87 protein-coding genes and 7 pseudogenes (2 of these 94 only partly in view) are annotated in these 115,343 nt (G+C 64.6%); 48 read left to right on the top strand and 46 right to left on the bottom strand.

What is annotated here, in order from left to right:
• The 7 genes from M1B34_RS13850 to M1B34_RS13820 all read right to left on the bottom strand — a co-directional run.
• On the bottom strand, positions 1 to 813 hold the 5' portion of the coding sequence (locus M1B34_RS13850) for an AMP-binding protein (RefSeq protein ID WP_268265424.1). It extends 279 nt beyond the left edge of the window; the window shows 813 of its 1,092 coding nt (coding positions 1-813); its start codon is at positions 811 to 813; its stop codon lies off the left edge, out of view.
• 397 nt (positions 814 to 1,210) lie between these two features.
• Positions 1,211 to 2,185: an ABC transporter permease gene (locus tag M1B34_RS13845; RefSeq protein ID WP_123332727.1), complete on the bottom strand. Its 975-nt coding sequence runs from the start codon at positions 2,183 to 2,185 to the stop codon at positions 1,211 to 1,213.
• Entirely contained in the window at positions 2,182 to 3,186 is a 1,005-nt protein-coding gene (locus tag M1B34_RS13840) for an ABC transporter permease (RefSeq protein ID WP_268262007.1), read from the bottom strand. Before M1B34_RS13840 ends, M1B34_RS13845 begins: the two co-directional genes overlap by 4 nt.
• Complete coding sequence (locus M1B34_RS13835) at positions 3,173 to 4,759, bottom strand: sugar ABC transporter ATP-binding protein (RefSeq protein WP_425273514.1); 1,587 nt, start codon at positions 4,757 to 4,759, stop codon at positions 3,173 to 3,175. Before M1B34_RS13835 ends, M1B34_RS13840 begins: the two co-directional genes overlap by 14 nt.
• Before the next feature lie 169 nt (positions 4,760 to 4,928).
• Positions 4,929 to 6,269, bottom strand: a complete 1,341-nt coding sequence (locus tag M1B34_RS13830; protein ID WP_123332721.1) for an OprD family porin — start codon at positions 6,267 to 6,269, stop codon at positions 4,929 to 4,931.
• Positions 6,270 to 6,613: 344 nt separating this feature from the next.
• A complete protein-coding gene (locus M1B34_RS13825; protein ID WP_268265423.1) occupies positions 6,614 to 7,639 on the bottom strand; it encodes a sugar ABC transporter substrate-binding protein in 1,026 nt (341 codons plus the stop codon).
• Positions 7,640 to 7,882: 243 nt separating this feature from the next.
• Positions 7,883 to 8,830 (bottom strand): ABC transporter substrate-binding protein, encoded by a 948-nt coding sequence (locus M1B34_RS13820; protein ID WP_268265422.1) that lies wholly within the window; start codon positions 8,828 to 8,830, stop codon positions 7,883 to 7,885.
• A 358-nt stretch (positions 8,831 to 9,188) separates the two neighbouring features.
• Here M1B34_RS13820 and M1B34_RS13815 point away from each other — a divergent pair, with 358 nt between their 5' ends.
• The 5 genes from M1B34_RS13815 to M1B34_RS13795 all read left to right on the top strand — a co-directional run bounded on the left by M1B34_RS13815 (position 9,189) and on the right by M1B34_RS13795 (position 12,755).
• Positions 9,189 to 10,181, top strand: coding sequence for an aliphatic sulfonate ABC transporter substrate-binding protein (locus M1B34_RS13815; RefSeq protein WP_123332714.1), 993 nt, complete (start codon positions 9,189 to 9,191; stop codon positions 10,179 to 10,181).
• 82 nt (positions 10,182 to 10,263) lie between these two features.
• The gene (locus tag M1B34_RS13810; protein ID WP_123332712.1) at positions 10,264 to 11,112 is read left to right on the top strand and encodes an ABC transporter permease; all 849 of its coding nucleotides are present in this window, start codon (positions 10,264 to 10,266) and stop codon (positions 11,110 to 11,112) included.
• 3 nt (positions 11,113 to 11,115) lie between these two features.
• Positions 11,116 to 11,829, top strand: coding sequence for an ABC transporter ATP-binding protein (locus M1B34_RS13805; protein WP_268265421.1), 714 nt, complete (start codon positions 11,116 to 11,118; stop codon positions 11,827 to 11,829).
• A gap of 120 nt (positions 11,830 to 11,949) precedes the next feature.
• On the top strand, positions 11,950 to 12,111 hold the full coding sequence (locus M1B34_RS13800; protein WP_185039232.1) for a hypothetical protein: 162 nt from the start codon (positions 11,950 to 11,952) through the stop codon (positions 12,109 to 12,111).
• A gap of 53 nt (positions 12,112 to 12,164) precedes the next feature.
• On the top strand, positions 12,165 to 12,755 hold the full coding sequence (locus M1B34_RS13795; protein ID WP_259740418.1) for a helix-turn-helix domain-containing protein: 591 nt from the start codon (positions 12,165 to 12,167) through the stop codon (positions 12,753 to 12,755).
• An 83-nt stretch (positions 12,756 to 12,838) separates the two neighbouring features.
• Here the strand turns inward: M1B34_RS13795 and M1B34_RS13790 are convergent, their stop codons facing one another.
• The 6 genes from M1B34_RS13790 to M1B34_RS13765 form a co-directional block, all read right to left on the bottom strand.
• Entirely contained in the window at positions 12,839 to 13,348 is a 510-nt protein-coding gene (locus tag M1B34_RS13790; protein ID WP_268265420.1) for a hypothetical protein, read from the bottom strand.
• A 336-nt stretch (positions 13,349 to 13,684) separates the two neighbouring features.
• Positions 13,685 to 14,356: a methionine ABC transporter permease gene (locus M1B34_RS13785; RefSeq protein WP_279653299.1), complete on the bottom strand. Its 672-nt coding sequence runs from the start codon at positions 14,354 to 14,356 to the stop codon at positions 13,685 to 13,687.
• Positions 14,353 to 15,330, bottom strand: coding sequence for a methionine ABC transporter ATP-binding protein (locus M1B34_RS13780; protein ID WP_123332703.1), 978 nt, complete (start codon positions 15,328 to 15,330; stop codon positions 14,353 to 14,355). Before M1B34_RS13780 ends, M1B34_RS13785 begins: the two co-directional genes overlap by 4 nt.
• Positions 15,327 to 16,136 (bottom strand): MetQ/NlpA family ABC transporter substrate-binding protein, encoded by an 810-nt coding sequence (locus M1B34_RS13775; RefSeq protein WP_123332701.1) that lies wholly within the window; start codon positions 16,134 to 16,136, stop codon positions 15,327 to 15,329. The genes M1B34_RS13780 and M1B34_RS13775 overlap by 4 nt, the downstream gene beginning before the upstream one ends.
• A gap of 27 nt (positions 16,137 to 16,163) precedes the next feature.
• Entirely contained in the window at positions 16,164 to 17,201 is a 1,038-nt protein-coding gene (locus tag M1B34_RS13770) for an isopenicillin N synthase family dioxygenase (protein WP_123332700.1), read from the bottom strand.
• 46 nt (positions 17,202 to 17,247) lie between these two features.
• Positions 17,248 to 17,463, bottom strand: coding sequence for a TOBE domain-containing protein (locus M1B34_RS13765; RefSeq protein ID WP_123332697.1), 216 nt, complete (start codon positions 17,461 to 17,463; stop codon positions 17,248 to 17,250).
• Between the two features lie 304 nt (positions 17,464 to 17,767).
• On the opposite strand from M1B34_RS13765, the gene M1B34_RS13760 reads away from it, so the two are divergent.
• The 6 genes and pseudogenes from M1B34_RS13760 (at position 17,768) to M1B34_RS13735 (ending at position 26,449) form a co-directional block, all read left to right on the top strand.
• Positions 17,768 to 18,589: an aldo/keto reductase gene (locus tag M1B34_RS13760; protein ID WP_268262012.1), complete on the top strand. Its 822-nt coding sequence runs from the start codon at positions 17,768 to 17,770 to the stop codon at positions 18,587 to 18,589.
• Positions 18,590 to 18,795: 206 nt separating this feature from the next.
• Positions 18,796 to 21,627, top strand: coding sequence for an ATP-binding protein (locus M1B34_RS13755; RefSeq protein WP_268265419.1), 2,832 nt, complete (start codon positions 18,796 to 18,798; stop codon positions 21,625 to 21,627).
• On the top strand, positions 21,614 to 22,804 hold the full coding sequence (gene pvrR / locus M1B34_RS13750; RefSeq protein WP_268265418.1) for a response regulator cyclic di-GMP phosphodiesterase PvrR: 1,191 nt from the start codon (positions 21,614 to 21,616) through the stop codon (positions 22,802 to 22,804). The genes M1B34_RS13755 and pvrR overlap by 14 nt, the downstream gene beginning before the upstream one ends.
• Positions 22,779 to 25,016, top strand: a pseudogene (locus M1B34_RS33860) (sensor histidine kinase); the annotation flags it as partial. The gene pvrR and the pseudogene M1B34_RS33860, both read left to right, overlap by 26 nt.
• 449 nt (positions 25,017 to 25,465) lie before the next feature.
• Positions 25,466 to 25,726: an Hpt domain-containing protein gene (locus M1B34_RS13740; protein WP_341870549.1), complete on the top strand. Its 261-nt coding sequence runs from the start codon at positions 25,466 to 25,468 to the stop codon at positions 25,724 to 25,726.
• A 75-nt stretch (positions 25,727 to 25,801) separates the two neighbouring features.
• Positions 25,802 to 26,449 (top strand): response regulator, encoded by a 648-nt coding sequence (locus M1B34_RS13735; protein WP_268265416.1) that lies wholly within the window; start codon positions 25,802 to 25,804, stop codon positions 26,447 to 26,449.
• A 48-nt stretch (positions 26,450 to 26,497) separates the two neighbouring features.
• Here M1B34_RS13735 and M1B34_RS13730 read toward each other — a convergent pair whose 3' ends face one another.
• From M1B34_RS13730 to M1B34_RS13715, 4 genes are all read right to left on the bottom strand, one after another.
• Positions 26,498 to 28,768 carry an ATP-dependent DNA helicase gene (locus tag M1B34_RS13730; protein ID WP_268265415.1) on the bottom strand — a complete coding sequence of 757 codons (2,271 nt, stop codon included), beginning with the start codon at positions 28,766 to 28,768 and terminating at the stop codon, positions 26,498 to 26,500.
• A complete protein-coding gene (locus M1B34_RS13725; protein ID WP_268265414.1) occupies positions 28,765 to 30,420 on the bottom strand; it encodes a VRR-NUC domain-containing protein in 1,656 nt (551 codons plus the stop codon). Before M1B34_RS13725 ends, M1B34_RS13730 begins: the two co-directional genes overlap by 4 nt.
• 183 nt (positions 30,421 to 30,603) lie before the next feature.
• Positions 30,604 to 31,707 carry a DmpA family aminopeptidase gene (locus M1B34_RS13720; RefSeq protein WP_268265413.1) on the bottom strand — a complete coding sequence of 368 codons (1,104 nt, stop codon included), beginning with the start codon at positions 31,705 to 31,707 and terminating at the stop codon, positions 30,604 to 30,606.
• Between the two features lie 9 nt (positions 31,708 to 31,716).
• Positions 31,717 to 33,081: an APC family permease gene (locus M1B34_RS13715; protein ID WP_268265412.1), complete on the bottom strand. Its 1,365-nt coding sequence runs from the start codon at positions 33,079 to 33,081 to the stop codon at positions 31,717 to 31,719.
• A 211-nt stretch (positions 33,082 to 33,292) separates the two neighbouring features.
• Here M1B34_RS13715 and M1B34_RS13710 point away from each other — a divergent pair.
• Positions 33,293 to 34,128 (top strand): annotated as a pseudogene (locus tag M1B34_RS13710) (response regulator transcription factor).
• A gap of 18 nt (positions 34,129 to 34,146) precedes the next feature.
• Here M1B34_RS13710 and feaR read toward each other — a convergent pair.
• Complete coding sequence (gene feaR / locus M1B34_RS13705; protein ID WP_123332675.1) at positions 34,147 to 35,085, bottom strand: transcriptional regulator FeaR; 939 nt, start codon at positions 35,083 to 35,085, stop codon at positions 34,147 to 34,149.
• Positions 35,086 to 35,416: 331 nt separating this feature from the next.
• Here feaR and M1B34_RS13700 point away from each other — a divergent pair, with 331 nt between their 5' ends.
• Both M1B34_RS13700 and M1B34_RS13695 read left to right on the top strand, forming a co-directional pair.
• Positions 35,417 to 36,856 (top strand): nucleobase:cation symporter-2 family protein, encoded by a 1,440-nt coding sequence (locus M1B34_RS13700; protein WP_268265411.1) that lies wholly within the window; start codon positions 35,417 to 35,419, stop codon positions 36,854 to 36,856.
• Positions 36,857 to 36,925: 69 nt separating this feature from the next.
• Positions 36,926 to 37,399 (top strand): LEA/WHy family protein, encoded by a 474-nt coding sequence (locus tag M1B34_RS13695; RefSeq protein WP_268265410.1) that lies wholly within the window; start codon positions 36,926 to 36,928, stop codon positions 37,397 to 37,399.
• 27 nt (positions 37,400 to 37,426) lie between these two features.
• Here M1B34_RS13695 and M1B34_RS13690 read toward each other — a convergent pair whose 3' ends face one another.
• The 4 genes from M1B34_RS13690 to M1B34_RS13675 all read right to left on the bottom strand — a co-directional run bounded on the left by M1B34_RS13690 (position 37,427) and on the right by M1B34_RS13675 (position 42,735).
• Positions 37,427 to 38,161 carry a GntR family transcriptional regulator gene (locus tag M1B34_RS13690; RefSeq protein WP_268265409.1) on the bottom strand — a complete coding sequence of 245 codons (735 nt, stop codon included), beginning with the start codon at positions 38,159 to 38,161 and terminating at the stop codon, positions 37,427 to 37,429.
• A complete protein-coding gene (gene atzF / locus M1B34_RS13685; protein ID WP_268265408.1) occupies positions 38,158 to 39,975 on the bottom strand; it encodes an allophanate hydrolase in 1,818 nt (605 codons plus the stop codon). The genes M1B34_RS13690 and atzF overlap by 4 nt, the downstream gene beginning before the upstream one ends.
• A gap of 181 nt (positions 39,976 to 40,156) precedes the next feature.
• A complete protein-coding gene (gene glsB / locus M1B34_RS13680) occupies positions 40,157 to 41,065 on the bottom strand; it encodes a glutaminase B (RefSeq protein WP_123332665.1) in 909 nt (302 codons plus the stop codon).
• A 152-nt stretch (positions 41,066 to 41,217) separates the two neighbouring features.
• Positions 41,218 to 42,735, bottom strand: a complete 1,518-nt coding sequence (locus M1B34_RS13675; RefSeq protein WP_268265407.1) for an MFS transporter — start codon at positions 42,733 to 42,735, stop codon at positions 41,218 to 41,220.
• 128 nt (positions 42,736 to 42,863) lie between these two features.
• On the opposite strand from M1B34_RS13675, the pseudogene M1B34_RS13670 reads away from it, so the two are divergent.
• The 4 genes and pseudogenes from M1B34_RS13670 (at position 42,864) to M1B34_RS13655 (ending at position 48,257) form a co-directional block, all read left to right on the top strand.
• Positions 42,864 to 43,771: pseudogene (locus M1B34_RS13670) on the top strand (LysR family transcriptional regulator).
• A gap of 286 nt (positions 43,772 to 44,057) precedes the next feature.
• Complete coding sequence (locus M1B34_RS13665) at positions 44,058 to 45,527, top strand: APC family permease (protein ID WP_268265406.1); 1,470 nt, start codon at positions 44,058 to 44,060, stop codon at positions 45,525 to 45,527.
• 104 nt (positions 45,528 to 45,631) lie between these two features.
• A pseudogene (locus tag M1B34_RS13660) lies at positions 45,632 to 46,827 on the top strand (iron-containing alcohol dehydrogenase).
• On the top strand, positions 46,824 to 48,257 hold the full coding sequence (locus M1B34_RS13655) for an aldehyde dehydrogenase family protein (RefSeq protein ID WP_268265405.1): 1,434 nt from the start codon (positions 46,824 to 46,826) through the stop codon (positions 48,255 to 48,257). Before M1B34_RS13660 ends, M1B34_RS13655 begins: the two are co-directional and overlap by 4 nt.
• Positions 48,258 to 48,280: 23 nt before the next feature.
• On the opposite strand, the gene M1B34_RS13650 is transcribed toward M1B34_RS13655, so the two are convergent.
• Positions 48,281 to 49,177, bottom strand: a complete 897-nt coding sequence (locus M1B34_RS13650; protein WP_123332653.1) for a LysR family transcriptional regulator — start codon at positions 49,175 to 49,177, stop codon at positions 48,281 to 48,283.
• 147 nt (positions 49,178 to 49,324) lie between these two features.
• Between M1B34_RS13650 and M1B34_RS13645 the strand changes: the two genes are divergently transcribed.
• Positions 49,325 to 49,873 (top strand): GNAT family N-acetyltransferase, encoded by a 549-nt coding sequence (locus M1B34_RS13645; protein ID WP_268265404.1) that lies wholly within the window; start codon positions 49,325 to 49,327, stop codon positions 49,871 to 49,873.
• Here the strand turns inward: M1B34_RS13645 and M1B34_RS13640 are convergent.
• Complete coding sequence (locus M1B34_RS13640; protein WP_268262027.1) at positions 49,866 to 50,786, bottom strand: carbon-nitrogen hydrolase family protein; 921 nt, start codon at positions 50,784 to 50,786, stop codon at positions 49,866 to 49,868. The two genes, M1B34_RS13645 and M1B34_RS13640, sit on opposite strands and share 8 nt — an antisense overlap.
• A gap of 84 nt (positions 50,787 to 50,870) precedes the next feature.
• On the opposite strand from M1B34_RS13640, the gene M1B34_RS13635 reads away from it, so the two are divergent.
• The gene (locus tag M1B34_RS13635; RefSeq protein WP_268265403.1) at positions 50,871 to 51,806 is read left to right on the top strand and encodes a LysR family transcriptional regulator; all 936 of its coding nucleotides are present in this window, start codon (positions 50,871 to 50,873) and stop codon (positions 51,804 to 51,806) included.
• On the opposite strand, the gene M1B34_RS13630 is transcribed toward M1B34_RS13635, so the two are convergent.
• Complete coding sequence (locus tag M1B34_RS13630; protein ID WP_123332645.1) at positions 51,778 to 52,032, bottom strand: hypothetical protein; 255 nt, start codon at positions 52,030 to 52,032, stop codon at positions 51,778 to 51,780. The genes M1B34_RS13635 and M1B34_RS13630 overlap by 29 nt on opposite strands.
• A 155-nt stretch (positions 52,033 to 52,187) precedes the next feature.
• Between M1B34_RS13630 and M1B34_RS13625 the strand changes: the two genes are divergently transcribed.
• A complete protein-coding gene (locus M1B34_RS13625; RefSeq protein ID WP_123332643.1) occupies positions 52,188 to 52,508 on the top strand; it encodes an ElaB/YgaM/YqjD family protein in 321 nt (106 codons plus the stop codon).
• Between the two features lie 97 nt (positions 52,509 to 52,605).
• Here M1B34_RS13625 and M1B34_RS13620 read toward each other — a convergent pair whose 3' ends face one another.
• Complete coding sequence (locus tag M1B34_RS13620) at positions 52,606 to 53,640, bottom strand: Ldh family oxidoreductase (RefSeq protein WP_268265402.1); 1,035 nt, start codon at positions 53,638 to 53,640, stop codon at positions 52,606 to 52,608.
• Between the two features lie 208 nt (positions 53,641 to 53,848).
• Entirely contained in the window at positions 53,849 to 54,118 is a 270-nt protein-coding gene (locus tag M1B34_RS13615; RefSeq protein ID WP_268265401.1) for a PepSY domain-containing protein, read from the bottom strand.
• A 152-nt stretch (positions 54,119 to 54,270) separates the two neighbouring features.
• Here M1B34_RS13615 and M1B34_RS13610 point away from each other — a divergent pair, with 152 nt between their 5' ends.
• Entirely contained in the window at positions 54,271 to 55,272 is a 1,002-nt protein-coding gene (locus M1B34_RS13610) for a FecR family protein (RefSeq protein ID WP_268265400.1), read from the top strand.
• 111 nt (positions 55,273 to 55,383) lie between these two features.
• Here the strand turns inward: M1B34_RS13610 and pvdQ are convergent, their stop codons facing one another.
• Positions 55,384 to 57,717: a bifunctional acylase PvdQ gene (gene pvdQ, locus M1B34_RS13605; RefSeq protein ID WP_268265399.1), complete on the bottom strand. Its 2,334-nt coding sequence runs from the start codon at positions 57,715 to 57,717 to the stop codon at positions 55,384 to 55,386.
• A gap of 297 nt (positions 57,718 to 58,014) precedes the next feature.
• On the opposite strand from pvdQ, the gene M1B34_RS13600 reads away from it, so the two are divergent.
• The gene (locus M1B34_RS13600; RefSeq protein WP_123332633.1) at positions 58,015 to 58,395 is read left to right on the top strand and encodes a fe2+ zn2+ uptake regulation protein; all 381 of its coding nucleotides are present in this window, start codon (positions 58,015 to 58,017) and stop codon (positions 58,393 to 58,395) included.
• Positions 58,396 to 58,412: 17 nt separating this feature from the next.
• Here M1B34_RS13600 and M1B34_RS13595 read toward each other — a convergent pair whose 3' ends face one another.
• Positions 58,413 to 58,601 carry a hypothetical protein gene (locus tag M1B34_RS13595; RefSeq protein ID WP_268265398.1) on the bottom strand — a complete coding sequence of 63 codons (189 nt, stop codon included), beginning with the start codon at positions 58,599 to 58,601 and terminating at the stop codon, positions 58,413 to 58,415.
• 170 nt (positions 58,602 to 58,771) lie between these two features.
• Between M1B34_RS13595 and M1B34_RS13590 the strand changes: the two genes are divergently transcribed.
• The gene (locus M1B34_RS13590) at positions 58,772 to 58,957 is read left to right on the top strand and encodes a hypothetical protein (protein ID WP_123332629.1); all 186 of its coding nucleotides are present in this window, start codon (positions 58,772 to 58,774) and stop codon (positions 58,955 to 58,957) included.
• Between the two features lie 116 nt (positions 58,958 to 59,073).
• Here M1B34_RS13590 and M1B34_RS13585 read toward each other — a convergent pair whose 3' ends face one another.
• Positions 59,074 to 59,994, bottom strand: coding sequence for a LysR family transcriptional regulator (locus M1B34_RS13585; RefSeq protein WP_268265397.1), 921 nt, complete (start codon positions 59,992 to 59,994; stop codon positions 59,074 to 59,076).
• A 118-nt stretch (positions 59,995 to 60,112) separates the two neighbouring features.
• Here M1B34_RS13585 and M1B34_RS13580 point away from each other — a divergent pair, with 118 nt between their 5' ends.
• From M1B34_RS13580 to M1B34_RS13510, 16 genes and pseudogenes are all read left to right on the top strand, one after another.
• Positions 60,113 to 61,108, top strand: coding sequence for an aldo/keto reductase (locus tag M1B34_RS13580; protein WP_268265396.1), 996 nt, complete (start codon positions 60,113 to 60,115; stop codon positions 61,106 to 61,108).
• 166 nt (positions 61,109 to 61,274) lie between these two features.
• Positions 61,275 to 62,408: pseudogene (locus M1B34_RS34080) on the top strand (cache domain-containing protein); the annotation flags it as partial.
• A gap of 15 nt (positions 62,409 to 62,423) precedes the next feature.
• Positions 62,424 to 63,269 carry a methyl-accepting chemotaxis protein gene (locus tag M1B34_RS34075; protein ID WP_425273515.1) on the top strand — a complete coding sequence of 282 codons (846 nt, stop codon included), beginning with the start codon at positions 62,424 to 62,426 and terminating at the stop codon, positions 63,267 to 63,269.
• Positions 63,270 to 63,342: 73 nt separating this feature from the next.
• Positions 63,343 to 63,798, top strand: a complete 456-nt coding sequence (locus M1B34_RS13570; protein WP_268265394.1) for an SRPBCC family protein — start codon at positions 63,343 to 63,345, stop codon at positions 63,796 to 63,798.
• 206 nt (positions 63,799 to 64,004) lie between these two features.
• Positions 64,005 to 64,454, top strand: a complete 450-nt coding sequence (locus tag M1B34_RS13565; protein ID WP_123332618.1) for a DUF411 domain-containing protein — start codon at positions 64,005 to 64,007, stop codon at positions 64,452 to 64,454.
• Positions 64,451 to 64,888 (top strand): YqaA family protein, encoded by a 438-nt coding sequence (locus M1B34_RS13560; protein ID WP_123332617.1) that lies wholly within the window; start codon positions 64,451 to 64,453, stop codon positions 64,886 to 64,888. Before M1B34_RS13565 ends, M1B34_RS13560 begins: the two co-directional genes overlap by 4 nt.
• Before the next feature lie 117 nt (positions 64,889 to 65,005).
• Positions 65,006 to 65,959, top strand: coding sequence for a D-2-hydroxyacid dehydrogenase family protein (locus M1B34_RS13555; RefSeq protein WP_268265393.1), 954 nt, complete (start codon positions 65,006 to 65,008; stop codon positions 65,957 to 65,959).
• A 513-nt stretch (positions 65,960 to 66,472) separates the two neighbouring features.
• Positions 66,473 to 68,041: a glycogen synthase GlgA gene (gene glgA, locus M1B34_RS13550; protein ID WP_123332613.1), complete on the top strand. Its 1,569-nt coding sequence runs from the start codon at positions 66,473 to 66,475 to the stop codon at positions 68,039 to 68,041.
• Between the two features lie 22 nt (positions 68,042 to 68,063).
• Complete coding sequence (treZ, locus tag M1B34_RS13545) at positions 68,064 to 69,854, top strand: malto-oligosyltrehalose trehalohydrolase (RefSeq protein WP_268265392.1); 1,791 nt, start codon at positions 68,064 to 68,066, stop codon at positions 69,852 to 69,854.
• Complete coding sequence (gene malQ, locus M1B34_RS13540) at positions 69,851 to 71,932, top strand: 4-alpha-glucanotransferase (RefSeq protein ID WP_268265391.1); 2,082 nt, start codon at positions 69,851 to 69,853, stop codon at positions 71,930 to 71,932. The genes treZ and malQ overlap by 4 nt, the downstream gene beginning before the upstream one ends.
• Positions 71,929 to 74,715: a malto-oligosyltrehalose synthase gene (locus tag M1B34_RS13535; RefSeq protein WP_268265390.1), complete on the top strand. Its 2,787-nt coding sequence runs from the start codon at positions 71,929 to 71,931 to the stop codon at positions 74,713 to 74,715. Before malQ ends, M1B34_RS13535 begins: the two co-directional genes overlap by 4 nt.
• 21 nt (positions 74,716 to 74,736) lie before the next feature.
• On the top strand, positions 74,737 to 75,015 hold the full coding sequence (locus M1B34_RS13530) for a DUF2934 domain-containing protein (protein WP_123332605.1): 279 nt from the start codon (positions 74,737 to 74,739) through the stop codon (positions 75,013 to 75,015).
• Between the two features lie 111 nt (positions 75,016 to 75,126).
• A complete protein-coding gene (gene glgX / locus M1B34_RS13525; RefSeq protein WP_123332603.1) occupies positions 75,127 to 77,280 on the top strand; it encodes a glycogen debranching protein GlgX in 2,154 nt (717 codons plus the stop codon).
• Between the two features lie 330 nt (positions 77,281 to 77,610).
• Entirely contained in the window at positions 77,611 to 78,369 is a 759-nt protein-coding gene (locus tag M1B34_RS13520; RefSeq protein ID WP_123332601.1) for a PIG-L deacetylase family protein, read from the top strand.
• 90 nt (positions 78,370 to 78,459) lie between these two features.
• Positions 78,460 to 79,244 (top strand): annotated as a pseudogene (locus tag M1B34_RS13515) (endonuclease/exonuclease/phosphatase family protein).
• A 350-nt stretch (positions 79,245 to 79,594) separates the two neighbouring features.
• Positions 79,595 to 80,623: an autotransporter domain-containing protein gene (locus M1B34_RS13510; RefSeq protein WP_268262038.1), complete on the top strand. Its 1,029-nt coding sequence runs from the start codon at positions 79,595 to 79,597 to the stop codon at positions 80,621 to 80,623.
• A 98-nt stretch (positions 80,624 to 80,721) separates the two neighbouring features.
• Here the strand turns inward: M1B34_RS13510 and glgB are convergent, their stop codons facing one another.
• From glgB to M1B34_RS13495, 3 genes are all read right to left on the bottom strand, one after another.
• Complete coding sequence (glgB, locus tag M1B34_RS13505; protein WP_268265389.1) at positions 80,722 to 82,953, bottom strand: 1,4-alpha-glucan branching protein GlgB; 2,232 nt, start codon at positions 82,951 to 82,953, stop codon at positions 80,722 to 80,724.
• The gene (treS, locus tag M1B34_RS13500; RefSeq protein WP_268265388.1) at positions 82,950 to 86,297 is read right to left on the bottom strand and encodes a maltose alpha-D-glucosyltransferase; all 3,348 of its coding nucleotides are present in this window, start codon (positions 86,295 to 86,297) and stop codon (positions 82,950 to 82,952) included. Before treS ends, glgB begins: the two co-directional genes overlap by 4 nt.
• Positions 86,298 to 86,366: 69 nt before the next feature.
• Positions 86,367 to 88,361, bottom strand: coding sequence for an alpha-1,4-glucan--maltose-1-phosphate maltosyltransferase (locus M1B34_RS13495; RefSeq protein ID WP_268262040.1), 1,995 nt, complete (start codon positions 88,359 to 88,361; stop codon positions 86,367 to 86,369).
• A gap of 183 nt (positions 88,362 to 88,544) precedes the next feature.
• On the opposite strand from M1B34_RS13495, the gene M1B34_RS13490 reads away from it, so the two are divergent.
• Positions 88,545 to 88,715 (top strand): hypothetical protein, encoded by a 171-nt coding sequence (locus M1B34_RS13490; protein ID WP_185039229.1) that lies wholly within the window; start codon positions 88,545 to 88,547, stop codon positions 88,713 to 88,715.
• A gap of 89 nt (positions 88,716 to 88,804) precedes the next feature.
• Here M1B34_RS13490 and M1B34_RS13485 read toward each other — a convergent pair whose 3' ends face one another.
• Positions 88,805 to 89,299 carry an MgtC/SapB family protein gene (locus M1B34_RS13485; RefSeq protein ID WP_123332589.1) on the bottom strand — a complete coding sequence of 165 codons (495 nt, stop codon included), beginning with the start codon at positions 89,297 to 89,299 and terminating at the stop codon, positions 88,805 to 88,807.
• Positions 89,300 to 89,494: 195 nt separating this feature from the next.
• Between M1B34_RS13485 and M1B34_RS13480 the strand changes: the two genes are divergently transcribed.
• The 6 genes from M1B34_RS13480 to M1B34_RS13455 all read left to right on the top strand — a co-directional run bounded on the left by M1B34_RS13480 (position 89,495) and on the right by M1B34_RS13455 (position 95,583).
• Complete coding sequence (locus M1B34_RS13480) at positions 89,495 to 89,728, top strand: DUF3203 family protein (RefSeq protein ID WP_123332587.1); 234 nt, start codon at positions 89,495 to 89,497, stop codon at positions 89,726 to 89,728.
• Positions 89,729 to 89,935: 207 nt separating this feature from the next.
• Positions 89,936 to 91,348 (top strand): cytochrome c oxidase accessory protein CcoG, encoded by a 1,413-nt coding sequence (gene ccoG / locus M1B34_RS13475; RefSeq protein WP_268265387.1) that lies wholly within the window; start codon positions 89,936 to 89,938, stop codon positions 91,346 to 91,348.
• An 84-nt stretch (positions 91,349 to 91,432) separates the two neighbouring features.
• On the top strand, positions 91,433 to 92,842 hold the full coding sequence (mapR, locus tag M1B34_RS13470; RefSeq protein WP_268265386.1) for a GntR family transcriptional regulator MpaR: 1,410 nt from the start codon (positions 91,433 to 91,435) through the stop codon (positions 92,840 to 92,842).
• Positions 92,843 to 92,982: 140 nt separating this feature from the next.
• Positions 92,983 to 94,170 carry a hypothetical protein gene (locus M1B34_RS13465; protein ID WP_268265385.1) on the top strand — a complete coding sequence of 396 codons (1,188 nt, stop codon included), beginning with the start codon at positions 92,983 to 92,985 and terminating at the stop codon, positions 94,168 to 94,170.
• A gap of 14 nt (positions 94,171 to 94,184) precedes the next feature.
• Positions 94,185 to 94,982: a PoNe immunity protein domain-containing protein gene (locus tag M1B34_RS13460; RefSeq protein ID WP_268265384.1), complete on the top strand. Its 798-nt coding sequence runs from the start codon at positions 94,185 to 94,187 to the stop codon at positions 94,980 to 94,982.
• A 40-nt stretch (positions 94,983 to 95,022) separates the two neighbouring features.
• Positions 95,023 to 95,583 carry a hypothetical protein gene (locus M1B34_RS13455; protein WP_185039227.1) on the top strand — a complete coding sequence of 187 codons (561 nt, stop codon included), beginning with the start codon at positions 95,023 to 95,025 and terminating at the stop codon, positions 95,581 to 95,583.
• 528 nt (positions 95,584 to 96,111) lie between these two features.
• On the opposite strand, the pseudogene M1B34_RS13450 reads toward M1B34_RS13455, so the two are convergent.
• The 12 genes and pseudogenes from M1B34_RS13450 to M1B34_RS13395 form a co-directional block, all read right to left on the bottom strand.
• A pseudogene (locus M1B34_RS13450) lies at positions 96,112 to 96,857 on the bottom strand (SDR family oxidoreductase).
• A 79-nt stretch (positions 96,858 to 96,936) separates the two neighbouring features.
• Entirely contained in the window at positions 96,937 to 99,012 is a 2,076-nt protein-coding gene (locus M1B34_RS13445; protein WP_268265383.1) for a putative bifunctional diguanylate cyclase/phosphodiesterase, read from the bottom strand.
• A 188-nt stretch (positions 99,013 to 99,200) separates the two neighbouring features.
• Complete coding sequence (locus tag M1B34_RS13440) at positions 99,201 to 100,694, bottom strand: efflux transporter outer membrane subunit (RefSeq protein ID WP_279653295.1); 1,494 nt, start codon at positions 100,692 to 100,694, stop codon at positions 99,201 to 99,203.
• Positions 100,691 to 103,798: an efflux RND transporter permease subunit gene (locus M1B34_RS13435; RefSeq protein WP_268264011.1), complete on the bottom strand. Its 3,108-nt coding sequence runs from the start codon at positions 103,796 to 103,798 to the stop codon at positions 100,691 to 100,693. Before M1B34_RS13435 ends, M1B34_RS13440 begins: the two co-directional genes overlap by 4 nt.
• 148 nt (positions 103,799 to 103,946) lie before the next feature.
• Positions 103,947 to 107,045, bottom strand: a complete 3,099-nt coding sequence (locus M1B34_RS13430) for an MdtB/MuxB family multidrug efflux RND transporter permease subunit (RefSeq protein WP_123332569.1) — start codon at positions 107,043 to 107,045, stop codon at positions 103,947 to 103,949.
• Positions 107,042 to 108,358, bottom strand: a complete 1,317-nt coding sequence (locus M1B34_RS13425) for an MdtA/MuxA family multidrug efflux RND transporter periplasmic adaptor subunit (protein ID WP_268265382.1) — start codon at positions 108,356 to 108,358, stop codon at positions 107,042 to 107,044. The genes M1B34_RS13430 and M1B34_RS13425 overlap by 4 nt, the downstream gene beginning before the upstream one ends.
• 175 nt (positions 108,359 to 108,533) lie before the next feature.
• Positions 108,534 to 109,034: a thiol peroxidase gene (gene tpx, locus M1B34_RS13420; protein ID WP_123332566.1), complete on the bottom strand. Its 501-nt coding sequence runs from the start codon at positions 109,032 to 109,034 to the stop codon at positions 108,534 to 108,536.
• 199 nt (positions 109,035 to 109,233) lie between these two features.
• Complete coding sequence (locus M1B34_RS13415) at positions 109,234 to 109,677, bottom strand: SRPBCC family protein (RefSeq protein WP_268265381.1); 444 nt, start codon at positions 109,675 to 109,677, stop codon at positions 109,234 to 109,236.
• 304 nt (positions 109,678 to 109,981) lie between these two features.
• Positions 109,982 to 110,653 carry a DUF3313 domain-containing protein gene (locus tag M1B34_RS13410; protein ID WP_268265380.1) on the bottom strand — a complete coding sequence of 224 codons (672 nt, stop codon included), beginning with the start codon at positions 110,651 to 110,653 and terminating at the stop codon, positions 109,982 to 109,984.
• A 142-nt stretch (positions 110,654 to 110,795) separates the two neighbouring features.
• Complete coding sequence (locus M1B34_RS13405; RefSeq protein WP_268265432.1) at positions 110,796 to 111,764, bottom strand: hypothetical protein; 969 nt, start codon at positions 111,762 to 111,764, stop codon at positions 110,796 to 110,798.
• A 103-nt stretch (positions 111,765 to 111,867) separates the two neighbouring features.
• Positions 111,868 to 112,386, bottom strand: coding sequence for a DUF934 domain-containing protein (locus tag M1B34_RS13400; protein ID WP_123332524.1), 519 nt, complete (start codon positions 112,384 to 112,386; stop codon positions 111,868 to 111,870).
• A complete protein-coding gene (locus tag M1B34_RS13395) occupies positions 112,383 to 114,056 on the bottom strand; it encodes a nitrite/sulfite reductase (RefSeq protein WP_268265379.1) in 1,674 nt (557 codons plus the stop codon). Before M1B34_RS13395 ends, M1B34_RS13400 begins: the two co-directional genes overlap by 4 nt.
• A 265-nt stretch (positions 114,057 to 114,321) precedes the next feature.
• Between M1B34_RS13395 and ccoN the strand changes: the two genes are divergently transcribed.
• Positions 114,322 to 115,343: the 5' portion of a cytochrome-c oxidase, cbb3-type subunit I gene (gene ccoN / locus M1B34_RS13390; RefSeq protein WP_268265378.1), read on the top strand. Its footprint extends 406 nt past the window's final position; the window shows 1,022 of its 1,428 coding nt (coding positions 1-1,022); it begins with the start codon at positions 114,322 to 114,324; the stop codon falls past the right edge of the window.

The raw sequence follows: 115,343 nt of genomic DNA, 5'->3' as shown, positions 1-115,343 counted from the left end.
CGGCAGCCGCTCCTCGGCCCACTGCGCCAGGCGCCCATAGGATTCGCGGGTGCCCAGCACCAGGCTCGGGCCCAGTTCACGGCGGTCGGTGTCGCGGGTTTCCAGGGCTTCGGGGAAATTCAGGCAAAAACCGGCCACCAGCCAGGGCGCCAGCAGGTAACGGGCCTGGCCGCTGGCGGCGAACACCCGGGCGGCCAGGGCCTCTTCGTCGGCGCTCAAGGCCTCGCGCGCCACCAACTGCCGGGCGCCTTCAAGCAATTGCCCGTGGCTCAGGCGCAAGGCGGTCTGATCGGTGTCGGGGTAAAACACAAAGGCGGTGTTGTGGGGCTCGGCCTGGGGTGGTGCCGGCTCCAGGGAGGCCTCGCTCAGCAGATCGTCGTAGCGCCGCAGGTTGCCCGGCTGCGGCGGGTTGAGGCCACGCCCATCCAGATAGAGCAACGCCCGGGGCGGCTGGGGCGACGCGTTTAACTGGGCCACCGCCGCCTGGTCTTCGGCCAGGGCAAAGCGCGGCTGCAACAGCGCCAGGCGCGGACGATGGTCCAGGCGCGGGTCCAGCAAGCCGACCCGTCCCCCCAGCCATTGGGCCGCCAGGGCCAGGAGCAACGCCTCGACCCGGGCCTGGCTGATGATCAGCAACTCGTCGTGGGCCTCAAACCCCGACTGCTGCAGGGCCCCGGCGAGGCGCCGCACGTCCTCCAGCACCTGCGCCCAACGGCGGGTCTGCCAGATGCCCAACTGTTTGTAGCGCAGGGCCAGGGCCGGGCCGCGTTCGGCGGCCTGCTGTTGCAAGGCCTGGGGCAATGTTCGGGTCATGGGGCTGTCCTTGGAGATTCGCTCTGAAACCCCTATTGCAGCCTCCATGCCAAACAACTAACCCTTATATTTCAATTACTTGAAACACACTCTTAATTTGATCTGGTGTATCGCCGACGCACAGCCTGCTTAACCTCTGTTGCCCCACCAACACTTGGCCCCCGGAACCCGGGGGCTTGGCCCCTGAAAGCCGGGAATAGCTGCGCCGCCGAGGTTGGCTTGCCAATCCACGTAAAAAATAAATAAATCATTAATATTCATAGATTTATAAAACGATTCAAACAAATAGGATTAGAAGCAAAATAAGCCCCCAAGCCCTGCAGGTTAGAGACATATAGCCGGGTGCCCCTGCCAGGGCTGGCAGGGGCATTGACCAGGGCCAGAGGCACCCTTCGACTCAGCCCTGGGCCAGGCGCCGAGTGGCAAAACTGGCGGCCAGCACCAGCAGGATCAGCGCGCCGGTGGCGACTTGCTGCCAATAGAAATTCCAGCCGATCAGCAGCAGGCCATTGGCGATCACGTTGATAAACAGCACCCCCAGCAAAGTCCCGGGCACATTGGCGCGCCCAGTACGGCTCAGGGTGGTGCCCATGAACACCGCGCCGATGGCGTTGATCAGGTAGGCATTGCCGGACATCGGCACATAGGCATTGACCGTGGAGCTGAGCAGCACCCCGGCCACTGCACAGGCCAAGGCGCTGCCGAGGAACACCCGCCAGGCAATCCCGCGCACTGACAACCCGGAGTAACGGGCCAACTGTGGCTGGGTGCCGAGGGCGAGGATTTCCCGGCCCAGGCGCCCGCGCGCGAGGATCAGGCCGTACACCAGCGCCACCAGCAGCACCAGCCACAAAGGCAGCGGCACCCCGAGCAGGGTCTGGCTGCCCAGGCCCGGCAACACGCCCTGCTGGATGTAGATCGGTTGGCCGCCGTCGGACAGCAGTTGCTGCACGCTGGTGCCGATAAACAGCGTGCCCAGGGTGGCCAGGAATGGGGTAATGCGCAGCCCGGCAATCAGCACGCCGTTGAACAGCCCCGCTGCCGCCCCGGCCAGCAAGGCGCCGGCAATCGCCAGGGGCACGCCGTAGCCGCCATTGAGCAGGACCACAAAGGCCAGGCTGGCAAAGTCCACCGAGGTGCCCACCGACAGGTCGATGCCGCCCGCCGCCACCGCCCAGGTCATGGCCACGGCGATGATCGCCAGCAGCACGAAATTGTTCAGCACCAGGCTCGACAGGTTGCCGAGGGTGAGAAACCCCGGCGCCGTGAGGGCGAAGAACACCAGGATCAGGCCGATCAGCAACGGCAGGATGCCGCGTAGCAGGCGCAGACCCAGGGCATTGCCCGAAGTCACGACGATTGACGTGCTCATACGGCGCCCTCCTGTTTGCCCAGGGCGCTGGACAGCGCCACCACCAGCAAGATCAACACACCTTGCACGCCATTGACCCAGAAGCTGGAGATGTTCAGCAGTTGGAAGCCATTGATCAGAAAGCCCAGCAACAGCGTCGCCAGCAGGGTCCCGGGGATATTCGCCACCAGGCGCCGGGAAAACACCACGCCAAGAAAGGCAATGGCCACCACCGACAGCAGCATGTCCCCGGAGCCGGTGGTGCTGCCGCTGAAGAACGCCGCCGAGCAAAAGGCCGCCAGCGCCGCGCACAGGCCCGCCAGCAGATAGCTGGAAAAGCCGTAGCGCCCCAGGCCCAGGCCCGCTGCACGCGCCGCTTCCGGGTATTCACCCACGGCGTACAGGCGCAGGCCGTAGGGGCTGTGCTGAATCAGCAAGGTCAGCAGCCCGGCCACCGCCAACAGCACCCAGGCCAGAGCCGGCACTTGCAGCCAAACGCCGCTGGCCAGGGTGTCGAGCAGGGACGAATCGGTGGGCAGCACGCTGTTCTGGGTCAGCACCAGTTCCAGCCCGGCGATCAGGTTCATGCTGGCCAGGGTCGCCAACAGCGGCGGCAGGCGCAGCAGCACCACGCTGATGCCGTTCAGCGCGCCCACGGTCAGACCGCACAGCAAGGTCAGGCCGACCGCAGGCACTGGGCCGAATTCAGCATTGTTGAGGCTGCTGTAGACCGCCGCGCACAAGCCCAGGTTGGCCGCCAGGGACAGGTCGAGGCCACCGGACAGCACGTTGGAGCCACCGCCAATCACCACGCAGGTCAGGCCGAAGGCCAGGATGCCGAGGATGGCCGACTGGGCAAAGACGTTGGCGATGTTGCCGTAGCTGAGGAAGTTCGGCGCACTCAGGGAAAAGCCCACGAGAATCGCCAGGAACGCCAGCAGCGAACCTCGGCGCACCAGCAGTAGGCCAAGGCGCCGGGACAGGTCGGCGCGGGGTGGAAACAGGGTTTCAGATAAGGGCATGTTCAGGCTTCCGAAGCACGGGCACAGGGCTGGGGAGGGTTTCGCTGGCGCCGGTGGCACAGGCCAGCAAGCGGTCGCTGTCGACCTGGCGGGCATCGAACTCGCCGGCGATGGCGCCACGGTGCATGACCAGGATGCGGTCGGTGATGCCGATCAGCTCGGGCAGGTCCGAGGACAGCACCAGCACCGCCGCGCCCTCCTCGGCCAGGCGCCCGATCAGCCGGTAGATTTCCACCTTGGCGCCGATGTCGATGCCGACGCTGGGCTCATCCAGCAGGTACAGGGCCGAGTCCCGGCTGAGCCACTTGCCCAGGGCCACCTTCTGCTGGTTGCCGCCACTGAGGTGCTGCAGGGCCGCGTCAGGGCCCGGAGTCTTGACGGCCAGTTCGTCGATCAGCCGTTGGCTCTCTCGGCGCTCGGCCGGGGCCTTGAGCCAGCCCCAGCGGCTGAAGCGCTCCAGGCTGGCCAGGGTCAGGTTTTCCAGCACCGAAAGCACCGGGGCGATGCCGTGGCTGCGGCGCTCTTCCGGCACCAGGGCAATGCCTTGGCGCACCGCGTCGCGAGGGGACTTGAGGCGGATCAGGCGACCCTGCCAATGCACCTCACCCTGGTCGGGCTGCACCAGGCCGAACAGGCTTTTGAGCAACTCCTTGGCCCCCGAGCCCACCAGCCCGGTGAGGCCGAGGACTTCGCCACGGCGAAGCCTCAGGTCAATGCCCTGGTACGCCGGTGCCGCGCCGGAGCCGGTCAGGCCCAGGCCCTTCAACTCCAGCAGCACCGGCCCCGGCACCCGCTGCCTGCGCGGGTACATCTCGCCCACATCGCGGTTGACCATGAGCCGGGCGATCTGCGCCGTCGAGGTGCTGCGCGGGTCGACCCGGGCCACGTCGCGGCCGTTACGCAGCACCGTGACCTCGTCGCACAGGCTTTCGATTTCCTGCAGGTAGTGGGAGATGTAGAGGATCGACAAACCGTCGTCCCGCAGGCGCCGGATGATCGCCAGCAACTGGTCCACCTCACGCTTGACCAGTGACACGCTGGGTTCGTCGAACACCAGAATCTTCGGCTTGGCCAGCAAGGCCCGGGTGATCTGTAAAATCTGCCGCTGGGCGCTGTCCAGCTCGCTGACCAGGGCGCCGGCGGGGAACGTCAGGTTGAAATACTCCTGCAGCAGGCGCGCCGCCTCACGCTCCTGGGCACGGCGGTCGAGCCAGGGGCCACGGCGCAGTTCGCGGCCGAAAAACAGCGCTTCGCCCACGGTGAAACTGGCGGGCAGCAGCCGTTCCTGATGAATGAACTGCAAGCCCAGGCCTTCCAGCTGGCCAGGCTTGAGGGCGGCAAAATCCTGGCCGTCGATGCTCAGGCTGCCGCTGTCGGCCCGATGGATCCCGGCCAGGACCTTGATCAGGGTCGACTTGCCGGCGCCGTTCTCCCCCACCAGCCCGTGGATCGAGCCTCGCGCCAGGCGCAGGTTGACCCCGGCCAGGGCTTGGGTGGCGCCGAAGCGTTTATGGATGTCGCGCATTTCCAGGGCCGCGGGCGGCGCCTGGGCGGCGGTGTGAATCGGGTCCATGGCTATGTCCTTGTTGGCAATCACCTTGTCTCAGCACGCTTCGTGCCGGGACGCACCGCCCGCGCAGCCAGGCGCCACGCGGCGCATCGGTCAAGGGCTGGGCGGGCGACGGCTGTCAGCGGGCAGGCAAAGTGTTGGGGCACTGTTGACTGGGCAACAGCCGGCAGGCTCAGAGCATGCGCAGGTCCAGGGGGTATTCGAGGATCACCCGCAACTCATCGACATTCGACTCGTAGTTGCCGAAGTCGCCGCCGACCCGGTGGGTGGCCTGTAACACATTGACCTTGAAGTCCTTGGCCGGCCCGCTCTGCACCACGTAGGTGGCCCACAGGTTGCGCTCCCAGTGCTTGCCGTCGCTGACGCTGTTGAAGTAGCTGTAGCCGCCCTGGGCCTTGGTGCCGTCGATGTTGTCGCCGCGCAGGTAGCGCCCGGTGATGCTCAAGCCGGGGATGCCGAGGCCGGCGAAGTTGTAGGTGTAGCTGGCCTGCCACGAACGTTCGTTGGGGTTGTTGAAGTCCGACCACTGGGAGGCGTTGTCCAGCTCCAGGTCGTAGGTGTTCCACACGTAGTCGAAGGGTGAGTCGCCGCGCACCTGTTCATAGGCCACCAGGAAACGGTGGAAGCCCACGTCCAGGCCCAGGTGAGTGCTCCAGGCATCGTTGTCGATGGCCCCCAGCAAGGCGCTGCCGCTGTCCCGGGTGCGGTAGTAGTTCAGGCCGGTGTCCCAGGCCAGGGTGTCGCTGAGTTTCTGGCGGAAGTCGACCCGGGCGAAGGACTGGTCCCAGACGTTGTCCAGGCGGCTGGTGTGCAACTTGAAGCTCCAGTTGTCGTTCAAGCGGTAGTCGGCGCCCAGGTACTGCACGTCGTCCGCCCCCTTCAGGCGCCCACCGTACACGGTGCCCAGGTCGCCGCTGTGGTTGACCCCGGTGCGGTCGCTGGAGGCCGTGAGCTTGCCGCCTTCGACCTTGAGGCCGTCGATCGAGGTGTTGTCGAACATCAGCCCACGCAGGGTTTGCGGCAGCAGACGGATATCACTGGCGTGCACCACCGGGCTGGTGGGCGAAACGTCGCCGTACTTGACCACGGTGTCGAAGGCCCGCAGCTTGACCGCGCCACCGGCCTTGCCCCACTGGTCCTTGGGCTCGCCATTGTTGTCGCCTTCACGGGGGATCAGCCCCGGGCCACCGACACCGTTGCCCACCACGCCATCGCCGCCGTCGAGCTTGATCCCGACCTGGCCATAGGCGTCGACCCCAAAGCCCACCGTGCCCTGGGTAAAGCCGGACTCGAAGCGCCCGATGATGGCGTGGGCCCACTCCGCACGACGACTCTGGCGCTCGCCGGTATGAGGATTGGTGGCACTGCTTCCGTTGCGGAAGTCCTGGCTGAAGTAGAAATCCCGGTTGAGGATATTCAAATGACTGTCTTCGATAAAACCCTGTTCATCGGCAGCCCAGACAGTAACCGGGGTGGCCGCGACCAATACAGACAAGGCAGCAACTTTACGCATGGCAGACTCTTTAGTTATAGAAAGTAGGGAGTGGTTGTGTGTGCAACCTGCTCTATCCGAAATTCATGCCATGTCTTTAAATCTATATTTTTCAAATATTTATGAAACTAATTACTCTTTATAAAAGCCGCGATAACACAACAAACTGTCAGCACAGTGTTGTCCGGCAAACACTAGAAAGTTGGCACTCAAGTTCCAGTCAACGATTTTTTTGCAAAAAAAAGGAACACCGAAGTGTTCCGTTAGTTAGCCAGTTCTTTTGGAGTTAACCCTCAAGACCGTGGCGTGATGCGATGGCCGTTCAGGCATCGGCCTGTGGCTTGAGCGCTTGATAAAACCCGCGTTTATTGGTCGCCACGCAGTTGCTGGACCTCGGGCAGATTGGCCGCCGTGGTCAGCAAGGTCGGCACTTGGGTTTCCTTCGGCAGGTCATGCTGCCCGGCCAGGTAGCGGGCCACATTCTGCACCGCGGTCTTGCCGATCAGCGCCGGCTGCTGGGCCACCACCGCGCCGATGGGCGAGTTGTCGTGCTTGAGCAGCTCCAGGACTTCCGGGGTGCCGTCCACGCCGTAGGTCTTGATTTCGGTACGGCCGGCGTCCACCAGGGCCTTGCTGGCGCCCAGTTGGGGAATGTCCCAGGCCGACCAGATCGCTGCGACGCTGCCCTTGGGGTACTTGTTGAGCAGGGCGGACACCTGGGAATAGGCGTCCTGCACGGTGTTGGGGATCACGTCCCGTAGCTCGGGCTCGATGATCTGCAACTGCGGGTGATCCTTGAGGGCCAGCTTCAACTGGTCATAACGGATGGCGCACACCGGCACCCCGTAAAAACCGTTGAACACCAGGATCTGCCCCTTGCCGCCGCTGTCCTTGATCAACTGATCGGCCAGGGCCTTGCCGGTGGCGACGTTGTCGGACGTGGTGTTGTTAATGCTGTATTGGGACGGTACATCGATGGTGAACAAGGGAATCCCGGCCTTGTTGATGCGCTTGAGCCAGGGGTCGATCACGCTGAGGGTGCCCAGGGTCTGGATCACCGCGTCGGGTTTCTGGGTGACCACGGTCTGCAGTTGAGTCACCAGGTTTTTGTCATTGCGCCCCGCGTCCAGGGTAATGGGCGTGCCACCGAGGCGCTTGACCTCATCGACCTGGGCCTGGAACGCCTTGATATCGAAGTAGTGACTGGTACCGGTCATGCTGATGGCAATGCGTTTGCCGGCCAGGGACGGCACGTCGGCGTCATCGGCCTGGGCCGTCACCCCAAAGGTGGCGGCCAGGATGGCCAACGCCAGGGCCTGCCAGCCTTTGCGGGGGAAGAGACGACGGGGAGCGCGGTGATTGAGGTTCGGCGATAGAGCGACTGCGGGCATTGGGCCTACTCCGTGAGGCTGATTCAAAGGTGCTGCATCGGTCATTGCACAGGCCAGGCCAACCCCGCTCGAACCCCGTTTTACTGGGGCTGCACCGCGCGGCGCCGGCGTAAACGCTGTATCCCCCACGGCAATCTGTTCCGCCACTGTTGCCGGAGCAACACCACCACCGGGATGCAACAAAACCCGTAGGAGCCCGGCTTGCCGGCGATGGCGGTTTCGAGGCGGGCGGATTGTTGGGGGTTATTGCGCCAGGGCCTGGGCGAACGAAGGGTCGATGATCGGGGCGGTGGCCAGGGGTGCGGGCAAGGCTTTGACCTTGAACAGGAAATCCGCCGTGCTCTGCAGGTCGCTGGCCGCCTGCGCGTCCACCGGGCCGATGCTCAGGTGGGCCTGGCGCAACCAATGGCGCGAGACATTCTGATCAAGGTTGGCTTTTTTCGCCCACAGGTCAGCGTATTCATCGGTGTGGTTGTCGACCCAGGCCCGGGCCTTTTTCAGGCGCTGCAGAAAGTCGGCGATGGCTTCATGCTTACTCTCAATGGCCGGGGTCGAGGCGGCAATGGCGCTCAGCCCGGGCATCAGGTCCTTGGCGGTGAAGATCGGCCGCGCTCCGGAAAACACGATCTGCTGGGAGATGTAGGGTTCCCAGACCGGAAACGCGTCGATGCTGCCTTGAGGCAAGGCGGCGGCCGCATCGATCGGCATCAGCTTGACGAACTCGACGTAGTCCTCCGGCAAGCCGGCTTTCTCCAGAGCACGCAAGGTCAGTTGCTGGCTCCAGGCACCCGGCCAGTAGGCGACTTTCTTGCCCTTGAGGTCGGCGATGGTTTTCACCGGGGAGTCCTTGGGCACCAGCAAGGCGATGGTGTCGGGGTTTTGCCGCGAGACGCCGATCAGCTTGACCGGCGCCTGTTTGGCCGCCAGGAACAGGAAGCCCGAATCACCGAGGAAGCCAACGTCCAGGGCACCGGTGTTCAGGGCTTCGGCCAGGGGTGCAGCGGCCTGGAAGTGCTTCCATTCGACGCGATAAGGCGCGCCCTCCAGCACCCCGGAGGCCTCCACCGAGGCGCGAATGTTGTAGTAGTTCTGGTCGCCGATATTCAGCACCACCGGGGCCGCGGCCTGCGCCAGAGGCGCCGCAAGCAAGGCACTGGCAAGCAACCCGCGCAGGTGTCGAGAGAGGTTCATGGGGTGATTCCTTGAAAGGGAGGGACGATTTGCATAGACCATAACGCTCTTAGAATCAGATTCTGAAATACGTTTTATGCATAAGCACATAGCCGGTTTTATCGGGGTTCAGTGGGCGCTCAGTTGGGTGGCGATGAGGGTCAAGGCGGAGATGTTGATGGAGCAACAGTGGGTCAACAGACTGTTTGGCGAGCAACAGTTGCCTGGGTTTTGGAGGCTTGCGCGGGGCCCGTGGGCGGCGCTTTGGGGTAAATGGCACAGAGCCTGCAATATTCCTTTTAAGCAGGATTAACTCCTTCTATCCGACTTTTCGGAAATAAGAATATCGCCCTATCGTTGCCTTGCCTGGAGCCGCCCCATGAAAACCACATTTCGCTTTTCCCTCGCCAGCGCCAAGTACCTGATCAGCGCCTGTGCCCTGGCCCTCAGCCTGCAACCCCTGGCCCAGGCGGCGGAAACCGCGCCGGCCGAGGTGCACCTGGACTACGCCTACTATTCGCCGGTCAGCCTGGTGCTCAAGCATTTCGGCTACCTGGAAAAGGCCCTGCCCCAGACCAAGGTCAGTTGGGTACTGAGCCAGGGCAGTAACCGCTCCCTGGAGTACCTCAACAGCGGCGGTGTGGATTTCGCCTCCTCGGCCAGCCTGGCGGCGGTGTTGAGCCGGGCCAATGGCAGCCCGATCAAGTCGGTGTACGTCTACAGCCGCGCCGAATGGACCGCCCTGGTGGTGCGCAAGGACTCGCCGTACCAGAGCATCGCCGACCTCAAGGGCAAGAAGATCGCCGCCACCAAAGGCACCGATCCTTACCTGTTTACCTTGCGCAGCCTGCAACAAGCCGGCCTGAGCAAGGACGACGTGGAGCTGGTGCACCTGCAGCACCCGGATGGCCGCACCGCCCTGGAGAAAGGCGACGTAGACGCCTGGGCCGGCCTCGACCCGCACATGGCCGCCAGCCAGGTACAGGCCGGTTCGCGCCTGCTCTACCGCAACAGCCACTTCAATAGCTACGGCGTGGTCAGCGTCACCGAAAAATACGCCAAGGAGCACCCACAGACCATCCAGACCGTGATCGGCGCTTATGAACAAGCCCGGGAATGGGCACTGAAAAACCCGGCCGAGCTGGCGCAACTGCTGGCCAGTGAATCCGGCCTGCCCCTGGACGTGGCCAAGCTGCAACTGTCGCGCACTGACCTTAATAGTCCGCAATTGAGCGCCCAGGACGTGATTGCCTCCAAGGCCGCCGCGCCGATCCTGGTCTCTGAAGAGCTGGTGCGCCGTGGGGTGAATGTCGATCAGGTGATCGACCAGTTGCTCGACACCGGCGCCAAGGACAGCGTCGCCCGCCAATAACCCTCGCCGTCTGCAGCCGCCGAATCCGCGCTCGTCGCGGATTCGCCGTGGTCGCCACCGCCCGCCGTCATCGGAGAACCCCATGACCAGCAAAAGCAACGACCCGCCCGCACGCCTGGCCCTGCCCGCAACCCGCGCCCTGCCCTCGTCCCTGAGCCCGGCCTGGCGCTTGCGCCTAAAGGGCCTGGCCCTGCCCGTGCTGATTATCCTGGTGCTGGAAATCATCGTGCGCATCGGCTGGCTGCCCGCCTACCAGATGCCCGCCCCCAGCGAGATTGCCGTCACCCTCGGCGACCTGGCCCAGGGCGCCTTGTGGAAACACATCAGCGCCAGCCTGTTGCGGGTGCTGCTGGGCTTTGCCATCGGTGCCAGCCTGGCCCTGGTGTTCGCCGCCTGGGTCGGCCTGAGCCGGGAAGCCGAAGCCTGGCTGGAACCGACCTTCGCCGGCCTGCGCTCGATCCCGAGCCTGGCCTGGGTCCCGCTGTTGCTGCTCTGGCTGGGGATCGACGAAACCTCGAAGATCGTGCTGATTGCCATCGGCGCGTTTTTCCCGGTGTACCTCAATGGCGTGGCGGCGATCCGCAACATCGACCGCAAGCTGGTGGAGGTCGGGCAAATGTACGGCTTCAGTCGCCTGCGGCTGGTGCGCCGGATTCTCCTGCCGGCGGCCCTGCCCGGCCTGTTCACTGGCTTGCGCGCCGGCATGAGCCTGGCCTGGATGTTCCTGGTGGCGGCGGAACTGATTGCCGCCACCAAGGGCCTGGGCTACCTGCTCAGCGACGGTCGCGAAACGTCGCGCCCGGACATAGTGCTGGCCGCGATCATCGTCCTGGCGCTGCTGGGCAAAGTCAGCGACGGCCTGCTCGCCAGCCTGGAAAAACGCTGCCTGGCCTGGCGCGACACCTTCAACGGCCACAACGCCAAGGAATGAGCCATGAGTGAACACCTGCTGGACATCCGGGTCGAGCGCAAGACCTTCGCCACGACCACGGTGCTGAACAACATCCACCTGCAACTGCGCCCCCGAGAGGCCGTGAGCCTGCTGGGCCCCAGCGGTTGCGGCAAAAGCACCCTGCTGCGCATCGTCGCCGGCCTGGAGCAAGACTTTCAGGGCCAACTGCAGAGCCACGCCACGCAAGTGGCCTTCGTGTTCCAGGAGCCTCGGCTGATGCCCTGGCTGACGGTGGAACAGAACATCGGCTTCAGTGCCGATCGCGATTACGACCGCGCCTGGGTTGCGCAATTGATTGAAGAAGTCGGCCTCGGCGGTTTTGCCGGGGCCCTGCCCAAGGCGCTCTCGGGGGGCATGGCGCAGCGTGTGGCGATTGCCCGCGGCCTGTATTCACGGCCCCAGGTGTTGCTGCTGGACGAGCCCTTCAGCGCCGTGGATGCCTTTACCCGGATGAAACTCCAGGACCTGCTGCTGCAATTGGCCGACCACCACGCTATCGCCCTGCTGCTGGTGACCCATGACGTCGACGAGGCGCTGTACCTGAGCGACCGGGTGCTGGTGATGGACAATCGTCCCAGCACCATTCGCCGCGACCTGGCGGTGGACCTGGCTCACCCCCGGGATCGGCGCGACCCGTTGCTGGCCAATCTCAAGGCCCTGGCGCTGACCGAATTGCACCGCGCCCAAGTGATTTGAGGCGCGGCCGCACTAAGACCCAAAAGGAATTAATAAATAAAAAATCAGTATTTATCGTTATAAAAATATCCACGTACTCTCAGTTCATCCCGTCCATTGGTCACCACAGTGAAGTGCCTTATGAAATCGACTGACAAGGTTATCGACCTCGCCCAATTCCGCAAACGCAAGCAGGCGCAGCAACAGGCACGGGCCATGTGGGAAATGTATGCACGCAACGCCGGTTTCCAGGTCATGCAGTGGGTCCAGGCCAGCCGCACCATCGAGACCCGTCTCGGGTGAACGCCCAAGACCCGTCGCGCTTTCTGGCCAGCGTCGATGAGCCCGCCCTGGAGTTGAAGGCCTTGGAAGCCCAGGAAGAAGACCCGATCAGCGCCCGGGTTGCGCAGAACCTGCAGCGCCTGCGGGGCAAGCGCCAGTTGTCCCTGGACGCCCTGGCCCGCCAGTCCGGGGTCAGCCGGGCGATGCTGGCGCAGATCGAATCCGGCCGCAGCGTGCCGTCGATCAAAGTGCTGTGCAAGATTGCCAAGGCCCTCAAGGTGTCCGTGGCAGCCTTTCTTGAACAGCGTTCGTTCGATGGTGTGGCCCTGCTCTCGGCGAGCCAGAGCAAGCGTCTGGTGAGTGCCAACGGCGCCTTTGTCAGCCGCGCCCTGTTCCCGTTCGATACCGCACGGCAATCGGAATTCTACGAATTGCGCCTCAGCCCCCTGGGCGAGGAGTTCTCCGAAGGCCACGGCCCCGGGGTCCAGGAGAACCTGGTGGTGTCCCAGGGGGTGCTGGAGATCAGCGTCAACGACGAACGCTACCTGCTGTCCACCGGCGACTCGATCCTGTTCTACGCCGACCAGCCCCACCGCTACCGCAACCCGGCCGACAGCGAAGCCGTGGCCTACCTGGTGGTGACCCACCCGGAACGCCTGGACTGAGCCCGCCGCCGTAAATCACAGACACGAAAAAGCCCGGCGGGATAACCCCAGCCGGGCTTTGTGCTTTCAGCCGCTGCGATGTATCAGCAGGTGCAGCACATCATCGGCATGCCGTTGCAGCTCATCATCATCGGCATGCTGCAGTCGTTCATCATTTTCATCATCAGGGTGCAGCAGTTCTTCATCATGTCCATGTTCATGCCGGCCATCGGCATGATTTTGCACATCATGCCGTCGGCCATCATGGTGCATTCCATCACGCACTTCATCGACGGCATGGGCATGCCCATCATCGGCATTGGCATCATCATGTTCATCATCGGCATGCTCATGGCCGACTGGGACATGCACATCATGCTCATGTTGCCGCAGTGCATCATCATCGGCATGCCGCAGTTCATCATCATCTGCATCATTTCAGCGCTGTTCTTGAACATCGCCATGTCCATGCCAGCGGCCGGCATCATCTTGCACTGCATGCCGTCGTCCATCATTTCGCAGGTCATGGTCGCCATCATCACCGGCATGCCCATCATCGGCATCATCGGCATGGTGTTGTTCATCGGCATTGGCATTTGCATGGCGTTCATCATGGTGTGGCTCCCTGAAGCTTGGATAGTCGGATCAAGCGAATGGAGCCGATTCTAGGGACTGGCCCGAGAGCAGCAAGATGGCGGTCCAGCGACGTCGATGGATGTTGCGGCGGGGGTAATCGGTGTGGCGGTGGCGAGAATATCCGCTATAACGCGCAATTCTCCTTCATGACGGAGAAGGCGGTGTTTGTGACCGATATTCCGGCGCTATAGATATGCCTTTGCACGCTATGCACATAACCTAAAGAAATAATCGATCTAACCCGGCCGACGTTTTTCCTCGATCTCGCCGGGCAGCGCTACGAAAAGACCAGAAACGCCTCTAGGCCGACCCTTTCAGCGGCGATGAGCCAGGGAACGCACCAGGCGGTCCCCCAGGCTTTGCACGCCCTGGACCAGCAACACCAGGACCACCACCGTGGCCACCATCACTTCATTGTTGAAGCGCTGATAGCCGTAGCGGATCGCCAGGTCGCCGAGGCCGCCGCCACCGATAACCCCGGCCATGGAGGAAAAGCCGATCAGCATCACCAGGGTCAGGGTCAACCCCGCCAACAGCGCCGGCAAGGCTTCGGGCAGCAGTACCTTGAGGATCACGTGGCGAATGTCGCCGCCCATGGCGAGGATTGCTTCGATGCGGCCCTTGTCCACTTCGTCCAGGGCGTTTTCGACGATCCGGGCAAAAAACGGAAAGGCTCCGATGGTGATCGGCACCACCGCCGCCGTGCTGCCCAGGGTGGTGCCCACCACCAGCCGAGTCAGGGGAATCAGGGCAATCAACAGCACCACAAAAGGCAGGGAGCGGCCCAGGTTGACCAGGCTGCCGAGGCTTGCGTTGAGCCGGGGCAGCGGATACAAGCCGCCGCGCCGGCTGATAAACAGCAACACCCCCAGGGGCAGGCCGATCAGCAAGGTAAAGAGCCCGGCCAGCAACACCATGTACAGGGTTTCGCCGGTGGCATTGAGTACCAGTTGAAGAATTTCATTCCAGTCGATGGTGCGATTCATAGACGCTCCGCGCGCACGCCGCGCTGCTTGAGAAAGGCCACCACCTGGGCCAGCTTGCGCCCGTCACCCGGCTCGCGCAGGGCCACGCGCAGGCGCCCGACCTGGCGCCCGCCGATGACCTCGACGCCGCTGCCGAGCAAGTCCAGCTCCAGGCCCTGGCTGGCCAGCTCCTGGAACACCGGTGCCGCCCGTTGCTGGTCGAAAAAGGTCAGCTCCGCCACCGCCTGCTCGCCCCCCAGGGGCCGGGTGTAGCCCGGCAACAAGGAACGACCGAGGCTGGAGTCGGGGTCGGCCAGCAGTTCGCCGATGGGCCCGGCCTCGAGCAAACGGCCATTGGCCAGGGCGGCCACGTGGTCACAGATCGACTTGACCACGTCCAGTTCGTGGGTGATCAGCACGATGGTCAGGCCGAGCTGGCGGTTGATGTCGCGCAGCAGTTGAAGAATCGATGCCGTGGTTTCCGGGTCCAGGGCGCTGGTGGCCTCGTCCGACAATAGATAGGCCGGACGCGCCGCCAGGGCCCGGGCAATGCCGACCCGTTGCTTCTGGCCCCCGGACAGCTGGGAAGGAAAGGCCTCGGCCTTGTCGGCCAGGCCCACCAGGTCCAGCAATTCCAGAACCCGCGCCCGCCGCTGGGGCTTGCCGAGGCCGGCGATTTCCAGGGGCACGGCGATGTTATCGAACACGTTGCGCGAGTGCAGCAGGTTGAAGCCCTGGAAAATCATGCCGATGCGCTGGCGCTGCAAGCGCAGGGCCGAGTCGGACAGGGCCGTGAGGTCCTGCCCATCGAGCAGGATGCGCCCGCTGTCGGGGCGCTCGAGCAAGTTGAGGCAACGCAGCAAGGTCGACTTGCCGGCGCCGCTGCGCCCGAGAATGCCGTACACGGCGCCGTCGGGGATGCTCAGGGACACCTGGTCCAGGGCAGCGGGCTGCCCCGGGCCATAGCGTTTGCTCAACTGCTCGATCTGGATCATGGCTGGCTGCTCACCACCGGGATCACCGAACCTGAGTAGTGCTCGGTGATGAACTGGGCGACCTGGGGCGAATTGAGGTCCTTGGCCAACTGTTTGATGCGCGGATCGTCCTGCAGCTTGGGCGTGGTCACCAGGATATTGGCGTACGGGTTGTTCTTCGCCTTCTCCAGGCCCAAGGCGTCCTTGGCCGGCACCAGCCCGGCTTCCAGGGCGTAGTTGCCGTTAATGACCGCCAGGTCCACGTCATCCAGGGCCCGAGGAATCTGCGGCGACTCGATTTCGAGGATCTTCAGTTGCTTGGGGTTCTCGGCAATGTCCTTGGGGGTGGCCTGGTCGGTAGAGGGATCGTTGAAACCGGCCTTGAGCTTGATCAGGCCATTGTCCTGCAGCAGGTACAGGGCGCGGCTGAGGTTGGTGACGTTGTTGGGCACCGCCACCGTGCCTTTTTGCGGCACCTGGTCGAAGCTTTTATGGCGATGGGAATAAATGCCCAGGGGCTCGATGTGCACGGTCGCCGCGACGGCCAGTTTCTGACCCAGGGCCTGCTCCTGGGACTTGAGGTACGGCAGGTGCTGGAAGTAGTTGGCGTCCACGTCGCCATGGACCAACAGCTCGTTGGAGTTCACGCCGTTGGGAATCTCGATGACCTTGAGGTTGAGCTGCGGGTCGAGCTTCTGCACGTAAGCCAGGATCTGCGCGTGGGGCACCGGGTCGGCGGCCACACGCAGCGGTTCACTGGCGCTGGCGGCAAACGAAGTCAACAGCCCGGCCACCACCGCCAGGGTCAATGCGGTTTTTTTCAGCATGAGAATAGTCCTTGATCAAATGAGGGGTCAGGCGGTCTGGGCGTTGGGCACCAGGGCATCGGCATAAAAACGTTGGGCCACATCGGGGTGGGAACGCAGGCGGCCTTTGAGGTAGTTCCAGCCCACGTCGCGAAACAACGGGTTGTCAGGGTCGCTGGCCGGGCCCCGGGCTTCGCGCAGCAAGGCGGTGGGCAGCGGGTACAGCGGCACCACGGCATCCAGTTGGGCACCCAGGAAAAACGCAATCGACAAACGCTCCTGGCCCAGGGCCGGCGACAGCACCCGGTGCACCGTGGCCCGCAGGTAGCCGTTGGTGGCCAGTTCCAGCAGTTCGCCGATGTTCACCACCAGGGCGTTGTCCCGGGGCAGCGCGTCGATCCAGCGGCCCTCCTCGATCTCGACCTGCAGCCCGGCCTGCCGGTCTTGCAGGAGGAAACTCAGGAACCCTGAATCCTTGTGGGCGCCGACGCCCTGGTGACTGGCGTCGTCGGCCTGCCCCGGGTAGCGCATCAGCTTGATGTGTTCGTTGGGACGCTCGCCGTATAGCGGGTCGAAAGCGTCGGCGGGCAGTGCCAGGGCCTCGGCGAACGCCCGCAGCAGGCGCAGCGACATGGCGGTCATTGCCTGTTGCCAGGCCAGCAGCAGCGGCTTGAGTTGAGGCAGCGCCTCGGGCCATTGATTGGGGCCCTGCAAGCGAGCCCAATGGGGGCTTTCAGGGGTCAGTTCGAGGGCCGGGCGTTCGGCGCCAAGGTCGAACTGTTCACGTAAATCCGGGCGACCGCGGGTGATCTCCGAGGCAGGGCGGTTGTAGCCGCGAAAGTGCGCCGAGTTGACCATGGCCACGGCGTTTTTCTCGCTGTCCGGCAGGGCGAAGAATTGCCGGGCCTGGTCCTGCACCTGGCTCAGCAGGCCCGCGTCGATACCGTGGCCGGTGAGGTAAAAGAAGCCGACATCCCGCGCCGCATGGCGCAGCTCGTCGAGGAACGCCTGGCGCTGCGTCGCCGTGCCATCGAGCAAGGCGAGGTCCAGTACAGGCAAGGCGGTGATGTCCAGTGACTGCGGCATGTTTCACTCCACTGTGAGTTGCAGGCGTCCTTGAGAGCAGCCGCCGTCAGAGTTTGGCGATGGACACTTCGGTGGATTTGACGAAGGCGATGACTTCGCTGCCGATCTTCAGCTCCAGGTCGCGCACCGAGCGGGTGGTGATCACCGAGGTGACGATGCCGGAAGCGGTCTGCACGTCGATTTCGGACACCACTTCGCCCTGGTGGATTTCCTTGATCACGCCTTTGAACTGGTTGCGTACGTTGATGGCTTTGATGGTCATGTCGGGCATTCCTGTGTGGAGTTGAGTACCGGTGGGCTAGAAGCCTCTGGTGCTAAAGGTGCACCCTTGCCGCTCGATTTTAAAGGAATAAATAATTAGTATTTTATTCCATAAAAGAATAACAAGAACCAAGATTTTGCCCGTCGGATCAGCCTCGGCCTGCCCTGCCTGCCGCCGGCCAGGGGGTATTCAAGGTGCTGTCCAAGGCCCTTGACGCCTCGGTCGGGCATCGCTCAGCAACGCTTGACCGGATGCCGGGCCTTTGTTTCCCTGAGGGCCTTGAAGCGTAGATGGGAGAACGGTGATGCGAACGCTGCAATTGGCCGGGGCCCAAGTCCCCGTGCTGGGCCAGGGCACCTGGCGCATGGGCGAGGACCGCCGGCAACGCCCCCGGGAAGTCGCAGCCTTGCGCAACGGCATCGACCTGGGCATGACCTTGATCGACAGCGCCGAAATGTATGGCGAAGGCGGCGCTGAACAGGTGGTGGGCGAAGCCATCGCCGGCCTGCGTGAGCGGGTGTTCCTGGTGAGCAAGGTGTACCCGCACAACGCCAGTCGCGGGGGCATTCCCAAAGCGTGCGAAGGCAGCCTGCGCCGTCTCGGCACCGACTACATCGACCTCTACCTGCTGCACTGGCGCGGGCAGTACCCGCTGGCTGAAACCGTCGAGGCCTTCGAGCGCCTGCGCGAACAAGGCAAGATCGGCCGTTGGGGCGTGTCCAACTTCGACGTCGCCGACCTGGAGGAACTCGACGCCCCCGCCTGCGCGACCAATCAGGTGCTGTACAACCTGGAAGCGCGCGGGATCGAGTTCGACCTGCTGCCCTGGTGCCAGCAACAAGCAATGCCGTTGATGGCCTACTGTCCGATCGGCCAGGGCGGTGCGCTGCTGGCCGAGCCACTGATGCAGCAGATCGCCACGCGCCATGGCGCCACCCCGGCCCAGGTCGCCCTGGCCTGGCTGCTGCGCCAGGACGGTGTGATCGCCATTCCCAAGGCCACCCAACCGGCCCACGTTGCCCTGAATGCCGCAGCCGCCGACCTGCAACTGGCCCCCGAGGATTGCCTGGCCCTGGATCAGGTGTTCAAGGCCCCACAACGCAAGCAACGCCTGGAAATGGTCTAGGCCGCTCAGAACTTGCCGATTGGCCCGCTGGACCGATCACCGATAAAACCGGGCCAAGGCCTTGGGGCGGCGGTGAAACTTCAAAGCGGGTCAGCGAAGATTCGCTGACACCCATTCACAAAAAAGTTCATCAACCCCCTGAGAATACTGAAGTTTTAAGAATTGTCTGATCCCGTGTTGGGCATGCTCGCCAGTAAAGTTGGCGCATGAGATTAAAAAGCTACCTACCTCAGATCAATCCTCTCTTTTCCAGTCCCGAAGCAGCCCGCAGGCTGCTTCGGCTCGTTGCGTTGATTTTTCTGATGGGCATCCTCGGCGCGGTCTACAACTTTCTGCGCTCGACCATCAACACCGACCTGTCCCAGCGCCGTAGCTACATGAGCAGCGCGATTGCCGAAGCCCAGGCTTTTTTCACCAGCCGCGAAGCCCTGTTGGAAAGCCTGAGCCTGTCGGCCGTCCACCAATCCGCCAAGGACAGCAGCACCGGCTACACCGGCTCCAGCGAGGAAATCCACCTGCGACTGGGGGATGCACGCGGCAAGCAATGGGGCCTGTGGCTGACCCAGCGCATGCGCGACTACCTGAAAGACCAACAACTCAACCTGCTCTATGTGCGCCCGGGCGAAACCCCGTCGGTGCAGTACCTGTTCAGTGCCACACCGGGGCCCAAGGCCTTGTCCCCGGTGTTGCTGAACAGCCTGGGCGCCCTGACACCCGGGGCCCCGCCCAGCAGCGATGAACGCTGGCTGATGGATCCGTCTGTGCCCTCCTCCCCGCTGTACATCTTCACCCCCCTCGACGAGCGCTTTCCGGACTCTGGCTGGCTCGGCCTGGAGATGGACAGCCACAACGTCTCCAGCGCCCTGAGCGATCAAAGCGCCGGGGATTTCATGATGTTCAACGCCCAGGGCGCGCTGATTTTCACCAGCACCCCGGGCGACGCCCTGAGCCAGGCGGTGCAACAGATCGAAGGCGGCAGCTTTTTCGGTTTCGTCGGCGACCACGGCTGGCCCGATCACCTGGTGATTCGCAAGCAGCTCGGCACCTCGGACTGGCAACTGGTCTATGCCTTTGACCTGAGCCACCTGCTCCAGGCCCTGTGGCCGAAGTGCCTGGGCGCGCTGCTGTTCAGCCTGCTGAGCATCAGCCTGATCGTGCTGCTGACCCGCCGGGTCGAGCAACGCCTGATTGCCCCCGCCATGCACCGCCTGCAGGCGCTGATCGAAAGCGAAGCCTTCAGCCGTGACGTGATCCAGATCGCCCCGGTGGCCCTGTGTGTGCTGCGTCGCAGCGATGGCCGTGTGGTGCTGGAGAACACTCTTTCGCAACAGTGGCTGGGCAGCGGTGCGGAACGTGACCCGCTCTGCGCCGCCTGGATCGAGCAAGCCTTCGACCCCGGCCGTCCCAACCGTTCGGATTACTTTGAAACCGCCGCCGGGCGCCACCTCTACCTGAGTTCCGCGCCCACCCGCTACAAAGGCGAGGACGTGCTGTTCTGTGCCTTCAGCGACATCAGCACGCGCAAGGAAATCGAGGCGGCCCTGGAAGAGGCCAAGCGCCTGGCCGACACCGCCAACGAAGCCAAGACCCTGTTCCTGGCCACCATGAGCCATGAAATCCGCACGCCGCTGTATGGCGTGCTGGGCACCCTGGAGCTGCTCTCGCGCACCGAACTGGACAATCAGCAGCGGGACTACTTGCGGGCCATCGAGGGTTCGTCGGCGACCTTGCTGCAGTTGATCTGCGACGTGCTGGACGTCTCCAAGATCGAGGCCGGACAACTGGCTCTGGAACTCAGCGAATTCTCATCCCTGGACCTGGTCCACGAGATCATCCAAGGCTACGCCGCGGCGGCCCAGGCCAAGGGCCTGCAGTTCTATGCCTGCATCGAACCACAACTGCCCGAGACCCTGATCGGCGACCTGACACGCATCCGGCAGATCCTCAGCAACCTGCTGAACAACGCGGTGAAGTTCACCGACTCAGGGCGCATCGTCTTGCGGGTTCGGGTCGAGGATCGCGACGGCGAACGCTTGAGCATCCTCTGGCAGGTGTCCGACACCGGTCGCGGCATCAACCAGGATGACCAGGCGCTGATTTTCCAACCCTTCTACCAGACCGAGGGCAATACCAACGTGATCGCCGGCACCGGCCTGGGCCTGCCGATCTGCCAGCGCCTGACCCAATTGATGAATGGCGATATCCGCATGGTCAGCGAGCTCGGCCTGGGCAGCAGTTTCACCCTGACCCTGCCCCTCGAAGCCTCGCCGCCAAAACCCCAGCCCCACGGCCTGGGCCGCTTGCAGCCGGAGATGATCTACGTGGTCTCAGCGGTGCGCGAGCTGGCCGAGTCGGTGGCCGGCTGGCTGCGGCGCTGGGGGGCCCGGGCCCAGCTCAGCCTGCCAAGCCCGACCGATCGCAGCCAGGGCAACGTGCTGATCGAGCTGCACCCGGGCATGCTGGAGCATCCCTTGCAGCCTGGCTGGAGCGGACCGCGGATCCTCGCCAGCGGCGATGGCCACAACGAACCCCAGGTTCAGGACAACTGCTGGCAGGTCAACACCAATAACCTGCGGGCCATCCACCAGGCCGTCAGCCAGGCCCAGGGTGTGTGGGTGGCCAAGAGCGAGGAACACAGCGACGCTCGCGAGCTGAGGAAACTCAACCTGCATGTGCTGGTGGCCGAAGACAACGTCATCAACCAGCTGATTCTCAAGGACCAGTTGGAAGAACTGGGCTGCTCGGTAGAACTGGCGTCCAACGGTGCAGAGGCCTTGTCCATCTGGCAAACCGGCCAGTTCGACGTGATTTTGACCGACGTCAACATGCCCCGGCTCAACGGCTACGAACTGACCGTCGAACTGCGCCGCCAAGGCTGCACGACCCCGATCATCGGCGCCACGGCCAATGCCATGCGCGGAGAGGAAGAGCTGTGCCTGGCCGCCGGAATGGACCACTGCCTGGTCAAACCTTTTGCCTTGCGCGCGCTGTTCAATTACCTGGCGCCCTATGAACGAGCCTCCCATGAAACCCTCTAGCATTTTGATTGTTGAAGACCAGCCATTCCAATTCATGTACCTGCAGCACCTGTTCAATGAACTGGGGAGCTATCAGCTGGAGGTCGCCCACAACGGTGAAGAGGCGCTCAAATGCATCAAGCGGCGGCACTTCGACCTGGTGCTCACCGACCTGCTGATGCCGGGCATGGACGGCGTGCAATTTATCCAGGGCCTGGCCACCCAGCATTCAAAGCCGGCCCTGGCGATCATGAGCGCGTCCTCGCGGCGCATGCTGATGGGCGCCAGCCTGGTGGCGCGCAACCTCGGGGTCACGGTGATCGGGCTGATTTCCAAGCCGGTGAACCTGGCGGCCCTGAGCAACCTGATCGCCCAGTTGAAGCGCCTGGAACCCGACGACAGCGCGGCGCCGATCCGCCTGGAGATCAGCCGCGAAAAACTGCTCGGGGCCCTGCACAGCCAGCAGCTGCAAGCCTGGTTCCAGCCGAAGAAAGCCTTGGCCAACGGGCGTATCGTCGCCGCCGAAGCGCTGGTGCGCTGGGTCCATCCGCAACACGGCCCGCTGCTGCCACAACACTTTCTGCCGGCGTTGATCGAGCACGACCTGGAAGAGCAACTGCTGTGGCTGATGCTCGAGCACGCCCTCCAGGCACAGCAAGCCTGGCGCCTGGAAGGCTACGAGGTGCCGGTGTCGATCAATCTGCCCACCCATTTGCTCAGCAGCCACGACCTGGCCGATCGCCTGTACGACTTCGTCATTGAGCGGCGCGGGGTGCCCGGCAAGCTGTGCTTCGAACTGATGGAGTGTTCGATTCCCGATGACATCAGCCACTTCTACGCCGGCGCCTGCCGCCTGCGGATCAAGGGCTTTGGCTTGTCCCAGGACGACTTCGGCAAGGGCTACAGCTCCTACCTGAACCTGGTGTCGGCGCCCTTCACCGAACTGAAGATCGACCGCTGCCTGGTCCAGGGCTGCGACCACAACGAAGAACTGGCCCAGGCCTTGACCAGCATCATCACCCTCGGGCGCCAACTGGGCCTGACCGTGGTCGCCGAAGGTGTGGAGACCGCTGAGGAACTGGCCCTGCTGCGCAAGATCGAGTGCACCCAGGTCCAGGGTTTTCTGATTTCCCAAGCGGTGTCGGCACAACAGTTTCAGCAACTGCTGAACCATGACGGGCCCGCCACGCTGTATTAGCCCACCCCCCGATCCCCAACCACTCCCCGCTGCAAACCTCGGCTTCCGTCAGGTTCTGCAGGTCGCGCCCCTTCATGTGTTTTGGAACCCCGTCATGTCAGACAGCAACACCCTCCTGGAGCACCTGACTCGCCGTTCAATGCACCTGAACAGGGGCTTGCTGGCCGTGCTGGGGCTGGCCCTGTCACTCTTCGCCGTCCTCTACGGGAGCACCCAGCGTCTGCTCGACGAACAACACAGCCGCGCCCGGCTGCACTTCACCCACCTGATGGAAAACATCCATGAACAGGAGCGTTTCCTCCGGCACGCCGCAGCGCAGCAGGCCGCCCACACCACAGGCGGGAACGGCGAGCGGGCTCTTAACCCGCAAGGCCCGGCCCCCCGACAAGGGCCGAGCACAGGGCAATACTCGCCACCGCCCTACGCCAGCCCCTTCAGCCTGCACGTCAACCCGCAGCAGCCAACGGCCAGCGAGCTGCCCAAGGTCTTCGCCACCGGCCTGCACTTGTCGAACCTGTACCGGGCCTTCTGGTCGGCTTCCCCGTACCCGGCGCCACGCAGTGTGTTGTTCAACAGCTACGGCCGCTTCGACTTCAGCGTGCCGGTGGCCGGCCCACCACAGGGCCATCCTGGCCCGGCAGGCGAACCCGATCCCGAAGTGCTGGAGCGGCGGCTGCGCCATCGGTTGGTGACGGGCAATGGCGCCGCGGGCAACCCGGTGCAGTGGGAAACCTACGCACCAGCGGCAGGCGAACACACCGGGTTCAACGTGCTGGCGTACGTCCAACTGCACCTGAAGGACGAGCACCCGCACACCCTGGGCGGCACCCGGCGGATGGTGCTGGCGTCGCTGTTGAACCTGGATCACGCCAATCACATCGAGGGGTTGATGGCCCGTTCGATGTACAACCACTTCACCCTGATCGCCCCCTCCGGCAAGGTCCTGGTGGGCCCTGGCCCGGCCGCCGAGGGCCTGCACGAAGGCCTGAACCTGGGGCTGCACGGCCTGACCTACCAAATCTCCAGCGACACCGCCAACCCTTGGGTCGCGCTGTACAGCCTCAGCCACGGCAACGACCTCGGTTATGCACGGTGGGCCTGCGTAGGCCTGGGGGGTTTGGGGTTGATCGCCTTGATCGGCGGTTGGCGGGCCAGCCGCTGGTACCGCAAGCGGATCCTCGTCCCGACGCGACAGGCCCAGCAATGCATCGCCGACAGCGAGGCCTTCAGCCAGGTGCTGATCGACACCGCGCCCACCGGCCTGTGCGTGGTGCGCCGACGCGACCGCAAGGTGCTGCTGGAAAATCGCCAGGCCCAAGCGTGGCAAAGCACGGCAAAACTGGTGGCGTTGCTCGACCGCGATCCGCAACGGGCCGACGCCGGCGAAACCCAGGTTGAAATCGACGGCCGCCCGCTGCAGGTGGGCTTTGTGACCAGTCGCTACCAGGGCCAGGAGGTGCTGCTGTGCGCCTTCAACGACATGACCCCGCGCCTCGAAGACGCGGCCCTACTGGCACAGGCCCAGCGTTCGGCAGGCGCGGCCAGCGAGGCCAAGGCCCTGTTCCTGAACACCATGAGCCATGAAATACGCATCCCGCTGCACAGCGTTCTGAACACCCTCGAGTTGATCGGCCTGACGCCCCTGGACCGTCGCCAGCAGGATTACCTGCACACCATTCAGCGCTCCTCCAGCACCCTGTTCCAGTTGATCAGCGACGTGCTGGATGTGGCGAAGATCGACGCTGGGCAGATGGCCCTCGAGCCGGCGCCGTTCTGCCCCCTGGACCTGATCGAAGACTGCCTGCACCGCTACGCCGCCTGCGCCGAGCGCAAAGGCCTGCGGCTGTATGCCTGCCTCGACCCGCGCCTGCCCAACCTGTTGCACGGCGACGCCACTCGGCTGCGGCAGATCCTCGATCATCTGCTGAGCAATGCCATCAAGTTCACCGACACCGGGCGGGTGGTGCTCCGGGCCAGGGTGCTGGGACACCAGGACACGCAGGTGCGCCTCGAATGGCAGGTCACCGACACCGGCATCGGTATTGCCGGCAGCGAGCAGCCGAAAGTCTTCGATCCGTTTTACCAAGTGCGCGAGCCCAGCCGCGAGGCCGGTGCCGGGCTCGGCCTGGCCATCGGCCGCAGCCTGAGCACGATGATGGGCGGGACCATGAGCCTGACCAGCGACCCCGGCCTGGGCAGCAGTTTTTCCCTGCGCCTGAGCCTGAGCGCCCTGCCCGGCCCGTTGCCCGACGCCCAGGTGCCGCCTGCCAGCCAGGGGGTCTACGTTCGCGCCCCGGTGCCGGAGCTGATGCAAAGCACCTGCGACTGGCTCGAGCGGCTGGGCGTCACCGCCCACCCGCTCCCGCCCACCTGGGACCCGCCGGCCCAGCGCACAGTGCTGGTGGACTTGCTGCCCGGCCCCAACCTGCGCCCCTGGCCGGGCCCCTGCATCCGAGCGCTAAGCCCGGGCCGTGCGCTCGGCGCCCCGATACGGGCCAAGACGTGGACGCCTACGACATACGCGCCATCGCCCGGGCGGTGTCCCTGGCCCAACGCGGCCAGCCCCTGGACACGCCCCTGCTGGAACACGCCACGGCGACTCCGCTGGCGCCCGTGCCGGAGCCGGAGCCGGAGCAAGACAGCCTGCAGGTCCCGCCGAGGATGCGCGGCCTGTTTGTGCGCACCATGCGCGAGGACATGCGCCAAGTCAGCGCCGCCCTCGACCAGGGCAACAGCCAGGTCGCCGCCGAGTGCTTGCACAGGATCGCCGGAGCCATGGGCGCAGTTCGGGCCACGGACATGGCGAGGATCGGTGCCGAGCTCGAATGCCGGTTACAGGAGACGCCGCTGAGCGCGGCCTTGAGCCTTGAAGTGCAGCATTTGCTGGGGCGGATCGACGAGCTGATGGTGGCGCTTGAATAATGAAACGCAGGGGTTAATGTACCGACAGTTTGCGTATTTTTTTACCAATCAACGTAATACACGGGTGTGTGTCTCATGAAAAAAATGAAAGTTGTCATCGCCGACGATCACCCCATTGTGCTGCTGGGGGTTCGGGAGTTGATGGAGCGCGACGATCGTTTTGAGATCGTGGGTGAGGCGGTCTGCTCCAAAGGCGTGATCGAACTGCTGGAAAGCCAGCCAGTGGACATCCTCATCACCGACTACAACATGCCCGGGGACTCGCCCTACGGCGATGGCCTGAAGCTGGTGGAGTACCTCAAGCGCAACTACCCGCGGCTGCACATCCTGATCCTGACCATGATTTCCAATCAATTGATCCTCACCCGCCTGCACGAACTGGGGGTGGCTGGGGTGATCCAGAAAAGCCAACTGCACGAGGAAATCCAGACCGCCCTCAAGACCATTGCCCAGAAAGGCACCTACCGCAGCCTGGAACCGGCAGCCAACTCGGTGATGGAGTCCAACATGGACATCGACGCCCGCTTCTCCACCCTGTCGCCCAAGGAGTTTGAAATACTCCGGCTGTTCGTCTCCGGCAAAAGCGTCAGCGACATTGCCCGCACCCAGCATCGCAGCGCAAAAACCATCAGCGCGCAAAAGATCTCGGCCATGCGCAAGCTGGAGGTGCAAAGCGACCAGGACCTGCTGGCCTACTGCATTGGCCGCAATATTTTCAACTGAACTTCGGTGCCCCGGCCTGGACGGAAAGAGAAACCCGTAGGCCACCCGCTACAACGCCGGCTCGCCCTCCAGCACCCACCAACGAGGCAACAACTGCTGGACCCGCGCTTCAGCAAAGCGATCGTCAATCAGCACCACCACCCCACGATCCTCCTGACTACGGATGACCCGCCCCGCTGCCTGCACCACTTTCTGCAAACCCGGGTAGAGGTAGGTGTAGTCGTACCCGGCGCCAAAGATCGCCGCCATGCGCTGCTTCAATTGCTCGTTCACCGGGTTCAACTGGGCCAGGCCCAGGGTGGCGACAAAGGCGCCGATCAGCTTCGACCCGGGCAGGTCGATGCCTTCGCCAAACGCCCCGCCCAGCACGGCAAAGCCTATGCCCTGGCCATCTGGGCGAAACTGCTGGAGAAATGCCTGGCGTTGCCCCTCGTCCATGCCCCGTGACTGCAACCACAGGGGGATCGCCGGGTAGCGCTGGGCCAACAGCTCAGCCACCTGCTGCAAGTAATCGAAGCTGCTGAAAAACGCCAGGTAATTGCCCGGGCGCTGCTGAAACTGGCGCGCCATCAACTCGACGATGGGCTCCAGGGAGGCCTGGCGCCGGGCGAAGCGCGTGGAGATCCGGCTGACTACTTGAACCTGCAACTGCTCAGCCTGGAACGGTGACTCCACGTCCATCCACACGCTGTTGTCCGGCAGGCCCAGCAGGTCGGCGTAGTAATGCCGCGGGCTCAAGGTCGCCGAAAACAGCACCGTGCTGCGTGCCGCGCTCAGCCGGGGGCGCAGCAACGGGGCAGGCACCACATTGCGCAGGCACAGCTGGGACTGGCTGCGGCGCCCGCCCAGCTCACGCTTGCTGATGTCGAAGAGGAAATGCCCGTCAAACAGCTCGGCGACCCGGGCGAACTGCAGCAGCTCGAAGTAAAACCCCTGCAACCCGGCGTCCAGGCCCTGGGGCGGATCGTTGAGGTAATCGCCAATGGCCGACACGCACAAGGCCAAGGCCTTGAGCAGCGCACTCGGTGGCTGGTCGTAGGCCTGATAGGCGGCGACTTGCTCCTTGTGCAGGGCGTTCCACTCACGGTTGAGCCGTTGCAGGGGCTTCTTCAACACCTCAGGGGCAGCCTGGCGCACGCTGCCCAACTGGTACTGGTCGAGGCTGGCGCTGTACATCGCCCGGCCTCGCTCTACCAGGTTGTGGGCTTCATCCACCAGCACTGCGACCTGCCACTGATTGGCCTGGGCCAGGCCGAACAGCAAGGCGCTGAAGTCGAAGTAGTAGTTGTAGTCGGCCACCACCAGATCGCTCCAGCGGGCCATTTCCTGGCTCAGGTAATAGGGGCACACCTGATGCTCCAGGGCGATGCGCCGCAGGCTCTGCTGGTCCAGCAGGGTTTGCTCGCTGGCGGCCTGGCGCGCGCCCGGCAGGCGGTCATAGAAGCCCCGGGCCAAAGGGCAGGACTCGCCATGGCAGGCTTTGTCCAGGTGCTCGCAGGCCTTGTCCCGGGCCACCAGTTCCAGCACCCGCAAAGGCAGCCCGGCGTGGCTGTCCTGCAGCACCCGGGCGGCATCCAGGGCCAACTGCCGGCCCGGGGTCTTGGCGGTGAGAAACAGCAACTTGTCCAGGGCCTGCCCGGCCATGGCCTTGAGCAACGGGAAAATCGTTCCCAAAGTCTTGCCGATGCCCGTAGGCGCCTGGGCCATCAGGCAGCGCCCGGTGCTGACCGCCTTGTACACCGCCTCGGCCAGGCTGCGCTGGCCGCTGCGAAACTGCGCATGGGGAAACACCAGGGCCTGGGTCGCCTGGTCCCGGGCCTGGCGGTGGGCCATTTCCTGTTCGGCCCACTCCAGGAAGCACATGCACTGCTGATTGAAGAAGGTTTCCAGTTGCGCCGCCGAGAACGTCTCCACCAGCGAGGTTTCTTCCTCGCTGACGATGTCGAAATACACCAGCGCCACCCGCAGGCTCGGCAGTTGCAGGCTCTGGCACATCAGCCAGCCATAGACTTTGGCCTGGGCCCAGTGCAGTTGACGGTGGTTGGCCGGCTGCCGGCTGAGGTCGCCGCGAAAGGTCTTCACCTCTTCCAGCAGTTGTTGCCGGGGGTCATAACCATCGGCCCGACCGCGCACCCGCAACGGCCCATACTGCCCTTCTAGCGCCACCTCCTGCTGGTAGTCGGGGTTGCGCCGAGCGGCCACGGTGCGATGCCCGGCCATGCCCTCCAGGGCCGTGGGCGACGGGGTGAAGCGCAGGTCCAAGTCACCGACCTTGGCGCTGAACTCGCACAAGGCGCGCACCGCAACGCTGTAGCTCAAGCCTCCAGCTCCTGCCATTGCACGTAGCACACGGCGATCGGCATGCGCTGCTCCTGGCAGAACTCCAGCCAGCGCAACTGGTTGTCCTGCAGGCGGTCCCCCGGGCCTTTGACTTCGATCATGCGGTAGGTCTTGTGCTCCGGCCAAAACTGGATCAGGTCCGGCATCCCGGCGCGGTTGGCCTTGATGTCCAGGAGCAACCGCTGGAACCAGTGCAGCAGGTGCTGGGCCGGCAAGCAGTCCAGGGCCTGTTCCAGCAGCGCCTCGTTCAGCGCCCCCCAGAACACGAACGGCGACTGCACCCCCCATTTGCTGGCGTAGCGCCGGGTGATGGTTTCGCGGTAGCGGCCATCCTCCAACTCCGCCAGGCAGGCCTGGAACAGGTCGGCCCGGCGCTCATGGAAGTCTTCATTGAACAGGTCCACCGGCCCGCGCTGGAACGGGTGGAAAAAGGCCCCGGGCAAAGGTGCGAAAATCGCCGGCCAGCACAACAGGCCGAACAGCGAATTGATCAGGCTGTTCTCCACGTAATGCACCGGCGCCTGCTCTTCGTGCAAATGAGCCTGCACCAGGAACTCCACCGACAGCCCGTCTTCGCCTCGGGGCAGCGCCAGGTCCAAGCGCTCGATCTGCCGCGAAGCGGCGCCACGGGGTGCGGGCGGGCCGCCGAGTTTGCGACGCAAGCGCGGCAACATGCGCAACAACTGCTGGGCCTCGGCCGCACTCTCCGGGGCCTCTTGCGCAGCACAGGCCAATTCCAGGGCCTGGGGGTAATCGGCGCTGCGCTCCAGCACGCGGATCAGGCGCATGCGCGCGCCCGGGTAAACGCAATCGCCATACACCTTGAGCGCCGCCGGCCAGTCGGCCAGACGCTCGCAGTGCTGGCCCAGCTGAAACAGCAACTTGGCGCGGCGCCGCTGCAACCAAGGGTTGGCACTGTGAAACTGGCGAATCCGGGTCAGCACCGTGTCCAGATCGGCCCCGGCCTCGAAGTCTTCCTGGCAGCCGTGCAGGGTGAAAAAGCCGTCCACGTCCTCACGGCTGCGCAGGCCACGGGAGTCGGCGCCGATCTCGACCTTTTCATAGGTGTAGATGCCCAGGTCCGCCAGCACGAATTCCGACCAGTCCTGATAAAGGTTGCCGAAGAACATCAGCCGCAGGCGATCGCAGAGGTCCATCAGGGTCAGGCTGAACAGCTGCTCCGGAAGCTCCGGGCACCACTGGGCCAGGGTCAGCGGGGCCTCGAACAACGGCGCCAGCTCCGCCAGCCAATCCCCCTTGCGCCCCTTGGGCTGCTGGATATGGGGCTTGAACGCCTGGAGCAGTTCGGCCTTCTGCAAGAGCCCGAACAGCTCTTCCAAGCTCAATAACGCCTGCTCATCCACCCAACCCAGGCGCAGCAACGGCGCCACGGCCTCGGCGCTGTCGCCGATCTCCACGTAGTGCAAGCGACTGGCGCGAAAATGCCGGCCCTTGCGCATCACCATGCGCACCAGCAAGGCCTGGGCCGGCTGGGGTAACGCACGGAAGTCGTCGATAAAACCCTGCTCGGCCGGCGACAGCACGTCGGCATAACGCTGAGCGAGCCAATCGAGCACTTGCTGGAAGTTGTGCAAGTAATAAAAGGGGTTTTCCAGGGGATTTGAAGTCACAGAACTTGAGGCGCCACGGCAGAGGAATACTGGTTATGCGTACAGATAACAGCTGCCCCCTGGCCTGGCAACGAGATTTGGATAAATGGTGGCGATGATTGTCTGGCGCCGACGACAGCACCGGGCCCGCCCCCTGAAGCCGCCCAGGGTGGGCAGCTTACCAAGGGCGCAGCGGCCGGCCCGCTATTGCCGGGTACGCCACCCCGTCGCGGCCAGGGCCTGCAACAGCCGCTCGGGTTCCAGGGCCGGCACCTGCACCCCACTCGCCGTGCTCATGCTTTCACCGGCCAGCAATGCATTGACGATGGCCTCTTCCACGGCTTCGGCGGCCGCGCTGAACAACGGCGAGATGTGGTCGTTGTTGAGCATCGCCAGGGCCGTGCTCAAGGGCAGGTCCTTGCGCCCATAGTCCGCCGGCGGCAGGTCGCGGTTGCCGGTGGCGAACGCGAGGAAGATATCGCCGCTGGAGTCTTCGGTGCCGCCGCCGGTGCGGGCGATGCCGATGGACGCACGCTGGGCCAGACGCTGGCACTGGTGCGGCAGCAAGGGCGCATCGGTGGCCAGAATCACCACAATCGACCCCATGCCCGGGGTGCCGCGCTCGGCGAACGGCGAAGCAATGTCGCCCAATTGCCGCCCGACCGGGTAGCCGTCGACCCGCAGTTCCTCGCGCTTGCCATGGTTGGCCTGGACCAGGGCGCCCACGGTGTAGCCGCCCTGGTCCGCCGGCAAACGCCGCGAGGCGGTGCCGATCCCGCCCTTGAACTCGTGGCAGATCATCCCCGTGCCGCCGCCCACCGCGCCCTCTTCCACCGGCCCGGAGCGAGCCCGGGCCATGGCTTCACGCACCTGTTGCGGGCCCACGTGCTGGCCCCAGATGTCGTTGAGCAGACCATCGTAGGTTTCCATCACCACCGGCATGCACCAATACACCGCCGGGTCGGCCCGTTGCTCCCGTTCCAGGGCAATCAGGCTGTCGCGCACCACCCCCACGCTGTGGGTGTTGGTGATGGCCAGGGGCGTGGCCAGAAAACCCGCCTCACGAATCCACTCCAGGCCCGTGGCGTCACCGTTGCCGTTGAGCACATGGCAACCGGCAAAACAGGGTTGCTCGCGCGCCGGGCCTTCCCGCGGCTGGATCAGGGTCACGCCGGTGCGTACCTGCTGACCATTGACCTCGGCCTTGAGGGTGCTGTGGCCGACCCGCACCCCGGGAACGTCGGTAATCCCGTTGTCGGGGCCCGGCGTTCCCAGCCCCAGGCGGATACCCAATTCACGTGCACGCATAACAGCTCCTTAGAGTTTCTGAAACACCGGGCTGAACCGGCCGTTGGTGCCGTACAGCAGCGCCGACAGCGCCAGCAGCCCGACAATCACCAGGATGTCCCGGGCCGAGGCCTCAAGGAACAGATTGACCAGCAAATACCCCGCACCCAGCACCGCCACCAGTGCCGGCAACGGCCACAGCGGCATGCGGTAGGGATGGGCCCGGTCCCGCAGCAGCACCCGGCTCATCAAGGCACACAGGGCCACGATCAGGTACACCAGCATGATCAGCAGCACGCTAAAGGACGTCAGGTCCGCCAGGTTGGAACTGAAGCTGAGCACCGCCGAGGGGATCGCCAGGAACAGCGTAGCCAGCCACGGCGAATCCCAGCGCGGGTGGATGCGGGTGAACAGGCGATTGATGCCTGGCGTCCACAGCGCATCCCGGCCACTGCTGAACACCACCCGGCCGATCTGGATGACGATGGCGACAATGGCGTTGAACACCGACAGGAAGATCCCGGCACTGACCACCCGCGCCAGGGTCGGGTTGCCATGGCTGGTCAACAGGTAACCGATGGGGTCCGGGCTGGACAGCAGTTCGCTGAGGGACGGCGCACCGATCAGCAATGCGGTGAGCGGCACCAGTTCGATAATCACCACCAGCGCCAGGGACCAGAGCACCGCCTTGTGCACGCCGCGGCCCTGGCACTTCATGTCCTCGGCCAGCAGCACGGCCGGGCCATAACCGTTGTAGGAAAACAGGCCAATGCCCACCGCACCGATCACCAGGGCCCAGGGCGCTAGGTGCAGCACCCCGTCGTTGACCATCTGCGGTTGCAGCAACACGCTCAGCGGCTGCGAGGCATGGCCGAAGCCCAGGCAGACGATCACCAGCAGCGCGGCGATTTCCAGCAGCAGGCAGGTGCCGGTGATCCAGGCGTTGAGTTTGATATTGAGGATGCCCAGCAAGTAACTGCCGACCACGATCACCAGGGCCACGGTCTGGGAGTCGTACTGGGTGCCCAGGGCATTGTTCAGGTAGGTCGCCGCACCGGTGGCCAGCACCGGCGGGATAAACAGCAACATCACCAGCACAGTGAGAAAGGTCGCGTAACCGGCCAGGCCGCCAAACACCCGCTTGGCGTAGACGTATTCGCCCCCGGCGCTGTTGTGGGCCCGGCCCAGCTCGGCGTAGCAAAAGGCGAACATCAGGGCCAGCAGCCCCGCCATGACAAAGGCCAGGAACACCCCGCTGCCGGCCTGGTGGATGGCAAAGGGCGCAATCACGAACACCGAGCTGGCGGGAGTCACCCCGGACACAGTGATTGCCACTACGTCGAACACACTCAGGGTGGGTTTCAGCGCGCCGTCGGGCACGGTGGAAGAGCTCATGTCGTTATCCTCGTGGTTGTTTTTGGTCTGAGGCAGAAACGAAGTCAGTCAGGCGGGTGCGTTCTTGGCGTCGCACTGGATGGCCGTCACTCTAATCAGCCGAACGGGCGCGGCCCATTCCCCTATTGGAGTACTCCCCCTTGACGCTGGCGCGCAAATGGTCGAAACCGTGCAGCGACACCCTCGTCACGGTTTTGCGGGAGCACGGTATTTGAGTACGTTGTTCAGGGAAGTCGGCATGCACGCCGGGTTGGGCCGGACCCTGTCCCAGGTCGGCACTCCTCGGTTCTGGAAGCAGTTGATTCTGCTGCTGCACCAGGCGTCGCCCTTCGATAACGCCCTGGCGATCTTCTACCCCGTCGAGGGCCCGCCCCAGGCCTTGGAGGAATACGACGCCGAGCCTTCGAGCAAGCCAGCGTCGATGCTCACCTACCTCAACGGCCTGTACCTGCTGGACCCGTTCTTCCAGGCGTGCCGCGAGGGCTACCCGAGCGGCTTGTACCGCCTGGAGGAAGTCGCCCCCGACCACTTCCGCCAGAGCGAGTATTTCCTCAACTACTTCCACGACAACGTGCTGGAGGATGAGCTGCAATTCATCCTCCAGTTGCCGGGGTCCGGCACCCTGTCGTTGTCGTTGGGCATGCAGCGCCTGTTCACGGCCCAGGATGTCGGCCAACTCACCACCTTCGCCGCCTGGGTCCTGCCTCTGATGCAGCAACACTGGCAGCAGCAAGGGTTTCAGCAAGGCTTGCAGCAGGGGCTCCCGCAGGAGGCGCGCAAACCGCGGCCGCCGAGGAAATGGCCAGCCAGATCCGTGATGCCCTGAGCCATTTTGGCAGTGGCGTGCTGTCTGACCGCGAGCTGGAAATCGCCCGCCTGATCCTGCGGGGCTTTTCATCCAAGGCCATGGCCGAGCGCCTGAAAATCTCGCCGGAAACCATCAAGGTTCACCGCCGGCACCTGTACGCCAAGCTGGACATTTCCTCCCAGCCGGAGCTGTTTTCGTTGTTTATCCAATCCCTGGGGCACGACTTGGACAACCCCTGAGGCGCCGGCGGCAGGCCCTCAGGCGTTCAAAGAGCTGGAGCGGTAATCCCGCGGTGACTGCTCGAAATGCTTCTTGAAGGTGCGGCTGAAATGGGCCGAATCGGTAAACCCCCATTTGAAGGCAATGTCGGTGATCGATTCGTGGCGCAAGCCCGGGTTACTCAAGTCGGCGGCGCTGCGTTTGAGCCGCGAACGCTGGATAAACCGGCAGACGCTGTCGCCCTGCTCTTCAAACAGTCGGTACAACTGACGCACCGAAATATTCAACTGCTGGGCCAGGGCCACCGGGGTCAACCCGGGTTCATTCAGGGACTGGCTGATCAATTGCTGGGCCTGGCTGCGCAGGCAACCGCCATGCAGGCTGTCGTAACCGTCGAGGGTGCTGCTGAGGGTCTGGCGCAAGGTCGGCGCCAGCAGCGCAATCAAGGCTTCCTGCAGGGCCTGGCCTTCCTGCTGCGCCGCGCACCCCTGGAGGTCGCCGCTGCAGATCTGCTCCACCAGCAAGCGCATCAACCGACCGCTGGCGCAGTGCTGGGACAGTTTGCCGAACTTGCGTTGCTGGGCCGGCAAGTGGCGATACACCTCATCGCGGGACAAGTGGAATGACGCATGTTCGATCAGGCCGTGGGGCACGATCTCGCAGGCACCGGCCGAATCCAGCAGGGCCATGTCGCCGGGGGCCAGTTCGATGCTCTCCCCACCCTGCTTGAGTTGCGCGTGGCCGCTGCGCTGGACGATCAGGAAGCAGTGGCGATCGTCTTCCTGATCGACGCTGGTGCTCTGCCGTGAGATCAGCCCGGCATTGGTGCGGATCCGCGCCACTTCCAGGCCGGCGTAATCGAGTAACCCGACCTCGCCGATAAATAACGCCGAATTCAGCGCCGGGCGCGCGTCGAAGCGGCCGCAGACACCCTGCAACGCCCCTATCCAGGAACCAAAACTATGGGAAGCAAGCACTGTGCACCTCCAGAAGCCGGTTGAGACCGCCTTTGTTGTTATGGCGATATCATTAACATGTTATCTATTTGCCAGGCAAGAAACCCTGCCCGCGTGGATAGTCTGTTATGGCCTAAGCACGAGCTGTGCCAGCAGTCCCGGGAATGATTGGCCCAACGCTCCAGGCACCGCGTGGCCCTTCTGGCCGCCGCAGGTTTCTGGCATCCTGCGCCTCCTTTTTTCTGACCGGGTTCCCAGGTTCTGCCGATTGCCGTGCGCCTGAGGCCCCGATTTCCTTCATTTCGCTATCTGTCGAGCAGCGCCTCGACACAGGCTTGCCGGGCTTTTTTCCATGACCGCCGCTGATAAATCCACGCCGCGCTACACCTCCGACCTGATCTACGGCCTCGACGACCGTCCCCATTTCAGCGCGGCGATTTTTGCCGCGCTGCAGCACGTGCTGGCGAGTTTCGTCGGGATCATTTCCCCGACCCTGATCTTTGGCGGGGTCCTGGGGCTGCAGGACCAGGTGCCTTACTTGATCAGCATGGCGCTGTTCGTCTCGGGCCTGGGCACCTTTGTCCAGGCTCGGCGCCTGGGGCCCATCGGCTCGGGCCTGCTGTGCGTGCAAGGCACCAGCTTCTCGTTTATCAGCGTGCTGCTCAGCGCCGGGTTTATGGTCAAGGCCCGGGGCGGCGGCACCGATGAGATCCTCTCGACGATTTTCGGCATCTGCTTTTTCGCCGCCTTTATCGAGATGTTCCTCAGCCAGTTCATCGGCAAGCTGCGCAAGCTGATCACCCCGGTGGTCACGGGCACCATCATCACCCTGATGGGCCTGTCGCTGATCAAGGTGGCGGTCACTGACATGGCCGGCGGCTACGGCGCCAGCGACCTGGGCGCAGCCAGCAACCTGGGGCTGGCGGCCCTGGTGCTGCTGACCATCGTGGTGCTCAACCGCTTCAACCACCCGATGCTGCGGCTGGGCTCGATCGTCATCGGCCTGACCCTGGGCTTTTTCGTCGCCTGGCTGCTGGGCCGGGTGGACATGGGCGCCCTGCCCGACGTGCCGCTGATGAGCGTGCCGGTGCCGTTCAAGTACGGTTTTTCCTTTGACTGGGTGGCCTTTATCCCGGTGGCGGTGATCTTCCTGATCTCGCCCCTGGAAGCGGCCGGCGACCTGACCGCCAATTCGATGATTTCCCAACAGCCGGTCAAGGGCCCGCTGTACATCAAGCGCATCAAGTCCGGGCTGCTGGCCGACGGCTTCAACTCCATGGTGGCGGCGGTGTTCAACAGCCTGCCCATGGTCACCTTCGCCCAGAACAACGGGGTGATTCAGCTCACCGGCGTGGCCAGCCGCTACGTGGCCTACTTCATCGCCGGCCTGCTGGTGCTGCTGGGGCTGTTCCCGATGATTGGCGCCGTGCTGCAACTGATGCCCAAGCCGGTATTGGGCGGCGCCACCCTGATCATGTTCGGCACCGTGGCGGTGGCCGGCATCAAGATCCTCGCCGAGGCCGGGCTGCATCGGCGCAACGTGCTGATCGTGGCGATTTCCCTGGGCATGGGCCTGGGCGTCGCGGCGGTGCCGGAAGTGCTGCGGGACCTGCCCAAGGCGCTGCACAACATCTTCGAGTCGCCGATCACCGTGGGTGCGTTCTGCGCGATCTTCCTGAACATCTTCCTGCCGGAAGAGTTCATCGAGCTGGAGGAAGACGAGTTCGACCCAGAGGCGGCCACCCTCAAGGTCATGCAGGACCCGGACATGGGCGGTAAAACGAACTCGTGAGGTTCTCGGGCGTCTATGCTGCGTGGCCGCTGCCGGCGCCCTCCCTTCACGACTTGACAGGTGTGCCTGATGCGCAAGATTTTCGGTTTGACCCTGTGCCTGCTCCTGGCCAGCCTCAGCGCCTGTGCCCTGTTCCCCCAGCGTGACCCGCTGAACATCAATGTGGTGGGCATCGAGCCGCTGCCCAGCGAAGACCTGGAAATGCGCTTTGCCGTGACCCTGCGCTTGCAGAACCCCAATGACAGCGCCATCGACTACAACGGCGCGGCCCTGGACCTGGAAGTCAACGGCCGGCCCCTGGCTTCGGGGGTCAGCGACCAGCACGGGCGCATCGGCCGTTTCTCCGAAGGCGTGCTGGTGGTGCCGGTGAGCGTTTCGGCGTTTTCCGTGTTGCGCCAGACCCTCGGCCTGGGCCAGACCCAGGGCTTCGACAACCTGCCCTATGTGTTGCGGGGCAAGCTGGCCGGCGGCCTGTTCGGCACCCTGCGCTTTGTCGAGCGCGGCCACCTGAGCCTGCCCGACGCCGCCAACGGCGACTGGTAAACGCTGTCAGGGCCCGGCCCAAGACGCCTACAGCAGCGGAGCCTGGCGGGCGCTGTACAGCCGATGCAGGGTGATGTTGCGCACCTCCTGCTTGCTGATGTGGATATGGGCCTGGAGCAGTTGCTGCGCCACCTCGGTCTGCCCCTGGAGGATGGCCTGGAGAATCTGCCCATGCTCGGCGTAGGTCGCAGCAATCCGCGGCGCCTGGGTAAAGTCCAGGCGGCGGATGATGCGGATCTTTTCCGTCACGTCCAGGTGCACCCGGGCCATTTCGCTGTTGCCGGTGGCCGCCACCAGGGCACAGTGAAACGCCTCGTCCAAAGCCGACACCTGCGGGCCGTCCTCCAGGCGCTCCGCCGCCTCCACCAGCCACACCGCCTTGAGCCCCTGCAACACCGGGTTGTCTGCCGGAGCCTGGGCACACAGCCGCGCCACCGCTGCCTGTTCAAGGACGATGCGCAGGTCGTACAGCTCTTCGAAATACTGGAAGTCGAAGGGCCGCACTTGCCAGCCACTGCGGAAATACACCTGCACATAAGCCTCGCGCTCCAGGCGGTACAACGCCTGGCGCACCGGGGTGCGGCTGGCCGCCATGCGCTCGGCGATCTCGCTTTCGCTGAAGCGGTCGCCGGGCAGCAGGCGGAACTCGAAAATGTCCTCCTTGAGCTGGCGGTAAATGCGCTCGGCCAGGTTGTCCGGGCGCTCCTGGGCAACTGGAGTGGCCCGTTGCAGCGTCGGGCCTGCCGGGTCGAGGGCGCTCATCCGTTGTGTTTCAGGCTGGCGATGTAGGCACGCCAGCCACCGAAGGCGCTGATGTCCTTGGCGTCGTTCAGGGCCCAGGGCTCGCAGATAAAGCCCTTGACGCTGCGCCCGTCGGCCAGGGTCAGGTTGCCGATCCCCAACGGCGCGGGGATCTCGGCGACAAATTCGCCAAAACGTCCCACCGGCAGGTCCCAGAGTTCAACGATGATCGAGCGCCCGCCTTCGCCCTGGGCCAGCCCGGGTTTGGGCGGCACAGTGCCGGGCAGCGCGTACAGGCGGTAGTTGTCGCTGGTCAGGGTCTGTTCCACCAGCACCGCGTCGCGGCGGGTGAGCTGAAAATTCAGCGGCATGCCGCTCAGGTGCGCACCCACCACCGCCACACGCACACTGCCCGGGGCCTGGGTTGGGCTCGCCGGGGTGGGCAAGCTGCGTTCGGTGGCGCCCAGGGGCAGCTTCAGGCTGGCTTGCCAGCGCTTGCCGAAATCCGCCAGGGCCAGGTCATGCCAGGCCGGGGCGATCAGGGTGATGCCCGCTGGCAAGCCGTCATTGCGCAAGCCGGCCGGCAACGCCAGGGCCGAAAGGTCGGCCAGGTTGGTGAAGTTGGTGTAGTAACCGAATTGCGAGTTGTAGCGCACCGGCTCCTCGGCCATTTCTGCCAGGGTGCGCAGGGTGGGCGAGGTGGGCACGACCAGGGCGTCGAAACCGGCCAGGGTGCGATTGATCCGCCGGCTCAGTTCGGCCCGCAGGTACTCGGCCTTGTAGACGTCGCAAGCGTTGTAGCCGTGGCCGTTTTCGACAATGCCGCGCACCACCGGGTTGATCGCCTCGGGCTGGCTGCGCAGCAGGTCTTCCAGGGCCACCGTGCGCTCCGCCACCCAAGGGCCGAAGTACAGCTGGTCGGCCAGTTGCTTGAAATCGCTGAAGTCGATGGGGCAGACCTGTGCCCCCAGGCTAACCAAATGCGCCACCGCCTGCTCGAACACCGCCTGGTTCTGGCTGTCGCCAAAAAACTCCGGATCCACCGGCACCGCCAACCTGGGCGCCTTGCCCATGGCCACCGGGGCCTGTTGCGGGTTGCGCCGTGAATAGGCGTCGTCGGGGTCATAACCCTCGGCGATCCCGGCCACCTGCTCGGCGTCTTCGACGGTCAGGGCGAACACCGAAATGCAGTCCAGGCTGCGGCACGCCGGCACCAGGCCCGTGTTGGACAGGCGGCCCTTGGTCGGCTTGAGGCCGACGATGTTGTTGAACCCGGCCGGCACCCGCCCCGAGCCGGCGGTGTCGGTGCCCAGGGCGAAGGCCACCAGCCCCCGGGCCACCACCGAGGCCGAGCCGGAGCTGGAGCCGCCGCTGACGTAGTCCGGGTTGAAGCTGTTGGGCACCGCGCCGTACGGCGACCGCGTGCCCACCAGGCCGGTAGCGAACTGATCGAGGTTGGTCTTGCCCACCAGAATGGCCCCCGCCGCTCGCAGGCGCGCCACCACCGTGGCATCCACCGAAGCCGGGTAACTGAACGCCGGGCAGGCGGCCGTCGTAGCCCAGCCGGCCGCGTCGATATTGTCCTTGATGGCGAACGGCACGCCGTACAGCGGCAAACGGCTGAGGTTGCCCTGGGCCGCTTGCAGGCACTCGTCCAACTGGGCCAGTTGCTCAGCCAGTTGCTCGGGGCTGGCCAGGCTGATCCAGGCCGGGTCATCGACGGCCAATTGGGCCAGCAGGCTGACCAAGGCATCCGGGCGCAGATTGCCCTGGCGATAGGCCGCCTGCCACTCACCGACTGTCCAGCCAAAAGAGGGACGCTGCTCGCTTTGCATGTGGGACTCCATCTTGTATCCAAGTTTGAATCCCACCCAAGCAAAGCCCGGGCCAAGGCACCGAACCCACGGAATCACGGGCTTCAGCAACCACCCGAGGCCGGCCCAAGACCGCCAAAAGCCCCGGCCCTGCCCCGGTTTGAGGCGCCGCCGCCCTGCCCGCTGCTTTGTGGTTCGCCGCTTAGAACACCGACCAGCCGATGCGTTGGCTCAGCAGCTCCAGGGCCGCCATGCCCACCAGGGAGTTGCCTGCCGCATTGAGTTCCGGCGACCACACGCAGACGGTGAACTGCCCCGGCACCACGGCGAGGATGCCGCCGCCGACCCCGCTCTTGCCCGGCAAACCGACCCGGTAGGCGAAGTTGCCGGCTTCGTCGTACAGGCCGCTGGTGGCCATGATCGAGTTCACTTGCTGGGTCTGGCGCGCGCTGAGCACTTGTTCGCCGCTGTGCTTGCAGAAGCCGTCGTTGGCCAGAAAACAGAAGGCCCGGGCCAGGTCCACGCAGTTCATGCGCAAGGCGCAGTGGCTGAAGTAGCTGCGCAGCACTGCCTCGACGTCGTTGTGGAAGTTGCCAAAGGATTGCATCAGGTAGGCCATGGCCGCGTTGCGGGCGCGGTGCTGATACTCCGACTCGGCCACCCGGCCATCCACCATGATCTGCATGTTGCCCGACAGGCGCCGCACAAAATCGCGCATCGACAAGGCCGGCGCGGCAAAACGCGACTGGTTGATGTCGCAGATCACCAGGGCTCCGGCGTTGATAAAGGGATTGCGTGGCCGACCGCGCTCGAACTCCAGCTGCACCAGCGAGTTGAACGGCTGGCCGGAAGGCTCGTGGCCCAGGCGTTCCCAGATCGCCTCACCGGAGTGGTTGATGGCCTGCACCAGGCTGAAGACCTTGGAAATACTCTGCACCGAAAACGGCGTTTCAGCGTCGCCGGCGCTGAACACCTGGCCATCGTTGCCATACACGGCGATGCCCAACTGATTGGCGGGCACGTCCCCCAGGGCCGGGATGTAATTGGCCACCTTGCCCTGGCCGATCAGCGGGCGGACTTCATCAAGAATCTGGTTCAGCAGGGCTTGCATGTTCTGGCTCATGGTCGGGGTCCCCGAACGGCTGCGGGGCCATGGCTGCTAGACGCACGCCGGCGCCTGCGGAACACAGTGCCAAGGCCTGCGCCCGCGTATTTTTACCCGCGGCACAGGCGAACCGGGGTCGGCAGCCCGGACCGGCGCCCTCAATGACGCTCGCGCAAGGCCAGGCGAACCACCAGCGCGGAGGCCAAGGTAATGCCGATCAGCACGTACAACAGGCTGCTGAAGGCCTCGCCGTAAAGCTTCAGCAACACCTCGCGCCCCAGCGCCGGCAGCAGCTCGGTGCTGGCCGCCAGATTGCCATTGGCCAGTTGCTGGGCCGCCAGGGACAGCTGCTCGGACCCAGGCAGCGCCGCCCCCAGGGAGTGTTGCAGGAGCCCCGCGAGCATCGCCACCACCAACGCCAGGGCGATGCCTTCGCCCGCCACGCGGGTGGTGCTGAAAATGCCGCTGGCCATGCCGGCACGCTCTTTGGGCACCACGCTGACCGACAGCGCATCCATCAAGCCCCAAGGCACCCCGGCGCCCAGGCCGATCAGCAGCAAGGGCCCGACCGTGGTCGCCGGCGGTTGCCCCGGCGCAACACGACTGAGCAGGTAGAGGCCCACAGCGGCCACCAGCAGCCCCAGGCTCGACAAGGCACCGGCGCTGAACCAACGGGTCAGCCAGGCCGCCAGCAACGGCACCACCAGCATCGGTGCCGACAACGCGACCATCATCAGCCCGGCCTCCACCTCGCTGTAGCCCTCTACGCCGATAAAGCGGATCGGCAACAGGATCAGCAGCACCACAAAGCAATAGCAGGTGGCGATCGGCAACAATTGCACGCCGACAAAACGCGGGTAGCGAAACAGCGACAGGTCGAGCATCGGCCGCTTGACCCGAGCCTCGATCAGGATGAACAGCAGCAGGGACAGCAGCGCCGCCAACAGCAGCCCCAGGACCCAGAGGCTGCTCCAGCCACTGTGCGGGGCCTGGATGACTGCCCAGGTAAACAGCGCCAGGGCCAAGGTGAAACTCACGGTGCCGGGCCAGTCAACGCCGGCGGCGTCCGGGTCCCGGGATTCCTCCATGCGCGGCACGCCAAACAACAGGGCCAAGCCGCCGATCAGCGTGGCGGAGAGAAAAATCGAGCGCCAGCCAAAGTGCTCGATCAACACCCCGGCGAGGATCGGCCCGAACGCCAGGCCCAGGCCAAAGGTGGTGCCCAACAGGCTGAAGGCGCGCGTCCGGGCGCGGCCTTCAAAGGTCTGCGCCAGGGCCGCCGAACCACCGGCCAAGGCTCCGGCGCCGGCCAGCCCCTGCACCGCCCGCAAGGCATCCAGCCACAACACCGACGGCGCAAAGGCCAGGGCCAGAGAGGTCAATGAGAACAGGCCGACACCGAGACTGAACACACGCTTGCGTCCGTACTCGTCGGCCAGGGTGCCGGCGGCCATCAGGGCGCTGCCGAAACTCAACATAAAGGCATTGGTGATCCAGCTCAGGGCCAGGGGGCTGCCCCCCAGCTCGCGGCCGATGGCCGGGGTGGCCACGGCGACCCCGACAAAGGTCAACGGCAGGATCAGGGCGGCCAGGCACACCGCCGCCAACACCCCGTAGGCGGACGCGTGGTGGGTGGTCGGGGCGGCGCTGGCCGGCAGGTCGATTGGCGAATTCATCGGAACCTCGAAAGCGAGTGAGTCAGCAGACAGGGCTGAGAATTGGATGGTAGATTCGCCGCAATCGCAAAAAAATAGGCCAAGAGTCCGCGCTTTACGGACATTTACGCTGCAATCAGGGGAGCACCATGGACAACCTCAACGGCATGCTGGCGTTTGTGCGGGTGGTGGAAAGTGGCAGCTTCGTCGGTGCCGGCAAACGCCTGGGCCTGTCCGCCTCGGCGGTGGGCAAAAGCCTGGCGCGCCTGGAGGAAAAACTCGGGGTGCGCCTGCTTAACCGCAGCACCCGGCGCATCAGCCTGACCGATGAGGGCACGCTGTTCTTCGAACGCTGCCAGCGCATCGTCGCGGAGGTGCAAGAGGCCGAGGCGGAACTGGCGCGCATCAGCGACACGCCCCGGGGCAAGCTGCGGGTCAGCCTGCCGGCCATCGGTTACCGCATGCTGCTGCCGATCCTCCCGGAGTTCAGCGAGCGCTACCCGGAGATCGAGCTAGACCTAGACTTCAACGACCGCCTGATCGACGTGATTGCCGAAGGCGTGGACGCGGTAATCCGCAGCGGCGAACTGGCAGACTCCCAACTCAAGTCGCGAACCCTCGGGCCCTTTGCCTTTGTGCTGATCGGCGCGCCCCACTACTTCGCCCGCCACGGCATTCCGCAGACGCCCCGGGACCTGGAGCAGCACGCCTGTCTGCGCTACAAATTCCCCGGCAGCACCCAACTCCAGGAGTGGACCCTGGCCCTGCCCGCCGACGCCCCGCCGTTGCTGCTGCGCAGCGCCTTGACCAGCAACAATCTGGAGTCGCTGATCTTCGCCGCCGGCCAGGGCCTGGGCATCGCCTTCGTCCCGGACTTCGTGGTGCGCAGCGCCCTGGCGAGGGCAGCCTGGTATCGGTGCTGGACGACTACCAGATCGATAGCGGCAAATTCTCCATCCTCTGGCCCAGCAGCCGGCACCTGCTGCCCAAGCTACGGGTGTTCGTCGACTTCCTCGGCGAACGCCTGGTGCTGGGACGCCGGCCGCCGTCGGCCTGATCACGGCCCGGCGTCGATCGCTCTGGGGCGCGGCGCCATACATCAACAATTCAAGATGTCAGCTTCCGAACATGGGTATTTAAGCTGATGTTTAGCCCCCGTAAGCTCGACCCGTCCCTGCCCTTGCAGGGCAGGCAACGTCGGTACGCCTAGAACAAAAGCAACAGGCCACCCCAATAACAATTTGATCTGCCGACTCCAGGAATCCCTATGTCACCTACCCTTCGACGTGCCCCAGACGGGCGCGGCATGACCGTCGACGCCCACGCGCCACGGAGGCTCAGCCATGACTGACTCCGTCACCCCGCACAGCACCGACGAACACCTCCTGCAACGCCAGGGCTACCGCCAGGAACTGCACCGCGGCCTGTCACTCTGGTCCTCGTTCTCCGTGGGTTTCGCCACCGTGTCCCCGGTGGTGGGGATCTATTCGGTCATGGCCCTGGGTGCCATGAGCGTCGGCCCTTCCTGGGTCTGGATCGTGCCCCTGTGCCTGGCCCTGCAATTGCTGGTGGCCCTGGTGTATGCCGAACTCGCCTCCCAATACCCGTTGGCCGGCGGCTGCTACCAATGGGTCAAACGCCTGGCGGGTGATCGCTGGGCCTGGTTCACCGGGTTCATGTACCTGGCCTCAGCCCTCGCATCCCTGACCACCGTGGCCTACCTCGGCGGTTTCTGGCTCTGGCTGTTCGTCACCGGCCAGCCACCGAGCCCCAATGCCCAGGTGCTCAGCGGCGGCGTGCTGCTGTTGCTGGGGCTGGGGGTGAACCTGCTGGGCATCAACCCGCTGAAGTACTTCGTCAACGCCGGCATCATCGCCGAAGCCATCGCTTCGATCGGCATCGGCCTGTTGCTGCTGGTGTTTTTCCGCAACCATTCCTGGTCCCTGCTGTTCGAGGGCCTGAGCACCCAGGCCAGCGGCGACGGCAGCTACCTCAGCGGGTTTGTCACGGCCATGGCCGTCGGCGGCTGGGCCTTCCTGGGCTTTGATGCTTGCTCCCAGGTCTCGGAAGAAACCGCCGATGCGCGCACCTCGACGCCCCGGGCCATCCTGCGCTCGATGATCCTGGTGGGCCTGACGGTGATGCTCACCGCCTTTGCCGTCACCCTGTCCTTCAGCGATACCGCGGGCATGGTCTCGGGCCAGGTCATCGACCCGGTAACCCCGGCGGTGGTCGAGGCCTTCGGCGCCTGGGCCGAGCGGCCGTTTGTCGGCGTGGTGCTGGTGGCCTTTATTGCCTGCGTGGTGTCGGTGCAGACCTACATCGGCCGGGCGGTGTTCGGCATGGCCCGGGACTCGATCCTGCCGGCCTCGGCCCTGCTGCGCCGGGTGGACAAACGCAAAGTGCCATTTGCCGCCATGGTCCTGAGCACCCTGCTGGCCAGCTTCGGCCTGGCCCTGGGCCTGAATGCCACGGCCGTGGGCACCCTGATTGCCTTCGGCAGCGGCGGCTTCTTCCTGGTGTTCCTGATCGTCACCGCCTGCGCCCTGATCAACCGCCTGCGTGGGCGCTGGCAGCCTGAGCCCGGGGTGTTCAACCTGGGTCGCTGGGGCTTGCCGATCAATCTCATGGCGTTCTTCTGGCTGGTGTTCGAAAGCATCAACGTCGCCTGGCCGCGGGAATCCCTGGCCCCACCCGGCGCCCCCTGGTTCCAGGTGTGGGCGGTGATCCTGGTGTTTTCCAGCCTGGCCGTGCTGGGGCTGCTGTACCTGTTCCTGGCCAAGCCCGAGCAACGGGGCCGACCGGCGCCGTGATTCACCCGGCGCTGTGGTCCACAGCGCCCTCCTCTGTGTAGCGGCGGCCGCCACGGCCGCCCCTCCCCCTTGTCGTATTGAAGCCACTGCTTTTGGAGCTGTCGATGTCCCCCTCCGTGCATTACTGGAACTACCCCACCGAGATTTTTTGCGGCACCGGCGCCCTGGAAGGCCTGGCCCACCGCTGCGCCCTGCTGGGCATGGGCAAGCCCCTGCTGGTCACCGACCCGGGCATGCTCGGCCTGGAACCCTTCGCCCTGCTGACCGCGCACCTGAAACAAGCCGGTGTGAAGTTCGCGGTGTTCAGCGAATTGAGTGCCAACCCAAGCCTTGAAGATGTGCAGCGAGGCGCCAGCGTGTTCAGCGCTGGTGGCCACGACTCGCTGATCGCCCTGGGCGGCGGCAGCGCCATGGACGCGGCCAAGGGCATCAGCCTGCTGGCCCGGGCCCCTGAAGGCCTGCAACGCTTCGAGTGGGCGCAGATCATCGAGCACTACCCCAGCCTCAGCGACTTCCCGGCCCTCGGCCTGCCCAAGTTGATCGCCCTGCCGACCACCGCCGGCACTGGCTCGGAACTGGGCCGCGAAGCGGTACTGACTGACACCCGACTGCAGGTCAAACGGGTTATCAGCCACCCGGAACTGCTGCCCGCGTGCGTCATCCTCGAACCGCGGCTGACCCGCAGCCTGCCCGCCGCCCTGACCGCCGCCACCGGCATGGACGCCCTGACCCACCACATCGAGGCGTTCTGCTCGCCCCTGTACCACCCGATGTCCAGCGGCATCGCCGTGGAAGGCATCCGTCTGGTGGCCCAGCACCTGCGCCAGGCCTGCCGCGACGGCCAGGACCTGGCGCCCGCGAAGGCATGCTGGTGGCCTCGGCCATGGCCGCAGTGGCCTTCCAGAAAGGCCTGGGCGGGGTGCATGCCCTGGCCCACCCCCTGGGTGCGCGCTATCACAAGCACCACGGCTTGCTCAACGCGATCCTCCTGCCCTACGTGTTGCAGGCCAACCAGCCGGTGATCAGCGCCGACATCGCCCGCCTGGCGCGCTACCTGGAGCTGCCCCGGGCCGACTTCGAGGGTTTCCTCGACTGGGTCCTCGAGCTGCGCCGCGACCTGGGCATTCCCCACTCCCTGAGCGAGATCGGCCTCGATAGCCAGGACGCAGATTGGGTCGGCGCCCAGGCCCTGGCCGATATCTCGTCCTCCGACACCAATGCCCGGCCGTTGACGGCCGAGGACTACAGCCAGATTTTCCGTCACGCCGTCAGCGGCGTACTGCCAGGAGCCCGCCCATGATCCCTGCCCTGTACATCGACGGTCGCCCGACCCTGGGCGAAGACCCGCAGCCGATGCACGTCTACGACCCTTGCCGGGGAGAAGTGATTGCCCAGGTAGCCGCCGCCAGCCCGGCGCAGGTCGATCAGGCGGTGGCGGCCGCGCGCCGTGCCCTGCCCCAGTGGCGCGCCCTGAGCGGTGCCCAGCGTGCGGCGTTCCTCGACGGTTTTGCCCGCCAACTGCAACTGCGGCGCGACAGCCTGATTGCCCTGCAAATGCGCAATAACGGCAAGCCTCGGCACGAGGCTGAGGTCGACCTCGACGACGCCATCGCCACCTTCGACTATTACGCGGGGCTGGCCCGGCAACTGGATGCTCGCCAGGAACAGAACGTGCCCCTGCGGGCCGAGGGTTTCAGCGCACAATTGCGCTTCGAGGCCCTGGGCGTGGTCGGGCTGATCGTGCCGTGGAACTTCCCCCTGGTCACCAGCGCGTGGAAGCTGGCCCCGGCCCTCGCCGCCGGCTGCACCCTGGTGCTCAAACCCTCGGAAGTCACGCCGCTGATCGAGCAGGTCTACGGCGAGATCGCCAGCACTCTGGGGCTGCCGCCGGGTGTGCTGAACATCGTGGCCGGGAGCAGCCAGACCGGCGCAGCGTTGAGCGCCCACCCGGGCCTGGACAAGCTCTCGTTCACCGGCAGTAACGCCATCGGCCAGCGGGTGATGAACAGCTCCGCCGCGTACTGCCGACCGCTGACCCTGGAGCTGGGCGGCAAGTCGCCGATCATCGTCTTTGCCGACGCCGACCTGGAGCAGGCGGTGCAATGGATCATCGGTGGCATTTGCTGGAACGCCGGGCAGATGTGCTCCGCCACCTCGCGCCTGCTGGTGGAGGACCGCATCGCCGAACCCTTGCTGGCGCGGCTGGCCGCAGCCCTGGCCGATCTGCGCGTCGGCAACCCGGCGCAGCAGGAGGTGGACATGGGCCCGCTGACCAGCGCGGCGCAGTGGCACAAGGTCCAGGAGTACTTCGCTGCGGCCCGCGAAGAAGGCCTGCACTGCCTCAGCGGCGGCCAGGCCTTGCCCGGGCCGGGGTGGTTTGTCAGCCCGACCCTGTATGCCGACGTGCCCTCCAGCAGCCGGTTGTGGAACGAGGAAATCTTCGGCCCGGTGCTCTGCGCTCAGCGCTTCAACAGCCGCGAGCAAGCCCTGGCACAGGCCAATGCCAGTGCCTTCGGCCTGGTGGCGACGGTGATCAGCCAGGACCTGCAGCGGGCGCAGGAAGTCGCCGCCGCCCTGGAAGTCGGCCACGTCTGGATCAACTCCTTACAGGCGGTGTTCGTCGAAACCTCATGGGGCGGCACCAAGGCCAGCGGCATCGGCCGTGAGCTGGGGCCCTGGGGGCTGGCGGCCTATCAATCGGTGAAACACGTGACCCGTTGCCTGGGCTGAGAACTGCGGGCTGAGGGCCGGGCTCAGCCCCGGTGCTCGGTCAGCAGATCGTCGATAAAGGCCCGCAGCGCCTCGCTGTGGGGATGGCCGACGTGGGTGATCATGCTGTGCTGCACCTCGTAGCACAGGGTCTCGGGGTGCAGGGCACGCATCTGTCCGCTGTGCAGCCAGGGCTGGGCGTAATGGCTGGGCAGGTAACCCAGGTGGGTGCCGGCCAGCACCCCATGAACCACGGCTTCCATGTGGTAGGCAGTGGCGGAGGCCCGGGCCGGCGTCACCGGCAACACTTGGTTGGCCGGGAGAAACCCGTGCTGGATCCAGTCGCTGGCCTTGATCTGCTCCAGGTCCGGCTGCGTCACGTTGAACAAGGGATGCTCGGCGCCGCAAAACAGCTGGATCGCTTCGCTGTACAGGGGCTGGTAGGCCAGGGTCGGCAAGCTGCGGCTGAAATAGGAGATCGCCAGGTCCAGTTGGCCGTCGATGACTTCGCGCTCAAGCTCGGTGGGTGAGTTGACGAACACATGCAGGTGCAGGTCATGGTCGCGCCGGTAGAAACGGGCGATGGCCGCGTCGATCCGCGCCGCCGGCAACGTGGCAATGTTGTCGGCCAGGCCCAGGTACAGGTCGCCCACCAAACGCCCGGAGAGGGCCTGGGCCTCGTCACGAAACAGCTCCACGGCACCGAACAGCGAATGGGCCGCCTGGAGAATGCGCTGGCCCTTTTCCGTCAGGCGAAAGCCGCCCTTGCCACGCTCACACAGGCGGTAGCCCAGGCGTTTCTCAAGGCTGGAAATGTGCGTGCTGATGTTCGACTGGCCCATGTTCAGTTCGGCCTGGGCAGCGGTGAAGCCACCACACTTCACCACCACGGCGAAAATCCGCAGCAGGCGCAGGTCCATGTCGGTGACGTTTCTAAGCACAGGCGTTTCTCAACAGTGGCCAGGGTTGAACCGAGGGCGCTATTCAACGGCAGCGCCCGAGGCGCGTCAAATCTATCGACGGCTTGATTCAAGCCCGGCCCTGCGCAGAAGATGGCCGGGTATATTTTGTCAGGACGACGCCGGACCATGCCCCCGAAAATCCCCACCCTGCTGACCCCACGCCTGATCCTGCAGCCCTTGGAACTGGCCGACGCTCCGGCGATCCAGCCGCTGTTTGGGCAATGGGAGGTGGTGCGCTACCTCAACGCCCAGGTGCCCTGGCCGTACCCGGACGATGGCGCCCTGAGCTACTTGCGCGACATCGCCTTGCCGGCCATGGCCCGGGGTGAGGAATGGCACTGGACCCTGCGCCTGAGCAGCGCACCGCAGCAGGTGATCGGCAGCGTCAGCCTGATGGACCAGACCGACAACCATCGTGGCTTCTGGCTGGCGCCGGCCTGGCAGGGCCAGGGTTACATGGGGGAAGCCAGCGCGGCGGTGACCGAGTACTGGTTCGAGGTGTTGCAGCGGCCACTGCTGCGGGTGCCCAAGGCGGCGCCGAACCTGGCCTCGCGGCGCCTCTCGGAACGCAGCGGGATGCGTTTGATCCGTTCCGAAGCGGGGCAATTCGTCAGCGGGTCCTTCCCCGTGGACATCTGGGAAATCACCCGCGAAGAATGGTTGCGCCTCAGGTAAAACGGACCCCCGGCTTGGCCCGCTGATCGACGCTGAGTTCAAACACATCAGGGCGCGCATAGTGCCCGACCACGTCGTAGTCATAACGGGCGCGCACCAGGTCGTCGGTGTCGATGCTCGCGCTGATCAAGCCGGCGCGCCCCACCAGCGGCCCGGCCAGTACATCCCCCATGGGCCCGACAATCACGCTGCCACCGGCGATCAACGGCCGCTCTGCCGGCCAGTTGGCGATCTCCAGGCCCAGGGCCTGGGGCGAGTCCTGCACCTGGCAGGCGCTGACCACAAAGCAGCGGCCTTCGTGGGCGATATGACGCATGCTCACTTGCCACATCTCGCGTTCATCCACCGTGGGCGCGCACCAGACTTCCACGCCCTTGGCGTACATCGCCGTGCGCAGCAGAGGCATCATGTTTTCCCAGCAGATCACCGCACCCAGACGGCCGACCGGAGTGTCCAGCACCGGCAAGGTGGAGCCGTCGCCCTGGCCCCAGATCAGGCGTTCAGTACCGGTGGGCATCAACTTGCGGTGCTTGCCCAGCAGGCCCTGCTGCGGGTCGAAATACAGCGCGGTGCAATACAGGGTGCTGCCGCTGCGCTCGATCACCCCCAGCACCAGGTTGGCCCCAGTGCGCGCCGACAAGCCGGCCAGGGCTTGGGTTTCAACACCGGGCACCTCAATGGCATTGGCAAAGTAACGGGCAAAGGCTTCACGGCCTTCCGCCAGCCGATAGCCCAACTGGGTGCCGAACCCCTCGCCTTTGGGGTAACCGCCCAGCAAGGCTTCGGGCATGACCACCAACTGCGCGCCGCTGTCGATGATGGCCGACTCGTAGGACAGGATCTGCTCCAGGGTTTCGGCCTTGCCTCCCGGCAAGGATCCGATCTGCAGGGCGGCAACAATGGACTTGGGCATCTGAGTACTCCTTAAAAGCTGAGGTGTTGCCCATTGTCCGGCCCTCATGGATCATCAATAAACCCCAGCTCAGTGCTTAATGATATGAACCAGATGAATATCGCCAACGTCGACCTCAACCTGCTCAAAGCCTTCGAAGCCCTGCATGACGAGTCCAGCGCCAGCCGCGCCGCCCTGCGCCTGGGCGTCACCCAATCGGCCATGAGCGCAGCCCTGCGGCGCCTGCGCGACCTCTATGGCGACCCGCTGTTCGTGCGCACCGGGCGCGGCCTGGCGCCGACCTTGAAGGCCAACCAACTCAAGCCGGTGGTCAGTGACGCGCTGAACAAATGCCGGCAAAGCCTGGCCATGGTCGACCCCAACGCCGGCGACTATCAGGGCCGCTCGGTGGCCGTGGGCTTGTCGGATGATTTCGAGATTGCCTATGGCCGGCGCTTGATTGAGGCGGTGGCGCGGCGTGCGCCGAAGTTGCGGCTGATTTTCCGCCAGACCCACAGCCAGATCGTCGCCGAGGCGCTGTTGCAGCGCAGCATTGACCTGGCGATCACCGCCGGCGGTTTTGCCGAGCGCATGCTCAGCCGCCAGGTGCTGGGGGAAGGTACTTACCTGTGCCTGGTGGACCCGGCCAGCCTGCAACCGGGCCAACAGCAGATCGACCTCGACGAGTTCATCCGTCGCGAGCATGTGCTGGTGTCGTCACAGGGGTTTATCGGGATCACCGACGAGGGTTTGGCGGCCAAGGGCTTGAGTCGCCAGGTGTGCGCCTCGACCACGCACTTTGCTGCCTTGCCCTACTTGCTCAAGGGCAGCCAGGCGGTGGCGACCATTCCGGCCCACGCCGCCGAGGGCATTGCACGCCTGACCGGGCTGGCGCTGCTGCCCTGCCCCCTGGAGCTGCCGCGCTACCCCATCGAGCTGGGCTGGCGCACCAGCGCGCAGATCGACCCGGTGGTGCTGAAGGTGCGTGAGGCGATTATCGAAAGCTTTGCGCTTACTTGTTCGCCGCCATCAGGCGATTGACTTCACTGCGCACCATGTTGGCGTATTCCGGCGGCGACATGCCGTCCAGTTCAGAGCGGACCCACTCGGCCCACTTGCCCTTGCGCTTGCCGCGCTCGCCAAACAGGCGCGCGGCCTCGCCTTTGGCCTTGCCCAGGTTGCTCTGCCAGAGGTCGAACAACCGGGACTTTTCATCTTCGATGGCAGCCCGCTCGGTCAGGGGCTTGTTGGCCAGATTGAAGCTCATGGGAATTTCCTGCTGCGTAAAATAGGCGACATCTTACACTGTAGGCGCTGGGGTTTTCCCCTCGGCCTGACGAGCAAGAAGAAATTAGCTGCAACTTTTTGCCTCGGCCCCCACTCCATTGTTCATCGCACAACTGACCTGCAAGGAGTCACTCAATGGCCCGTAAAACTGCCGCCCAGGCGGCCGAAGAACAAATCAAGGACCAGGCATTCAGCGAGCTTCAGGCGCTGATCGAAGAGTCGGAAAAACTGCTCAAGGGCAGTGCCTCGCTGGTGGGCGAGGAAGGCGAGAACCTGCGCCAGCAAGTCGGCATCAAGCTCAAGCAGGCCTTGGAGTCGGTGACCCATGTGCGTGAGCGCAGCAAGCCGGTGGTGGACGCCACCGAGCAGTACATCGGTGGCCATCCGTGGCAGACCGTGGCCATTTCTGCCGGCTTCGGCCTGGTGGTCGGCCTGTTGCTGGGGCGCCGTTCCTGAGCCCTGTTGGACGCGACTGAATCAGGCGAGCCGCCCGGCGCGCCTGATTTCTTTGATAGATCGTGTTTTTTCCCTGCAAGCTCCCCCCGCAAACCGCCTACAGCCCCGCCCACTCCCGCAACTGGCGCAATTCGGCGGCGTCGATGGCAATGCCGTCACGTTCCGACTTCAACCGTTGGATATGCCGACGATCCCCCGGCAAACGCTTGAGCCCCACACTGTGCATCTGCCGCACCAGTTCCTTGCTGCGCTCGGCGAAGCTCTGCCCGGCGGCCTTGCTCGGGTCGATAACGATCAGCAATTGCCCGGTCCATGGCGTCTTGGCCCCCGGGTGATTGGACCAGTCGAACTCAAAGGAAAAATTACCCCCCGTCAATGCCGCCGCGAGCAGCTCGACCATCATCGACAACGCCGAGCCCTTGTGCCCGCCAAAGGGCAGCAAGGCCCCGCCTTCGAGGATCGCCTTGGGGTCCTGGGTCGGCTGGCCCAGGCTATCGACGCCGATGCCCAAAGGCAGACGCTCACCCTTGCGCGCGGCAATCTGCACATCACCATGGGCAATGGCGCTGGTGGCCAGGTCGAAGACAATCGGCTCGCCATCGGCCCGGGGTGCAGCAAAGGCGATCGGGTTGGTGCCGAACAGGGGCCGGTCGGCGCCGTGGGGCACCACGCAGGTCATGCTGTTGACCACGCTCAGGGCCACCAGGCCCTCGTGGGCAAAGGGTTCGACGTCGGGCCAGAGCGCAGCGAAGTGATGGGAGTTGCGAATTGCCAACACCGCAATCCCGGCCGCCCGAGCCTTGTCCACCAGCAAGGCTCGGGCCGCTGCCAGGGCCGGCTGGGCAAAGCCGTTGCCAGCGTCCACCCGCACGAAGCCCGATGCCACGTCCTCCACCAAGGGCTGCGCCTGACCGTTGACCCAGCCGCTGGCCAGGGTCGAGAGGTAACCGGGAATACGGAACACACCGTGGCTGTGGGCACCATCGCGTTCGGCGCTGGCGCAGTTCTCGGCCAGGCAACGGGCCACCGTGGCGCTGGTGCCGTGACGTAGGAAAATACTGTCCAACAGGCTCACCAGTTCCGTCAGGGACAGGTGCTCACAAGATGTTTCAACCAGAGGCGATGCAGACATCTGAAGCTCCAGAGTAATTATTGGAGGGGGCAACAGCGTACGAAGGTCCGACCGCCGATTTAACAACGCTTTGCCCGCGACCTGTCAACCGTCGCGTTTGTCTGCACAGAGGGTGCCAAACCGGGGCCGGCTGGCGAAGGGGTTGTGGCCGCATGGGCGACCACAAGGTAGCGCAAAGGCACCGACAGGACGCCGGTGCCGAGGGGTATCAGTCTTTCTGGTCGCGCAGCACATTGCCCGAGGCGCCGTCGATGCGGAACTCATAGACAATGCCGTCGGCCTTGCGGCCTTCACCTTCCCAGTAGCCGTCGTTGTCCGCTTCGACCTTGTAGATTTCTACATAACCGGCTTTGCTCTTGGCCGTCTCGATGGCTTTTTCGATAGTGATCCAGCCCGCGCCCGGACGGTCAGCGAGGGCGGCCCCAGCACCCAACAGGGTGCAGGAGGCGAGTACGGCGGTGAGGGTTTTTTTGATCATTTTTTCACTCCATTTGTGGATACTGGTGTACACAAGTCCTGTTTTTAGGGCCGCGACAGAAAAAATAAGTTCCACTTTGATGGGCAATAGCCATGACGGCTGTTCTACAAGGCTCCGCGCCAAGGGTAGAATGCGCGAAATCAGGAGCGTCAATGAGCGAAAACACCCTCTCAGAAGCCGAATACGATGCCATCACCGAAGCTGCGGCCGAGTGGTGCATGCGTCTGCACGCGCCGGATTGCACCGCCGCCGAGCGCTTGGCCTTTCAGCACTGGCATGATGCCAACCCCTTGCACGCCTTCGAATACGAGGCGATGCGTGAAATCTGGGAGGTCGCCGACCACCTGCCCCAAGCGGCTGCGCCGGTGCAAATCCCCCGCGCCGTGACCCCGCCAGCGTGGCGCCGCTACGCCAGCGCCGCCGCCCTGGCCGCCGTCGCCCTGCCCCTGTTGGCATACGGAGGCTGGCACCTGGGCTGGGTGCCCTCCTCCTACCAACACTACGAAACCGGCAACGGCGTGCGCCAGTTGACCCTGGCCGATGGCAGCCAGGTGGAGTTGAACCTCAACAGCGAACTGACCTACAGCAACTACAAGGATCAGCGCCGGGTCACCCTGAACAAGGGCGAAGCCTTCTTCAAAGTCAGCCACGACCGCAGCCACCCCTTCGTGGTCAAGGCAGCCGATGGCCAGATCACCGTGACTGGTACCCAGTTCAATGTGTGGATGTATGAAGACCAGGTTCGCGTGACCCTGCTGGAAGGTTCGGTGCTGGTGAACAGCAACCGTGCACAGCCCAGTGAAGGCTGGCGCCTGGACCCAGGCATGCAGGCCCGCTACAAGGCCGGCGACGAGACGCCCCAGGTCAGCGATGTCTACAGCAATGACAGCTCCCTGGCCTGGCGCAACGGCAAGCTGATCCTCGACAACCTGCCCCTGAGCGAGGCCCTGCCGCTGATCAACCGTTACCTGCAAGCGCCGGTCATGTTGGCGGACAACGCCACCGGCAGTATCAAGGTGGGCGGGATCTACAACACCCAGGATGTCAGCAGCCTGATTGCCTCGCTGCCCAAGGTGTTGCCGGTGTATCTGACCCGCAACAAGGACGGCAACCCGGTGATCAACTCCATCCCGCAGAAACCGGCCAAAGGCTGACGCCCCCTCGGTAGACGCCGGCTTGCCGGCGATGCGCTTCAGGCCAATACCCTTCCCGATAAAGCACCCTCACCGACAAGCCGGCACCCCAGGGTGCCGGCTTGGTTGCGCTTACGGCTGCTTGACCAGCACCGACGACGCCGCGTCGATCACCTTCACCTGATACTGCGGATCGGCCTTGATCTGCGCTTCGGTAAAGGGCAACAGGCCCCAGCGCTTCTGCGAAAAGGCTTCGGTCTGGTCGCGGGAGTACGCGGACTGCGGATCGCTGGACAGGGAGAACGCCAGCAACCCCTGGGCCCGTGGCCCGTGCTCGTCGAAGCTGACCACTTGCAGGTAACTGGTGCCACTGACCACCTCACGCTTGCCATCGGCCGCCGGCACGCTCTGGATGGCGTTGTACACCCCCAGGCTTTCTGGGCCGCCATGAATCGGCGTTTGCTGGCCACCGCTGCTGACCACCTGGATATCGCCCCACACCGGTTCAGCGCCGAGCCCGGCCTTGGCCACGCCGGCCACCGACGCCAGCATCGCCTGGTGCAACGCCTCGCGTACTTCGGCGCGGTCCAGCGCCAAACCGCGTGGGGTGTGCTGAGGGTCCTTGGGATCAAAGGCCACGCGCCAGACCGCCGGGTTCTGTTGCAGTTGGGCCATGACATTCTGGAAGTGCACGAAGCCGATCCCGGCGTTCAAGTTGGCGCTACGGTCCCAGGTCTTGAGGCTGGCGCACAACGGTGCCAGTTGCGCTCCGTCGGCGCCCAGGTCACCGGCACAGAATTGCAGCAGGTCAGGCATCACCTGGCCGGCCATGTACACCTGATCGTCCATCACCATGTGCTGCAAATCCGCCACGCCCAACGCTGCTTCGTTGCGGTTGAGGCGCTCCAGGGCAAATCGCGCCCGGGCCTTGAGCGGCACGTCCTGCTGGCTGATGACCGGCGAGAAACCCTCCAGGGGCGCCGCCGGGTTGACCATCCAGGCCGAGTCGTTGGAGTTCTGCAGGTAATCGGTGCGCGACAGTTGCGGCAGCTTGTCTGCCGCGACAATGCCTTTCTGCGCGGCCGAAGGGTCGATGTCCCAGGCACAGGCGCTGCGCGAGCCGTCCAGCAAGATCAGCTGGGTACCGGCCCGTGGATCGCTGCACAAAGCCAGCTTGGCGGCACTGACGTTGGGCACCACCGACTGGTTCATGTACAGGGTCCGGCCCTGGTCGTCCGCCGCCAGGGTGTTGACCCAGGGAATGCCCTGGATGCGATGCACCGAAGCCTGCAAGGCGTCGAGGCTGGTGGCCTGGTTCATCGAGTACCACTGTTGCAGCACGCGATCGTTGTCCAGGTTGGCATCACGCAGGCTGTAGGCGAACTGCTGGTTCCAGTCGAGTTTGCCGGGCCATTGCACGATCGGGCCGAACACCGAGCTGTACTGGGTGCGGGTCTGGGTCTGCAATTGGCCGTCGGCGCCTTTGACTTGCACGCTCAGGGTCTGTTTTTCCAGCGGTCGCGACTGGCCGTCGAGCAAGTAGCGCGTCGGGTCCTTGGGGTCCAGTTGCAGGCGATACAGGGTGAAGTGCTTGGAGGTGTCGACGGTGTGGGTCCAGGCCAGGTGCTGGTTGAAACCGATATTGATCAGCGGCAGGCCGGGCAAGGCGGCGCCCATCACGTCCAGGCGCCCGGGGATGGTCAGGTGCATCTGGTAGAAGCGCATGCCGCCGACCCAGGGGAAGTGCGGGTTGGCCAGCAACAGACCACGGCCATTAAAGGAACGGTCGCGGCCGATGGCCACGGCATTGCTGCCCCGGTCCAGGGCAAAGCGCTGTTGGCGTGCCTCGGCCAGTTGCAGGGCCTGGGCATTGACCGACGCTTGCGCGCCGAGGGTCGGTGGCGTCGCGCCCACCAGGGCCTCGACGAATTGGCCGGAGCCGCCTTCCACCAGCAATCGCCGGGTGACCTTGACCAGGTCCTCGGCGCTGATCGGCCGCACCCAGGCCGCGTCGCACTGGGCCGGCAGGCCGCTGGCCTGGCGCTCCGCCAGTTGGCGGTTGTAACCGGCGACGTAGCCCGTGATCAGCGCTTGCACCTCAGGGCTTTGCGCCTGCCAGAAGCCCGCGACCGCCTGGGGCGTGTTGAGCCAGGTGAAAAACAGGTCGCTGTCCAGGTTCGAGCGCCGTTCCAGGGTCTGCTCGGTCGCCCCCAGGTACTTGGAGCGCTCGCCGTTGACGGTCAGCACCTCGTTGGCCATCAGGCACAGGTTGTCCTGGGCGTAGGCGTAACCGATGCCGTAGCCCAGGCCGCGCTCATCCGTGGCCCGGATATGGGGCACGCCAAAGGTGGTGCGACGGATCTCGGCCCGGGGCTGCTCGGCCGACTCGCGGGCCTGGGCACCCATGCTCAGGCCCAGCCACAGCGCTGCGCAGCAAAAATACGGTAATGGTCTGGAAATAATCACGCCGACTCCTGATGAAAAAATCGAACCAGGACTGGCGAAGACCAAGGGGGGCGCTACCGCCAGTCTGGAGAAGCGGTCGCACCTGGCTTCATCCAGGGCGTGCCTGCACAAAGAGACGAACTGAACGAAAAAAAATTAGCGCCCATGGGCCCTGAAAAACTTGGCCCTGACCTGCCAATGACATCAAACCGACAAAATTTCTACATCGGCGGCTTCATGATTTGGCGTGCTCGTTCGTCTAATAACTAGAGCACCCATCATCATTTTCCTGATCAGGCTCTGAAAAGGAGTTTTTGCATGTACAACCAGCAACTGCCATCGGATGGCCAAGGCGTGCAATCCACGCCCTCCTTGAACAACGGTTCCAGCGTCTTCGGCAAGACTGCCGAGCGCGCCAGCAACGAACGGATCAAGCATTTGCTCAAGAGCTTCGGCCTGCGCACCAGCCTGATCCGCCTGAAAGTCATCGACGCCCTGCTCACGGCCGAACAAGGCGAACGCTCCCTCGGGGTACGCGGCATCCACAGCCAATTGCTGGAGCTGGATATCCCGCTGTCGTTCCTGAGCGTGCGCGAAGTCTTGAAGCGCCTGTGCAGCGAGGGCGTGATCACCCTCAACTCCGACAAGAGCTACAGCCTGCATCAACAGGCCGCAGCCGTACTCGACGGCCGCGCCTGAGGCCGCCGAGGGTCAGCTCAGGGCTTGACCTTGCGGCGCATCACGCCATTGATCACCACCACGACCACCGCCACGCCGATGGCGATGTACTGGAAGAGCTGTTCGCTGATGACGCCGTGGTTCTGCAAGTAAGAAAGGCCAAGCATGATCCCCAGCACCATCAGGGAGATCAGAATCGAGTATTTCAAGCGTTGTGACTGGGTCATTACGGGGTTCCTGGACCTGAAATTGTATCCGCTTTGTATCAAGAACGATGCCAAGCACTTACCGAGATTCGGGGATGAGCCGGGGCAAACGGGGTCACATGGTACAGGCGCGAACGACTTTTCGCTGCATCGCGACCTGCAGTAACCCCCGAGTCTTTGAGGATTGAGAAATGTTCCGTCGAATCACACTGCTGATTCCCGTATTGGTCATGCTGTCCCTGTCCGGCTGCATTATTTTCCCCCACGGTGGCGGGCACGGCGGCCATCGTTACTATGACGGCGGCGGCCCGGGCTATTACAACGGCGGTGGCCCAGGTTATTACAACGGTGGCGGCCGGGGTGACTACCGGCGCTGAGTGAGCGCCCGCCTGGGGCCCTCTCCTCCCTTCATGACCAGGCTAATCGGCACCACGCTTACGACGCCCGCACCTTGCGGGCGTTTTGCTGTGGGCGATAAACATATCCTCGGGCCTTAGCCCAATGGTCGCTGCATCGGCGTGTCCGCCCGGGCAAACAGTTCCACCAGCCAATCGATGAACACCCGCACCCGGGTCGACAGGTGCCGGTGCGGCGGATACAAGGCACTCAGCGCCAGGGGCGGCGCCTCCACCCGCTCCAGCACCTCGCACAGCAGGCCGTCACGCAGCGCCCGGGCGACGTGGTAATAAGGCGCCTGCACCAGCCCATAACCCGCCTCGCTGGCGGCCAGGTAGGCATCCGCGCTGTTGACCGCCAAGCCCTTGGGCAGCGGCATCTCGCGCACCTCGCCGTCCACCATGAACTCCAGCCCGTAGCGCTTGCCGGTGACGCTGGAGAAGAACTCCACGATCTGATGCCCGGCCAACTCGTCCAGGTGCTGCGGCGTGCCGTGGCGCGCCAGGTAGGCCGGGCTGGCACAGGTCACCTGCTGCATCAGCGCCAGGGGCCGGGCGACCAATGAATCATCCAGGGGCGGGCCGGCCCGCAGCACACAATCCACCCCTTCGCGAATCAGCTCCACAGGCCGATCGTTCAAACCGATTTCCAGCTCGATCAGCGGGTAGCGGGCAGAAAACGCCGGCAGTGCCGGAATCACCAGCAACCGGCCGATGCCCGCCGGCATGTCCACGCGCAAGGTGCCACGGGGGTTGTGCCGGGCCACGGAAAACGCCGCTTCGGTTTCTTCCAGGTCCGCCAGCAGGCGCACGCAGCGCTGGTAATAAGCGTCGCCGTCCAGAGTCAGGCTCACTTGGCGGGTGGTGCGCAGCAAGAGTTGCACCCCCAGGTGCGCCTCCAGTTGCTTGATCAGGATGCTCACCGAAGCACGGGGCATTTGCAGGCTGTCGGCGGCCCGGGCAAAGCCGCCCAGCTCGACGATCCGGGTGAACACGCGCATGGCGTTGAAGCGGTCCATAACGGCTTGGCCTTGGGATTATTTAGAAATGACGAACAGTGATACTGCTTTTAGCCGGTTTATCTTGTTTTTGTCGAGTAGAACAATGGGCTCACCTTAACCCCCCGGAGTTCACACAATGCACACCCGCACACTCGGCAAGAACGGCCCCCGCGTTTCCGCCATCGGCCTTGGCTGCATGGGCATGAGCGATTTCTACACCACCGGCGGCGACACCCGGGAAGCCACCGCGACCCTGCACCGGGCCCTGGAACTGGGCATCAACCTGCTGGACACCGCCGACATGTACGGCCCCCACAGCAACGAGGAACTGATCGGCCAGGCGATTCGCGGCAAGCGCGACCAAGTGTTCCTGGCCAGCAAGTTCGGCATTGTCCGCGACGCCACGGATGTTGCGGCCCGGGGCGTCAACGGCCGCCCGGAATACGTGCGTGCCTCCATCGACGGCACCCTGCGCCGCCTGGGTGTAGAAACCCTGGACCTCTACTACCAGCACCGCATCGACCCGGAGGTGGCCATCGAGGAAACCGTCGGCGCCATGGCCGAACTGGTGCAGGCCGGCAAGGTGCGCTACCTGGGCCTCAGCGAAGCCTCGGCCGCCACTCTGGAACGGGCCCACCGGGTGCACCCCATCAGCGCCTTGCAAAGTGAATATTCGCTGTGGAGCCGCGATCAGGAAGACAACGGCTGCCTGGCCACCTGCCGCCGTCTGGGCATCGCCTTTGTGCCCTACAGCCCACTGGGGCGCGGCTTCCTGACCGGCGCCCTGCAACGCCCGGAGGACTTTGCCGACGATGATTACCGGCGTTTCAGCCCGCGCTTCCAGGGCGAAAACTTCCACAAGAACCTGTTGCTGGTGCAGCAGGTGCAAAAGCTGGCGGCCGACAAAGGCATCACCGCCGGGCAACTGGCCCTGGCCTGGGTGCTGGCCCAGGGTGAGCACCTGATTCCGATCCCCGGCACCAAGCAACGCAAATACCTGGAAGAAAACGTCGCCGCCCTGGACGTCAGCCTCAGCCCTGATGAGCTGCGCAGCCTGGAGCAGATTTTTACCCCGCAGACCACCGCCGGCCAGCGTTACCCCAAGGAAGTGATGGCCCTGCTGGACATCTGAGCCAACCCTTGCGGCGCCGATACGCTGGCGCCCGCAAGGACTAAGCCCTTGAGCACTTTCTTGCACGATCGTACTAAAGTCGCCTGCCGCCACGCCGACAACCTGTTGCAGCCCTGACAAGGCTCCGCGCCTCGAACAATAAAAACGCTCGGTAAGGACAGGTCCCATGCCCGCATTTCGCTCCATTCAAGCCCGCTACACCCTCTTTCTGGTCCTGTTCGTGCTCTTGATGCTGGTGCTGACGGTGGTCGGCATCAGCCAATTGGTCGCCCCCAAGCTGCGTCACACCGAAGAACAGGTGGCCCTCAACCGCATCGCCGAAGTGGCGCAACGGATCCAGGGCGAGCTGAACAAGGTCCAGGCCCAGCAGCGCAGCATCACCCAGACCATTGCGCTGCTCGACAGCGACAGCATCGACCGGGTGCTGCCCGGCCTGGTGGACCAGTACGGCGAGCTGAAAGTCTTCGGTGGCGGCATCTGGCCCCTGCCCGGCCAACGCACCCCGGGGCGCAACAAGCACAGCACCTTCTGGCACCGCGACGCCTCCGGCAAGCTGGTGGTCAACACCTTCTGGAACAGCGACGCGGCGCCCAACTATTACGACCAGTCCTGGTACAAGGGCGGCCTGCAAAGCCCCCGCGGCCAATGCGCCTGGGCCGCGGCCTATAAAGATGACGCCAGCGCCGAGCCGCGCACCAACTGCGCCATGGCCATCAGCCGCGACGGCGTGCCCTATGGCGTGGCCACCATCGACGTGACCCTGGGCTTCTTCAACGAACTGGTGGCCCGCCAGGAAAAAGACCTGCAAGCCGAGATGCTGATCGTCGAGGCGGACGGCAAGATCATCAGCAACAGCTCGCGGATCAACGGCCCGGTGGTGTTGAAAAACATCAGCGAACTGGCCGCCGGCTCGCCCTTTATCGCCCAGATCAAGGCCGCCCTGGAGCGCCGTGACAGCGGCCACCAGCGCGTCGAGTTCGACAACGCCGGAGTGGCCAGCACCTTCTTTATGCGGCCCATCGAGGGCTCGCCCTGGTTCCTCGCCACCGCCCTGCCGACCCAGTTGATCACCGCCCAGCGCGACGATGTGCTGAGCACCCTGAGCCTGTTGCAGATCCCAATGATCGTGCTGCTGGTGCTGCTGCAGGTCTATGCGATCCGCCAACTGGTGCAACGCATGAAGGCCCTCAAAGGCAACATCGACGCCCTGTCCACCGGCGACGCCGACCTGACCCGGCGCATCACCATCCGCGCCGAGGACGAACTGGGGGCCATCGGCCACTCGGTCAACCACTTCATCGCCTACCTGCAAAACATGATCGGCGAAGTGACCCAGGCCACCGAGGCCATGGCCGGCAGCCTGGAGCAGTTGCAACAGACTTCGCAGCAGAGCCAGCAGATCCTGGTGCGCCATGCCTCGGAAACCGATCAGACCGTCACCGCCATCACCCAGATGAGCGCCACCGCCGACAGCGTGGCGGCCAACGCAGCGCAAACCGCGGCCTTTACCCAGCGCGCCAACGAACACGCCGAGCGTTCGCGGGTGGTGGTGGGCGAGGCGTCCGGCAGCGTGGTGGCCCTGATCGACGAAGTGGCCAGCGCCACCCACAAGGTCGAGGCCATGCAGCAAGACGCCCAGCGCATCACGGAAATCCTCGGGGTGATCGGCGCCATTGCGGGGCAAACCAACCTCTTGGCCCTCAACGCCGCCATCGAAGCCGCGCGGGCCGGGGAACAAGGCCGCGGGTTTGCCGTGGTGGCGGACGAAGTGCGGGCCCTGGCCGCCCGCACCCAGGCCAGCACCTCGGAAATCAACGAGATGCTCACCCGCCTGACCCAGGGCGTCAGTTCCTCGGTCAGCGCCATGGAAAACACCCAGGCCAGCTGCCAGTCGGCGGCGGATGCCACGGCGCGGGTCAACAGCGGCCTTGATGAAATGGCCGGTTCGGTGAGCCAGATCAACAGCCTGAGCACCCAGATCGCCACGGCCGCCGAGCAACAAAGCGCGGTGACCGAGGAAATCAACCGCAGCATGGTCAGCATCCGGCAGATGGTCGACGCCCTGGTGCAGACCGGCCAGGCCAGCCAGAACAACACCCAAAGCCTGCTCCAGGCCAACAACCGGGTCAGTGCGCTGATGGGCCGCTTCAAGGTCCGCTGAACGGTCAACTCCACGCCCGCCGCCTGGCGGGAGTGGAGCTATATTGCATGCTCCGGTCACAAGGAGGTGCATCATGGGCCAACGCCAACCGCATCTGATGGGCGAGCGCATCGTCAATGAGCTGTACATCGGCGCCAGCATCGACACGGTCTACTACTACGTGACCCAGCCGGACCGCTGGCACGAATGGCACCCCTGCTCGTTACGTGCCGACACCGGCCACAGCGGCTCCCTGCCCGCCGGGCACCGCTTCAGCGAGGTCGTCGACCTGCTGGGGGTGCGAATCGACATGAGCTACCGGGTGCTGGTGGCGGTGTTCCCCAAAGAGTTCAAGACCCTGTTCAGTTCGGCGCCGGTGGACGGCTCGATCCACTACCAGTTGCGCCGCCAGGGCGACGGCACCCTGTTCCGCCGCACCCTGAACTATCACACCGACCTCAACCTGGGCGGCCTGCGTCCGCGCATGGCGCTGCTGTCCGAACGCGCCTTGAACAACCTCAAGCAACGCCTGGAACACCCCGATAGCTGACAAAACTGTCATCCGGCCCTCAGCCAACTGACAGCCAGGGCAAATTAACCTTGGGCAGGCAGCAGCATCACTTTGCAATACACAGGGCCTGACGCGGCGGAAAAAACAGGCAAAATACCCCGCGCCCGGCCCCAGCGCTGGCCCCAGGTCGACTGGTCTGCGCCACTGTTCTGCATCATCGAACCCCCACCACGAGAGCCACCCTGATGAAACCCGCACTGCGTCTGGCAGCCTTGTCTGCCCTGTTCCTCAGCTCCCTGGTCCAGGCCGCCGAGTTGATCCCCATCGACGTCCACCGTGACGCCAACTGCGGCTGCTGCAAGCAGTGGGTCAAACACCTGGAGGCCAACGGTTTCCAGGTCAACGACCACGTCGAAAGCAACATGAGTGCGGTCAAGCAGCGCCTGGGCGTGGCACCGCGCCTGGCCTCGTGCCACACCGCCGTGATCAACGGCAAATTCGTCGAGGGCCATGTGCCCGCCGACCAGGTGCTGGCCCTGAGCAAGCGCGATGACCTGCTGGGCGTGGCCGCACCGGGCATGCCCATGGGCTCGCCGGGCATGGAGATGGACGGCATGGGCGCCGATGCCTACCAAGTCATCGGCCTGACCCGCGACGGCCAGGATGTGGTGGTCGCGGACTATCCGGCCCGTTGATCTTCGGCGCTTACTTCGGCCTGTTCCTGGCGGCCTTCGGCGCCGCCACCCTGCTGCCGCTGCAATCGGAAGCGGTGCTGGTGGGCCTGCTGCTCAATGGCAGCTACCTACCGTGGCTCCTGCTGCTAGTGGCGACCCTGGGCAATGTGCTCGGCTCGCTGGTCAACTGGTGGCTGGGCCAGCGCCTGGAACACTTCAAGGACCGGCGCTGGTTCCCGGTCAGCCCCCGGCACCTGGACACCGCCCGCCGGCATTACCAGCGCTACGGCCACTGGTCGTTGCTGCTGAGCTGGCTGCCGATCATTGGCGACCCCTTGACCCTGGTGGCGGGCGTGATGGGCGAACCGTTGAAACGCTTCCTGCTGATCGTCACCCTGGCCAAGGGTGCCCGCTATGCCGTGCTGGCCTGGATGACCCTGGGCTGGTTGGGCTGAACCGCCACTCGCCCTTGCGGCGCCTGGGCGCCCTGTCGCAGTATTCGGCGGCAACCCGCAGCGGCGCTGCGCAGCGCCCTGCCGCCCCAGACAACGCCCGCCAAACCAGGAGCCTCCATGAGTGTGCAGATTGCAGTAATCGATGATTGGCAGCAGGTGGCCGAGGACGTGGTGGACTGGTCAGCGCTGCAGAGCATTGGCCAGGTCAGCTTCCTGCATGACTACCCCGCCGACACCGCGACCCTGATCCAGCGCCTGCAACCCTTTGAAGTCATCTGCCTGATGCGCGAACGCACTCCCTTCGACGCCGCCCTGCTGCGCGGCCTACCGCGCCTCAAGCTGCTGCTCACCGGCGGCATGCGCAACGCCGCCATCGACCTGGCAACCGCCGCCGAGCTGGGGATCCAGGTGCGCGGCACCGACAGCTACAAGCACGCCGCCCCGGAGCTGACCTGGGCGCTGCTGATGGCCCTGACCCGCAACCTGCTGCACGAGGCCAACGCCCTGCGCAACGGCGGCTGGCAGCAAGGCCTGGGCGGCGACCTGCATGGCAAGACCCTGGGCATCCTCGGCCTGGGCAACATCGGCAAGCGTGTGGCGCAGTTTGGCCAGGTGTTCGGCATGCCGGTCATCGCCTGGAGTGAACACCTCACGCCCGAGCGCGCCGCCGAGGCCGGGGTGACTTATGTCAGCAAGCAGCAGCTGTTCCAGCAGGCCGACGTGCTCTCGGTGCACCTGGTGCTCAGTGAGCGCAGCCGCGGCCTGGTGGACGCCCAGGCCCTGGGCTGGATGAAGCCCGAGGCGCTGCTGGTGAACACCGCCCGTGGGCCGATCGTCGATGAGGCGGCGCTGATCGATGCCCTGCAAAATGGTCGTCTGGGCGGCGCGGCCCTCGACGTGTTCGCCGAGGAACCGCTGCCCGCCGACCACCCCTTCCGGCGCCTGCCCAATGTGCTGGCCACACCCCATGTCGGCTATGTCAGCCGGCAGAACTATCAGCAGTTCTACGGCCAGATGATCGAAGACCTGCAAGCCTGGGCCGCCGGGCAAGCGTTGCGCCTGCTCAACTGACCCCTGACGTTCGCCGCCCGTAACGCCAGTGTTGATGATAGGGCGGCGGCGAAAAAAGCCTGCACCATGTTTGAGCGCAGGCTTTTTCCCTCTGCACCCAGACCTTGCGTGCCCTCACCGTTTTCGCGCTACCGACTGCACAGCCTCGCCCCTGAGCGGTGCAGGCTTGACCTTTCGTCGGATGGATTTCCACCGTCACCGGTCTCCCTCAAATGAATTGCCCCATCTCGCCTGCCCCGCTCTAACTTCTGTCCTAGACTGATTTTCGCGAAGTGACCCACCAGTCACTTTTTCACAAAAAAAGTCGAAACTTTCGGCGCACGCGTCAGGTCAGGTTAAAGGGAGGGTCGCCACGACTGGTGCAATCCTTGCAACACCCCTTTCAGCCTTTCTGCCTCGCCGCATCGGGCGCGCTTGCCCCCGTTGCGTTGCGCGTTTGCGCCCGGCCGAAGGAATTGGCCATGACACCGCTGGTGCGATGCCAGGAACAGATCAATAAGACGGGAGAGACCTATGATCAGTGCCGTATTGGAAACTCAGGGAGAGCATTCGCAGCCGCAGACCGGTGAATCGGCCCTCAAGTCGACCCCCGTGCCCGGTGGCAAAATGGCACTACCGGTCGCTCGGCAGAACCCCAATCGCAAGCGGGTACTGTTCGTGACCTCGGAAATCGCTGACCTGGTGAAAACCGGCGGCCTGGGCGACGTCTCCGCGGCCCTGCCTCGCGCCATGGCGCAACTGCACGATGTCAGGGTGCTGATCCCCGGCTACCGTCAGGTGCTCAACAGCGAGAACCCAATCCACATCATCGGCGAGCTGGGCGGCCACGCCGCCTTGCCCGCCTGCAAGATCGGGCGCATGGACATGCCCGACGGCCTGGTCATTTATGTGCTGATCTGCCCCGAACTCTATGAGCGCGATGGCTCGCCCTACGGCGCCAACAACGGTCGCGACTGGCCCGACAACCACATCCGTTTTGCCCGCCTGGGGCTCGCCGCCGCCGACATCGCGGCGAACCTGGCCCAGATCCACTGGTGCCCGGATCTGGTGCACGCCCATGACTGGCCCGCCGGCCTGGCCCCGGCTTATATGCACTGGCGTGGGCAGCGCACACCGACCCTGTTCACCATCCACAACCTGGCCTATCAGGGCGTGGTCAGCCTGGCCTCCTGCCCCGAGCTGGGGATTCCCGAGCATGCCCTGCAACAGGAAGGCATGGAGTTCTACGGCAAGTTGTCATTCCTCAAGGCCGGCATGGCCTACGCCAGCCACATCACCACCGTGAGCGCCACCTACGCTCAGGAGATCACCACCCCGGCGTTTGGCTGCGGGCTGGACGGCTTCCTCGCCAGCAAAACCCAGCAGGGCCTGCTCAGCGGCATCCCCAATGGCATCGATGAAAGCTGGGACGCGGCCACCGACCCGCACCTGTCCACGCCCTTCGCCATCGGCGACTGGGAAGGCAAGGCCGCCAACGCCCGCCACGTCCGGGAAATGTTCGGCCTCGACCCATCCACCGGCCCGCTGTTCGCCGTGGTCTCGCGCCTGGTCTACCAGAAGGGCCTGGACCTCACCGAAGCCGTGTCTGAATTCATCGTCAACGCCGGCGGCCAGATCGCCATTATCGGCCGCGGCGAGCCGGAAGAAGAACAGTCCATGCGCATCCTCGCCCAGCGCTTCCCGGGGCGCATCGGGGTGAACATTGGTTTTAATGAAACCGACGCCCGGCAGATGTTCGCCGGCAGCGACTTTTTACTCATGCCCTCGCGCTACGAGCCTTGCGGCCTGAGCCAGATGTACGCCCAACGCTTCGGCTCGCTACCGGTGGCCCGCAACACGGGCGGCCTGGCCGACACCATCGAGGACGGCGTCACCGGCTTCCTCTTCGACGAGTCCACCGTGGCCAGCTACGAAGCGGCCCTGAGCCGAGCCTTCAAAGTGTTCGCCTACCCGGCCCTGCTCAACGCCATGCGCTGCCGGGCCATGGCCGCGCCGTTCAACTGGTGCAAGGCCGTGGAACCCTACGCAGAGCTCTACGAACAATTGGTGGCGAAGTCCCTGGGGAAATCGGCAAAACAGTAAGGGGCTATTTAAGGGGCAATAGATGCCGACAAGGACTCCATCAGGTTTTTCCCATGGCGCGGTCTTGCTCGACGCGCAGCACACCCGCTTCACCCTGTGGGCGCCCAGTGCCCGGCACGTCAGCCTGGAACTGGGCGACGGGCAGTCACTGCCTATGCACCCCCAGGGTCAGGGCTGGTTCATGATCCAGGCGCCCTGCGGCGCCGGCACGGCCTACCGTTTCAAGATCGACGGCGACCTCGAAGTCCCCGACCCCGCGTCCCGGGCCCAAGCCAGCGACGTGCACTCACCCAGCGTGGTGGTGGACCCCGGCGCCTATGCCTGGCAACACCCAGGCTGGGCCGGCCGCCCCTGGCACAGCGCGGTGATCTACGAGCTGCACGTGGGCGTGCTGGGGGGGTATGCCGCCGTGGCCAAGGAGCTGCCGCGCCTGGTGGAACTGGGGGTCACGGCCATCGAACTGATGCCCCTGGCGGAATTCCCCGGCAGCCGCAATTGGGGCTACGACGGTGTGTTGCCCTATGCTCCGGAAGCCTCCTACGGCTCCCCCGACGACCTCAAGCAACTGATCGACACCGCCCACGGCCTGGGCTTGTGTGTGGTGCTGGACGTGGTCTACAACCACTTCGGCCCCGACGGCAACTACCTGCACGCTTACGCGCCGAGCTTCTTTCGCGAGGACCTGCACACGCCCTGGGGCGCCGCCATCGACTTTCGCCAGCGTGCGGTGCGCGACTTCTTTATCGACAACGCCCTGATGTGGCTCCAGGACTACCGCTTCGACGGCCTGCGCCTGGATGCTGTGCACGCCATCGACGACCCGGACTTCCTCGAAGAGCTGGCCCAGCGGGTCCGCCAGCAGATCCCCGCGCAGCGCCATGTGTGGCTCAACCTGGAAAACGAGCTGAACCAGGCCAGCCTGTTGCAGTGCGGCTTCGATGCGCAGTGGAACGATGACGGGCACAACGCCCTGCACGTGCTGCTCACCGGCGAGAGCGAAGCCTATTACGCCGACTTTTCCGAAGACACCAGCGACAAGCTGGCCCGCTGCCTGAGCCAGGGCTTCGTCTACCAGGGCCACCCCAACCGCTACGGCGTGGCCCGCGGTGAACCCAGCGGCCACCTGCCGCCCACGGCGTTCGTGCTGTTCCTGCAGAACCATGACCAGATCGGCAACCGCGCCTTTGGCGAGCGCCTCAACCAGCTCGCGCCGCCCCAGGCCCTGCGTGCGGCGACTGCGTTGCTGTTGTTGTCGCCGATGATCCCCTTGCTGTTCATGGGCGACGAAGACGGCGCGGTGGAACCCTTTCTGTTTTTCACCAGCCACCACGGCGAGTTGGCCGAAGCCGTGCGTGAAGGTCGACGCAATGAGTTCGCCGCCTTCGATGCCTTTGCCGACCCGGAGCAACGCGGGCGCATTCCCGACCCCAACGCCCTGGCCACCTTCCAGGCCTCGCGCCCTCGGGCCAGCGAAGACCCCGCCGGCGCCACCCGCACCCTGTACCGCAACCTGCTGGCGATACGTCGGCAGGTCCTGATGCCGCGCCTGCCCGGTGCCCGCTCCCTGGGTGCCGAGGTCCTGGCCGAAGGCGCGGTCAGCGCCCGCTGGTACCTGGGAGACGGCAGCCTGCTGCGCATTGACCTCAACCTCAGCGCTCACAAGGTGGCGCTGGACGCACCCGACGCTGGCGAACTTTTATTTGAAACCCCGGCGCAAGCCGCGGCTCTGATGCAACAGGGCAGTCTCCCCGCCTACAGCGCAGTGGTCCGCCTCAGTGCGGCCACCCCCACCCCTGAAGGAGAGCGCCCATGAGCGATGCACAACTGGAAATCCTCGCCAGCCGCGCCGGCCTGGCCGTGGACTGGATCGACGCCAACGGCCGACCGCAAAAGGTCGAGCCACGGGTCCTGCGGGCGGTGCTGGCCGGCCTAGGCCACCCTGCCGAAAGCGCCCAAGACATCGAGACCAGCCTGTTGCAATTGCAACTGGTGCAACAGACCAAGGAACTGCCGCCCCTGCTCACCGTGGACGTCGGCCAAGGCCTGGACCTCGCGCACTACTTCGAGCCGCTGGCGCCCTGCGAAATCCACCTGGAAGACGGCGCCATCCTCAACCTCAAGCTGGACGCCGAAGGCGTGTTGCCCGGGTTGATCCCCGTGGGTTACCAGGCCGTGAGCATCGCCGACCAACACTTCACCCTGGCCGTGGCCCCGGAACGCTGCTTCAGCGTCGCCGACGCCGTGGACCAGCCCACTGCCCGGGCCTGGGGCCTGAGCGTGCAACTCTATGCTCTGCGCCGCGCCGGCGACGGCGGCTTCGGCGACACCCTGGCCTTGGAAGAACTGGCGCGGCGGGCTGGCGAACGGGGTGCCGATGCCCTGGCCATCAGCCCCTTGCACGCCATGTTCAGCAGCGACACCCAGCGCTACAGCCCCTATTCGCCCTCCAGCCGGCTGTTTCTCAACAGCCTGTACGCCGCCCCCGGGGCCATTCTCGGTGAGCGCGCCTGGCGCAGTGCAATCGATGCCGCAGGCCTCGGTGCCCGGCTCAATGAGCTGGAGCAGCAACCCCTGATCGACTGGCCCGAAGCGGCCCAGGCCAAGCAGCAGGTGCTGCGGGCGCTGTATGAAGGGTTCTGCCACGGCGCCCATCCGCTGCACGAGGATTTTGCCAGTTTTCGCCACGCCGGCGGCGAAGCCCTGGAAAACCACTGCCGTTTCGAAGCCATCCAGGCCGAACGCGCGGCCCGCGGCGAATCCCTCGACTGGCGCCACTGGCCCGAGGCCTGGCGCACCCCACGCAGCCCTGCCCTGGCCCGTTTTGCCGAAGAGCATGCCGGCGAGATCGGTTACTACGCCTTCTGCCAATGGCTGATCGACCGCAGCCTGCAACGGGCGCAAAACGCCGCCCGCAGCAGCGGCATGGGCATCGGCCTGATCGCCGACCTGGCGGTGGGCGCCGACGGCGGCGGCAGCCAGGCCTGGAGTCGCCAGGACGAACTGTTGGCAGAGCTGACCGTGGGCGCGCCGCCCGACATCCTCAATCGCCAGGGCCAGGGCTGGGGCATCTCCGCCTTCTCCCCCGAGGGCCTGATACGCAACGGTTTCCATGCCTTTATCGAAATGCTCCGGGCCAACTTCGCCCACGCCGGCGGCTTGCGCATCGACCATGTGATGGGCCTGCAACGGCTGTGGGTGATTCCCCTGGACGCGCCGCCCTGTGACGGCGCCTACCTCTATTACCCGGTGGACGACCTGTTGCGCCTGCTAACGCTGGAGTCCCATCGGCACCAGGCCATTGTCCTCGGCGAAGACCTGGGCACGGTGCCCGACGGCCTGCGGGAAAAGCTCAGCGCCCGAGCCATGCTCGGCATGCGTGTGCTGCTGTTCGAACAAGACCACGGCACCCGCTTCCGGCCCATCCTCGACTGGCCGGACAACGCCCTGGCCACCACCAGCACCCACGACCTGCCGACCCTCAACGGTTGGTGGCACGGCCGTGACATCGAGTGGAACCAGCGCCTGGGTCTGGTGGACGAATCCGGCGCCGCCCAGTGGCGCGAACACCGCCAGCGCGAACGCGATGGCCTGCGCCAGGCGCTGGACCAGGACCCGCAGAACTTCAGCACCCAGGCCACTGAAACCGACCAGGTGCTGGACGCCAGCGTGCGTTTCCTCGGCCACACCCGGGCGCCCCTGGTGCTGCTGCCCCTGGAGGATGCCCTTGGCGTGGATGAACAGCCCAACCTGCCCGGCACCATCGACAGCCACCCCAATTGGCGGCGACGCCTGGCCCGGCCCAGCAGCGAGTTGCTGGACGACGAAGACGCGGCACGGCGCCTGGAATTGCTGGCCTGTGCCCGGCAACAGGCCTTTGAGCGTGACCAATGAACGCGCCGATCGAGACGGCCTTGCGCGCCACCCTGCGCCTGCAATTCCACAAGGGCTTCAGCCTGGATGATGCGGTGCCGCTGGTGGGTTATTTCGCCCGCCTGGGCATCAGCCATGTGTACGCCTCGCCCCTGCTTTGCGCCCGGGCCGGTTCCATGCACGGCTACGACGTGGTGGACCCGACCCGGGTCAATCCGGAGCTGGGCGGTGAAGCTGCGCTCAAACGTCTGGTGGCGGCCCTGCGTGCCCACGGCATGGGCCTGATACTGGACATCGTGTCCAACCACATGGCCGTGGGCGGTGCCGACAACCCCTGGTGGCTGGACCTGCTGCGCTGGGGCCGGCTGAGCCCCTACGGCGAATTCTTCGATATCCAGTGGCACTCCCCGGACCCGTTGATGGAAGGCCAACTGCTGCTGCCGTTCCTCGGCAGCGACTACGGCGTGGCCTTGCAAGACGGCACCCTGACGCTGCACCTGGACGCCGAACACGGCGCCTTCCACGTCGAGCATTACGAGCATCACTTCCCCATCTGCCCCGGTGACTACGGCGAGTTGCTCCGGCCCGACGATGCCCTCGACGGCCCGGCAGCCACGGAGCTCAAGGCCCTGGCCGACGCCTTCAGCGCCCTGCGCTACCAGAACGACGCCCATGCCCAGGCCGTGCCCCTGGCCGAGGCCTTGGCGCGCCTGGTGGCTGAACCGGGGATCCGCGAAGCCATCGAACGCAACCTGGCGCTCTACGACTCGCGCCAGGAAGCCGGTTTTGCCCGCCTGCACGCCTTGCTGGAACAACAGAGCTACCGCCTGGCCAGTTGGCGCACCGCCGCCGATGACATCAACTGGCGGCGCTTCTTCGACGTCAACGAACTGGGCGGGCTGCGGGTCGAGCGCCCGGCGGTGTTCGAAGCCACCCACGGCAAGATCTTCGAACTGATCGACGCCGGGCTGGTGGACGGCCTGCGCATCGACCACATCGACGGCCTGGCCGACCCTCGGGGCTACTGCCGCAAACTGCGACGCCGGGTGGACGCCCTGGCACCCGGGCGGCACCTGCCGATCTTCGTCGAGAAAATCCTCGGCCAGGGCGAAACCCTGCACCGCGACTGGTGCGTGGACGGCAGCACCGGCTACGAATTCATGAACCAGCTGTCTTTGCTGCAACACGACCCCGAGGGCCTGGCGCCCTTGGCCGAGCTCTGGCATGAACACAGTGGGCGCCCCGCCGAGTTCGCTGAAGAGGCTCGGCTGGCCCGCCAGCAGATCCTCAACGGTTCCCTGGCCGGCGACTTCGAAAGCGTGGCCCAGGCCCTGTTGCAAGTGGCACGCCTGGACGTGATGAGCCGCGACCTGACCCTGGGTGCCATCCGCCGCGCCTTGCAGGAGCTGATCGTGCACTTCCCGGTGTATCGCACCTACCTCAGTGCCTGCGGACGCCCGGCCAGCGATGAGGTGTTTTTCCAACAGGCCCTGGACGGCGCCCGGGGCACCCTGGGCGAGGCCGACTGGCCGGTGCTGGATTACCTGGCACGCTGGCTTGGTGGCCAAGGCTGGCGCCAACGCCCTCGCGGCCGGGAACGCAAACTGCTCAAACATGCCTGCGTGCGCTTCCAGCAACTGACCTCGCCCGCCGCCGCCAAGGCCGTGGAAGACACCGCGTTCTACCGTTCGGCAGTGCTGCTGTCGCGCAATGACGTGGGCTTTTCCACCGAGCAGTTCAGCGCCCCACCCGCGGACTTTCATGCCGTGTGCCTGCAGCGCCAGGAAGCCTTCCCCGACAACTTGCTGACCACCGCCACCCACGACCACAAGCGTGGCGAAGACAGCCGCGCGCGCCTGGCGGTGCTCAGCGAACGCGCCGCCTGGTACGCCGAACAGGTCGCCCGCTGGCGCCAGTTGGCCCAGCCCCTGCGCCACGACCCCGAAGCCCCCAGTGCTGCCGACGAGTTGATTCTGTACCAGGCGCTGATCGGCAGTTGGCCCTTGGAGCTGGCCGCGGACGACACCGACGGCTTGGCCGAGTACGCCCGCCGCCTCTGGCAATGGCAGGAAAAGGCCCTGCGCGAAGCCAAGCTGCAAAGCAGTTGGGCGGCCCCCAATGACAGCGTCGAACGGGGTGTAAAGGCGTTCATCGAGGCCCTGTTGCTGACGCCCGAAGGTTTGCCCCTGCGCAGCGCCCTGCGCGCCGCCGTCAATGCCATCGCCCCGGCCGGCGCCCTGAACAGCCTGGCGCAATCCTTGCTGCGCATGAGCGTGCCGGGGGTGCCGGACCTGTACCAGGGCAATGAGTTCTGGGACTTCAGCCTGGTGGACCCGGACAACCGTCGAGCGGTGGATTTCCAGGCCCGGCAACAGGCCTTGGGCACCGCCGAAAACCCGCAGGAGTGGCTAGAGCATTGGCGTGACGGGCGAGTCAAACAGCAGTTGATCGCTCAAGTGCTGGCCCGTCGAGCCGAGTACCCGGCGCTATTTGGCCGGGGCGTTTATCAGCCGGTGCAGGTCACCGGCAAGCAAGCGCATCGGGTGCTCGCCTTTGTGCGCGAACACCAGGGCCAGCGGGCCTTGGTGATCGTTCCCAGGCTGGCGACGCCCCTGCTGAAAGAGCGTGCAATACCCTGGGTTTGCGCGCCGGATTGGGGCGATACGCGGGTAGTTTTACCGTTCACCGCCTCGCAACAAAACCTGAAGGGACTTTTTTCCACCCAGGCAGTCACAGACACCAAGGAGCTGCTGATCAGTGCTGCGCTGGAGGACTTTCCGGTCAACCTCTTCATCCTCACTTGAGTTCAGTTCAGGAGCATTGCGATGAGTACCGACGACAAACGTATCCGCGAGTTCGCCTATCAGATCTGGGAATCAGAAGGTAAGCCTGAAGGCCATGAAGCTCGACATTGGGAAATGGCCCGCAAGCTGGCCGAGGCCGAAGCCCTGGCGCCGAGCAAGCCGGCCAAGGCGGCGAAAACCAAGCCGCCCGCCAAGCCCAAGGCCAAGCCGTCCGCGGCCGCTGCGCTGGTGGTGCCACCGGGCGAGAAAGCCGCCCCCGTGAAAAAACCGCGAGCGCCGCGTAAGCCGCCGGCCAACTGACGACCCGCGGCCTCCCCCTTCGATTGACACTGTGGCGTGCCTGAACGCCACAAGGAGCCTGTGCGCCCGAGATTTTTTTTGCCGCCCTAAACGACCATTGCAGGAGCACCTATGACCACGCCAAAAAAAGCCACCGCTGAGTTCGAGGCGTCACGCATTCGTGAGGGCCTGCCGTTCCCCCTCGGCGCCACCTGGGACGGCCTGGGGGTCAACTTCGCGTTGTTCTCGGCCAATGCCACAAAAGTCGAACTGTGCCTGTTCGATGCCAGCGGCGAGGTCGAGCTGGAGCGCATCGAGCTGCCGGAATACACCGACGAGATCTACCACGGCTACCTGCCCGATGCGCACCCGGGGCTGATCTATGGCTACCGCGTGTACGGGCCCTACGACCCGGCCAACGGCCATCGCTTCAACCACCACAAGCTGCTGATCGACCCCTATGCCAAACAGCTGGTGGGCGAACTCAAGTGGTCCGAGGCGCTGTTCGGCTACACCATCGGTCACCCCGATGCCGACCTGAGTTTCGATGAGCGCGACAGCGCACCCTTCGTGCCCAAGAGCAAGGTCATCGACCCCGCCCACACCTGGGGCAACGACCAACGCGTCAGCGTGCCTTGGGACAAGACCATCATCTACGAAACCCACCTGCGCGGCTTCACCATGGCCCACCCGAGCGTGCCGGAGGCGGTGCGCGGCACCTGCGCCGGGCTGATGGTGGACGACGTGCTGGAGCACATACGCAAGCTCGGCGTGTCTTCGGTGGAGCTGCTGCCGATCCATGCGTTCGTCAATGACCAGCACCTGCTGCACAAGGGCATGACCAACTACTGGGGCTACAACAGCATCGCCTTCTTCGCCCCGGACCCGCGCTACCTGGCCAGCGGCAAGATCGCCGAGTTCAAGGAGATGGTCGCCCACCTGCACGAGGCCAACCTGGAGGTGATCCTCGACGTGGTCTACAACCACACCGCCGAGGGCAACGAGCAAGGGCCGACACTGTCCATGCGCGGCATCGACAACGCCTCCTACTACCGGCTGATGCCCGACGACAAGCGCTTCTACATCAACGATTCCGGCACCGGCAACACCCTCGACCTGAGCCACCCCTGCGTGCTGCAAATGGTCACCGACTCCCTGCGCTACTGGGCCACGGAAATGCACGTGGATGGCTTCCGTTTCGACCTGGCGACCATCCTCGGGCGCTACCACGACGGTTTCGACGAGCGCCACAGCTTCCTCGTGGCCTGCCGCCAGGACCCGGTGCTGCGCCAGGTGAAACTGATCGCCGAGCCCTGGGACTGTGGCCCCGGCGGCTACCAGGTGGGGCGTTTCCCGCCGGGCTGGGTGGAGTGGAACGACAAGTTCCGCGACACCGCCCGGGCCTTCTGGAAAGGCGATGACGGGCAACTGGCCGACTTTGCCGGGCGCATGACCGCCTCGGGCGAAATGTTCAACGAGCGCGGGCGCCGCCCTTACGCCTCGGTGAACTTCATCACCGCCCACGACGGTTTTACCCTGCACGACCTGGTGTCCTACAACGACAAGCACAACGAAGCCAACGACGAGAACAACCAGGACGGCAGCAACAACAACCTGTCCTGGAACCATGGCGTCGAAGGCCCCACCGACGACCCGGAAATCCGCGCCCTGCGCCTGCGCCAGATGCGCAATTTCTTCGCCACCCTGCTGCTGGCCCAGGGCACGCCGATGCTGGTGGCCGGCGACGAGTTCGCCCGCACCCAGCACGGCAACAACAACGCCTATTGCCAGGATAGCGACATCGGCTGGGTCAACTGGAACCTGGACGCCGACGGCAAGGCCCTGCTCAAGTTCGTCAAGCGCCTGATCAAATTGCGCCAGGCCTACCCGATCCTGCGGCGCGGGCGCTTCCTGGTGGGCAATTACAACGAAGACATCGGGGTCAAGGACGTCACCTGGCTGGCGCCGGATGGCGTGGAGATGACCACCGACCACTGGCAGGACGCCCACGGCCGCTGCCTGGGCATGCTGTTGGACGGCCGTGCCCAGGAAACCGGCATCCGTCGCCCGGGGGCCGACGCCACGGTGCTGCTGGTGGTCAATGCCCACCACGACATCGTCAACTTCCGCCTGCCGGAAGTACCCGAGGGTGAGTTCTGGACCTGCATGATCGACACCAACCAACCGGCGGTGCGAGGCCAGGAGCGCTTCGAGTTCGGCCATGAATACTCGGTCACCGGTCGCTCGCTGCTGTTCTTTGAATTGCAGCGCGAAGAGGAAGACTGACCCGCTCAGGCAGCGATGAAGGCCGGTTTGCCGACGCGGGAGCCCGCGCGGCACACCGGCTTTGATCGATGCAGGCAGGATGATGGCGCCTATGGGTTTTGCCAACTACCCTCAAGATCCATTATCAACACCGGAAAAAAAGCCACGGCCGGCCTGTCTGGCCCGTCGCGGCTGTGTATGATTGGCCCCCGGTAAATCGGCAATCCAAGGTATGGAGCGCCTTCCACGCAGGCTGCCTCACGGGCGTGCGGGTAAACCCAGGATGCAGCACGGCCCCCGAGACTTGAGGCCATCGCCGCAGACCGACTGGCAACAGGGATGTGACACTCGATGAAACCCATACGCGTTGTAGATAGCCCCTGGCCCAGCCAGATCTGGAACAGTGCTCGTGCCTTGCCCGGCCTGGCCACGGTGAACATCGCCACCCTGGTGCCCGCGGGCTCCCGGGCCGTGATGATTGCCGCCCACCCCGGCGACGAAGTCGTGGCCAGCGGCGGCCTGCTGCAAGTCCTGGCCCACCACGGCTACCCCCTGCAATTGATCTCCATTACCGACGGCAGCGCCAGCCACCCCGGCTCGGCCTTGTGGTCGCAACGCCGGCTGAGTGTCTTCCGGCCCCAGGAAAGCGCCGAAGCCCTGCGCCGCCTGGGCCTGCCCCTGCACAGCCTGAAGTGGATTCGCGGCGGGTTCAGTGACCGCTTCCTGGCCGAGCGCGAACAACAGATCAGCCACTTCATCAGCCGCTACCTGCGCCCCGACGATGTGGTGTTCAGCACCTGGAGCAAGGACGACAACGCCGACCACCAGGCCGTGGGCCGCGCCAGTGCCCACGCCGCCGCCCAGGTCGGGGCGCAGTTCCATGAACTGCCGGTGTGGGCCTGGCACTGGCCGCAGCGCGATGAGCAACACATTCCATGGCACCGCGCGCGCAAACTGCGCCTGGACACCTGGACCGTGGCTCGCAAGCGCCACGCCACCCATGCCTACGCCAGCCAGTTGCAAGGCGACCCGCAGATTGGCCTGCAGGCGCCGCTGTCGCCGGTGCTGCTGGAGCGCCTGCGCAGCCCCTACGAAATCATCCTGATGTAAAAAACCGGAACCGACGGCCCCGGCGGCAGGTCGCATCTGGTAACCGGTTTGATCCCGGCCCCAGACAGGCCCGGCCACAGAGGAGCGAACGTGAGCAGCGATTCCCCCACCGCGACGACGCAAGAGGTGGGCAACATCCACCGACTGCGGATTCTGACGGTCAACACCCACAAGGGCTTCACCGCCCTGAACCGACGTTTCATCCTGCCCGAACTGCGCGAAGCGGTACGCAGCACGGCGGCCGACTTGGTGTTTCTCCAGGAAGTGCTGGGCGAGCATGACCGCCATGCCTCGCGCTTCGACAATTGGCCGCAGCAATCCCAGTACGAATTCCTCGCCGACAGCATGTGGAGCGACTTCGCCTACGGCCGCAACGCGGTGTACCCCGACGGCCATCACGGCAACGCCCTGCTGTCCAAATACCCGATCCGCCAGTACCGCAACCTCGACGTTTCCATCACCGGCCCCGAACGCCGTGGGCTGCTGCATTGCGTGCTGGAAGTGCCCGGGCATGCCGAAGTGCACGCCATCTGTGTGCACCTGAGCCTGTTGGAAAGCCATCGCCAATTGCAGTTGGAGTTGCTGTGCCAGTTGCTCGAATCCCTGCCTGAGGACGCGCCGGTGATCATCGCCGGGGACTTCAACGACTGGCAGTTGCACGGCAATGCCACCCTCGCCCGCCGCGACTACCTGCACGAAGCCTTCGAGCGGCACACCGGCGCCCGGCAAAAACCTACCCTGCGCGCTGGCCGCTGCTGCGCCTGGACCGGGTCTACCTGCGCAACGCCAGCAGCCATGAACCACGGATCCTCGGCAACAAGCCGTGGACGCACCTGTCGGACCATCTGCCACTGGCCGTGGAAGTGCATTTGTAGGGCGGTTTTCGGCGCGCTGAAAAGGTTGCTTAGCAGGCTATATAAAAACCTTTCCAGCCCCTCTGGCGGTCGATGTTGCGCACAAACAATCACTTAGATAAACCCGTGATTTCAGCGACTTGAACGCCCTGAAATAAGCCTGCCTTTGGTCGGTACTTTTCTTGACGCTGCCCCTTCGCTCTCCTTAGCTACAGATTACTACCCCCGGTATTACGACCTGGGGCGAGGCCGCAAACCCCTGCTTTAAAGCGGGTCGAGCGGCCTCGCCTCGTTAAATTCGGCTGCCTCTCAATCGGCGGTAGGAGTGGCGCCACGACGAGATAAAGCATGCGATTGCAAGGTAGACCCCCATGAATACCTCCCTCACCTCACACGAGATTCAACTGACCCTCTGCAGCCTGTCCGCATCGGTACTGCTGTGTTCTTCCCTTGAGGTCCTGGCGGCCCCCGCCACGGACGCCGACAACGCCTGGTATCGCCAGGAGCCGAGCCTGAGCAGCCTGCAGTTTGCCCAGACGCCCCTCGACACCGTACTGCCCGACCCCACCCGCGAGCCCAGCCCTTCCGCCCTGCAAGCCTCACGCCTGGCTGACCCGGTGCTGGAAGTCGGCTACCTGGGATCACGCCTTCCCGGCAGCAGCAACGAGTTGCGCCAGGGCCCCGTGCTTTACAGCATCCAGCACAGCGGCGGCGCCACCCAGCGCATCGGCCTGATCGGAGGACGCAACGTGGTCCAGGCCCAGGGCGCCGCCGTACCGGGCGGCTTCAACGACCCTCGCACACTCAGCGTCGACAATCTGCAGGGCAACGGCCTCGGCGCCTTCTGGAGCCTGAGCGGCGCCCAGGGCTGGCACCTGGACCTGTCGGCCAGCGGTGCCCGGGTCAGCGGCTTGAGTCGTGATCAGCAGGGGCAGCGGCAAATCAGCGAAGGCAGCGCCGTGACCTTGTCGGTGCAAGGCGGGATCGCCATTGGCCTGGGAGACAACTGGGTGATCGAACCCCAGGCGCAGTTGATCAACCAGCGCATCAGCCTCGACACCGCCCATGTCGGCGCCGACTCCGGCAGCGACCTGAGCAGTTGGAGCGGCCGGGTCGGCGCACGCTTGCAAGGCCGCTACGACATCAGCGGCCTGCCGGTGGAACCCTATGTGCGCACCAACCTCTGGCACACCGTCTACAGCGGCGACACCATCAGCCTGGATCAGGTGGACAAGATCAGCAGCAGCCGCAACGCCTCCACCGTGGAAGTGGGCCTGGGCCTGGTGGCACGGGTAACCCCGGCGGTGAGCCTGTACGTCAGCGCCGACTACAGCAGCGACGTGGACGACAACGACCTCAACGGCCTGATCGGCAGCCTGGGCATCCGCATGCGTTGGTAAGCGCCGCGCCGCGACGGTCGGTGAAGCCGTCGCTGGTGGGCGTTGGTGGTGCGACGAGTCCGGCGCAGGGCCTTGGGGGGCCCCGCACCGGCACACCGTCAACCTTCGGGACGCAGGATCAACACCGCCAACGGCGGCAGGTTGAGCATCAAGGACAGGGCCTGGCCGTGGCTGGGCTGCTCTTCAGTGAAGGCTTCGCCGCCGTTGCCATAGTTGGAACCGGCGTAGAGTTGCGAGTCGCTGTTGAGCAGCTCGCTCCAGCGCCCCGCCACCGGCACGCCGACCCGGTAACCCTGGCGCGGCACCGGGGTGAAATTGGCCACCACCAGCAAGGGCTTGCCGTCCTTGCTCCAACGCAGCCAGGCGTAGACGCTGTTGATCGCGTCGTCGCCAATCAGCCACTGGAAGCCCTGGGGCGCGTCGTCCTGCTCATGCAGCGCCGGCTCTTCGCGGTACAGGCGGTTAAGGTCGCTCACCAGCTTCTGCACGCCCCGGTGCTCGGGGTATTGCAGCAGGTACCAGTCCAGTTGCTGGTCGTGGTTCCACTCGCGCCACTGGCCGAACTCACAGCCCATGAACAGCAGTTTCTTACCCGGGTGGGCCCACATAAAGCTCAGGTAGGAACGCAGGTTGGCGAATTTCTGCCAGCGATCGCCGGGCATCTTGTCGATCAGCGAGTGCTTGCCGTGCACCACTTCGTCGTGGGAGATCGGCAGGATGAAACGCTCGGACCAGGCATACACCAGGCCGAAACTCAGTTCGTTGTGATGGTGAGCGCGGTACACCGGGTCCTGCTGGATGTAGTGCAGGGAGTCGTGCATCCAGCCCATGTTCCATTTGTAGGCAAAGCCCAGGCCGCCCTGCTGGGTGCTCTGGCTGACCCCCGGCCAGGCGGTGGACTCCTCGGCGATCACCAGGGCCCCGGGGGCTTCCAGGGCCACCACGTCGTTGAGGTGGCGCAGGAAGTCGATGGCCTCCAGGTTCTCGCGCCCGCCGTGGCGGTTGGGCACCCACTCTCCGGCCTTGCGCGAATAGTCGCGGTAGAGCATCGAGGCCACCGCATCCACCCGCAGGCCATCGATGTGGAAGTGCTTGAGCCAGTGCAGGGCCGACGCCAGCATGAACCCGTGGACCTCGGTGCGCCCCAGGTTGTAGATCAGGGTGTCCCAATCCTGGTGAAAACCTTCCAGGGGGTTGCCGTATTCATACAGCGCGGTGCCGTCGAACTGGGCCAGGCCGTGGGTATCGGTGGGGAAATGCGCCGGCACCCAGTCGAGGATCACACCGATCCCGGCCTGGTGGCAGGCGTCGACAAAGGCGGCGAAATCCGCCGGCGAACCGTAGCGTGCACTGGGCGCGAACTGTGACAGCGGCTGGTAGCCCCAGGAGCCGCCAAACGGGTGCTCCATGATCGGCATCAGCTCGATGTGGGTGAAGCCCAGGTCTTTGACGTAGGGGATCAGGCGCTCGGCCAGTTCGTGCCAGTTGTAGAAGCGCTCCACCTCGCCGAGGTCGTTTTCCTCGCACTGCCAGGAGCCGGCGTGCAGCTCGTAGATCGACAGCGGCGCGCTGGGCCGATGGGCCTCGCCCCGGTCCTGCATCCAGGCCTGGTCCTGCCAGTCGATGCGCAACGGCTCGGCGACTTTCGACGCGGTGTCCGGCGGCAACTGGGTGGCCAGGGCCATGGGGTCGGCCTTGAGCGGCAGGATGCCGTCGGCGCCGAGAATCTCGTACTTGTAGGCCTCACCGGCCTTGAGGCGTGGAATGAACAACTCCCAGACCCCGGACGGATGACGCAGGCGCATAGGGTGACGACGACCGTCCCAGACGTTGAAATCTCCCACCACCGAGACCCGTCGGGCGTTCGGCGCCCAGACCGCAAAGCGCACACCGTCGATGCCCTCGACGTTGGTCAACTGGGCCCCAAGGCACGCGCTGAGGTCGCGGTGATTGCCTTCGGCAAACAGGTAGAGGTCCATCTCTCCGAGCAACGGGCCAAAACTGTAAGGGTCTTCGCTGATCTGCTCGCCACCGGCCCACTGGATGCGTAACAGGTACGGCCGGGTGTCGTTGAAATGGCCGACAAACAAGCCCGGCACCGCGCTGGCTTCCAGGCTGCCCAGCACCTGCTCATCACCCCGCGCCAACACCTGGGCACTCAGGGCACCCGGCAGGAACGCACGGATAAACTGGCCGCCGGCCAGGTCGCCGTGGGGCCCGAGAATGGCAAACGGATCTTGATGCTCGGCCCGTACCAACGCCTCGATGTCCTGGGCGGCGGGGAGCAATGTCGGTTGGTTTTTTCCCTGTTCCTTGTTCGAGAAACTCATGACTGCGCTCCACCACTCTCAATATCGGAAAAGGGTTTCAGTTCGTTCAACAGCCCCACCAGGCCACGTAATGGCACGGGCAGCCAGGCAGGACGGTTTTCTGCTTCATAGGCCACTTCATAAGCGGCCTTCTCCAGGCTGAACAGCGCCAGGGCGGCATCCTGCGCGCCCGGTTGCTGCCAGCCATGGGCAAGACTAGCCGTCGCCAGCCGATATGCCTGGATAAAGGCTTCACTGGCCTCCTCCAAGTACCGCGTGGCCACCCGCTGCCGGGCCGCCTGAGCCTCGGCCGAGCCATCCACACCTTGCATATTCAGCGCCATCGCTGCGGCGTAGTCGAAGGAACGCAGCACGCCGCTGACGTCCTTGTACGGGCTGTGCTTGCCGCGCCGTTCGTGCAGCGGCCGGGCCGGCTCGCCTTCGAAGTCGATCAAATAGGCATCACCCTTGATCACCAGCACCTGGCCCAGGTGCAGGTCGCCATGCACGCGGATGCGCAAGCCGCCCTGGAGCTGACCGGCCAGGGCGCGGACGTGTTCGAGGATGGCTTTTTTGTGTTGCAGCAAGTGTGCGACCCGACGCTGATCGGACGCCGACAGCTGCCCTTGATGGGCCTTGAGCAATTGCAGGCTGTGCTCCAGTTGCGCGCCAATCTGCTTGCCCCAGGCTTGAGTGTCCTTGGCCGTGCTCGGTTCCGGGCAGAAATCCGTATCGGCGTCGGCGGCTGCCAGAATCTGGTGCATTTCCCCAAGGCGCTGGCCAAGCATGCCGGCAAAGTCCCGCAGCTCGCCCAGGGCGTTGTAGTGCTGTTCCTGCTCGGACATGGCCTCGGCCATTTCGTCGCGCAGCGCGCGTTCCAGGTTGTTCTGGGTCCACTCCCAGGCATCCCCCTGATTGCTCAGGTAACCCTGGGCGATCATCAGCAGGTTGTCCTCGCCCTGGGCATCACGGCGGATCACCGAGCCGAGCAACGGCGAGATGTGGGCGAAGCCGGCGCGGGTCAGGTAGGCGCCCATTTCCAGCTCGGGGTGAACCCCCGAAGCCACTTTGCGAATCAGCTTGAGCACCAGGCTGCCGCCCACCACCACCGAGCTATTGGACTGCTCGGCCGACAGGTAGCGCACCTCGGCGTCGGCACCCAGGCCCAGCTTGGCCAGCTCTGGAGTGGCCTCGAAGCGGATCTCGCCGTCGCTGCTGGCAAGCACCGTCCCGGCCTGGATCGCCTGCAGCACCGTGGTGACAAAACTCTCCAGGGCAAAGGCATCGGTGATCAAGCCCACTTGGCGTCCACGGCGTACTCGGGCCAGGGCCAGTTGCTGGGGCAAGGCGGCACCGATCTGCTCTTCACCCAGCAGGCCGAACGGCAATTGGTAACGGCTGGTCTGGCCGCCGCTGGTGACTTCCAGTTCGCTGAGCAGCACCGGGTGCTGCGGGTCACCGATGCGCACACCGTAGGCAATGCGCACCTGGTCGATGGCCGCGCCCTTGCCGGCGAACCAGCGCCGGTTGGCCAGCCAAGTAGGCAGTGCGCCCTGCTCCAGGCTGGTGCGCGCCGGCTCTTCGAGCAGCTCTTCAAGGCGTTTTTTCAGCACCAGGGTGGTGAAGTCCGGCAGGCTTTGCGCCGGCTCCACGTGCCAGCTGGGCATCTGGTTTTCCGCCGCCAGGACAAACCAGTAGAAGCCGTAGGGCGCCAGGGTCAGAAGGAAATTCAACTGGCCAATGGGCGGAAAGGCGTTCCCGCCGAGCATCTCCACCGGCACCATGCCGGCGAATGCCGACAGGTCCAGCTCCGCGGCTTGGGCACTGCGCGACACATTGGCCACGCAGAGAATGATCTCGTGCTTGCCATCGGGCCCGGTGTATTCCCGGGTGTAGGCCAGGATCCGCCGGTTGCTCGGCGACAGCATCTTCAGCGTGCCGCGCCCGAAGGCCTTGGACTGTTGGCGAGTGGCGAGCATGCGCCGGGTCCAGTTAAGCAGCGAATGGGGGTCGCCGGCCTGGGTCTCGACGTTGACCGAGGGGTAGCCGTAGAGCGGGTCCATGATCGGCGGCAGCACCAGGCTTGCCGGGTCGGCCCGGGAGAAACCGCCGTTGCGGTCGATGGACCACTGCATCGGCGTGCGCACGCCGTCGCGGTCGCCGAGGTAGATGTTGTCGCCCATGCCGATTTCGTCGCCGTAATACAGGGTCGGGGTGCCGGGCATGGACAGCAGCAGGCTGTTGAGCAATTCGATGCGGCGGCGGTCACGCTCCATCAGGGGCGCCAGGCGCCGACGAATCCCTAGGTTGATCCGCGCCCGACGGTCGGCGGCGTAGTAGTTCCACAGGTAGTCGCGCTCCTTGTCGGTGACCATCTCCAGGGTCAGCTCATCGTGGTTGCGCAGGAAGATCGCCCATTGGCAGTTGGCGGGGATTTCCGGGGTCTGGCGCAGGATGTCGGTGATCGGGAAGCGGTCTTCCTGGGCCAGAGCCATGTACATGCGTGGCATCAGTGGGAAGTGAAAGGCCATGTGGCACTCGTCGCCGTTGTCGCCCTTCTTGTCGCCAAAATACAGCTGGGTGTCTTCCGGCCACTGGTTGGCCTCGGCCAGGAGCATGCGGTCCGGGTAGTTGGCGTCGATCTCGGCACGGATCTGCTTGAGCACATCGTGGGTTTCCGGGAGGTTCTCGTTGTTGGTGCCGTCGCGCTCGATCAGGTAGGGAATGGCGTCCAGGCGCAGGCCATCGATGCCCATGTCCAGCCAGTAACGCATCACCGACAGCACCGCCTTCATCACCTGAGGGTTGTCGAAGTTGAGGTCCGGCTGGTGGGAATAAAAGCGGTGCCAGAAGTACTGGCCGGCGACCGGGTCCCAGGTCCAGTTGGACTTCTCGGTGTCGAGAAAAATGATTCGTGTGCCGTCGTATTTCTGATCGTCATCTGACCACACGTAGAAGTCCCGAGCGGCCGAGCCGGGCTTGGCCTTGCGCGCCCGCTGGAACCAGGGGTGCTGGTCGGAGGTGTGGTTGATCACCAGTTCGGTGATGACCCGCAAGCCGCGTTTGTGGGCCTCGGCGATAAAGCGCTTGGCATCGGCCATGGTCCCGTAGTCGCTGTGCACGCCGCGGTATTCGGCAATGTCGTAACCGTCGTCGCGGCGTGGCGAGGGGTAGAACGGCAACAGCCAGATGGTGTTGACCCCCAAGTCCTTGATGTAGTCAAGCTTGGCGATCAGCCCGGGAAAGTCACCGATGCCGTCGTTGTTGGAGTCGAAATAGGACTTCACATGCACTTGGTAAATCACCGCGTCCTTGTACCAGAGCGGGTCTTGGATAAAGGTGGCTGAGCGGGCTTTCTTGGCCATGTTTGACTCCTGAAAAAAATGAATTCGCGCGAGGCCCAATCCCCATCGCCATCGCCGGCAAGCCGGCGCCTACGAGGTAGTGATGCGCCAGATGCCGAAGGGCTGAGCCGGGTCCAGGCGCATGAATTGAGTCTTGCCGTACCAGGTCCAGCGGTGGCCGCTCATCAGGTCTTCGCCCTGGGTCTGGGCATCGTCCGGCAGGCCCAACTCCCACAGCGGCAACTCGAAATGCGCCTCCTGGGCGTTGAACGGGTCGAGGTTGACCGCCACCAGCACAAAGTTGTCTCCGTCGGCGCTGCGCTTGCCGAAGTACAGGATCTGGTCGTTCCAGGCGTTGTACAGCTTGAGCCCCAGGTGGCTGTGCAGCGCCGGGTTCTGCCGGCGGATGCGGTTGAGCTGGGCGATTTCGGCAATGATGTTGCCCGGCGCGCCAAAGTCCCGTGGGCGGATTTCGTACTTCTCCGAATCCAGGTACTCCTCCTTGCCTGGCACCGGCGCCGCCTCGCACAGTTCGAAGCCCGAATACATGCCCCACAGCCCGGAGCCCATGGTCGCCAGCACCGCCCGGATCAGAAACCCCGGGCGCCCCGACTCATGCAGGAAGGCCGGGTTGATGTCCGGGGTGTTGACGAAGAAATTCGGCCGGTAACAGTCGCGCCACGGCGCCTGGTTCAGCTCGCTGAAGTAGGTCGCCAGCTCGCTCTTGGTGTTGCGCCAGGTGAAGTAGGTGTAGCTCTGGGAGTAACCGACCTTGCCCAGGCGCGCCATCATTGCCGGGGTGGTGAAAGCCTCCGCCAGGAAAATCACCTCCGGGTGACGCTCGCGCACATCGCCGATCAGCCATTGCCAGAACGGCAGCGGCTTGGTGTGGGGGTTGTCGACGCGGAAGGTCTTGACCCCCTCCTCGACCCAACCCAGCACCACATCCCGCAGTTCCAGCCAGAGGCTGGGGATGGCGTCGGCGGCGTAGAAATCGACGTTGACGATGTCCTGGTATTTCTTCGGCGGGTTCTCGGCGTATTTGATGGTGCCGTCCGGGCGCCAGTTGAACCAGCCCGGGTGCTGCTTGAGCCAGGGGTGATCCTGGGAGCACTGGATGGCGAAATCCAGGGCGATTTCCAGGCCATGATCGGCCGCGGCCGCCACCAGGCGCCGGAAGTCGTCGCGGCTGCCGAGCTGCGGGTGGATGGCCTCGTGGCCGCCGTCTTCACTGCCGATGGCGTAGGGGCTGCCCGGGTCATCGGGGCCGGCGGTCAGGGCGTTGTTGCGGCCCTTGCGATGGCTGCGGCCGATGGGGTGGATCGGCGGGAAATACAGCACGTCAAAGCCCATGTCATGGATCATGCCCAGGCGAGAATGCACGTCGTTAAAGGTGCCGTGACGGGCCGGATCATCGGTGATCGAGCGCGGAAACAGCTCGTACCAGCTGGCAAAGCCGGCGCGTTCGCGTTCCACGTCCAAGGGGTATTCAGGGCTCAGGCTGAGGTAGGGCCGGTGGTCGGCCAGGGCCATCAACCGGGCACTCTCGTCACTGAGAAACAGCGCCACCTGCTCCGCCTCCAGCAACCCCGAGAGTCGCTGATGCAGGTCCAGCAACTGCTGCTTGAGTTCGCCGTCGCTGCGCTCGGCAGCCTGCTGCACCTGGGTCCGGCCTTCCTGCAGTTCCAGGCTGACAGGCACTGCGGCCCGGTGTTTTTTCCCCAGTTCGTAGCAGAAACTGGCGAACTGATCGATCCAGGCCTCGATGCAATACAGGTAGCGCCCCGGGGTGGTCACCGTGAAGTGCCCTTCCCAGCCGTTGTTGCCTACGTCCTGCATGACCTCGCTGTGCCAGTCCAGGTCGGCACCGCCACGCCAGCGGATGCGCACCGCCAACACGTCATGGCCGTCGGCGAACACCTTGCTGGCGACCTCGACGGTCTGGCCTTCCAGGGCCTTGACCGCAAACTGGCCGCCGTCGAGCACCGGGCGGGTGTTCTCGATGGCGATGCGCGGTAGCAGCAACGCTTGGGACAGTGGCAAGTGCGGGTTGTAGTGCAGGTCAGTCGGTTTATCAGCAGTCATCGAGCATCACCCCTTTACGCCCCGTGGACGCTCTTGTTCCAAGACACTCATGTTCCGAGCCCATGCCGTCCGAGAAAGTTCAGACGAATTGGCCGTCGAGCAACCCATGGGAATCAAATCGGCCTGACGCAGGTCCACCCCAAGAGCCTGGGCAAAGCCCAAGCACAAAGGAGGCCACCTAGCATGAGTATTCCGATTCCAGCAGAGACGCCCGACCCCAATATCGATCAACCGACCCTGCCCCCCAGCGAACCGCAGCCGGTCCCGGAACAGGACCCTCCCGGCAGCACCCCGCCGCCCAAGGGCGACCCGCCCAGCACCCAGCCCCCGGTGGTGGTCAGCAGCCTGCGCTGAACCCCGCCGAGACACCCAAGCCCTGAAGCATAGACAAGGCCCTTCCCATGGAAGGGCCTGTGTGTTGATGGGTGGTGCGGTGCATGGGCTCAGTCTTTTTCCAGCAGGCGCACGATGCGCGGCATCAGGCTGAACACGCCCAGCGCCAGCAAGGTACTGAGCACGGCCGTGGCCTCGCGCCCCATGCCGGCCGCCACGCCGATGGCGGCGGTCATCCACAGCCCGGCAGCGGTGGTCAGGCCTTTGACGTGTTGCTCGGTCTCTTCTTCTCGACCTTTGAGAATGGTCCCAGCGCCCAAGAAACCGATGCCGGCGATCACCCCTTGCAGCACCCGGCTCATGGCATCGGCCTGGGCCCCGGACATCTGCGGCACCAGCACAAACAGCGCCGCGCCCATGGCCACCAGCATGTGGGTGCGCACCCCGGCCGCCTTGCCCTTGTGCTCGCGCTCAAACCCCAGGATGCCCCCCAGCATCGCGGCAATCAGCAAGCGCACGGTGATCTGCGTGACCTGCTTGGCGTCGCCGATGTCGGCAAACTCCGTTTGTAGCGTGACCCAGACTTCATGCCACCAGGCGTTCATGCTCGGCTCCTGTGCCAACCCACGGGTGGGTTCCTGTTGAGGGGGCAGGCTTCGGCCAACGGACGCTGCCAAAGGGTGGACAGCGCGCCAGGCACAAAGGTGCAGCCCGGGGCCATGACCATTAATCGGTTGCCGCGAACCCTGGCCGCCGTGCGGGCCCTAAGTTGTATCGCCCCGCCAAAAAAGGAGCTCGCCATGAGCCTGCGCATCGAACAACAACTGTGCTATTTCGAGACCGACGAGCTGAGCGAACGCCTGCCCGCCAGCGCCCTGACCGTGATCACCGACAGCGAAAAAGCCATGTCGGCGGTGGAACTGCGAGGCCAGCGCATCTACATCACCGAGGCCGAAGCCGACGCCCTGACCGTGGCCGGTGCCACCGACGGGCGCAAGCACCTCAAGGCCAGCGACAGTGATTCGGTGATTTGACTGATGCATATCAAGGCCGCGGCACGAGGCCTGTGCCAGAGGGCTGCAGAGGCCGGCCCCGGGGCCCGGGGCGGCTGAGGCAAGTTGTCGCACGGGTTGATCCAGGGCCTATCTGATCCGCTTTTTAATCCAATACCTGAGTCTGTTATGCAAACAGATCGACGCTCATAGTGCCCCGGCCTGATGGAGGCTGATGAGCGAACGACCATGAGCGAACATATCCCCGTCCGATTAGTAGAAAACTTCGAGCCTTCACCGCCCCGGATGAAGGCCAAATCCAGCGACAACCTGATCCACACCCGCAGCTTCAGCGGCCTGTTCCGCACCTTGCGCATGAGCGGTGCGGGGTTTCTGTTCCTGCTGTTCTTCGGCACCGTGTGGTTGAACTGGGGCGGCCGCCAGGCCGTGCTCTGGGACCTGGCGGAAAGCAAATTCCACATCTTCGGCGCGACCTTCTGGCCCCAGGATTTCATCCTGCTCTCGGCGCTGTTGATCATCTGCGCCTTCGGCCTGTTCGCCATCACCGTGTTCGCCGGCCGGGTCTGGTGCGGCTACACCTGCCCCCAGAGCTCCTGGACCTGGCTGTTTATGTGGTGCGAAAAACTCACCGAGGGCGAGCGCAACCAGCGGATCAAGCTGCAAGCCGCGCCCTGGGGCCTGAACAAACTGCTGCGGCGCTCGGCCAAACACAGCCTGTGGCTGGCCATCAGCCTGCTTACCGGCCTGACCTTCGTCGGCTATTTCACCCCGATCCGGCCGCTGGCCGAAGAACTGCTGACCCTGCAGATCGGCGGCGTCAGCCTGTTCTGGGTGCTGTTTTTCACCGGCGCCACCTACCTCAACGCCGGCTGGCTGCGCGAAGCCGTGTGCATGCACATGTGCCCCTATGCACGCTTCCAGAGCGTGATGTTCGACAAAGACACCCTGACCATTTCGTACGACGCCGCCCGGGGCGAAAGTCGCGGCGCCCGTAAACGGGAGGTGAAGCCTGCCGATGTTGGCCTCGGTGACTGCATCGACTGCCAGTTGTGCGTCCAGGTCTGCCCTACCGGCATCGATATCCGCGATGGCCTGCAAATGGAATGCATCGGCTGCGCGGCGTGCATCGACGCCTGCGACTCGATCATGGACAAGATGGGCTACGCCCGCGGCCTGGTGAGCTACACCTCGGAGCACCAGTTGCAAGGGGGCAAGACCCACCTGCTGCGCCCGCGCCTGCTGGGCTACAGCGCCGTGCTGCTGGTGATGATCGGCGCCCTGGTGGTGGCCCTGGTCGAACGGCCGATGGTGTCCCTGGACGTGAGCAAGGACCGTGGCCTGTTCCGCGAAAACAGCCAGGGGCAGATCGAGAACATCTACAGCCTGAAGATCATCAACAAGACCCAGGAGCGCCAGGATTACCAACTGAGCCTGGTGGACGGCGACGGCTTCCAGCTCCAGGGCAAGACTGAGCTGAGCCTGGCCCCCGGCGAGATCGTCGACCTGCCGGTGTCGGTGGCGATGCTTGACGAGCGCCCGGCGCAAAGCTCGCAAACCATCGCCTTCAAGGTCAGCGACCGTGACGACCCCACCGTACGCAGCGTGGCCGAAAGCCGCTTTGTTGCGCCCATGAACCGCTGATTGCCTTATATTGACGGCCGCGTGGCGGCCGTCTGCGCCCTCCACTGTCTAGCCCAGCGCCACCCCCCAGACGCGAGCCGTTCAATGAAACGCTACGAAAAATTCGCCGACGACATCGCCGAACTGATCCGGTCCGGAGTCCTCGGCCCTGGCCAGCGCGTGCCTTCGGTGCGCTACGCCAGCCAGACCTACGGGGTCAGCCCGTCCACGGTGTTCCAGGCCTATTACCTGCTGGAACGCCGCGGCCTGATTCGCGCCCGGCCGCGCTCCGGCTACTTCGTCAACACCCACGCGCCCAGCCCATTCTCCGAGCCGGTGATCAGCAGCCAGGTCAACGAGTCCACCGAAGTCGACGTCAGCGAACTGGTGTTCTCGGTGCTGGATTCGATCAAGGACCCAAGCACCGTGCCCTTCGGCTCGGCCTTCCCCAGCCCGACCCTGTTCCCCCTGCAACGTCTGTCCCGCTCCCTGGCCAGCGCCGCGCGGGATATGGACCCGCGCATGGTGGTCACCGACATGTCACCGGGCAACCCGCAACTGCGCCGGCAGATCGCCCTGCGCTACATGGTGGCCGGGCTGATGCTGCCCATGGAGGAATTGCTGATCACCAATGGCGCCCTGGAAGCGCTGAACCTGTGCCTGCAAGCCGTGACCGAGCCCGGCGACCTGGTGGCCATCGAAGCCCCGGCCTTCTATGCCAGCCTGCAAGTGCTGGAGCGGCTCAAGCTCAAGGCCGTGGAAATCCCCGTGCACCCGCGGGACGGCATCGACCTGGGGGTGTTGGCCCAAACCCTGGAACGCCACCCGATCAAGGCCTGCTGGTGCATGACCAGCTTCCAGAACCCCATGGGCGCGAGCATGCCCGAGGCCAAGAAACAGGAACTGGTGGAACTGCTGCGCCAACACCAGGTGCCGCTGATCGAAGACGACGTCTACGCCGAACTGTATTACGGCCAGCAAGCGCCGAAACCGGCCAAGGCCTTCGACACCGAAGGTCTGGTGATGCACTGCGGCTCCTTCGCCAAAAGCCTGGCCCCTGGCTACCGCATCGGCTGGGTCGCCGCCGGACGCTACGCGCAGAAAATCGAGCGCCTGAAACTGATGACCTCCCTCTGCGCCTCAATGCCCGCCCAGGCAGCCATTGCCGACTACCTGCAACACGGCGGCTACGACCGCCACCTGCGCAAACTGCGCTATGCCCTGGAAGAACAGCAAAGCGCCATGCTCGCCGCCATTGCCCGCTACTTCCCACCCCAGACCCGAGTCAGCCAACCCGCTGGCGGCTACTTCCTGTGGCTGGAGCTGCCCGCACAGATGGACTCCCTGAAACTCTTCCAAATGGCCCTGGCCCAAGGCATCAGCATCGCCCCCGGACCAATCTTTTCCCCGACCCAACGCTTCCGCAACTGCATCCGCCTGAACTACGGCACCCCCTGGAACGAAACCGCCGAAAAAGCCATGGAAACCCTCGGACGAATCATCCGCTCCTTCTGAGCGACATCTGCCGAAAAGAGTTGATGGTAGGAGCTGGCTTGCCAGCGATGGCGGTTTTAAGAGCGCGGCAAGCTTCAAGGCCCCACCGGCAAGCCGGCGCCTACAGAAAACGCAAAAATCCGCGGGTAACCCCGGCAGGGATGCCGGGTTCCAAAGTCACCCGCTGGAAGAGCGCAAGCGTAATCAGCCAGTACCGCAGCAACGGATATGCCCCCCATCCCACTTGCCCCCCACTCCCACTTCATGCAGCATGCCCCGCTCAATTTTCCAGGGAAGGAGCCCTCCATGGTCGAAGACCTGTATTACGACGACTATCCCGAGGCCAAAGACGACCTCATCAAGGCCATCCACCGCGGCCGCTCCCCCTCCTGACCCAGGAACTCAACGCCTACGACTGCATCCAGGCCATCTTCGAACTGGACGCCATCAACAACCCCCAAGACGAAGAAGACGCCTTCTTCGACCTGGCCCTGGCCCTGATCGGCTGGATCCCCGGCCCCGGCCAAGACCTCAAACTGATCCTGCGCGCCATCAACCGTGCGCCCCAGCGCCACGACGAAAAACTCTTCGACCTGATCCGCCACAGCCTCATGGCCTGCCGCCTGAAAACCAGCCCTGAACAACTGCTGGAAAAGTGCCTGGACGCCCAGCGCCTGGCCGAGGAGCTGCCCGAAATCGTCAACGGCGTACGCGCCTCCTCCACCTTCAATGGCCTCACGCCCCAGCAACAGCGCCTGGTGATGCACAACCTCGACGAAGCCCGGGAACACAGCGAATTTCTCATGGAATCCGTGCGCGACCGCATCGCCCCCTGGATCGCCGTGCAGCGCAACAACTCAGCGGCGGCCCACAGCCGCGGCCCGGCCCTGCTGCCCAAGCCGCAATCGAGCTTCGACCCGCTCGCCAGCGCCCCAGCGCCCGAGGCCCGCGACGCCGCCCGCATCACCCGGGACATTGACCAAGGCCTGGAACACCTCACCGGCGACGGCCACTGGCTGGAGCTGAACCTGCATTACCCCAATCTGGAACCGGTGTCCGGCGCTGCCTACCGGGTGATCTTCAGCGACGGTTCGCAAGCCGAAGGCCGTCTCGACGAAGAAGGCTATGCCCGCCTGGAAGGCATCCCACCGGGCCCGGCCAAGGTGTATTACGGCGAAGACCCGCGGCCCTACCAGCGCCTACCGATCCGCGCCCTGGCGGTCGACCCGCAGCAACTGGAAGAAGAATTGGAGGCGTTGGAGCTGGAGCCGGCCAACGTCGACCTGGCAACCCTGCTGCTGGAAACCTCCCAGCGCAAAGCGCCCTTCACCCTGATCCCCGTTTACTGAGCCCGTGCACCGACATGAACCGCAGACAAGTGTTTCTCAGCCACAGCCAATACCACCGCCACCTCGAAAGCCTGGCCGGCGAAGAGGCCCACTGGCAAACCCACTCCATGATGGCCGACTGCCCTTTGCAGGAAGCGTCCCTCAAGGCTTGGCAGGTCCAGCAGGCACGCCTGCACCACCTGATCCTGAGCTACACCGGCGGTGCGCCCATGGAGGAACTGGCCCAGGCCCTGGACGGGGTGATCGAGAGCTACGAGGACTACCAGCGCACGTTGGCGCGCTATGAGGACATGCCCGACATCGCGCCGATCAACCTCGAGGATTACCCCCACGACTACGAGGAATACGTGCAGGTCATCAGCCTGTGCATCCTGCTGCAACGCAGCGACCTGCTACCGCGCCTGGCGCGGTTGCAGGACCGCGCCGGCTACCACGGCGAAGACACCCTGGTCGAAGACCTGCTCAAGGCCTACCTGCCGGATCGCCTGGACATTGATGAGTGGTACCACGACGTCTACACGCCGCTGGTCAAGGCCATCTACAGCGAAGACCCGAACGACGCCCGGGAGCTGCTGGTGGAGTATTGCAACCAGTGGTACCTGGCCTTCGAACACGCCTCATGGCACGACAGCCACCTGGATGACGACGACGGTTGCTACTTCGGCTACTGGGCCTTCGAGGCCGCGGCGGTCGCCTACCTGTACGGCCTGGACGACAGCGCCGTGCGCCACATGATCTTCCCCCGGGAAATGCTCGAATACGCCCGGCGCTTCACCCCGCCGCTGATCCCTGCGTCCATCGACCAGCACTGACATCCCCTTTCTGCTGTCACTTAACAGGCTGTAAACACCCATGAAATCCCTGATCAAACCCCTTCTGGTCGCCGTATTGGCTGCCGCCTTGAGCATGCTGCTGGTGCGTTTGCTGCCACCTGTGTTGTCCGTCGTCATGCAGTGGCTGCCGCCGAGTTGGAGCGGCAGTTGGCTGTTCTGGGCCAATGGCGTCATCGCCGGTGTACTCGTCGGTCTGTTGGCGGCACGCCTGTTGACGGAGCGAAAATATTACGTGCTGCCATTGCTGGCCCTGGTGTTCAGCCTGATGGTGCTGGGCGGCTGGGCACAGAACCGCTGTAACGCTGACCAACTGACGGCTATCGACACACTCTCACGCCAGATGGACAGCCACTCGAACATCGGCAATCCGTACGCGGTAGTGCCGCCACCGGTCAAGGTGGACCTGAGCAATGCGCCGGGCGTCACCCAGGATGAGCAAGGCTACGGTTACAACTACACCTGCATAAGCCCGGATCGGGCTGCGGACTATGTGCTGAGTCTGGCATCGGACATTGCCGTTTGTTTGCTGGGGGTGTTGCTGGGCCTGCTGGTGACCCCGCGCCGCCGCACAGCAAGATAGGACTGTAGGAGCAACAGCGCCGCAAGCTGCAAGCCTCAAGGGCCCAATCGCCGGCAAGCCGGCTCCTACAAAGTGGCGCGGTGAGCCTGGGCGGGTTGTAGGAGCTGGCTTGCCAGCGATCGCGGTCGCAAGGTCGGCGCCGGGCTCGAGGGCCTCATCGCCGGCAAGCCGGCTCCTACAAAGGGTCGCGGTGAGCCTGGCGGGTTGTAGGAGCTGGCTTGCCAGCGATCGCGGTCGCAAGGTCGGCGCCGAGCTCAAGGCCTCATCGCCGGCAAGCCGGCTCCTACAAAGGGGCGCGGTGAGCCTGGCGGGTTGTAGGAGCTGGCTTGCCAGCGATCGCGGTCGCAAGGTCGGCGCCGGGCTCGAGGGCCCAATCGCCGGCGAGCCGGCTCCTACAAGGGGACGCGGTGATCCTGGGCGGGTTGTAGGAGCTGGCTTGCCAGCGATCGCGGTCGCAAGGTCGGCGCCGGGCTCGAGGGCCCAATCGCCGGCGAGCCGGCGCCTACGAGGGGTGGCGAGTGCGGTGGATTAGCGGCCACCGCCAAGGTCGATAAAGCTGCCGGTGGAATAGGAGGCTTTGTCGGAGAGCAGCCAGATGATCGCTTCGGCCACTTCATCGGGGCGGCCGCCGCGGCCCATGGGGATGGCGCCTTCCAGCTTGCTGACGCGGTCGGCGTCGCCGCTCAGGGCGTGGAAGTCGGTGTAGATGTAACCCGGGCGCACGCCGTTGACGCGGATGCCTTCACCGGCCAGTTCCTTGGACAGGCCGATGGTGAAAGTGTCCAGGGCCCCCTTGGAAGCGGCGTAGTCGACGTACTCCCCCGGCGAACCCAGGCGTGCCGCCACCGAAGACACGTTGACGATGCTGCCGCCCTGCCCACCGTGGCGCGGCGACATGCGCAGCACCGCATGCTTGGCACAGAGGATCGGGCCGAGCACGTTGGTCTTGAGGATTTTCTGGATCCGGAATTCGGACATTTCATCGAGCCGCGACTTATGCCCCACGTCCCGGCATTGTTGACCAGGGCCGTGACCCGCCCCAGTTCGGCATCGACCTCGTTGAACAGGCCGATCACCTCATCCTCGATGCTCACGTCGGCGCGCACGGCAATGCCCTGGGCGCCCAGCTCGCGCACCTGGCCGAGGACCTTGAGCGCCGACGCTTCGTCAGCCTGATAGTTGATACAAACACGGTAGCCCTGCTGCGCCGCCAGCAACGCCGTCGCCGCGCCGATACCCCGCCCGCCACCGGTGATAACGATGACTTTGTCCATACTGCCCACTCCCTTGCTGATCATGTGAACGCCAGCCATTAAACACGCTGCGGCCAGGGATGAATACTGTGGGCGTAGCTTAGCCGAGCGCTTTGAGCTGATGGATATCCTGCATGAAACGCTCGGCCGGCAATGGATGGCCGAGGAAATAGCCCTGCAGCGAATCACAGCCCAACTGGGTGAGGAAACTCTGCTGCATGCCGGTCTCCACCCCCTCGGCAACGATGCGCAAGCCCAGGGCCTGACCCAGGGCGACGATGGCCGAGACGATCGCCGCGTCATCGCTGTCGTGTTCCAGGTCACGGACAAAACCACGGTCGATCTTCAACTCGTTGGCCGGCAAGCGCTTGAGGTACATCAGGCTCGAATACCCGGTGCCGAAGTCGTCGATGGACAGGTCCACGCCCATGTCCGCCAGTTGCTGCAGCACCGTCATGCTTGCATCGGCATCGCTCATGGCGGTGGTTTCGGTGATTTCCAGGGTCAGGTTGTTGGCCGGCAGCTTGTAGCGCTCCAGGGCCGTTGCCACGCTGTCGACCAGGCCGGCATGGCAGAACTGCAGGGCCGAGAGGTTCACCGCGATGCGCCAGTCGGTGTAGCCCAGGACGTACCATTCGCGCATTTGCCGGCAGGCCTCATTGAGCACCCACTCGCCGATAGGGATGATCAGCCCGGTCTTCTCCGCCAGCTCAATGAACTTGTCCGGCAACAGCAGGCCGTGTTGCGGGTGCTGCCAGCGCAGCAACGCCTCGGCGCCCACCGGCTGGCCGTTGCCGGCGGCGAACTTGGGTTGGTAGTACAGCTGGAACTCGTTGTGTTCCACGGCATTGCGCAAATCCTGCAACAGCTGCAACTGGCGCCGGGCATTATTGTTCATCGTTGCATCGAAAAACCGATAGCCGTTCTTCCCTGCGCCCTTGGCGTGGTACATCGCCGCGTCAGCGTTCATCAGCAACTCATGGGCGCTGTGGCCGTTGCCCGGGTACAGGGCGATGCCAATGCTGGCGCTGATCTGCAGCTCATGCTCGGCCACGCGGAACGAACGTGACACCAGGGCCACCTGGCGCGAGGCCAGGCGCTGGGCGTCGTCCGGCTCGACCAGTTGCACCAACAACACGAACTCATCGCCGCCGATCCGCGCCAGGGTGTCTTCGCTGCGCAGGTCTTCACGCAGGCGCAGGGCCACTTCCCGCAGCAACAGGTCGCCCATGTGATGGCCAAAGGCGTCGTTGACCGGTTTGAAGCCGTCCAGGTCGATAAACATCAAGGCAAAACAACTGCTCTGCCCGGCCACTCGGTGCATGGCCTGGTCGATGCGCTCGGCCAGCAGCACCCGATTCGGCAAGCCGGTCAGGGTGTCGTGCAGGGCCAGTTGGGTCAGTTCTTTGTTGGCCTCGGTGAGGGACTGGGCCAGCACCGCGGTGCGCGCTTCCAGGCGCGCATCGAGCACCGAGGTCAGCAAGGCGATGATCAGCACCGCCAGGGTGGTGATCAGCACCAGGTTATCCAGGCCCTTGCCGTTCAGGCCATTACCCAGGGCGCCGCAGAAACTGTCATCGGCAAAGCGCGCAGCGGCCATGCCGGTGTAATGCATGCCGACGATGGCGAAGCCCATGATGACCGCTGCACCGCCACGGACCAGGCGCACATAGGGGGTGTTCTGACGCAGGCGGAAGGCGATCCACAGCGCCGCGGCCGAGGCGCTGACGGCAATCAGCAGGGAGGCACTGAACAGCGTGGGGTCATAGTCGATGCCCGGCTGCATGCGCATGGCCGCCATGCCGGTGTAGTGCATGCCGCTGATGCCGGTGCCCATGATCAGCGCCCCAAAGGCCAGTTGCCACAGGGGCAGTTGGGCCTGGCTCACCAGCCACAGGGCAAAACCGCAGGAAAGAATCGAGATCAGCAACGACAGGCCGGTGAGCGTCACGTCGTAGGCCAGTTCGATGGGCAGGTCGAAGGCCAGCATGCCGATAAAGTGCATGGACCATACGCCGACGCCCATGGCCAGGGCGCCGCCGGCGGTCCACAGAGGCACGGCGCGGCCTTTGGCGGTGGCGATGCGACCGGTGAGATCAAGAGCGGTGTATGACGCGAGGATCGCTACAAACAGCGAAATCAGCACCAGCGAGGGGGAGTAACTGCCGAGGAGCATGGGAAATCTCTAGCGTAAGGCCAGCATCCCAGCGTGGCGTAAAAATGGGACGATTGTACTGATTGCCACAAAGAACGCACTCAGAAAATTAGCAAAAAGCCATCATTCAATAAAAAGGGCTGGATCCGCCCCCCACTCCCTTCCTGCAACCCCCGGGAACAGGGCACGAACCGCCCGTCGCTAATACTTCAAGGCTGCTCGGGGGGCTGCAACTGACCATCCCAGCCACCGCCCAGGGCGGCGATCAACTGCACGCTGGCCAGCAGCCGGCTTTGCAGCAGGCTCAAGACGCTGCGCTCGTTGCTCAGGGCCGTGGCCTGCACGTTGACCACGTCCAGGTAGGCGATCAGCCCGGCCTTGTACTGGTTTTCGGTCAGGCGCAGGGATTCCCGAGCCGCTTCCAGCGCCTCCTGGCGCACCCCGGCTTCGTCCTCCAGGACCTTGAGCTGGACCATGTAGTTCTCCACCTCACGGAAACCGTCGAGCACGGTCTGCCGGTACTTGGCCACGGTCTGGTCGTAGGCCGCCTCGCTGCGATCGACTTCCGCCGAGCGCTGGCCGCCGTCAAACAGGGTCATGGCGAGCTTGGGCCCCACCGACCAGAAGCGGTTCGGCAGGCTGATCCAGTCGGCGTAGGTGCTGCTGCTGTAGCCACCGGCCAGGCTCAGGCTCAAGTCCGGGTAATAGGCGGCCTTGGCCACGCCGATGTTGGCGTTGGCAGCGATCACCGAGCGCTCCGCCGAGGCGATGTCCGGGCGCCGCTCCAGCAGTTGCGACGGCAGGCTCAGGGGCACAGGCGGCAGGGCCGGGATGCTCTGCACCTCGGCCAGGCTGAACTCCGCCGGCGGCAGGCCGATCAGCACGGCGATGGCATTCTCCAGTTGGGCGCGCTGCCAGATCAGGTCGATCAAGTCGGCCTGGGTGCTTTTCAGTTGGGTTTGCGCCTGGGCCACCGCGTCCTTGCCGGAGACCCCGGCCTGGTACTGGTTCTGGGTCATGGTCAGGGAACGCTGGTAGGCCGCTACTGTGGCGTCCAGCAAGCGCTTTTGCTCATCGATGACCCGCAGTTGCAGGTAGTTCTGCACCAACTCCGACTGCTGGCTCAGACGCATGGCCGCCAGGTCGGCAAAGCTCGCCTCGGCACTGGCTTCATCAGCCTCCAGGCCCCGGCGCAGCTTGCCCCAGATGTCCGCTTCCCAACTCACGCCCAACTGGGCGTTGTAGGTGTCGCGAATGCCACTGCTGGAGCTGCTCAGCCCCGAACTGCTGCTGCCGGTGCCTTGGCTGGCCCGGGTTTTCCCGGCGCTCAGGTCCACCGAGGGCAGGAACGCGCCCCGGGCACTGCGCACCAGCGCCCGCGCCTGGCGGTACTGGGCTTCGGACTGGGCCACGGTCTGGTTGGCACTGTTGAGTTTGTCGATCAGGCCGTTGAGCTGCTGGTCGCCATACAGCTCCCACCAGGCGCCACGGGCCAGGGAATCGCTGGGGTTGGCCTGGCGCCAGCCCTGGGCTTCCTTGTACTGGGCCGGTTCAGCCACGCCGGGCCGCTGGTAATCCGGGCCGATGGCGCAAGCGCTGAGCAACAGCAGGCTCAGACTCAGGCTCAACAACCGCGAACCACGGCTCATGGCCAGGGTCAGCACGGACGGCGCGGGAAGGTTGCGGGAGGAACGGTCAGTCATAGCGGCGTTTCCAGAGCAGCATCGGTACGGACCCCACGCCAGTGGTTGAAACTGTGGCGCAGGCGATCGAGATAGAGGTAAACCACCGGGGTGGTGTAGAGGGTCAGGATCTGGCTGAACACCAGGCCGCCGATAATGGTCAGGCCCAGGGGCTGGCGCATTTCCGCGCCTTCGGCGCTGCTCAGCAACAGGGGCAAGGCCCCGAGAATCGCCGCCAGGGTGGTCATGAGGATTGGCCTCAGGCGCTGCAGGCAGGCGCTGCGGATCGAGTCCAGCGGGCTCAGCCCCTGGTGCCGTTCCAGTTGCAGGGCCAGGTCGATCATCAAGATGGCGTTTTTCTTCACCACGCCGATCAGCAGGAACAGCCCGAGCAGGGAAATCAGGCTGAACTCGCCGCCCAGGGCGTAGATCGAGAGCAAGGCGCCGACGCCGGCCGACGGCAAGGTGGAAAGAATGGTCAGCGGGTGGATGTAGCTTTCGTACAGCACCCCCAGCACCAGGTACACCGCCAACAGCGCACCCAGGATCATGAACGGCTGGCTTTTCTGGGTGGCGGCGAAGGCGTCGGCGGTGCCGGCCATTTTGACGATCACGTCTTCGGGCATGCCCAGCTTGGCAATCGCCCGCTCGATGGCGGCCGTGCCCTGCTCCACCGTCACCCCTTCGGCCATGTCGAAGGAAATGCTCTCCGAGGCGAACTGCCCCTCGTGGCTGACCCGGTCGTCTTCCAGGCTATTTTCATAGTGGGCAAAGGTCGACAGCGGAATCCGCGCCCCGGCCGAGGTAATCACTTGCACCTGTTTCAGGGTGATCGGGTCCCGGGCGTATTTGGGGTTGACCTCCATCACCACCTGATACTGGTTCAGGCTGTCGTAGATGGTGGAGATCTGCCGCTGGCTGTAGGCGTTGTTCAGCACCGCAGTGACCATGTTCATGTCCACCCCCAGGCGTTTGGCCTGGTCGCGGTCCACCACCAGGGTCACTTGCTGGGCGCCGCTGCCCTCCCGCGCATCGATGGCGGTCAGCTCGGGCAAGGCTTTCAGGGCCGCGACCACTTTCGGGTACCACTCGCGCAACGAGCCCAGGTCACCGCTTTGCAGGATGTAGGAATACTGCGAGGTGGTCTGCTCGCGGCCGCCGCCGAACTGCAGGTCCTGGTCGGCCATCAGCATCAACTGGGCCCCGGGGACCTTGGGCATGTTCTTGCGCAGGCGCTCGATAACCTTCTGCGCCGACAGGTTGCGTTCCTTGATCGGCTTCAGGCGCACCAGCATAAAGGCGTTGTTGGTGCCGTTGCTGCCGCCGATAAAGCCGGCCACGCTTTCCACCGCCGGGTCCTTGAGCACGGCGCGGCGGAAGGTTTCCATCTTCGGCTGCATGACGCTGAACGACAGGCCGTCATCGCCGCGGATAAAGCCCGTGAGCTGGCCGGTGTCCTGCTGCGGCAGGAAGGTCTTGGGCACCACCACGTACAGCGCCACATTGACGCCCACCGTCAGCAGCAGGCTGAGCAGGGTCAGGCGCCGATGGCGCAGCACCCAGTCCAGGCTGCTGGCGTACTTGGCCACCATCCAGTCATTGGCCTGGCGACTGCGCCGTTGCAGAGCGTTTTCCACCCCGGGCGTCTGCGGCTTGAGCCAGCGCGCGCAGAGCATCGGGGTCAGGGTCAGGGACACCACCAGCGAGACGACGATGGCCGCCGCCAGGGTGATGGAAAACTCTCGGAACAGACTCTCGATCAACCCGCCCATAAACAGGATCGAAAGGAACACCGCCACCAGCGACACGTTCATCGAGAGCAAGGTGAAGCCCACTTCCTTGGCCCCCAGGTACGCCGCCTTCATCGGCGCCACGCCTTCGTCGATGTGCCGGGAAATGTTCTCCAGCACCACGATGGCGTCGTCCACCACCAGGCCGGTGGCGAGGATCAGCGCCATCAGCGACAGGTTGTTCAGGGAAAAGCCATACAGGTACATCACCGCAAAGGTGCCCACCAGGGACACCGGCACCGCCAGGGTGGGAATCAGCGAGGCGCGGAAGTTGCCGAGGAACAGGTACACCACCAGGATCACCAGGCCCACGGCGATCAGCAGGGTCATCTCGGCTTCATGCAGAGTGGCCTTGATCACCGGCGAACGGTCCATGGCCAGGTTGAGCTTGACGCTGGCCGGCAACACCGCCTGCAGCGCCGGCAACTGGGCCTTGATCTCGTTCACCGTCTCAATGATGTTGGCCCCGGCCTGACGGTTGATCACCAGCAGCACTGCCGCGTCGTCGTTGAAGAAGCCGCTGTTGTAGCGGTCTTCCACACCGTCGCTGACCTTGGCCACGTCCTTCAGGCGCAGGGTCGCGCCGTCCTGGTAACGGATAATCAGCGGCTCGTAGTCCTTGGCCTTTTCCAACTGGTCATTGGCCTGTATCTGCCACAGGCGCTGGTCGTCTTCCACCGAGCCCTTGGGCCGACGCTGGTTGGCGGCGGCGATGGTGTTGCGCACGTCATCCAGGGCCACGCCGTACTGGTTGAGCAACTGCGGCTCCAGCTCGATGCGCACCGCCGGCAGGGAACTGCCGCCAATCTGCACCTCGCCCACGCCCTGCACCTGGGACAGGCTCTGGGACAGGATGGTCGAGGCCAAATCGTAGAGCTGGCCCTTCTCCAGCACGTCCGAGGTCAGGGACAAAACCATGATCGGTGCCTGGGACGGGTTGACCTTCTTATAGGTCGGCATGCTGCGCATGCCACTGGGCAGCAGGTTGCGCGAGGCGTTGATCGCCGCCTGCACCTCCCGCGCCGCGCCATTGATGTCGCGGTCCATGTCGAACTGCAAAATCACCCGGGTCGACCCCTGGCTGGAACGGCTGCTCATGGTATTGACCCCGGCAATCGCCCCGAACGAGCGCTCCAGGGGCGTGGCCACGGTGGACGCCATCACCTCGGGGCTGGCCCCGGGCAAACTGGCCTGGACCACAATCACCGGGAAATCCATCTGCGGCAGCGGCGCCACCGGCAACAGGCCGAAGCTGACCCCGCCCAGCAACATGATTGCCAGGGAAAGCAGCATGGTCGCCACGGGGCGTTTGATGAACGGGCCGGAGAGGTTCATGGGCGACGGCTCCGAGCTTCAAGCGGCAAGTGGCAGGAGAAGCTACGAGCGGCAAGCTGCAAGCTGCAAGAGAAAAGCGGGATCGGCGTGCGCTCTGGCTGCTGCTTTAACTTGCAGCTTGTAGCTTGCCGCTCACCACTGCCCCCCCTCATACCCCCTCCTCCTGGACGACTTCGCGTTTGCCGAAGCGGCGGCCCAACCGATCAAACGCCAGATAGATGACGGGCGTTGTAAACAAAGTCAGCACCTGGCTCACGAGCAGCCCACCGACCATGACCAGGCCCAGGGGCTGGCGCAGCTCGGCGCCGGAGCCGGTGGCGAGCATCAGGGGCACGGCGCCGAACAGGGCTGCCAGGGTGGTCATGAGGATTGGCCGGAAGCGCAGCAGCGCCGCCTGGTAGATGGCTTTCTCCGGTTCCATGCCCTGGTTGCGTTCGGCGTCAAGGGCGAAGTCGATCATCATGATCGCGTTTTTCTTGACGATGCCGATCAGCAGGATGATGCCGATGATGGCGATCATGCCCAGGTCGTTGCCGCTGAGAATCAGCGCCAGCAAGGCCCCCACCGCCGCAGAGGGCAAGGTGGAGAGGATGGTGATCGGGTGGATGTAGCTCTCGTAGAGCACGCCGAGCACGATGTACATGGTCACCACCGCCGCCAGGATCAGCAGCAAGGTGCTCGACAGCGACGCCTGGAAGGCCTGTGCCGCGCCCTGGAACTGGGTCTGCACGCCCAGCGGCATGCCGATCTCCTGCTGCACCTGTTCGATCACCTCGACCGCGTGCCCCAGGGCCACGCCCGGGGCCAGGTTGAAGGACATCATCACCGCCGGAAACTGGCCGATATGGGCAATCGCCAATTGCGCCTGGCGTTCTTCCACATGGGCCAGGCTCGACAGCCGCACTTGGCCGCCGTCGGTGGTCTTGACGTGGATCTGCTCCAGCGCCTGGGGCCCGATGCGCTCGCCGGCCTGGGCCTGGAGCACTACCCGGTACTGGCTGGCCTGGGTGTAGATGGTGGAAATCTGCCGCTGGCCAAAGGCGTCATACAGGGCATCGGTGATGTTCGCCACCGACACGCCGACCCGCGAAGCGGCATCGCGGTCGATCACCAGGAACACTTGCAGGCCCTTGTCCTGCAGGTCGCTGGCCACGTCGGTGAGTTCCGGGCGCTGGGCCAGGGCCTCAACCAGGCGCCCGCTCCACAGGCTCAGCAGGTCGGCATCCGGCGAGGACATGCTGAATTGGTACTGGGTGCGGCTGACCCGGTCTTCGATGGTCAGGTCCTGCACGGGCTGCATATACAGACGAATGCCGATCAGTTTGTCGACCTCGGGCTGGATCCGCGCAATGACCTCGGCAGCGCTCAAATCGCGATCGCGATGGGGCTTGAGGTTGATCAGCAGGCGGCCGCTGTTGAGGGTGGCGTTGTCGCCGTCCACGCCGATGTAGGACGACAGGCTTTGCACCGCCGGGTCTTCCAGGATGATCTTGGCCAGGGCTTGCTGGCGCTCGCTCATGGCGGCGAAGGACACCGACTGCGGCGCCTCGGAAATACCCTGGATGACCCCGGTATCCTGCACCGGGAAGAAGCCCTTGGGCACCGCCAGGTAAAGCACGACCGTCAGGCCCAGGGTGCCGACGGCCACCAGCAGGGTCAGGAACTGATGCTTGAGCACCCATTGCAACTGGCGCCCGTAACCGGCGATCAGCCAGTCGATCCAGGCCCCGCTGGCACGATAGAAACGCCCCTGCTCGTGCTCCTTGGGCTCGGGCTTGAGCAGCCGTGCGCACATCATCGGTGTCAGGGTCAGGGACACCACCAGGGAAATCAGGATCGCCACCGCCAGGGTGATGGCGAACTCGCGGAACAGCCGGCCGACCACGTCGCCCATAAACAGCAGCGGGATCAGCACCGCGATCAGCGACAGGGTCAGGGAGATCAGGGTAAAGCCGATCTGTTTGGCGCCCTTGAGCGCCGCCTGCATGGGGCTGTCGCCCTCCTCGATGTAGCGCGAGATGTTTTCCAGCATGACGATAGCGTCGTCCACCACAAAACCGGTGGCGATGGTCAGGGCCATCAGGGTCAGGTTGTTCACCGAGAACCCGGCCAGGTACATCACGCCGAACGTGCCGATCAACGACAGCGGCACGGCAATCGACGGGATCAGGGTGGCACTGGCGCGACGTAGGAAGAGGAAGGTCACCATCACCACCAGGGCAATGGCGATCAGCAATTCGTGTTGCACATCCGTTACCGAGGCACGAATGGTCTGGGTCCGGTCGGTGAGCACCGTGACGTCCAGGCCGGCCGGCAGGTTGTCGGTGATGCTCGGCAGCAGCGCCTTGATCCGGTCCACCACCTCGATCACGTTGGCCCCGGGCTGGCGCTGGATGTTCAGCAGCACCGCCTGGTTCTCGTTGGCCCAGGCCGCCAGGCGCTCGTTCTCGGCGCCATCGACGATCTGTGCCACGTCCTTCAAGCGCAGCGGTGCGCCGTTGTTGTAGGCCAGGATCAGCTCGGCGTATTCCTTGGGCGAGGTCAGCTGGTCATTGGCATCGAGCATCGAGACCCGAGTCGGGCCGTCGAAGTTGCCCTTGGGCTGGTTAACGTTGGAAGCGCTGATCAGGGTGCGCACGTCCGCCAGGTTGAGACCGTTGGCCGCCAGGGCCTCGGGGTTGACCTTGATCCGCACCGCCTGGCGCTGGCCACCGGCAATGCTGACCATGCCGACGCCACTGATCTGGGCGATTTTCTGCGCCATGCGCGTGTCCACCAAGTCATTGAGCTTGGGCAACAGCATGGTCTTGGAGGTGATCGCCAGGGTCAGCACCGGGGTGTCCGCCGGGTTGACCTTGTTGTACACCGGGGGCGCCGGCAGGTCGTTGGGCAGCAGGTTGCTGGCCGCATTGATCGCCGCCTGCACCTGCTGCTCGGCCACGTCCATATTGATGTCGAGGCTGAAACGCAAGGTCAGCACCGAGGCGCCGCCGGAGCTGGTGGAAGCCATCTGGGTCAGGCCGGGCATCTGCCCGAACTGGCGTTCCAGGGGCGCGGTGACCGCGCTGGTCATCACGTCCGGGCTGGCCCCGGGGTACAGGGTCATGACGCGGATGGTCGGGTAATCCACCTGGGGCAAGGCCGACACCGGCAGCAAGCGATAGGCGATCAGGCCGGCCAGGACAATGGCCAGCATGCTCAGGGTGGTGGCGACCGGGCGGAGGATGAACAGCCGCGACAGATTCATGGGCCGACCTTGCGGGCCTTGCCGTCAGCGGCCGGCGCCGCCGTGGTGCTGGCCGGTTTGCCTTGCAGGTGTTCGGTCGGGGTGGTCGGCACTTCACTGCTGTCGTTGACCACTTCCACGTCGCTGCCTTCCTTGAGGCGGTCGGTGCCTTCGAGCACCACGCGGTCGCCCACGGCCAGGCCGTCTTCGATCACGGTCAGGTCGCCGTCGCTGGCGCCCACCTTGAGCGCACGGATCTGCGCCTTGTTGGCGCTGTCCACGGCGTACACAAAGGTGCCATTGGTGCCGAACTGGATCGCTGCCGACGGCGCCAGGACCACCCCTTTCAGGGTGTCGGCCAGCAGCCGCACATTGACGAACTGGTTGGGGAACAGGCTCTGGTCACGGTTCTCGTAGCGCGCCTTGAACTTCAGGGTGCCGGTGGTGATGTCGATCTGGTTGTCCAGGCTCTGCAGCACGCCCGTGGCCTGCAACTGGGTATCGCCACGGTCCCAGGCTTGCACCGGCAATTTGGCACCGCTGCGGTAGCGTTCCAGCACCCGGTTCAGGCTGTTTTCCGGCAGGGTGAAGGCCACGCTGATGGGCTGGGTCTGGGTGATGATCACCAGGGCCGTGGTGTCGTTGGCCGACACCAGGTTGCCCACGTCCAGTTGCCGCAGGCCCAGGCGCCCGGCGATCGGTGCGCGAATCTGGGTGAATTCCAGGTTGAGCTTGGCGTCATTGACCGCCGCCTGGTTGGTCTTGACCGTGCCCTGGTACTGGCCCACCAGCGCGACGGCGGTGTCCAGGGTCTGTTTGGCGATGCTGTCCTGGGCGTACAGGCCGCGATAGCGCTCAAGGTCGACCTGGGCGTTTTTCAGTTGGGCCTGGTTTTGCAGCAGGGTGCCTTCGGCCTGGAGCAAGGCGTTCTGGTAAGGGCGCGGGTCGATCTGCGCCAGCAAGTCACCGGCCTTGACCATCTGCCCTTCTTCGAAATTGACCTTGACCAGCTCGCCGCCCACCCGGCTGCGCACATTGATGGTGTTCAAGGCCGTCACGGTGCCCAGGGCCTTGTAATACAGCGGGAAGTCGCCTTGGGTGACGGCGGCCACCCGCACCGGGATCGGCCCCGAAGACCCGCCAAACCCGGGGCGCATCATGCCGCTGCGACCGGTGTGCCCGGCGCTGGCCTTCTGCTCTGCGGCCTGGTTGTGACTGCTCGATGCCGGCCAGAATTTCCAGCACAGGCCAGCGATGACCAACAGGACAAGCAGGCCGAACAGCCAGCGACGAGGGTTGCGGGAGGCAGAAGATTGCATGGGATGATCAACCATTGGGCGCGTGGGGGTCTTCTTTTAGGAAGGCTGAAAGATAAGCAACGGCGACGCATTAGCAAAGCGCCTTTACCGGCAATTTACCTTCGACTGACGTTTTACATCCCCAGCTAAACCACTGAGGCACAAATAAAAACGGCCTGGGCAGGGCCAGGCGTCGATGCAGGCAGCGCTATTACTTGAGGACGGCCAGGGCCGCGTCGTAGTTCGGCTCCTCGGCAATTTCCTTGACCAGTTCGCTGTGCAGGACCTTGTCGTTTTCGTCCAGGACAACCACGGCACGAGCGGTCAGGCCGGCCAGTGGGCCGTCGGCAATGGCCACGCCGTAGTTTTCGATGAACTCACGGCCACGCAGGGTGGACAGGTTGAGGACGTTTTCCAGGCCTTCGGCGCCGCAGAAACGGGCCTGGGCGAACGGCAGGTCAGCCGAGATGCACAGCACCACGGTGTTGGCCAGTTCATTGGCCTGGGCGTTGAACTTGCGTACCGAGGTGGCGCAGGTCGGGGTGTCGACGCTTGGGAAAATGTTCAGCACTTTGCGCTTGCCGGCAAAGCTGCCCAGGGTAACGTCGGCCAGGCCAGCGCCCACCAGGGAGAAAGCAGGCGCCTGGGCACCGGCTTGTGGCAGTTGGCCGTTGACTTGTACCGGGTTGCCTTTAAGAGTGACTTGAGCCATGAACGGAGTCCTTTTAAGCGGTTGTTATTGAACAGCAATGAAGAATTTTCCAGAGGCCGAAGTTAAACACGAAACGGCCTGCCGACCTACGGTCAAACGCAAATTGTCATACAACCAGGGCGCCAGGGTTGTCGCGCCCACAGCCACCGTCTAGAGCGCTCTGGGGCAACCCCCTGGACCGCCACACGCCGCCCGCCACTCAGCCAAGCAGGCGCAACATGTTGCGATGGCGGGCATCGAAGATACGCGCCATGTAGCGGTCAACCAGCAACCACTCCAGCGGCGCACCGCCCAGGGCCGCATACGTCACCCGATCGGTGTACAGGGCGCCGCCTTCGGCTGGGGCCACCCGATGCTCATGGCGAAAGGCCCGCAACGGCCCCTTGAGCATCTCGTCGACGAAATGGCTGTCGCTGACCTCACGAATCACCACCGTCCAGTTGGCCGGAATGCAGCCGAACATCCAGTGCCGGAAGCGAAATTCGCGCCCGGCGCTGATGCGCAAATTGTTCAAATCCAAGTCACCCAATGGCGTGACCCGCTCCGGAAAAATCTTCGGAAAGTTGACCCCCTCCAGACAGAAGTCCAGCACCTGCTCGGGGCTGCGATTGGCAATGAAAGTGGTGCGCTCGACAACGGGCATGAACAGCCGCCCTCCATGAATTGACCGTGAATAGCGGCCAAAAATCCAATAATTAACCTTATAAAATAATCACAGAACAATGATTTATAACGATTTTTATTATTCTAGAAATTACATTAACTAAACCTTACAAAAAACCATGAAATAGTCAAATAGTGCATTAACCCGATACATCCCCGAGGTGCCTCGAGTTTGCCACCTTGCCCGGCGCTTCCTGCCCGCAACCACCAGAAAGGCCACCCTGGCAACGGTACGCCCGCCGCCTGGGTTGCCCTCCTTGACCCACACTGACCCCACGCCGACCTTAGTGATTCTTGAGCTTGAGATAGGACTGATGAAGGTCCGACGCCCAACCATCAATCACACTTTTCACGTCATTGGCCTGGAGCACCTGGCTGTCGTTCTCCAGAGGCTTGCCGGTGCCCTTTCGCACCACCTGAGCCAGCACCGCATTACTGCTGCCATTGAGAAATACCGCTTCAGTGGCCAGTGTGGTTTCCTGGTCGCGGATGCCGCTGGCGGTGCTCACTGCGGCTGCCACCAAGGCGATGGGCACCACTTCATAGGGTTTGAGGCCTTCGGTCTTGCTGCTGACCGCGGTAATCGCCGCCCGCACCACGATCACGCCCGGCCCCGGGCCTTGGGCCAGCGGCAGGGATTTGCTCAGCTCCCGTTGCAGCGCCTGGTCGTAATAACGGGTGATGCCCGACAAGGTGGACTGAGGGATCTTGGCCGTGGGCTGGGGCTGAGGATAGAACTGGGTGGGCTCGATGTACACGCTGGTGAACTGCTTGATGTTGAGCTTGGGGTCGACCCAACGCATCACTTCCACCCCGGAAGGCGACTTGGCCTCCTTGAGCAGGCTGTAGTCCTTTAGAAAGCCTGAATACTCATCAGGCTGAGTCAGGTTACTGGAACACCCAGTGACCCCGAGGGTGGTGAGGCATAGCGCGCTTAACGTCAATGCAAGCTTCATAGATAACTCCTGTCGCTGAAGCAGCCAAGGACTGGCTGGGGGGGAGTTACAGGTATAGCCAAAGCTCGACGGTTTGCGCCCTTGCAAGCCAACCTTTATCCGTGCCTGTGCAGTCACTCACAGCATCCATCTGGCCAATGTTTCACCACGTCGACCCCGTTCGTGCCGCCCGATCACGCAGGGTGCTGATGCGCATGGCCTTGAGCAGGGAGACGGTGCCCACCAGGATCAGCACCGCGCCAAACGCGAAGTCGATGCCATACAGCTGGAAGTCGTTCAGCGGCCCCACCAGGAACACGCGGATCGCCGCTACGCCGAGCAGGGTCGCGAGGAAGTCGATGGCCGGCTCGTCGCGATAGCAGGCATGCAACAGCGGCAGGCAAATCACCAACAGCAGCAAGAACACCATCCACTTGATCGAGCTTTTACGCTCGATGGTCAGGGCGCATTCCTGGTTGCTGTAGGGCGGATAGTCGCTTTCGGCCAGGCCGCTGTGGTTGCCGTTGAAGTAGGCCAGCGGCGAGTGCTTCTGGGTGGCGGTGAAGCTGTTCGACAGGTCCGTGGTGGTGGTCACGTGGCGGAACTTCAGGTCGATCTGCTCGTTGCCCTTGAGGATGTACAGCACCGGGCGGTAGCCGTATTGATAGGTGTCGAAGGGAAAGGCCGTGGCCTTACCGGCCAAGCGGATCGCCCGCGGCTCCAGTTCACTGCTGGCATTGCGGTTGGGGCCGGCGAAGTTGCGGATCAGCGGCTTGAGCCTGACCTCTTCCGGGATCAGCAGCACGTCGGACGCTGAGGTTTGCAGGCGCTCGAGCCGCAGGCGCAATTCATATTTGCCCAGCTCGTAGCGGTTGAAGGTGCGTTCGGAGACATTGACCACGCCCGACAGCGAGAAGGTGCCTTGGGCGGTGTTGCTCAGGAACAATGCCAGGTGGTCCTTCTTGAAAAACTGCTGGTCACTGGGCAACGGGTGACCGCAGGACGCGCCACTGTCAAAAAAGCTCCCCAGGCGACCGTCTTCGACTTCGCTGTAGAGGTAGAAGTAGCCGCCCCACAGCGCCAGCAGCACCGAGAGCGATAGCAAGCAGAGTATTTTTTTACCGAACGTCACAGCCATCCCTCATTTCCCTATGTGTCTTGCACGCGGCCGTCCTTCGGCCGGGCGCCAATATAGCAAAATGACATCATTGCGGGGTATGGGCTGTGACGCGGGCTCAACGCCGGCGGAACAACGGCCTGGGTTCGATCACCGAACGGCCGTAAAGCACGCTCATGCCGGCCAGGCCCTTGAGGGCGTCGTCGGCGCACTTGTCGGCGCGCACCGCAAAACTGTCGAAACCGCATTGGCGCATATGGCTGAGTTGGTCCCGCAGCACATCACCAATGGCCCGCAGCTCGCCGCTCCAGCCCAGGCGCGTACGCAGCAGATAGGCCTGGCTGTAGGCGCGGCCGTCGCGAAAGCTGGGGAAGTCCAGGGCGATCAGCGCCGCCTGCTCGAACCAGGGCGTGAGGCGTTCCACCTCATCGTCGGGCCCCAGCCACACACCGTCCCGTGCCGGATGCTGCTCGATGCGGCGCTGCAGCCACAGGGCCAGGGGCAGGATCAGCGGGCCCCCGGGCAGTTCACCCGGCAGCTCGCTCTGCTCATCGTTTGGCCGCTCGCGAACCAGGGTCCAGGGGTCATCCTCGACCCGCGTGGCGGCGCCGTCCTGTATGCGCAACAGGTTGTTCATGCCGAAGCCTCCAGCGCCTTGGGGTAGACCCGCTCCTTGAACGGCTCCAGGCCGATGCGCTGCAGGGTGTCGATAAACAGCTCGTCGCTTTCCCGGTAGCGGACAAAGGTGCCGATGATGCGCTCGATCACCTGGGGGATTTGCGCCGCGCTGAAAGACGGCCCTATCACTTTGCCCAGGCTGCTGGCCTTGCCCTGGGCGCCGCCGAGGGTGACCTGGTACCACTCGCTGCCGTTTTTATCGACGCCGAGGATGCCGATATTGCCGATGTGATGATGACCGCAGGCGTTGATGCAGCCGGAGATGTTCAGGCTGATGTCCCCCAGGTCGTGGAGGTAATCCAGGTTGTCAAAGCGCTGCTGGATGGCCTGGGCGATGGGGATCGACTTGGCGTTGGCCAGGGCGCAGAAGTCGCCGCCGGGGCAAGCGATGATGTCGGTCAGTAAACCGACGTTGGCGCTGCCCAGGCCCTGTTCGCAAGCCTGCTGCCACAAGGCGAACAGCCTCGACTTGGGCACGTCGGGCAAGACGATGTTCTGCTCATGGGCGATGCGGATTTCGCCAAAACCGAACTGCTCGGACCAGTCGGCCACCGCGTCCATCTGCTCGGCGCTGACGTCCCCCGGTGGCGCGCTGATGCCGGGCTTGGTGGACAGCACCACGCTGACGTAGCCCGGCACCTTGTGCGACTGCACGTTGCGCGCCACCCAGCGGGCAAAGTCCGGGTGCTCAGCCAGGCGGCTGCCGTACTCCAGGTCAGTGTCGGACAGGCGTTGGTAGACCGGCATCACAAAGGCATCGGCCACGCGCCGGTACTCGTCGTCGGTGAGCTGGGCCGGGCCGTCCTTGAGGTGCTGCCACTCCTCCTCCACTTCCGCGGCAAAGGCCTCGATGCCCAGGGCCTTGACCAGGATCTTGATCCGCGCCTTGTACTTGTTGTCGCGCCGGCCGTGCCGGTTGTAGACCCGCAACACCGCCTCGACGTAGGACAGCAAGTGCTGCCAGGGCAAGCCTTCACGGATCTGCAAACCGAGGATCGGCGTGCGCCCCAGGCCGCCGCCGACCATCATCCGCAGCAGCATCTGGCCCTCGGCGTCGCGGTAAAGATAGAGGCCGATGTCGTGCATCATGATCGCCGCCCGGTCCTGCTCGGCGGAGCAGATGGCGATCTTGAATTTGCGCGGCAGGAAGAGAAATTCCGGGTTGATGGTCGACCACTGGCGCAGGATCTCGGCCAGGGGGCGCGGGTCCAGCAACTCATCGGCGGCGACCCCGGCGAAGGCTTCAGTGGTGATGTTGCGCACGCAGTTGCCGGAGGTCTGGATGGCGTGCATCTGCACCTGGGCCAGGCGCTCGAGGATGTCCGGCACCTGGTCCAGTTCGATCCAGTTGAACTGCAGGTTCTGCCGGGTGGTGAAGTGCCCGTAACCACGGTCGTAGTCCCGGGCGATGCCGGCCAGGGTGCGCATCTGCGTGGCGCTCAGGGTGCCGTAGGGGATCGCCACCCGCAGCATGTAGGCATGCTTTTGCATGTACAGGCCGTTCTGCAGGCGCAGCGGCAAGAACTCTTCCTCACTCAGTTGCCCCGCCTGGAAGCGTTCGACCTGATCGCGAAACTGCGCCACCCGTTCAAAGACCAGGGCGCGGTCATAGTCGTCGTATTGATACATGGGCCTACCTCATCAGTGCTGATCGTGCTCTGCGGCGCGTTGTACGAGGGGGCGACTATGCACCTGCGGCTCAGGTGGTTACAGATTCAGGTAAAGACGAAAAAACCATATCAGACACTGCCCCACAGCTGTGAACAGGCCACGGATCTGATCCGCATTAATGCCGTTTTTCTGAGCCTGTTTTGTTTTTGCCCGGCTTTCTACAGTGCGCCTCGTGCCAGACCGGGTGGCCTGGCAAGACTTCGCAACCGTGGAAGCATTGACCATGAACACAGCAACAATCGGACAGGCCTACAACTACAAGGTGGTGCGCCAATTCGTCGTGGCCACCGTGGTCTGGGGCGTGATCGGCATGGCCATGGGCGTATGGATCGCCTCGCAACTGGTGTGGCCCGAGATGAACCTGGACCTGCCCTGGACCACCTTCGGCCGCTTGCGCCCGCTGCACACCAGCCTGGTGATTTTCGGCTTTGCCGGCAGCGCCCAGTTCGCCGCCAGCTACTACGCGGTGCAGCGCACCTGCCAGGTTCGGCTGTACAGCGACACCCTGGCGGCCTTCACCTTCTGGGGCTGGCAGTCGGTGATCGTGATCATGCTGGTCAGCCTGCCCCTGGGCTACACCACCACCAAGGAATACGCCGAGATCGAATTCACCGGCGCGGTGTGGATGGCCGTGGTCTGGGTGGCCTACGCCGTGGTGTTTTTCACCACCGTGGTGCAGCGCAAGACCAAGCACATCTACGTCGGCAACTGGTTCTTCGGCGCCTTTATCCTGGTGATCGCCATGCTGCACGTGGTCAATCACCTGTCGATCCCGGTGGATTGGTTCAAGTCCTACCCGGTGTATTCCGGGGCCACCGACGCCATGGTGCAGTGGTGGTACGGGCACAACGCGGTGGGCTTTTTTCTCACCACCGGCTTCCTCGGCATGATGTATTACTTCGTGCCCAAGCAGGTCGGGCGCCCGGTGTATTCCTATCGGCTGTCCATCGTGCACTTCTGGGCGCTGATTACTCTGTACATCTGGGCCGGCCCGCACCATTTGCACTACACCGCGCTGCCGGACTGGGCCCAGTCCCTGGGCATGGCCATGTCACTGATCCTGCTGGCGCCGAGTTGGGGCGGGATGATCAACGGCATGATGACCCTCTCCGGCGCGTGGCATAAATTGCGCACCGACCCGATCCTGCGCTTTCTGGTGCTGTCCCTGGCCTTCTATGGCATGTCGACCTTCGAGGGGCCGATGATGGCGATCAAGACGGTCAACGCCCTCTCCCACTACACCGA

This window comes from Pseudomonas morbosilactucae (assembly GCF_023241715.1).
Taxonomy (GTDB): Bacteria; Pseudomonadota; Gammaproteobacteria; order Pseudomonadales; family Pseudomonadaceae; genus Aquipseudomonas; species Aquipseudomonas morbosilactucae.
Note: the sequence above shows the minus strand (reverse complement) of the source record. Positions and strands in the feature narration are given on the sequence as shown.

Coding starts and splice junctions, on each gene's coding strand:
- M1B34_RS13845 (WP_123332727.1), bottom strand. CDS start 2,185: ATGAGCACGTCAATCGTCGTGACTTCGGGCAATGCCCTGGGTCTGCGC.
- M1B34_RS13840 (WP_268262007.1), bottom strand. CDS start 3,186: ATGCCCTTATCTGAAACCCTGTTTCCACCCCGCGCCGACCTGTCCCGG.
- M1B34_RS13835 (WP_425273514.1), bottom strand. CDS start 4,759: ATGGACCCGATTCACACCGCCGCCCAGGCGCCGCCCGCGGCCCTGGAA.
- M1B34_RS13830 (WP_123332721.1), bottom strand. CDS start 6,269: ATGCGTAAAGTTGCTGCCTTGTCTGTATTGGTCGCGGCCACCCCGGTT.
- M1B34_RS13825 (WP_268265423.1), bottom strand. CDS start 7,639: ATGCCCGCAGTCGCTCTATCGCCGAACCTCAATCACCGCGCTCCCCGT.
- M1B34_RS13820 (WP_268265422.1), bottom strand. CDS start 8,830: ATGAACCTCTCTCGACACCTGCGCGGGTTGCTTGCCAGTGCCTTGCTT.
- M1B34_RS13815 (WP_123332714.1), top strand. CDS start 9,189: ATGAAAACCACATTTCGCTTTTCCCTCGCCAGCGCCAAGTACCTGATC.
- M1B34_RS13810 (WP_123332712.1), top strand. CDS start 10,264: ATGACCAGCAAAAGCAACGACCCGCCCGCACGCCTGGCCCTGCCCGCA.
- M1B34_RS13805 (WP_268265421.1), top strand. CDS start 11,116: ATGAGTGAACACCTGCTGGACATCCGGGTCGAGCGCAAGACCTTCGCC.
- M1B34_RS13800 (WP_185039232.1), top strand. CDS start 11,950: ATGAAATCGACTGACAAGGTTATCGACCTCGCCCAATTCCGCAAACGC.
- M1B34_RS13790 (WP_268265420.1), bottom strand. CDS start 13,348: ATGATGAACGCCATGCAAATGCCAATGCCGATGAACAACACCATGCCG.
- M1B34_RS13785 (WP_279653299.1), bottom strand. CDS start 14,356: ATGAATCGCACCATCGACTGGAATGAAATTCTTCAACTGGTACTCAAT.
- M1B34_RS13780 (WP_123332703.1), bottom strand. CDS start 15,330: ATGATCCAGATCGAGCAGTTGAGCAAACGCTATGGCCCGGGGCAGCCC.
- M1B34_RS13775 (WP_123332701.1), bottom strand. CDS start 16,136: ATGCTGAAAAAAACCGCATTGACCCTGGCGGTGGTGGCCGGGCTGTTG.
- M1B34_RS13770 (WP_123332700.1), bottom strand. CDS start 17,201: ATGCCGCAGTCACTGGACATCACCGCCTTGCCTGTACTGGACCTCGCC.
- M1B34_RS13765 (WP_123332697.1), bottom strand. CDS start 17,463: ATGACCATCAAAGCCATCAACGTACGCAACCAGTTCAAAGGCGTGATC.
- M1B34_RS13760 (WP_268262012.1), top strand. CDS start 17,768: ATGCGAACGCTGCAATTGGCCGGGGCCCAAGTCCCCGTGCTGGGCCAG.
- M1B34_RS13755 (WP_268265419.1), top strand. CDS start 18,796: ATGAGATTAAAAAGCTACCTACCTCAGATCAATCCTCTCTTTTCCAGT.
- pvrR (WP_268265418.1), top strand. CDS start 21,614: ATGAAACCCTCTAGCATTTTGATTGTTGAAGACCAGCCATTCCAATTC.
- M1B34_RS13740 (WP_341870549.1), top strand. CDS start 25,466: ATGCGCGGCCTGTTTGTGCGCACCATGCGCGAGGACATGCGCCAAGTC.
- M1B34_RS13735 (WP_268265416.1), top strand. CDS start 25,802: ATGAAAAAAATGAAAGTTGTCATCGCCGACGATCACCCCATTGTGCTG.
- M1B34_RS13720 (WP_268265413.1), bottom strand. CDS start 31,707: ATGCGTGCACGTGAATTGGGTATCCGCCTGGGGCTGGGAACGCCGGGC.
- M1B34_RS13715 (WP_268265412.1), bottom strand. CDS start 33,081: ATGAGCTCTTCCACCGTGCCCGACGGCGCGCTGAAACCCACCCTGAGT.
- M1B34_RS13700 (WP_268265411.1), top strand. CDS start 35,417: ATGACCGCCGCTGATAAATCCACGCCGCGCTACACCTCCGACCTGATC.
- M1B34_RS13695 (WP_268265410.1), top strand. CDS start 36,926: ATGCGCAAGATTTTCGGTTTGACCCTGTGCCTGCTCCTGGCCAGCCTC.
- M1B34_RS13690 (WP_268265409.1), bottom strand. CDS start 38,161: ATGAGCGCCCTCGACCCGGCAGGCCCGACGCTGCAACGGGCCACTCCA.
- atzF (WP_268265408.1), bottom strand. CDS start 39,975: ATGCAAAGCGAGCAGCGTCCCTCTTTTGGCTGGACAGTCGGTGAGTGG.
- glsB (WP_123332665.1), bottom strand. CDS start 41,065: ATGCAAGCCCTGCTGAACCAGATTCTTGATGAAGTCCGCCCGCTGATC.
- M1B34_RS13675 (WP_268265407.1), bottom strand. CDS start 42,735: ATGAATTCGCCAATCGACCTGCCGGCCAGCGCCGCCCCGACCACCCAC.
- M1B34_RS13665 (WP_268265406.1), top strand. CDS start 44,058: ATGACTGACTCCGTCACCCCGCACAGCACCGACGAACACCTCCTGCAA.
- M1B34_RS13655 (WP_268265405.1), top strand. CDS start 46,824: ATGATCCCTGCCCTGTACATCGACGGTCGCCCGACCCTGGGCGAAGAC.
- M1B34_RS13645 (WP_268265404.1), top strand. CDS start 49,325: ATGCCCCCGAAAATCCCCACCCTGCTGACCCCACGCCTGATCCTGCAG.
- M1B34_RS13640 (WP_268262027.1), bottom strand. CDS start 50,786: ATGCCCAAGTCCATTGTTGCCGCCCTGCAGATCGGATCCTTGCCGGGA.
- M1B34_RS13635 (WP_268265403.1), top strand. CDS start 50,871: ATGAACCAGATGAATATCGCCAACGTCGACCTCAACCTGCTCAAAGCC.
- M1B34_RS13630 (WP_123332645.1), bottom strand. CDS start 52,032: ATGAGCTTCAATCTGGCCAACAAGCCCCTGACCGAGCGGGCTGCCATC.
- M1B34_RS13625 (WP_123332643.1), top strand. CDS start 52,188: ATGGCCCGTAAAACTGCCGCCCAGGCGGCCGAAGAACAAATCAAGGAC.
- M1B34_RS13620 (WP_268265402.1), bottom strand. CDS start 53,640: ATGTCTGCATCGCCTCTGGTTGAAACATCTTGTGAGCACCTGTCCCTG.
- M1B34_RS13615 (WP_268265401.1), bottom strand. CDS start 54,118: ATGATCAAAAAAACCCTCACCGCCGTACTCGCCTCCTGCACCCTGTTG.
- M1B34_RS13610 (WP_268265400.1), top strand. CDS start 54,271: ATGAGCGAAAACACCCTCTCAGAAGCCGAATACGATGCCATCACCGAA.
- M1B34_RS13600 (WP_123332633.1), top strand. CDS start 58,015: ATGTACAACCAGCAACTGCCATCGGATGGCCAAGGCGTGCAATCCACG.
- M1B34_RS13595 (WP_268265398.1), bottom strand. CDS start 58,601: ATGACCCAGTCACAACGCTTGAAATACTCGATTCTGATCTCCCTGATG.
- M1B34_RS13590 (WP_123332629.1), top strand. CDS start 58,772: ATGTTCCGTCGAATCACACTGCTGATTCCCGTATTGGTCATGCTGTCC.
- M1B34_RS13585 (WP_268265397.1), bottom strand. CDS start 59,994: ATGGACCGCTTCAACGCCATGCGCGTGTTCACCCGGATCGTCGAGCTG.
- M1B34_RS13580 (WP_268265396.1), top strand. CDS start 60,113: ATGCACACCCGCACACTCGGCAAGAACGGCCCCCGCGTTTCCGCCATC.
- M1B34_RS34075 (WP_425273515.1), top strand. CDS start 62,424: ATGATCGGCGAAGTGACCCAGGCCACCGAGGCCATGGCCGGCAGCCTG.
- M1B34_RS13570 (WP_268265394.1), top strand. CDS start 63,343: ATGGGCCAACGCCAACCGCATCTGATGGGCGAGCGCATCGTCAATGAG.
- M1B34_RS13565 (WP_123332618.1), top strand. CDS start 64,005: ATGAAACCCGCACTGCGTCTGGCAGCCTTGTCTGCCCTGTTCCTCAGC.
- M1B34_RS13555 (WP_268265393.1), top strand. CDS start 65,006: ATGAGTGTGCAGATTGCAGTAATCGATGATTGGCAGCAGGTGGCCGAG.
- glgA (WP_123332613.1), top strand. CDS start 66,473: ATGATCAGTGCCGTATTGGAAACTCAGGGAGAGCATTCGCAGCCGCAG.
- treZ (WP_268265392.1), top strand. CDS start 68,064: ATGCCGACAAGGACTCCATCAGGTTTTTCCCATGGCGCGGTCTTGCTC.
- malQ (WP_268265391.1), top strand. CDS start 69,851: ATGAGCGATGCACAACTGGAAATCCTCGCCAGCCGCGCCGGCCTGGCC.
- M1B34_RS13535 (WP_268265390.1), top strand. CDS start 71,929: ATGAACGCGCCGATCGAGACGGCCTTGCGCGCCACCCTGCGCCTGCAA.
- M1B34_RS13530 (WP_123332605.1), top strand. CDS start 74,737: ATGAGTACCGACGACAAACGTATCCGCGAGTTCGCCTATCAGATCTGG.
- glgX (WP_123332603.1), top strand. CDS start 75,127: ATGACCACGCCAAAAAAAGCCACCGCTGAGTTCGAGGCGTCACGCATT.
- M1B34_RS13520 (WP_123332601.1), top strand. CDS start 77,611: ATGAAACCCATACGCGTTGTAGATAGCCCCTGGCCCAGCCAGATCTGG.
- M1B34_RS13510 (WP_268262038.1), top strand. CDS start 79,595: ATGAATACCTCCCTCACCTCACACGAGATTCAACTGACCCTCTGCAGC.
- glgB (WP_268265389.1), bottom strand. CDS start 82,953: ATGAGTTTCTCGAACAAGGAACAGGGAAAAAACCAACCGACATTGCTC.
- treS (WP_268265388.1), bottom strand. CDS start 86,297: ATGGCCAAGAAAGCCCGCTCAGCCACCTTTATCCAAGACCCGCTCTGG.
- M1B34_RS13495 (WP_268262040.1), bottom strand. CDS start 88,361: ATGACTGCTGATAAACCGACTGACCTGCACTACAACCCGCACTTGCCA.
- M1B34_RS13490 (WP_185039229.1), top strand. CDS start 88,545: ATGAGTATTCCGATTCCAGCAGAGACGCCCGACCCCAATATCGATCAA.
- M1B34_RS13485 (WP_123332589.1), bottom strand. CDS start 89,299: ATGAACGCCTGGTGGCATGAAGTCTGGGTCACGCTACAAACGGAGTTT.
- M1B34_RS13480 (WP_123332587.1), top strand. CDS start 89,495: ATGAGCCTGCGCATCGAACAACAACTGTGCTATTTCGAGACCGACGAG.
- ccoG (WP_268265387.1), top strand. CDS start 89,936: ATGAGCGAACATATCCCCGTCCGATTAGTAGAAAACTTCGAGCCTTCA.
- mapR (WP_268265386.1), top strand. CDS start 91,433: ATGAAACGCTACGAAAAATTCGCCGACGACATCGCCGAACTGATCCGG.
- M1B34_RS13465 (WP_268265385.1), top strand. CDS start 92,983: ATGCCGGGTTCCAAAGTCACCCGCTGGAAGAGCGCAAGCGTAATCAGC.
- M1B34_RS13460 (WP_268265384.1), top strand. CDS start 94,185: ATGAACCGCAGACAAGTGTTTCTCAGCCACAGCCAATACCACCGCCAC.
- M1B34_RS13455 (WP_185039227.1), top strand. CDS start 95,023: ATGAAATCCCTGATCAAACCCCTTCTGGTCGCCGTATTGGCTGCCGCC.
- M1B34_RS13445 (WP_268265383.1), bottom strand. CDS start 99,012: ATGCTCCTCGGCAGTTACTCCCCCTCGCTGGTGCTGATTTCGCTGTTT.
- M1B34_RS13440 (WP_279653295.1), bottom strand. CDS start 100,694: ATGACTGACCGTTCCTCCCGCAACCTTCCCGCGCCGTCCGTGCTGACC.
- M1B34_RS13435 (WP_268264011.1), bottom strand. CDS start 103,798: ATGAACCTCTCCGGCCCGTTCATCAAACGCCCCGTGGCGACCATGCTG.
- M1B34_RS13430 (WP_123332569.1), bottom strand. CDS start 107,045: ATGAATCTGTCGCGGCTGTTCATCCTCCGCCCGGTCGCCACCACCCTG.
- M1B34_RS13425 (WP_268265382.1), bottom strand. CDS start 108,358: ATGGTTGATCATCCCATGCAATCTTCTGCCTCCCGCAACCCTCGTCGC.
- tpx (WP_123332566.1), bottom strand. CDS start 109,034: ATGGCTCAAGTCACTCTTAAAGGCAACCCGGTACAAGTCAACGGCCAA.
- M1B34_RS13415 (WP_268265381.1), bottom strand. CDS start 109,677: ATGCCCGTTGTCGAGCGCACCACTTTCATTGCCAATCGCAGCCCCGAG.
- M1B34_RS13410 (WP_268265380.1), bottom strand. CDS start 110,653: ATGAAGCTTGCATTGACGTTAAGCGCGCTATGCCTCACCACCCTCGGG.
- M1B34_RS13400 (WP_123332524.1), bottom strand. CDS start 112,386: ATGAACAACCTGTTGCGCATACAGGACGGCGCCGCCACGCGGGTCGAG.
- M1B34_RS13395 (WP_268265379.1), bottom strand. CDS start 114,056: ATGTATCAATACGACGACTATGACCGCGCCCTGGTCTTTGAACGGGTG.